This window comes from Asticcacaulis currens (assembly GCF_028550395.1).
GTDB classification, from domain to species: domain Bacteria; phylum Pseudomonadota; class Alphaproteobacteria; order Caulobacterales; family Caulobacteraceae; genus Asticcacaulis; species Asticcacaulis currens.
In genome coordinates this window covers 109890-225232 of sequence record NZ_JAQQKW010000006.1, presented here as the reverse complement: position 1 = coordinate 225232, position 115343 = coordinate 109890, and the positions used below count along the sequence as shown (strand labels likewise).

98 protein-coding genes and 6 tRNA genes (2 of these 104 cut by a window edge) are annotated in these 115343 nt (G+C 61.4%); 44 read left to right on the top strand and 60 right to left on the bottom strand.

Translation table 11 applies throughout. From position 1 onward, the window contains the following. A protein-coding gene (locus tag PQU94_RS12100; RefSeq protein ID WP_272741717.1) for a DUF3971 domain-containing protein crosses the window boundary here: on the bottom strand, positions 1-158 show its 5' end (the start). 4030 nt of this gene lie to the left of the window's left edge; only the first 158 of its 4188 coding nucleotides appear in the window; its start codon is at positions 156-158; the stop codon falls past the left edge of the window. 102 nt (positions 159-260) lie between these two features. On the opposite strand from PQU94_RS12100, the gene PQU94_RS12095 reads away from it, so the two are divergent. The 4 genes from PQU94_RS12095 (at position 261) to PQU94_RS12080 (ending at position 3753) form a co-directional block, all read left to right on the top strand. Then, positions 261-776 (top strand): peroxiredoxin, encoded by a 516-nt coding sequence (locus PQU94_RS12095; protein WP_272741716.1) that lies wholly within the window; start codon positions 261-263, stop codon positions 774-776. Positions 777-1021: 245 nt separating this feature from the next. Continuing rightward, positions 1022-2161 (top strand): peptidoglycan DD-metalloendopeptidase family protein, encoded by a 1140-nt coding sequence (locus PQU94_RS12090; RefSeq protein ID WP_272741715.1) that lies wholly within the window; start codon positions 1022-1024, stop codon positions 2159-2161. Next, positions 2145-2726, top strand: coding sequence for a bactofilin family protein (locus PQU94_RS12085; protein ID WP_272741714.1), 582 nt, complete (start codon positions 2145-2147; stop codon positions 2724-2726). The genes PQU94_RS12090 and PQU94_RS12085 overlap by 17 nt, the downstream gene beginning before the upstream one ends. A gap of 118 nt (positions 2727-2844) precedes the next feature. After that, a complete protein-coding gene (locus tag PQU94_RS12080; protein WP_272741713.1) occupies positions 2845-3753 on the top strand; it encodes a YihY/virulence factor BrkB family protein in 909 nt (302 codons plus the stop codon). A gap of 177 nt (positions 3754-3930) precedes the next feature. Here PQU94_RS12080 and rplL read toward each other — a convergent pair whose 3' ends face one another. Then, entirely contained in the window at positions 3931-4317 is a 387-nt protein-coding gene (rplL, locus tag PQU94_RS12075) for a 50S ribosomal protein L7/L12 (protein WP_013480213.1), read from the bottom strand. A 40-nt stretch (positions 4318-4357) separates the two neighbouring features. Continuing rightward, a complete protein-coding gene (gene rplJ, locus PQU94_RS12070; RefSeq protein WP_272741712.1) occupies positions 4358-4876 on the bottom strand; it encodes a 50S ribosomal protein L10 in 519 nt (172 codons plus the stop codon). Between the two features lie 390 nt (positions 4877-5266). Here rplJ and ftrA point away from each other — a divergent pair, with 390 nt between their 5' ends. Then, positions 5267-6295, top strand: coding sequence for a transcriptional regulator FtrA (ftrA, locus tag PQU94_RS12065; protein WP_272741711.1), 1029 nt, complete (start codon positions 5267-5269; stop codon positions 6293-6295). Then, positions 6279-6899, top strand: coding sequence for a MiaE family protein (locus PQU94_RS12060; protein WP_272741710.1), 621 nt, complete (start codon positions 6279-6281; stop codon positions 6897-6899). Before ftrA ends, PQU94_RS12060 begins: the two co-directional genes overlap by 17 nt. Before the next feature lie 166 nt (positions 6900-7065). Here PQU94_RS12060 and rplA read toward each other — a convergent pair whose 3' ends face one another. After that, positions 7066-7752, bottom strand: coding sequence for a 50S ribosomal protein L1 (gene rplA / locus PQU94_RS12055; protein ID WP_126423912.1), 687 nt, complete (start codon positions 7750-7752; stop codon positions 7066-7068). Between the two features lie 11 nt (positions 7753-7763). Then, on the bottom strand, positions 7764-8192 hold the full coding sequence (gene rplK / locus PQU94_RS12050; RefSeq protein WP_272741709.1) for a 50S ribosomal protein L11: 429 nt from the start codon (positions 8190-8192) through the stop codon (positions 7764-7766). A gap of 269 nt (positions 8193-8461) precedes the next feature. Here rplK and PQU94_RS12045 point away from each other — a divergent pair, with 269 nt between their 5' ends. Next, the gene (locus tag PQU94_RS12045; RefSeq protein ID WP_272741708.1) at positions 8462-9145 is read left to right on the top strand and encodes a hypothetical protein; all 684 of its coding nucleotides are present in this window, start codon (positions 8462-8464) and stop codon (positions 9143-9145) included. Between the two features lie 448 nt (positions 9146-9593). On the opposite strand, the gene nusG is transcribed toward PQU94_RS12045, so the two are convergent. The 7 genes from nusG to PQU94_RS12010 form a co-directional block, all read right to left on the bottom strand. Then, positions 9594-10163 carry a transcription termination/antitermination protein NusG gene (nusG, locus tag PQU94_RS12040; RefSeq protein ID WP_272741707.1) on the bottom strand — a complete coding sequence of 190 codons (570 nt, stop codon included), beginning with the start codon at positions 10161-10163 and terminating at the stop codon, positions 9594-9596. A 13-nt stretch (positions 10164-10176) separates the two neighbouring features. Continuing rightward, a complete protein-coding gene (gene secE, locus PQU94_RS12035) occupies positions 10177-10479 on the bottom strand; it encodes a preprotein translocase subunit SecE (RefSeq protein ID WP_272741706.1) in 303 nt (100 codons plus the stop codon). Between the two features lie 88 nt (positions 10480-10567). After that, a tRNA-Trp gene (locus PQU94_RS12030) sits at positions 10568-10643 on the bottom strand. Positions 10644-10750: 107 nt separating this feature from the next. Further along, positions 10751-11548 (bottom strand): SPFH domain-containing protein, encoded by a 798-nt coding sequence (locus PQU94_RS12025; protein ID WP_272741705.1) that lies wholly within the window; start codon positions 11546-11548, stop codon positions 10751-10753. Positions 11549-11790: 242 nt separating this feature from the next. Continuing rightward, positions 11791-12633: a GIN domain-containing protein gene (locus PQU94_RS12020; RefSeq protein ID WP_272741704.1), complete on the bottom strand. Its 843-nt coding sequence runs from the start codon at positions 12631-12633 to the stop codon at positions 11791-11793. 110 nt (positions 12634-12743) lie between these two features. After that, positions 12744-14969: a S9 family peptidase gene (locus PQU94_RS12015; protein ID WP_272741703.1), complete on the bottom strand. Its 2226-nt coding sequence runs from the start codon at positions 14967-14969 to the stop codon at positions 12744-12746. Positions 14970-15043: 74 nt separating this feature from the next. Then, positions 15044-15394 carry a YbaN family protein gene (locus tag PQU94_RS12010; protein ID WP_126423920.1) on the bottom strand — a complete coding sequence of 117 codons (351 nt, stop codon included), beginning with the start codon at positions 15392-15394 and terminating at the stop codon, positions 15044-15046. A gap of 296 nt (positions 15395-15690) precedes the next feature. Between PQU94_RS12010 and PQU94_RS12005 the strand changes: the two genes are divergently transcribed. Then, positions 15691-16107 carry a DUF805 domain-containing protein gene (locus tag PQU94_RS12005; protein ID WP_272741702.1) on the top strand — a complete coding sequence of 139 codons (417 nt, stop codon included), beginning with the start codon at positions 15691-15693 and terminating at the stop codon, positions 16105-16107. A gap of 7 nt (positions 16108-16114) precedes the next feature. Here the strand turns inward: PQU94_RS12005 and PQU94_RS12000 are convergent, their stop codons facing one another. After that, complete coding sequence (locus tag PQU94_RS12000) at positions 16115-16885, bottom strand: YjbE family putative metal transport protein (protein WP_272741701.1); 771 nt, start codon at positions 16883-16885, stop codon at positions 16115-16117. A 227-nt stretch (positions 16886-17112) separates the two neighbouring features. On the opposite strand from PQU94_RS12000, the gene PQU94_RS11995 reads away from it, so the two are divergent. Further along, positions 17113-17733: a class I SAM-dependent methyltransferase gene (locus PQU94_RS11995; RefSeq protein ID WP_272741700.1), complete on the top strand. Its 621-nt coding sequence runs from the start codon at positions 17113-17115 to the stop codon at positions 17731-17733. Here the strand turns inward: PQU94_RS11995 and rlmB are convergent. Beyond that, on the bottom strand, positions 17681-18649 hold the full coding sequence (gene rlmB / locus PQU94_RS11990; protein ID WP_272741699.1) for a 23S rRNA (guanosine(2251)-2'-O)-methyltransferase RlmB: 969 nt from the start codon (positions 18647-18649) through the stop codon (positions 17681-17683). The genes PQU94_RS11995 and rlmB overlap by 53 nt on opposite strands. Before the next feature lie 162 nt (positions 18650-18811). Here rlmB and PQU94_RS11985 point away from each other — a divergent pair. Next, positions 18812-18895, top strand: a tRNA-Tyr gene (locus PQU94_RS11985). A gap of 50 nt (positions 18896-18945) precedes the next feature. Then, positions 18946-19019, top strand: a tRNA-Gly gene (locus tag PQU94_RS11980). A gap of 17 nt (positions 19020-19036) precedes the next feature. Here the strand turns inward: PQU94_RS11980 and PQU94_RS11975 are convergent. Both PQU94_RS11975 and metG read right to left on the bottom strand, forming a co-directional pair. Then, positions 19037-19408: a DUF805 domain-containing protein gene (locus tag PQU94_RS11975; RefSeq protein WP_272741698.1), complete on the bottom strand. Its 372-nt coding sequence runs from the start codon at positions 19406-19408 to the stop codon at positions 19037-19039. 63 nt (positions 19409-19471) lie between these two features. Next, positions 19472-21190 (bottom strand): methionine--tRNA ligase, encoded by a 1719-nt coding sequence (metG, locus tag PQU94_RS11970; RefSeq protein WP_272741697.1) that lies wholly within the window; start codon positions 21188-21190, stop codon positions 19472-19474. Positions 21191-21372: 182 nt separating this feature from the next. Between metG and PQU94_RS11965 the strand changes: the two genes are divergently transcribed. Next, positions 21373-21448, top strand: a tRNA-Thr gene (locus tag PQU94_RS11965). A gap of 34 nt (positions 21449-21482) precedes the next feature. On the opposite strand, the gene PQU94_RS11960 is transcribed toward PQU94_RS11965, so the two are convergent. The 3 genes from PQU94_RS11960 to PQU94_RS11950 all read right to left on the bottom strand — a co-directional run bounded on the left by PQU94_RS11960 (position 21483) and on the right by PQU94_RS11950 (position 27646). Next, the gene (locus PQU94_RS11960) at positions 21483-23084 is read right to left on the bottom strand and encodes a tetratricopeptide repeat-containing sulfotransferase family protein (protein ID WP_272741696.1); all 1602 of its coding nucleotides are present in this window, start codon (positions 23082-23084) and stop codon (positions 21483-21485) included. Further along, a complete protein-coding gene (locus PQU94_RS11955) occupies positions 23085-25436 on the bottom strand; it encodes a TonB-dependent receptor (RefSeq protein ID WP_272741695.1) in 2352 nt (783 codons plus the stop codon). Between the two features lie 263 nt (positions 25437-25699). After that, positions 25700-27646, bottom strand: a complete 1947-nt coding sequence (locus tag PQU94_RS11950) for a winged helix-turn-helix domain-containing protein (protein WP_272741694.1) — start codon at positions 27644-27646, stop codon at positions 25700-25702. 161 nt (positions 27647-27807) lie between these two features. Here PQU94_RS11950 and PQU94_RS11945 point away from each other — a divergent pair, with 161 nt between their 5' ends. Continuing rightward, a complete protein-coding gene (locus PQU94_RS11945; protein ID WP_272741693.1) occupies positions 27808-28533 on the top strand; it encodes a hypothetical protein in 726 nt (241 codons plus the stop codon). A 27-nt stretch (positions 28534-28560) separates the two neighbouring features. Here PQU94_RS11945 and galA (PQU94_RS11940) read toward each other — a convergent pair whose 3' ends face one another. Next, positions 28561-31398, bottom strand: coding sequence for a beta-galactosidase GalA (gene galA / locus PQU94_RS11940; RefSeq protein ID WP_272741692.1), 2838 nt, complete (start codon positions 31396-31398; stop codon positions 28561-28563). Between the two features lie 241 nt (positions 31399-31639). On the opposite strand from galA (PQU94_RS11940), the gene galA (PQU94_RS11935) reads away from it, so the two are divergent. From galA (PQU94_RS11935) to PQU94_RS11925, 3 genes are read left to right on the top strand one after another with little or no spacing between them, the layout of a single operon-like run. Next, positions 31640-34507: a beta-galactosidase GalA gene (gene galA, locus PQU94_RS11935; protein WP_272741691.1), complete on the top strand. Its 2868-nt coding sequence runs from the start codon at positions 31640-31642 to the stop codon at positions 34505-34507. Between the two features lie 46 nt (positions 34508-34553). Then, a complete protein-coding gene (locus PQU94_RS11930; RefSeq protein WP_272741690.1) occupies positions 34554-36158 on the top strand; it encodes a family 43 glycosylhydrolase in 1605 nt (534 codons plus the stop codon). 20 nt (positions 36159-36178) lie between these two features. Beyond that, positions 36179-37504, top strand: coding sequence for an alpha-L-fucosidase (locus PQU94_RS11925; RefSeq protein ID WP_272741689.1), 1326 nt, complete (start codon positions 36179-36181; stop codon positions 37502-37504). Positions 37505-37626: 122 nt separating this feature from the next. On the opposite strand, the gene PQU94_RS11920 is transcribed toward PQU94_RS11925, so the two are convergent. From PQU94_RS11920 to PQU94_RS11895, 6 genes are all read right to left on the bottom strand, one after another. Continuing rightward, positions 37627-39216: an alpha-L-fucosidase gene (locus PQU94_RS11920; protein WP_272741688.1), complete on the bottom strand. Its 1590-nt coding sequence runs from the start codon at positions 39214-39216 to the stop codon at positions 37627-37629. Between the two features lie 67 nt (positions 39217-39283). Beyond that, positions 39284-41323: a glycoside hydrolase family 9 protein gene (locus PQU94_RS11915; protein ID WP_272741687.1), complete on the bottom strand. Its 2040-nt coding sequence runs from the start codon at positions 41321-41323 to the stop codon at positions 39284-39286. Positions 41324-41424: 101 nt separating this feature from the next. After that, positions 41425-42708, bottom strand: coding sequence for a glycoside hydrolase family 5 protein (locus tag PQU94_RS11910; protein ID WP_272741686.1), 1284 nt, complete (start codon positions 42706-42708; stop codon positions 41425-41427). A 215-nt stretch (positions 42709-42923) separates the two neighbouring features. Further along, positions 42924-44447 (bottom strand): tryptophan halogenase family protein, encoded by a 1524-nt coding sequence (locus PQU94_RS11905; protein ID WP_272741685.1) that lies wholly within the window; start codon positions 44445-44447, stop codon positions 42924-42926. Between the two features lie 204 nt (positions 44448-44651). After that, positions 44652-48098: a TonB-dependent receptor gene (locus PQU94_RS11900; protein WP_272741684.1), complete on the bottom strand. Its 3447-nt coding sequence runs from the start codon at positions 48096-48098 to the stop codon at positions 44652-44654. A 343-nt stretch (positions 48099-48441) separates the two neighbouring features. Then, positions 48442-48864: a hypothetical protein gene (locus PQU94_RS11895; protein WP_272741683.1), complete on the bottom strand. Its 423-nt coding sequence runs from the start codon at positions 48862-48864 to the stop codon at positions 48442-48444. Between the two features lie 291 nt (positions 48865-49155). Here PQU94_RS11895 and PQU94_RS11890 point away from each other — a divergent pair, with 291 nt between their 5' ends. Next, positions 49156-49860 (top strand): FadR/GntR family transcriptional regulator, encoded by a 705-nt coding sequence (locus PQU94_RS11890; RefSeq protein ID WP_272741682.1) that lies wholly within the window; start codon positions 49156-49158, stop codon positions 49858-49860. A gap of 55 nt (positions 49861-49915) precedes the next feature. Here PQU94_RS11890 and PQU94_RS11885 read toward each other — a convergent pair whose 3' ends face one another. After that, positions 49916-51499 carry a GH39 family glycosyl hydrolase gene (locus PQU94_RS11885; RefSeq protein ID WP_438263742.1) on the bottom strand — a complete coding sequence of 528 codons (1584 nt, stop codon included), beginning with the start codon at positions 51497-51499 and terminating at the stop codon, positions 49916-49918. Between the two features lie 88 nt (positions 51500-51587). Next, positions 51588-53636: a beta-galactosidase gene (locus PQU94_RS11880; RefSeq protein ID WP_272741681.1), complete on the bottom strand. Its 2049-nt coding sequence runs from the start codon at positions 53634-53636 to the stop codon at positions 51588-51590. A 292-nt stretch (positions 53637-53928) separates the two neighbouring features. On the opposite strand from PQU94_RS11880, the gene PQU94_RS11875 reads away from it, so the two are divergent. Genes PQU94_RS11875 through PQU94_RS11860 form a run of 4 tightly spaced genes read left to right on the top strand, consistent with a single transcriptional unit; the run spans position 53929 to position 59374 of the window. Then, the gene (locus PQU94_RS11875) at positions 53929-55140 is read left to right on the top strand and encodes a sigma-54-dependent transcriptional regulator (RefSeq protein WP_272741680.1); all 1212 of its coding nucleotides are present in this window, start codon (positions 53929-53931) and stop codon (positions 55138-55140) included. Continuing rightward, the gene (locus tag PQU94_RS11870; protein ID WP_272741679.1) at positions 55130-56302 is read left to right on the top strand and encodes a sensor histidine kinase; all 1173 of its coding nucleotides are present in this window, start codon (positions 55130-55132) and stop codon (positions 56300-56302) included. The genes PQU94_RS11875 and PQU94_RS11870 overlap by 11 nt, the downstream gene beginning before the upstream one ends. 4 nt (positions 56303-56306) lie before the next feature. Further along, positions 56307-56993: an ABC transporter ATP-binding protein gene (locus PQU94_RS11865; protein ID WP_272741678.1), complete on the top strand. Its 687-nt coding sequence runs from the start codon at positions 56307-56309 to the stop codon at positions 56991-56993. Then, on the top strand, positions 56990-59374 hold the full coding sequence (locus tag PQU94_RS11860; RefSeq protein ID WP_272741677.1) for an ABC transporter permease: 2385 nt from the start codon (positions 56990-56992) through the stop codon (positions 59372-59374). Before PQU94_RS11865 ends, PQU94_RS11860 begins: the two co-directional genes overlap by 4 nt. 30 nt (positions 59375-59404) lie before the next feature. On the opposite strand, the gene PQU94_RS11855 is transcribed toward PQU94_RS11860, so the two are convergent. The 3 genes from PQU94_RS11855 to clpX form a co-directional block, all read right to left on the bottom strand. Further along, positions 59405-61834, bottom strand: a complete 2430-nt coding sequence (locus PQU94_RS11855; protein ID WP_272741676.1) for a glycoside hydrolase family 2 TIM barrel-domain containing protein — start codon at positions 61832-61834, stop codon at positions 59405-59407. A gap of 204 nt (positions 61835-62038) precedes the next feature. Then, positions 62039-63478, bottom strand: a complete 1440-nt coding sequence (locus tag PQU94_RS18245; protein ID WP_272741675.1) for a methyl-accepting chemotaxis protein — start codon at positions 63476-63478, stop codon at positions 62039-62041. A gap of 286 nt (positions 63479-63764) precedes the next feature. Then, positions 63765-65024 carry an ATP-dependent Clp protease ATP-binding subunit ClpX gene (clpX, locus tag PQU94_RS11845; protein WP_272741674.1) on the bottom strand — a complete coding sequence of 420 codons (1260 nt, stop codon included), beginning with the start codon at positions 65022-65024 and terminating at the stop codon, positions 63765-63767. A 259-nt stretch (positions 65025-65283) separates the two neighbouring features. Between clpX and PQU94_RS11840 the strand changes: the two genes are divergently transcribed. Further along, positions 65284-65886: an HAD-IB family hydrolase gene (locus PQU94_RS11840; RefSeq protein WP_272741673.1), complete on the top strand. Its 603-nt coding sequence runs from the start codon at positions 65284-65286 to the stop codon at positions 65884-65886. On the opposite strand, the gene PQU94_RS11835 is transcribed toward PQU94_RS11840, so the two are convergent. The 6 genes from PQU94_RS11835 to PQU94_RS11810 all read right to left on the bottom strand — a co-directional run bounded on the left by PQU94_RS11835 (position 65883) and on the right by PQU94_RS11810 (position 71073). Next, entirely contained in the window at positions 65883-66512 is a 630-nt protein-coding gene (locus PQU94_RS11835; RefSeq protein WP_013480178.1) for an ATP-dependent Clp protease proteolytic subunit, read from the bottom strand. The two genes, PQU94_RS11840 and PQU94_RS11835, sit on opposite strands and share 4 nt — an antisense overlap. 126 nt (positions 66513-66638) lie before the next feature. After that, positions 66639-67154: a DUF2059 domain-containing protein gene (locus tag PQU94_RS11830; protein WP_272741672.1), complete on the bottom strand. Its 516-nt coding sequence runs from the start codon at positions 67152-67154 to the stop codon at positions 66639-66641. A 172-nt stretch (positions 67155-67326) separates the two neighbouring features. Next, the gene (gene tig / locus PQU94_RS11825) at positions 67327-68667 is read right to left on the bottom strand and encodes a trigger factor (RefSeq protein WP_272741671.1); all 1341 of its coding nucleotides are present in this window, start codon (positions 68665-68667) and stop codon (positions 67327-67329) included. Between the two features lie 191 nt (positions 68668-68858). Then, the gene (locus PQU94_RS11820; RefSeq protein WP_272741670.1) at positions 68859-69197 is read right to left on the bottom strand and encodes a hypothetical protein; all 339 of its coding nucleotides are present in this window, start codon (positions 69195-69197) and stop codon (positions 68859-68861) included. A gap of 3 nt (positions 69198-69200) precedes the next feature. After that, positions 69201-70445: a dicarboxylate/amino acid:cation symporter gene (locus tag PQU94_RS11815; RefSeq protein ID WP_272741669.1), complete on the bottom strand. Its 1245-nt coding sequence runs from the start codon at positions 70443-70445 to the stop codon at positions 69201-69203. Positions 70446-70536: 91 nt separating this feature from the next. Next, entirely contained in the window at positions 70537-71073 is a 537-nt protein-coding gene (locus PQU94_RS11810) for a DUF1697 domain-containing protein (protein WP_272741668.1), read from the bottom strand. 134 nt (positions 71074-71207) lie between these two features. Between PQU94_RS11810 and PQU94_RS11805 the strand changes: the two genes are divergently transcribed. From PQU94_RS11805 to PQU94_RS11755, 11 genes are all read left to right on the top strand, one after another. Further along, positions 71208-71291: transfer RNA gene (locus tag PQU94_RS11805), tRNA-Leu, on the top strand. A 311-nt stretch (positions 71292-71602) separates the two neighbouring features. Next, the gene (locus PQU94_RS11800) at positions 71603-73999 is read left to right on the top strand and encodes a TonB-dependent receptor plug domain-containing protein (RefSeq protein WP_272741667.1); all 2397 of its coding nucleotides are present in this window, start codon (positions 71603-71605) and stop codon (positions 73997-73999) included. A gap of 129 nt (positions 74000-74128) precedes the next feature. Continuing rightward, complete coding sequence (locus PQU94_RS11795; RefSeq protein ID WP_272741666.1) at positions 74129-75754, top strand: S41 family peptidase; 1626 nt, start codon at positions 74129-74131, stop codon at positions 75752-75754. Then, positions 75754-76119, top strand: a complete 366-nt coding sequence (locus PQU94_RS11790) for a hypothetical protein (RefSeq protein WP_272741665.1) — start codon at positions 75754-75756, stop codon at positions 76117-76119. The genes PQU94_RS11795 and PQU94_RS11790 overlap by 1 nt, the downstream gene beginning before the upstream one ends. Positions 76120-76236: 117 nt before the next feature. Further along, positions 76237-77700 carry a replicative DNA helicase gene (locus PQU94_RS11785; RefSeq protein WP_272741664.1) on the top strand — a complete coding sequence of 488 codons (1464 nt, stop codon included), beginning with the start codon at positions 76237-76239 and terminating at the stop codon, positions 77698-77700. Positions 77701-77809: 109 nt separating this feature from the next. Beyond that, entirely contained in the window at positions 77810-79183 is a 1374-nt protein-coding gene (radA, locus tag PQU94_RS11780) for a DNA repair protein RadA (protein ID WP_272741663.1), read from the top strand. Positions 79184-79397: 214 nt separating this feature from the next. Further along, positions 79398-79895, top strand: coding sequence for a CvpA family protein (locus PQU94_RS11775; RefSeq protein ID WP_272741662.1), 498 nt, complete (start codon positions 79398-79400; stop codon positions 79893-79895). Between the two features lie 116 nt (positions 79896-80011). Then, positions 80012-81508, top strand: a complete 1497-nt coding sequence (purF, locus tag PQU94_RS11770; protein ID WP_272741661.1) for an amidophosphoribosyltransferase — start codon at positions 80012-80014, stop codon at positions 81506-81508. 19 nt (positions 81509-81527) lie between these two features. Next, complete coding sequence (locus PQU94_RS11765; protein ID WP_272741660.1) at positions 81528-82265, top strand: SDR family NAD(P)-dependent oxidoreductase; 738 nt, start codon at positions 81528-81530, stop codon at positions 82263-82265. A 71-nt stretch (positions 82266-82336) separates the two neighbouring features. Further along, positions 82337-83680, top strand: coding sequence for an aminotransferase class III-fold pyridoxal phosphate-dependent enzyme (locus PQU94_RS11760; protein WP_272741659.1), 1344 nt, complete (start codon positions 82337-82339; stop codon positions 83678-83680). Then, positions 83677-84513: a PhzF family phenazine biosynthesis protein gene (locus PQU94_RS11755; RefSeq protein WP_272741658.1), complete on the top strand. Its 837-nt coding sequence runs from the start codon at positions 83677-83679 to the stop codon at positions 84511-84513. Before PQU94_RS11760 ends, PQU94_RS11755 begins: the two co-directional genes overlap by 4 nt. A gap of 35 nt (positions 84514-84548) precedes the next feature. Here the strand turns inward: PQU94_RS11755 and der are convergent, their stop codons facing one another. From der to guaB, 16 genes are all read right to left on the bottom strand, one after another. After that, positions 84549-86168 carry a ribosome biogenesis GTPase Der gene (der, locus tag PQU94_RS11750; RefSeq protein ID WP_272741657.1) on the bottom strand — a complete coding sequence of 540 codons (1620 nt, stop codon included), beginning with the start codon at positions 86166-86168 and terminating at the stop codon, positions 84549-84551. A 92-nt stretch (positions 86169-86260) separates the two neighbouring features. After that, positions 86261-87676: a PQQ-like beta-propeller repeat protein gene (locus PQU94_RS11745; RefSeq protein ID WP_272741656.1), complete on the bottom strand. Its 1416-nt coding sequence runs from the start codon at positions 87674-87676 to the stop codon at positions 86261-86263. A gap of 40 nt (positions 87677-87716) precedes the next feature. Further along, positions 87717-88448, bottom strand: a complete 732-nt coding sequence (locus PQU94_RS11740) for a tetratricopeptide repeat protein (protein WP_272741655.1) — start codon at positions 88446-88448, stop codon at positions 87717-87719. A 188-nt stretch (positions 88449-88636) separates the two neighbouring features. Beyond that, on the bottom strand, positions 88637-89458 hold the full coding sequence (panB, locus tag PQU94_RS11735; RefSeq protein WP_272741654.1) for a 3-methyl-2-oxobutanoate hydroxymethyltransferase: 822 nt from the start codon (positions 89456-89458) through the stop codon (positions 88637-88639). Positions 89459-89620: 162 nt separating this feature from the next. Continuing rightward, a complete protein-coding gene (locus tag PQU94_RS11730; RefSeq protein WP_272741653.1) occupies positions 89621-90046 on the bottom strand; it encodes a hypothetical protein in 426 nt (141 codons plus the stop codon). Positions 90047-90050: 4 nt separating this feature from the next. Then, positions 90051-90638: an RNA polymerase sigma factor gene (locus tag PQU94_RS11725; RefSeq protein WP_272741652.1), complete on the bottom strand. Its 588-nt coding sequence runs from the start codon at positions 90636-90638 to the stop codon at positions 90051-90053. 28 nt (positions 90639-90666) lie between these two features. After that, the gene (locus tag PQU94_RS11720) at positions 90667-91053 is read right to left on the bottom strand and encodes a DUF6249 domain-containing protein (protein WP_368407078.1); all 387 of its coding nucleotides are present in this window, start codon (positions 91051-91053) and stop codon (positions 90667-90669) included. Positions 91054-91158: 105 nt separating this feature from the next. After that, positions 91159-93045, bottom strand: coding sequence for an FUSC family protein (locus tag PQU94_RS11715; protein ID WP_272741651.1), 1887 nt, complete (start codon positions 93043-93045; stop codon positions 91159-91161). Between the two features lie 30 nt (positions 93046-93075). Then, a complete protein-coding gene (locus PQU94_RS11710) occupies positions 93076-93423 on the bottom strand; it encodes an ArsC family reductase (protein ID WP_272741650.1) in 348 nt (115 codons plus the stop codon). A 228-nt stretch (positions 93424-93651) separates the two neighbouring features. Then, the gene (locus PQU94_RS11705) at positions 93652-94347 is read right to left on the bottom strand and encodes a PA4824 family protein (RefSeq protein ID WP_272741649.1); all 696 of its coding nucleotides are present in this window, start codon (positions 94345-94347) and stop codon (positions 93652-93654) included. A 15-nt stretch (positions 94348-94362) separates the two neighbouring features. Further along, positions 94363-95673, bottom strand: a complete 1311-nt coding sequence (locus tag PQU94_RS11700; RefSeq protein ID WP_272741648.1) for an ABC transporter ATP-binding protein — start codon at positions 95671-95673, stop codon at positions 94363-94365. A gap of 22 nt (positions 95674-95695) precedes the next feature. Continuing rightward, positions 95696-97453, bottom strand: a complete 1758-nt coding sequence (locus tag PQU94_RS11695) for an ABC transporter permease (RefSeq protein WP_272741647.1) — start codon at positions 97451-97453, stop codon at positions 95696-95698. A gap of 229 nt (positions 97454-97682) precedes the next feature. Continuing rightward, the gene (gene guaA / locus PQU94_RS11690; protein WP_272741646.1) at positions 97683-99233 is read right to left on the bottom strand and encodes a glutamine-hydrolyzing GMP synthase; all 1551 of its coding nucleotides are present in this window, start codon (positions 99231-99233) and stop codon (positions 97683-97685) included. A gap of 138 nt (positions 99234-99371) precedes the next feature. After that, the gene (locus tag PQU94_RS11685; protein WP_272741645.1) at positions 99372-100676 is read right to left on the bottom strand and encodes an RsmB/NOP family class I SAM-dependent RNA methyltransferase; all 1305 of its coding nucleotides are present in this window, start codon (positions 100674-100676) and stop codon (positions 99372-99374) included. Further along, positions 100673-101071, bottom strand: coding sequence for an MAPEG family protein (locus PQU94_RS11680; RefSeq protein ID WP_272741644.1), 399 nt, complete (start codon positions 101069-101071; stop codon positions 100673-100675). The genes PQU94_RS11685 and PQU94_RS11680 overlap by 4 nt, the downstream gene beginning before the upstream one ends. Before the next feature lie 12 nt (positions 101072-101083). Then, positions 101084-102541, bottom strand: coding sequence for an IMP dehydrogenase (guaB, locus tag PQU94_RS11675; RefSeq protein ID WP_272741643.1), 1458 nt, complete (start codon positions 102539-102541; stop codon positions 101084-101086). A 226-nt stretch (positions 102542-102767) separates the two neighbouring features. Here guaB and PQU94_RS11670 point away from each other — a divergent pair, with 226 nt between their 5' ends. Then, positions 102768-102911 (top strand): hypothetical protein, encoded by a 144-nt coding sequence (locus PQU94_RS11670; protein WP_272741642.1) that lies wholly within the window; start codon positions 102768-102770, stop codon positions 102909-102911. 61 nt (positions 102912-102972) lie between these two features. Further along, positions 102973-104037 carry a metallophosphoesterase gene (locus tag PQU94_RS11665; RefSeq protein ID WP_272741641.1) on the top strand — a complete coding sequence of 355 codons (1065 nt, stop codon included), beginning with the start codon at positions 102973-102975 and terminating at the stop codon, positions 104035-104037. Position 104038: 1 nt separating this feature from the next. Here the strand turns inward: PQU94_RS11665 and PQU94_RS11660 are convergent, their stop codons facing one another. The 3 genes from PQU94_RS11660 to PQU94_RS11650 form a co-directional block, all read right to left on the bottom strand. Then, on the bottom strand, positions 104039-104518 hold the full coding sequence (locus PQU94_RS11660; RefSeq protein ID WP_272741640.1) for a polyhydroxyalkanoate granule-associated phasin: 480 nt from the start codon (positions 104516-104518) through the stop codon (positions 104039-104041). Between the two features lie 26 nt (positions 104519-104544). Next, entirely contained in the window at positions 104545-104880 is a 336-nt protein-coding gene (locus PQU94_RS11655) for a DUF1523 family protein (protein ID WP_272741639.1), read from the bottom strand. A gap of 74 nt (positions 104881-104954) precedes the next feature. Continuing rightward, the gene (locus PQU94_RS11650) at positions 104955-105671 is read right to left on the bottom strand and encodes an RlmE family RNA methyltransferase (protein ID WP_272741638.1); all 717 of its coding nucleotides are present in this window, start codon (positions 105669-105671) and stop codon (positions 104955-104957) included. Positions 105672-105761: 90 nt separating this feature from the next. On the opposite strand from PQU94_RS11650, the gene PQU94_RS11645 reads away from it, so the two are divergent. From PQU94_RS11645 to queA, 4 genes are all read left to right on the top strand, one after another. After that, a complete protein-coding gene (locus PQU94_RS11645) occupies positions 105762-106133 on the top strand; it encodes a hypothetical protein (RefSeq protein WP_272741637.1) in 372 nt (123 codons plus the stop codon). Between the two features lie 159 nt (positions 106134-106292). Next, positions 106293-106760: a peptidylprolyl isomerase gene (locus tag PQU94_RS11640; protein ID WP_013480115.1), complete on the top strand. Its 468-nt coding sequence runs from the start codon at positions 106293-106295 to the stop codon at positions 106758-106760. 118 nt (positions 106761-106878) lie between these two features. After that, complete coding sequence (locus PQU94_RS11635) at positions 106879-107304, top strand: hypothetical protein (protein ID WP_272741636.1); 426 nt, start codon at positions 106879-106881, stop codon at positions 107302-107304. Positions 107305-107350: 46 nt separating this feature from the next. After that, positions 107351-108397: a tRNA preQ1(34) S-adenosylmethionine ribosyltransferase-isomerase QueA gene (queA, locus tag PQU94_RS11630; RefSeq protein WP_272741635.1), complete on the top strand. Its 1047-nt coding sequence runs from the start codon at positions 107351-107353 to the stop codon at positions 108395-108397. 142 nt (positions 108398-108539) lie between these two features. On the opposite strand, the gene PQU94_RS11625 is transcribed toward queA, so the two are convergent. After that, on the bottom strand, positions 108540-109673 hold the full coding sequence (locus PQU94_RS11625) for a pyridoxal phosphate-dependent aminotransferase (protein WP_272741634.1): 1134 nt from the start codon (positions 109671-109673) through the stop codon (positions 108540-108542). A gap of 72 nt (positions 109674-109745) precedes the next feature. Between PQU94_RS11625 and PQU94_RS11620 the strand changes: the two genes are divergently transcribed. Beyond that, entirely contained in the window at positions 109746-110252 is a 507-nt protein-coding gene (locus PQU94_RS11620; protein ID WP_272741633.1) for a GNAT family N-acetyltransferase, read from the top strand. A gap of 25 nt (positions 110253-110277) precedes the next feature. After that, positions 110278-110868, top strand: a complete 591-nt coding sequence (locus PQU94_RS11615; RefSeq protein WP_272741632.1) for a hypothetical protein — start codon at positions 110278-110280, stop codon at positions 110866-110868. 4 nt (positions 110869-110872) lie between these two features. On the opposite strand, the gene PQU94_RS11610 is transcribed toward PQU94_RS11615, so the two are convergent. After that, positions 110873-111415, bottom strand: a complete 543-nt coding sequence (locus tag PQU94_RS11610) for a hypothetical protein (protein ID WP_272741631.1) — start codon at positions 111413-111415, stop codon at positions 110873-110875. Between the two features lie 93 nt (positions 111416-111508). Between PQU94_RS11610 and tgt the strand changes: the two genes are divergently transcribed. Then, the gene (gene tgt / locus PQU94_RS11605; RefSeq protein WP_272741630.1) at positions 111509-112639 is read left to right on the top strand and encodes a tRNA guanosine(34) transglycosylase Tgt; all 1131 of its coding nucleotides are present in this window, start codon (positions 111509-111511) and stop codon (positions 112637-112639) included. Between the two features lie 36 nt (positions 112640-112675). On the opposite strand, the gene PQU94_RS11600 is transcribed toward tgt, so the two are convergent. Continuing rightward, positions 112676-113383, bottom strand: a complete 708-nt coding sequence (locus PQU94_RS11600; RefSeq protein ID WP_272741629.1) for a hypothetical protein — start codon at positions 113381-113383, stop codon at positions 112676-112678. 145 nt (positions 113384-113528) lie between these two features. On the opposite strand from PQU94_RS11600, the gene PQU94_RS11595 reads away from it, so the two are divergent. Beyond that, positions 113529-113605, top strand: a tRNA-Lys gene (locus PQU94_RS11595). 200 nt (positions 113606-113805) lie between these two features. Here the strand turns inward: PQU94_RS11595 and hspQ are convergent. After that, the gene (hspQ, locus tag PQU94_RS11590) at positions 113806-114186 is read right to left on the bottom strand and encodes a heat shock protein HspQ (protein WP_272741628.1); all 381 of its coding nucleotides are present in this window, start codon (positions 114184-114186) and stop codon (positions 113806-113808) included. 266 nt (positions 114187-114452) lie between these two features. Here hspQ and PQU94_RS11585 point away from each other — a divergent pair, with 266 nt between their 5' ends. Further along, a protein-coding gene (locus PQU94_RS11585; RefSeq protein ID WP_272741627.1) for a Ppx/GppA phosphatase family protein crosses the window boundary here: on the top strand, positions 114453-115343 show its 5' portion. It continues 297 nt past the right edge of the window; the window shows 891 of its 1188 coding nt (coding positions 1-891); its start codon is at positions 114453-114455; its stop codon lies beyond the right edge, outside the window.

The following is a 115343-nucleotide window of genomic DNA, read 5'->3' as shown; positions in this document are numbered from 1 at the left end:
ATGGTGCGTTCCAGCCGCGACACGATCAGAAAGCGCAGACCATCGACGCGTATCGGTCCTTGCGACAGGCAGCCGACAAAAACCAGCGCGGCCAGCAGGCCGACGCCCGCCAGACTGAGCCTCCAGTGTTGTCTGAGCTTGGTGATCAGGCTATTCACGAAGATCCGAACGCACGCGCCGGGCGTACCACAAAACGAAAACACAAAAGCCGCCCGACATCGGGCGCACCTTTTCTCATAAGATCAACCGAAGGCATTGTCATGGCAAAAAATTTGGCAAAAAAGGCAGGTCGTGAAAACCCCACGGATGCGGGCTTCGCCCCCTTCCCGCTCCCGGCCTTCGACCTGCCCGCTGACGACGGTCAGAATTGGACGCCCGACAGCCTGAAGGGCCGCTGGACGGTGCTGTTCGTTTATCCCGCCGACAACACGCCGACCTGTACGCAGGAAGCCATCGACTTCACCGCTGCCGTACCGCAGTTCGAGGTACTGGGCGCCCAGGTGATCGGCCTGTCGAAGGATGATCTCAACAGCCATGCCCGCTTCAAAACGAAACACGCCCTGACTCCTGTCCTGCTTTCGGACACCACGCCGGGCCTTATCGACGCACTGGGGGCATGGGTTGAAAAGTCGATGTACGGCAAAACCTATATGGGTACCGACCGTTCGACCTGGCTGATCGACCCGCATGGCGTGGTACAGGCCGCCTGGCGCAAGGTTCGCATCAAAGGGCACGTCGAGGCCGTTCTGGACACACTGCGCGCAAAATCGGCCTGACCTCGCGAATTCCCTATTGACACAATATATTCACAATAACCGCGTTACGCGGCACGTTTCTTGAAACAGGCGATTTTGACTCTCTCAAAACGGGACAAACCGCCTGTGATCACCACCACTAACCTTCTGTTTCCAAAAGAACTATTGGGTATGTGTGCGGCGCATCATCCGGCGATTCGATTAAGGCTTGCCAAAGCGCGTTTGGTTAAGCCATAATTAAAATCAAGTGGAAGGGCGCGGGTGTGATGCCTAAGAAAAGCTTTCAACGCCTGAGGGGCGCTCTGGAACAAACCTTTCCGGAGCGGCATCTTTACATCCGCAGTGGCGATGAAACCCACGGTTATATTCTCAGCACCGGTAAACAATTCGGCTTCGCGGTCCTCGCCACTTTTGGACTGACCTGGCTGGCCATGAGTACAGGGGCCGTGTTCTTCATGGCCATTTCCGGCGGCAACGGTGCGGAAAAGCAGATCATGATGGCGCGCGCTCAGTCCGAGCGCCTCGTCGCCGACCGTCAGGCGCGCCTCGATGTGCTGATGAAGCAGAGCGCGGCCTCTTCCGGTTCTCTGGAGCAACTGGCGCAGACGGTCGAAAAGCGCCACAGCGCGCTTGTTCAAATTCTTCAGGATTTCAAGGGCGTACCGGGTGCCGCTCCGGCTCTGGCTCCGGCACGTATCGATCCGTCCATGCCGCCGGTCGAGCGCATCTATGCGGTGCGTGCCGAACAGGAACGCATGGTGTCCAAAGCTGAGACATTCGCCAAGTCGCGCGCCGAGCGCTTGAGACTGGCCTTCCGTCTGGCGGGCCTCAATCCGCAAAGCTATGCCGGTTCGGGCTCAAGCGCGCTTCTGGAAACCCGCGATGCCAAGGAACTGGCGACGTTTCTCGATGTGGATCAGGGCTTTGCCGAGCGTATCCGCAGTGCGGCTCTGAACCTGTCGGATATGCGCGGCCTCGAAAAATCCTCGCGCGTGCTGCCGTTCTCGCGGCCGACCTTCAATACGCGCACGACCTCCGGCTTTGGCGTGCGCTTCGATCCCTTTACGCACAGACCCAAAACACACACTGGCCTGGATTTTGCTGGTCCCTTCCTGACGCCGATCCATGCCACGGCGCCCGGCATCGTTTCCTTTGCCGGGGTGCGCAACGGGTATGGCAACTGCGTCGAAATCGACCACGGTAACGGCTTCAAGACCCGTTACGCCCACATGCAGTCCTTTGCCGTGCGCCCCGGTCAGCGCGTCGGCGTCGGTCAGCGGGTGGGCGCGATGGGCTCCACGGGCCGCTCCACCGGTGTTCACCTTCACTATGAGGTCTGGCTCAATGGCCGTCCTCAAAACCCTGCGCGCTTCGTAAAGGCTGGAGACTATGTTCAACAAAACTAGCAAACCCGTCCGCCCTCAGTCCGACGCCAGTCGCGCGCCGGTCAAGGCCAACACCCCCCCGCCGCTGGACATGTCCACGGTCAATATGAAAACGTCAGGCGCCCCCGCCCCGACCCCGGCTCCGGTTGCGCCCACGGTTTCGCGCGGTGCTCCGTCGCTTCTGGCGGCGCATCTGCGTATCGAAGGCAATATCAACGGCACGGCGGATCTTCAGGTCGATGGCAATGTGCGTGGCAATGTGAAGGTCGCCCATCTGATCGTCGGTGAAGCCGGCAATATCGAAGGCGATGTCGAAGCCGAAACCATCGAAGTGCGCGGCCGCGTCGTCGGCAGCATCGCAGGCAAGGCCGTGAAACTCTATTCTTCGGCCTATGTCGAAGGCGACATCACGCACGAAACCCTGTCCATCGACATCGGTGCCTTCTTCCAGGGCCGCTGCCTGCAAAGCCGCCCGGCCCAGCCTGCGGCCGCACCGGTGGCGCAAACCGCTCCCGCCAGCTACAGCAGCGGTGAGGCCTCGGCCATGAACAGCTACGACTTCAACGCGCTGTCGGACCTGAAATAGTCCGACCAGATGCGATCCGCATCTTCGGCTGCGGGTATAAGGAACCGATACCGAGTTTAGTCAGACACGCCGGAAAAGGATTGATCTTTTTCCGGCGTTTTTGCGTGTTGACAGGCCTATGACCGAACCCCGCCCTTCCCCTGCCCGCCCGCCCCTGACCCTCAGCCTGCTGGGGCGTATGCTGCTGGAAGCCCTGCACGAATGGAATGAGGACAAGGCCCCGCGCTTGGGGGCGGCGCTGGCCTTTTACAGCATCCTGTCTATCGGGCCGCTGCTGCTGATCGTCACCGGCATAGCGGGCATCGCCTTCGGGCGCGAGGCCGTCAACGGCTATATGATGGCCGAACTGAGCGCCCTGATCGGCGATCAGGGGGCCAGCGCCGTGCAGACCATGCTGAGCGGGGCCTTCAACCCGCGTCAGGGACTGGTGGCCACTGTCATAGGCTTTATAACCCTGATCATTTCGGCCACGGGCTTCTTTGCTCAGCTTCAGGAGGCGATGAACGATATCTGGAATGTCGAGCCGCCGCGCCTGCACTGGAAGGTGTTTATTCAGAAACGCCTGCTGTCGTTTGCGCTGGTCGTCGGCATCGGCTTCCTGTTGCTGATCTCGCTGGTGGTGTCGGCGGGGCTGGCGGCCTTCAGCGCGTTCATTTCGCCCTACATCCCCGCCCCCGTCATGGGTCTGATCAATCTGATCCTGTCGTTCGGGGTGGTGACCTTCCTGTTTGCCATGACCTTCAAAATCCTGCCCGATGCGCGCATCGAATGGAGCGATGTATGGGTCGGCGCGGCCATCACCGCCATACTGTTCAGTTTCGGCAAGCAACTGATCGGCCTGTATCTGGGGCAAAGCGCCATGTCCTCGGCCTATGGGGCCGCCGGGTCGCTGATCGTGCTTCTCGTATGGATCTACTATTCGACCCAGATCTTCTTTTTCGGTGCCGAATTTACGCAGGTCTATAGCCGTCACCTCGGCAAGACCATCCAGCCGCGCCGCAAACGCAAGGCCACCCCGGAGTTATAGAGCGGACTAAACAAAATCTGGATCATTATGTTTCTAACAGAAATCATAACGACCCAGATGCAAAAAGCCCGGACCTTGCGATCCGAGCTTTCTGTTTCGTTTGTCGCGCATTTAGGTCCGAAAACCGCTACACACTTTTCGGAATGCGCTGTTTTGACTTTCCGAAGACAGTCGAAATTACTTAACTTCGACCTTGGCGCCGGCGTCTTCCAGCTTCTTCTTGATGTCAGCCGCTTCTTGCTTCGAAACGTTTTCCTTGACGGTCTGCGGAGCGCCTTCGACGAGGTCCTTGGCTTCCTTCAGGCCGAGCTCCGAACGGATGCCGCGGATTTCCTTGATCACGTTGATCTTCTTGTCGCCGCCGTCAACCAGGACGACGGTGAATTCGGTTTGCTCTTCGACGGCTTCAGCCGGAGCGGCAGCAGCGCCACCGGCGACGGCAGCGACGGCGACCGGAGCGGCGGCGGAGACGCCCCACTTGTCTTCGAGGAGCTTCGACAGTTCAGCAGCTTCCAGAACGGTCAGGGCGGACAGGTCGGCGACCAGTTGTTCGAGTTTAGACATGGTATTTCCTTAAGGATGAGAGGGGTTGGGGAATGAGCTGTTAGGCGTTTTCTTTGGTCGCGTAAGCGTTGAAAACGCGAGCCAGTTGGCCGGCAGGCGCCTGAAGCACGCCAGCAACCTTGGTCGCCGGGGCCTGAAGCAGACCGATGAGCTTGCCACGCAGTTCGTCCAGCGACGGCAGGGTGGCCAGAGCCTTGACGCCATTGGCGTCGAGGACGGTCGTCCCTTCCATGATGCCGCCAACGATCTTGAACTTGTCATTCTCTTTGGCGTACTGGGCGGCGATTTTCGCGGCCGTCACCGGATCATTGGCGTAGGCGAGCACGGTAGGGAACTTGAATAGGGCATCGCCCTTTTCACCCGCAGCGCCAGCCAGAGCCTTCTGAGCCAGACGGTTCTTGAACACTCTGAGAACCGCGCCTTCCTTACGAAGACGCAGACGCAGATCAGCCATTTCCACAAAGGTCATGCCCGAATACTGGGCAACAACCACGGAGCCGGATTCGGCGAAGACGCTCTTGAGCTCTTCAATCGATTCGGCTTTTTTAGCGCGGTCCATTGTGGCCTCCAATTGAGGATTGCTTTGCGGGACAATCCCGCAAAGGTGAAACGACTTAAACGTCCCGGTTACCCGGAACGGCAAAGTCACTGTCCATGATGAGAGGCAAAGGCAACCAGACCACGCTGCCCTTAAGGCAGGCATGAAATCCTAGAGGCGTTTCGCGTCCCGTCTATATTCGGGTTCCGGCGGCTACCGGAAACTTATGGAACAGGCGGCCCCTGCTCCCACGAAGGTCTCGGACAGAACGGAGGGAAACCGAAATTCCCACACCGAGGCGGGTCCCTTACCCGTAAGTCGCCGCAAAAGCAAGAGGCCCCTGACATTTATTGCGTTGGCCGCGGTTCGGCGCTATGGCTTTTGGCAGATATTGGCCCGAAAGATAAAATCATGCCAAAGACCCTGCTCAATCACGATGTCTGCGCCCTAGCCTTCGACGGGATGCCCTTGTTTGAGTTTTCGATCGCTGTTGAGCTGTTCGGTCTGGAACGCCCGGAAATGGGGCCGGACTGGTATCGCTTTCAGGTGGTCAATGTCGAAGACGGTCCCTGCCGCACGACGGCGGGCCTCTCACTCGCGGCCACAGGGCCGCGCCCGTGGCTGGACACCGCGGGCACGCTGATCATCCCCGGCTGGCCGCTGGACAAGCCCATTTCCAATGATCTGGTGGCCCTGATCCAGCGCGCCTATGCGCGCGGGGCCCGCATCGTCACCATCTGCTCCGGGGCCTTTGTGCTGGCCGCCGCCGGGCTGCTCAAAGGACGGCGCGCCACGACCCACTGGAAGTACGTTGAGCACGTCAAATGCCACTGGCCGGAGGTCGAGCTGGTGCCGGACGTTCTGTATATCGACGAGGGGCAGATCCTGACCTCGGCCGGGAGTGCCGCCGGGATCGACCTGTGCCTGCACGTCATCCGCCGCGATTTCGGCCCGGAAGCCGCCAACAAGGTCGCCCGACGCCTCGTGGTGCCACCACACCGCGACGGCGGTCAGGCACAGTATATCCAGAGGTCCGTTCCCATCGAATATGAACGCAACCGGCTGGGGCCCCTGCTCGACTACCTGCGCGAATGCCTGGATCAGCCGCACACGGTGGCGCAACTGGCCCGCCGGGCGGGTATGAGTGAACGCACCTTCCTGCGCCGTTTCGAAGAAGCCACGGGGACAACGCCCGCCAAATGGCTGATGCAGGTTCGCTTGCAAACCGCACGCGACCTTCTGGAGGCCACGACGGACAGTATCGACCTGATCGCTCACACCTGCGGTTTCGGCAGCGCCGCCAACTTCCGCCACCATTTCCGGGAACAGCTTTCGACCACGCCCACGGCCTACCGCCAGACCTTTCAGCGTTTAGCGCCGGCTGTAGCTTGCGCGCCGTCACCAGATTTGGCAGAGGCAGGCTATGCGTACCGATCTTGACGACATACTGGCCTTTCTGGGCTCTGCGACACCGCCCGAATGGATTGAAGCCGCCCTGGCTCATCAGGACATTCTCCTGCTCGATCACAAGGCGTGCGAGTACAAGGCGGCTTCCAACGCCATCAACCTGATGGCCAAGTATCAGACCCATGCCGAGTTGGTGGACGCCATGAGCCGGCTGGCGCGCGAGGAGCTGGTCCACCACGAACAGGTGATGAAGCTGATCAGGAAGCGCGGCATCGCCCTGCGCCCGCTGTCAGCGGCACGTTACGCCTCCGGGCTGCGCACCATGGTCCGGCGAACGGAACCCGGCATGATGACCGATATTCTGGTCATCTCAGCCTTTATCGAGGCGCGTTCGTGCGAGCGCTTCGCGGCGCTCTATCCATATCTCGATGACGAATTGGGCAAGTTCTATAAGGGCCTGCTCGACAGCGAGGGCCGCCATTTCCGCAACTATCTCAAACTGGCGCACCTCTATGGCGACGCCGACGACATTGCGGCGCGCATCGACGCCATCCGCCCGGTGGAACAGGCCCTGATCCACGACCCCGACCCGGAGTTCCGCTTCCATAGCGGCTTACCGACGCTCGTGGCGGCCTGAAGCCAGACGCAAAAAAGCCGCCCCGTTGCCGGAGCGGCTTTTTAAAATCATTAAATCGGGATGGCGTGGCGAAAACCGTTAGCTGATGAGAAACGGAGCGCAGCGTACTTCAGTACGTGAGCACCGTATCGCAAGCAGATGAGGGTTTGCAGCCCGTCAGCGCGATTTAGAGCGCGGAAGAGGTATCGACCTTCACGCCTGGGCCCATGGTCGAAGACAGCGAGATCTTCTTCACATAGAGACCCTTGGCACCCGACGGACGAGCCTTCACGAGGGCGTCCACCAGAGCCTTGGCATTGGCTTCGAGCTGCTCGACCGTGAACGAGGTCTTGCCGATGCCGGCGTGCACGATACCGGCCTTTTCGACGCGGAATTCGACGGCACCCGACTTGGCGTCCTTGACGGCCTGAGCGACGTTCGGGGTCACGGTGCCGACCTTCGGGTTCGGCATCAGGCCGCGCGGGCCCAGCACCTTACCGAGGCGACCGACCAGAGCCATCATGTCCGGAGACGCGATAACGCGGTCAAAGTCCATGAAGCCGCCCTGAATCTTTTCGACCAGGTCTTCGGCACCCACGACTTCGGCACCGGCGGCCAGAGCTTCCTCGGCCTTCTTGTCCTTGGCGAACACGGCGACGCGGACGTCCTTACCCGTGCCCGACGGCAGTTGAACGACGCCACGGACCTGCTGGTCGGCGTGACGCGGGTCAACGCCCAGGTTGACGGCGATTTCGACCGACTCGTCGAACTTGGCCTTGGCATTGGCCTTCACAACGCCCAGAGCGTCGGTCAGGTTGTGCAGCTTGTCGGCCTCGACGTTCCAGGCCTGAATGCGCTTTGCAATCTTGGTCATCAGAATTCCCCTTAATCGACGATCTTCAGACCCATCGAACGGGCCGAGCCCTCGATGATCTTGGCGGCGGCGTCGATGTCGTGAGCCGAAAGATCCTTCATCTTCTTCTCAGCGATGTCCTTCAGCTGCTGACGGGTGATCGAACCCGCCGAGTCACGGCCGGGCTTTTGCGAACCCGACTTCAGACCAAGCGTCTGCTTGATGAAGAAGGTGGCCGGCGGCGTCTTGGTGACGAAGGTGAACGACTTGTCCTGATAGACCGTGATGATGGTCGGGAGCGGCGTGCCTTTTTCGACGTTTTCGGTGCGGGCGTTGAATTCCTTACAGAAACCCATGATGTTGACGCCGCGCTGACCCAGAGCCGGGCCGATGGGGGGCGAAGGCGTGGCAGAGCCGGCCTTCACCTGGAGCTTGATGTAGCCCAGGATTTTCTTAGCCATTGGATATCTCCATAAAGTCCCGATCTTTTGGGACGTTGTGAGCCGTGGTGCGGGTCGCCCCTTCCACGGATTTAACTCCGTCCGAAGACGAAGAGCGGGTGCCTTAGACGAAAAGCCCCGTCACCGCAAGGGCGATTATGCGATTTCGTGGCAAACCAAGAGCCTCCGGCGGGCAGGGGCACAGCCCCTGCATCCGGTTTAGGGGCGCGAAATCTATCCCCACCGGAAAAAGCGCGGTTACCCTTGGGCGCATGACCGAGACGACGGACATGGCAGCCCCTTTGACCCCGGAACAGCGGCGCGCACATTTGCATGCCTATGCGGACCGGATGCTGAGGGCGCTGACCGCGATGGACGCACCCGAAACGCCGGACGAAGTCGCCAAGGGTATCCGCACGGCGCTGATGATCGAGCGCCTCTATGCCCGCTGCGATGCGTCCGAGCGGCAGGCCCATAGGCAGCCCATCGCCGCCGTTGACAATCAAAAGCTGCAAAATACGCCCGACGAACCCGGCCACTGGCTGGACCGCGATCCCGTTGGTGAACTCAAGGCGCAGATTGAACGGATGAGGGCCGCGACGCGCGCCCGGACACAGCCGCATCCCGAAGCTAAACCTCAGCCCGCGTCCGTACCGCCGGTGGAGGCTAAACGCGAACCTCGGATGCCCAAGCCGCGCAAGCCGCCTTCGCGGCCCCTGACGCCGCAGGAGACGGCCTTGCGTGAGCGCGTCCTGAACACAGTGGCCATCCCCCGACCGCAAGATGCCTTGCTGGCGTACCACGATTTCGGTCTGATCCATGATGAGGATGTGGAAATCATCCACGGTGACCGGCTCAGCGCCTTTTATGCCAGGGGCGAGACGCGGGAGACGATCCTGAAAGGGCTCAAGCAGTTTAGCCGCGCGGACCTCAACCTGTTGTGGCCTGATCTCTTCCCGCTGGATACAGGGTGAACGGCTAAACCTATAAAGCGTTGGCCACGAAAAAGAGCCGTTGAACTGCCCGGCCCGCAGGGCCCTGACCTTTGTGCGGCCTGCGCGAGTGAGGGGCGCTGCGCGCCGAAAGATTTTGAACCACAAATTTCACAGATTGACACAGATTGGCGCTACGCGCCTATGCGTTACGCAGACACGGATAATCTGTGAAATCTGTGTAATCTGTGGTTTGATAGGTCAGGCGCAAACCTGTGCCACAGGCTCCCGTTCGTGCTTTTTTGTGTTTTTGGTGGCCAAAGCCCTTCCCAACCTCAAACTGAGTCATCAGCAATCGCGCACCGACATCCGGGGTCCGGGGTCAACTGACCCCGGGATCTTACCCTGACCCGAAAGCCGAGAAGGCAAAAAACAAACCCCACACGGCCGAGCCATGTGGAGTTTGCGCAAACGGATTTTGCGAATACGATCAGACGGTCTTTTCGACCTGACCGAATTCCAGATCGACCGGGGTGGCGCGACCGAAGATCGACACCGAGACCTTGAGGCGGGCGTGTTCCTGATCGACGCTTTCGACCACGCCATCGAACGAGGCGAAGGGGCCGTCGGTGACCTTGATCTTTTCGCCGATGTCGAAGGACAGGACGGTCTTGGGCTTTTCGGCGGCGACTTCGACATTACCGACGATGCGCTGCACTTCCTTTTCGGAGACCGGCATGGGCTTGGAGCCCGAACCGAGGAAGCCGGTGACCTTGGGGGTATTCTTGACGAGGTGGAAGGCTTCGTCGGTCAGTTCCATCTTCACCAGCACATAGCCGGGGAAGAATTTGCGTTCGGAGTTGAACTTGCGGCCGCGACGGACTTCGACGACTTCTTCGGTGGGGACGAGGATTTCGGAGAATTTGTCCTCAAGGCCCTGCGCCTTGGCCTGCTCGCGCAGGGATTCGGCCACCTTCTTTTCAAAGTTGGAATAGGCGTGGACGATGTACCACTTGTGCTTGGGGTTCGGTGCGAGCGTCGCTTCCAGGGTTTCGGCCATGTGTTGTGAGCCCTTAACGTCCGAGATTGATGAGCGAGTTGACCGCGAATCCCAGTCCGCCGTCAACGATATAGAAGAACGCACAGGCGACGACGACCATGATGAACACCATCACCGTGGTGATCCAGGTTTCCTTGCGCGAGGTCCAGGTGATCTTGCGCGCTTCCTGACGGACTTCCTGAAAGAATTTGGCCGGGCTGGTACGCTTCTTCGGGATGACGGCTTCGCTGCCGGTCGCCTTGGCCGCAGCCACGGGGGCGACCGCGACTTTGCGCGCGCTGTCTACCGTCGGGGTCGAAGGGGGCTTTTTGGCCATAAGTGTTCTCGTCCAGCTTTATTCAGGGGTGCGCTTCCAACACAAATGAGGCTCGAAATCGCGATTTCAAGCCTCATTTGCGATGAAATGGCAGGGGCAGAGGGACTCGAACCCACGACTTCCGGTTTTGGAGACCGGCGCTCTACCAGCTGAGCTATACCCCTATAAGAAACCGGCCCTGTCATAACACGGCGGTTTCAGAGGAAGTCGCGTGTATCAGCGGTTGGGGCAAAGGGCAAGCCACCGCCACGCAAAATCCACCAAAAACTTGTTATTCACCAGACAGACGCTTCGCCGCGTGCAGCAGTTCCTGCGGGAAGCCAAGGATGATGGTCGAATTCTGTTCCGTGCCAATCTCCTGCAAGGTCTGGAGGCGGCGCAGTTCCATCGCGCCCGGTGCCTCGGCAATGGCCATGGCGGCGGCGCGGAGCGTCTCTGAGGCCGCCTGTTCGCCCTGCGCCTTGATCAGGCGAGCCTTGGCTTCACGGGTCGCTTCGGCTTCCTGAGCCAAGGCACGCTGCATCTGCACCGGAATGTCGAGATCGCGCATTTCCACGGCGTCGATATCCACGCCCCACTTGTTGGCCGCGCGGTCAAGCTGAGTCATCAGAAGCGCGTTGATCTGTTCGCGGCTCTTAAGGATGGCGTCCAGATCGTGCTGCCCGATCACATCCCGCAGGGAGGTTTCCGCCGCCTGAAGCACGGCCGTATGCGGGTCGAGCACGCTGTTGACCGCCTTGGCCGGGTTGTCGATGCAGTACCAAACGACGGCGTTGACCTTCACCGCCACGCCGTCGCGGCTCAGCGTCTCCTGAGTCTGGAGATTGACCGAAAGTATCCGCACATCGACCTTGGTGCTCCATTCGATGAAGGGAATGATCCAGAACAGGCCCGGCCCGCGCACATTGACGAAGCGCCCCAACCGATAGACGACGGCGCGCTGATACTCCTGATTGATGCGAAAACCCTGAATGACGAAGACACACAGTATGGTACCGATAGCGACAAACTGCATGAAATTGATGCGCCATCCGCCAAGCACCGACAGGCCATCCACCAAGGTCTGCATGACACCCCTCCCCCAAGTCCAGCCTCAAGGGTTAACGCAGTCGCCCCCTCTTGTCAAAAGACGGTACGGTGACAAAAAAAACGCGACGGTCACAAGGGCCGCCGCGTCTGAGTTTATGGAGAACCAGAGAATTGCAAGACCGAAAGATCAGGCCCTTCTCCTGATCGCCACCTGCCCCGGAAAGTGCAGGCGGAGATTACGTCGTCGGATGCATCTTACACCTGACCGAATACTCAATTATGTCAGCGACCGCCCTCACCGATGTGAACCCGGCCCGATCCCATGACCGAACGCGAGACACGGCCCGTGACCTTGCGCACGGACACGTCGCCGGCGCCGACGATGGACACATCCACATCGCCCGCTTCACCGCCGAAGCGCACATTCCCGGAACCGGCAATCGACACGTCCACCTTGGGCGCGACACCTTTTTCAATCCGCACGTCGCCAGAGCCGCCAATGGCGATTTCCACGGGCCCGGCCACCTCGGCCACATTGATGGAGCCCGAGCCACCGATGGCACCCGACAGGGACTTGACGCGCGCCAGATAGATGTCGCCCGAGCCGCCGACGGCGACTTCAGCCTCTGCGGCGTCAGCGGCGCGGATACTGCCTGAGCCGCCGATATTCAGTTCGGCCTTGCCCTGCACCGTATCCGTGGTCCAGTCGCCGCAGCCACCCAGCGCAAATTCCAGAGTTTTCGTGGCACCGATACGGCCATAGACGGCGCCTTCGGAGGCCACCCTGGCGTCCATAGGTACGCGCAGATAGACGACGGGCAGGTCGGACACAGCCACCGCCCCCTTGCCGTCGATGCGAACCGTCTGATTGCGGGCACAGCTATAGCTGCGTTTACGCAACTGACCGGACGCCACCAGCTTGTCGCCCGTCGTCGTAACCAGAATCTTCGGCAGATCGGCCTTGCCGTAATTGACGGTCAGTTGCACGTCGCTGCGGTTTTCCGGCGTGACGATGACGCGTGCCGCCATGTTCTTCAGTTCCACCTGCGTGGCCGCCTGCGCGCCCGCCGCTACGGCTATACCGGCTACGGCGACCAAAACGCCCGCCTTCATGCCCTTGCCCATTGTCAAACCCCTGAATGACTTGAATAGGCTAAGCATGAACAAGGCGGGCGTTCAGGACAACTTAATTACGTGTCATGAAGCAATTGTAATATAACAAGGTTTTGGCTTCTTTATTTTTTCAGCTTGCGGTCGAAAAAGTCCAGATACAACCGATAGCGGAACAGGTTTTTCTCGTTGCTGCGGATGCCGTGTCGGTCGCCCGGATAGAGCATCAGTTCGAACGGGATCGACTTCTTTTGCAAGGCATCGACGACGCGCGTCGTGTTTTGCAGAATGACATTGTCGTCGGCCATGCCGTGCATCAGCAACAGACTGCCCGGCTTGAGGTTATCGAGACGATTGACCACGTCGTACCTGGCGTAGTTATCCGCATTGGCCTGTGGCGTGGACATGTAGCGCTCGGTATAGGCCGTGTCATAAAGCCCCCACTCGGTCGGCGGCGCGCCGGCCGCGCCGGCCGCGAATGGCGTGTCCTTGGCCGTCAGCGCCATCAGGGTGACAAAGCCCCCCTGCGACCAGCCCATAATGCCGATCTTTGCCGGATCGACATAGGGCAGGCTTTGCAGCCACTTCGCCCCCATGATCTGATCGTCGATATCCGGCCCGCCGAACTGCTTATAGATAGCGCGCTGGAACTTCACTGAACGATTGGGCGTGCCGCGATTGTCGAGGGTAAAGACGATGTATCCGGCCTCCTGAAACAGGCGGTTGGCCGGCGACACCCAGCCGCGGCGCACGTCCTGCCGCGCCGGCCCGCCATAGATGGAGACGATGACCGGGTACTTTTTCGCTGGGTCAAAGCCGCGCGGCTTGAGCATCAGCCAGTGCAGGTCTTCACCATCCACCGCCTTCAGCGTGCCAAATTCCGGCGCGCTATAGGTGTCTTTGTAAGCAAAATACGGGTGTTTGGCGTCGAGCGCGTTTTCCTCGATCCAGCGCACGCGCTTGCCCGTCGCGTCATAAAGCCCGGTCTGGGCCGGGGTTTGCGGGTCGGCATAGGTGCCGATAAAAGCCTTGGCATTGGGCGACACGTCCGTGGACCACCAGCCACCGGCGTGGGTCAGGGCGACCGGCTCGGACGGCTTGAGGTAGGAGGTCTTGTAAAGCCCCATCTCGACCACGGTCTTGTAGGAGGACTCAAACCACACCTCGCCCTTTGCCTCATCGACCGCCGCGACCCGCGCTACGGGGAAGTCGCCTTTGGTCACCTGACGGATCAGCTTGCCGTCCTTGTCGTAGAGGTAGAGGTGGTTATTGCCGTCGCGTTCCGACGCCCACAGGAAGCGCCCGTCCTTCAGGAAACGCAGCTCGTTATTCAGTTCGACCCAGGTGTCCGAGGTTTCGGTCAGAACCGTGCGCGCCGCCCCGCCCGTCGCCGCATATTGCAGCAGGTCCAGCGTCTTCTGATCGCGGCTCAGGCGCTGGACGAAGATCGACTGACCGTCGCGGCTCCAGTTGACGCGCGCCAGATAGATATCGCTGTTGGCCCCCAGATCGAGCGGCACATCCGTACCGGCTTTCAGATCGTGCACAAACAGGGTGACGATGGCATTGGGTCGTCCGGCCTTGGGGTAGCGCTGATCGACCGTGCGCGTCCCCGTGCCGCTGATTTCGAAGCGTTCGACAATATCAACGGGGCTTTCATCAACCTTCGCATAGACGATCTTCGTGCCGTCCGGCGACCACCAGTAGCCGGTGTAGCGGTTCAGTTCCTCCTGCGCGATAAACTCGGCCACGCCATAGGAGATCACGCCCTCACCCCTGGGCGTAATGGCGCGCTCACTGCCGGTGTCGAGATCGCGCACATAGAGGGTCTGATCGCGGACATAGGCCACCTGTCCGCCCTTGGGATTGAGCTTGGCATCGACCTCATCGCCCGGCGTTTCGGTGGCGCGACTGATCTTTTTGGTGGCACGATCCACGAGATAGATGTCGCCATCCAGCGGCACCAGCAGGGTTTTGGACGATGGGTCCCAGTCATAGGCCACCACGCCGCGCGCCGACACACGCATCCGCTCACGCCGCGCCTTTTCGGCCTCGGAGAGTTCCTTACCTTCGGACGACAGGGTGTCGGCATCGACCAGCACATAGGGCTCACCGCCCTTGACATCGACGGCCCACAGGTCCTGCACCGTGGCGTTGGTCAGCTTGGGCTTCAGGAAGGTCAGAAGCGTACCGTCCGGCGACAGGCGCGCGCCTACCGCCTTCGGCCCGGAGAGGTCCGGATTGGCAAACACCCGCTCAGGGGTCAGCGTGGCCTGCGCAAAGACGGGGGAGACAACCGCCGCACCCATGAGGGCAACGGCAGAGACGGCAATAGTCAGCTTGGACGGCATGGGGCGCTCCGAAAATCAATGTCGGAAGCTAGCGCCTTCCTTCGCAACGGGTCAAGCGGTCACACGGGTAACTATCACTGAGACGGTCGTGACAGCACGTAAAGGGCGCACAACAGGCACACCCCGGCTGGCACAAAGGCCCACACACCGCGCAGGGTGACGAAGCCGATCACCGAAGACACCGCCATGCCGCTGACCGCCGCGATCTTGGCCGTCGGGCCGATGACACCGCGTTCACGGAAGGCGCGGATGGGTGGGCCGAACTTCGGGTGCGCCATGATGCGCCGCTCCCATTCCGGATTGGAGCGGGCAAAGATGACGGCCGCGATGATCAGAAACACAGTCGTCGGCAGCACCGGCACAAACATGCCGATGACGCCAAGCGCGACGAAACACAGGCCAAGCAGGTTCAGAACCACTCTCATTCGCACAGCATAGCCCCGATTGCCGGCGGGCGCATCTGCCTTATGGTCACAGCGTAACTTAGCGGGATGATTTTGATGAAATCATCCCGCTCAAGCCGCCATTGAGGCGGCGGCCTAGGTGGCGCAGCCACCGCCCGGCGAGAGGCAAAACAAAAGCGGGATCATTTTGTTTCTTCCAGAAACCATAATGATCCCGCCGCTCCCGATAAGTTTACTGCCGCCCCTCTGCGGTCAGGAACCGCGTTATGGTAAATTCAGGCAAACAGAGTCGCTGGTGACGCGGCCGGGAGGAAACCATGAATATCATCAATACCCTGCTCAGCCCGAATGGGCGGCTGTCGCGCATCGGCTTCTGGGGCTGGAGCCTCGGCATCGCCGTCGTTTGCGTAACCCTGTGGTGGCTCAGGGCCAATTACGGCGAGCGCATAGGCCTCAGCCCGGCTGAAGGGCTGGACCCGATGTGGCTGGTTCTGGGGTTGCCGCTCCTGTGGATGGGTTTCTGCCTGAGCGTCAAGCGCTGGCACGATCGCGGCAAGTCCGGCTGGTGGCTGATGGTCGGCCTGGTGCCGGTGCTGGGGCAGCTCTGGGCGCTGATCGAATGTGGGTTTCTGGCCGGGCAAAGGGGCGGCAACCGCTTTGGCCCCTCGCCCGAAGGCCACCGCCCCATGCTCAACGCCTATCGCCTTGAGGACATGCCCGAAGACATGCCCTGAGCCCGGCTCAATGCGCCGGTTTCGGGCCGAAGTGTTTGATGTCTTTTTCGGTGATGTCCATAAAGTCCGGCACAATCTGGTTATATTCCGCGACCTTACCCGTATCGACCACGATGTCGCGGTGGCCTACCCAAATCATGTTCAGCGCCACGTATAGCACGACGGCGAGACCGAAGAAGCCGATCCAGCGGTACTTGTGCAGGACCTTGGCGATAAAGTGCGAGGCGACGCCCATCAGGGCAATGGCCAGAATAAGGCCGAAGACCATGATTTCCGGGTGGGCGTGCGACGCCCCGGCCACGGCCAGCACATTGTCGAGCGACATGGAGAGGTCGGCCAGCAGGATTTGCAGCACAGCGGCCTTGAAGCTCTTGGTTCTGGGTTTGCGCGCCGTAGCGCCGCCGGTGGTGGTATTGCCGTTGATATCGGCCCCGGTGGCGTCTTCCAACACGGCTTCGGCGTGCTCCTGCGCGTGGGTATCCGGTTCACGCAGTTCCCGCCACATCTTCCACGCCACCCACAAAAGCAGCAACCCGCCCGCCAGAAGCAGGCCCACAATGGTCAGAAGCTGGGCCGTCAGCAGCACGAATCCGATACGCATGATGACCGCTGCGATCAGGCCATAGAGGATGGCTTTCTTGCGATCATTGGGCGCCAGACCGGCCGCCGCCAGACCGACCGCCACGGCATTGTCCCCGGCCATGACGATGTCGATGAACACGACCTGAAAAAAGGCCGAGACCTGAGACGCAAATTCAGGATGACTGAAAAAGTCCATAATAGGCCCTTAAAACAGGATCGGGTGAAAAGGTTTGCCTCTCTCCTAGTTTTCGCATCCCGCCTTGTCCAGAGGCAGAACGCATGTCAGGCTGGACAATCCTCAGAGTGCATTTCGTTCATTCTGAGTCGAAATGTTGCTCTAAATTTCTGTTTTGTCGCGTTTTTTCACGCTCAACCGGTATCCACTTGAGCGAAAAACGCTCTAAATCGCACCGGAGCCTGACCATGCCTGATGATCCCTCCGAAGGCTGGGACGCTCTTGCCCAGCGCTTTATGGAAATGCGCTCCGTCGTCGGGGCCGGTCTTGTACGCGACTGGGCCATTGCCCAATTGCCCGCCGGCAGCGCCATAGTCGATGTGGGTTGCGGATCGGGCGTGCCGATTGCCGAAGCCCTGATGGAAACGGGATTTGCCGTGTCGGGCATAGACGCTTCGCCCCGTCTGGTCGCTGCCTTTCACGCCCGCTTTCCCGACGCGCCGGTCGCCTGCGAAGCGGCGCAGGTCAGCGCCTTCTTTGACCGAACTTTCGATGCGGCGGTCTGCGTGGGTCTGATCTTTCTGCTGTCGGAGGCGGATCAGGCGGACTTGATCGGCAGGGTGGCCCAGGCGCTGAAACCCGGCGGGCGCTTTCTGTTTACCGCCACGCTTCAGGTCTGCGAATGGCCGGACAACCTGACCGGGCGTCTCTCACGCGCCTTGGGTCAGGCTACCTATACGGCGCTTCTGGACGCCCACGGCCTGTCCCTCGTCGGCAGTCACCACGATGAAGGCGGCAACCACTATTACGAGGCGATCAAACCGTGCGACCCAGAGCCTCATAAAGCGCTATCGACGTCGCATGACTGACGTTCAGGCTCTCAAAGCCGCCCGGCATGGGGATTTTGACCAGATGGTCGCAGTGTTCGGCCACCAGACGCCGCAGCCCCTCGCCTTCTGAGCCCATGACGATGACCAGCGCCCGCGGGCTGCCCGTCTGACGCCAGCCCTGCTGCTCCAACACGACCTGAAGGCTGTGCTCGGCCTCCCCCGCCATGCCCAGACTGACAAAGCCATTTTCCGTCAGGGACTCCAGCGCCCGCGACAGATTGGTCACCCGCGCGAATGGAACTATATCCATCGCCCCCGCCGCCGTCTTGGCCAGCACGCCCTGCATGACCGGCGAATGGCGATCCTGCATAATCAGCCCGGCCGCGCCAAAGGCGGCGCAGGTGCGCAGAATGGCCCCGATATTTTGCGGATCGGTCACCTGATCCAGCATGACCAGCACCGGGTGCGCCTGCCTCAGCGCCCCTTCCATCAGGCCGTTCAGGTCGTCGCCTTCCAGCGGTGGGCCGTTCAGCGCCACGCCCTGATGCACCGCCCCCTGCGGCAGGAAGCCGGAAAATTCCGCCATCTCGGTCAGGCGCACGTGCAGGTCGCCGCGCTTGGGGGCCACCTGCTCCAGCGCCTTTTGACGCTCCGGCGTCACATAAAGACGAATCGGTCCGTGGCGGGACGGATTTTTCAGCGCCGCTTCCACCGCGTGCAGGCCCCAGATCCAGCCGTCTTCGGACACCCGCACCGACGGCTTGGCCCGTGTCTGAGAGTGGGTCTGAGTCTGAACGCGCGCCGTCTGAGCCGGGGCGTTGCCGCCCTTGTCGCGCGGCTTATCCTTGGTAAAAGGCTTGGATTGTCCCGAAAAAGCGGCCTTCGCCCCGGATTTTTTAGAGCTATTGGGCCCTTTCCGCGATTTAGGGTCGTTGCGTTCGCGTTGGCTTGACACTATAAGACGCGCTCCGATGAGAGGCCGATAAGGCTTTTTGGCTGGATTGGCGGTCTGTTTAATGCGGGCATCCACAGAAACCAAAAAGTTTTTTTGTTTTTGGACTTGTTCTTTGTTCAAAGATTGAGTTTAAGGACCACCTCGTTTCAACGGGCGTGCTTTGGGGGAATGTCCCGAGCGGCAAAGGGGGCGGACTGTAAATCCGCTGCGTAAGCTTCGCAGGTTCGAGTCCTGCTTCCCCCACCACCGCACGTCCTTGAAACGGCTTTCGGCAACGGATCGAAGCCTGACCACAGGCGGGTATAGCACAATGGTAGTGCAGCAGCCTTCCAAGCTGAGGATGTCGGTTCGATCCCGTCTACCCGCTCCAATATCTTCCCTGAAACCTCAGAGCTTCATTGCTGGCCCATAGCGGTTGTCGCCGGTTGTGCCTTCCAGAAAGCCACATTCGATCAGAACCCATAGCCAGCCGATCAGTGGCACCAGCGTGATCAGCGCCCACCAGCCCGACTTGTTGCGATCGTGCCAGCGTTTGACCTGCACGGCAAAGGTGGCATAGAGCACGCCCAGCCAGGCCACGAAGCCGACCAGCCCCACGCCATCAAAGCGATAGGGCCTGAACAGGCTCATGCCGTGGTCATCGCCGCCGAACAGGGCCAGAAAGGCCGAACTGATCAACCATAGGAACAGGCTGTAGAGCCAGAAATCGCGCCGGCGAAACCGCCCCCGATAGCTGAAAAAAGCGTTCGATATATCCATAACGGCAATCCTCCGTTATCCATGGATACGCCCGAACGCCTTTGATCCCTAATGAATTTTTCTTCAGCCCGTTTCGCTGCCGCCAAAGCGGGCGGCCCACTCGGCGACCCTATCGTCGTCGATCTTTTTGAACAGGACCTCGCCGGATCGGACCGTCGCACCGGCCGGCAGTTTGGACAGTTCGGCCTGAGCGTCCGTCGTCGGCCAGTCGAGCGGCAGGTCAACGCCCACGCAGTCGGCAATGGACTGTGCCGCAAACGGCATCAGGGGCTGGGCCAGCACGGCATAGAGGCGCACCAGATTGAGGCCGTGACGCACAATGACCCCCGCGCGCTCCACATCGGTCTTGAAGGCCGTCCACGGGGCGGCTTCCTGAAGATACTCGTTCCCCAGCACCCAGATGCGCCGCACCGCCTGCGCGGCCTTGCGCATTTCCATGGCCTCAAAGGCTTCGGTCGCCTCAGCCAGCAAGGCCGACAGATCGGCGTAGAGCTTCTGTTCTAGCGGGCCCGCCTCGCCGCCTTCCGGCACGACGCCGCCGAACTTCGACTCGGTAAATTTCAGGATGCGGTTGGCGAAATTGCCCAGCACGTCGGCCAAATCCTTGTTCACCGCGCCCTGAAACTGCTCCCAGGTAAACGACGAATCCGAGCCTTCCGGCGACTGCGAAATCAGATACCAGCGCCAGTAATCGGCGGGCAGCAGCTCCAGCGCCTGATCCATGAACACGCCGCGATTCATCGAAGTCGAAAACTTGCCGCCGTACCAGTTCAGCCAGTTGAACGCCTTCAGCGTATCGACCATCTTCCAGGGCTCATTGGACCCGATAATAGTCGCCGGGAAGCTCACCGTGTGGAAGGCGACATTGTCCTTACCCATGAACTGAACGTAGGTTACGTCCTCCGCCCCCTGATCGAGACGCCACCAGCTTTGCCAGCCGTCGGCGTTTCCTTTCGCATTGAAATATTCCTGCGTGGCGCCGATATACTCCACCGGCGCATCAAACCACACGTAGAAGACCTTGTTTTCAAAGCCTTCTCTGGGCTTTCCGTCCTTGGTTACCGGCACGCCCCATTTCAGGTCACGCGTGATGCCACGGTCGATCAGACCTTCTTCGAGGTGCTTCATCGCGATGGACTTGGCCAGTTGCGGCCACTGCGTCTTCGACTCGATCCACGCCCGCAACTGCGGTTCGACCTTCGTTTGCAGCAGATAGAGGTGCTTGGTATCGCGTACCTCAAGGTTCCGCGACCCCGACACCGCCGAATAGGGATTGATCAGGTCCGTCGGATCGAGCAACCGCCCGCAATTGTCGCATTGGTCCCCGCGCGCCTTTTCGAACTTACAATGCGGACAGGTGCCTTCGACGTAGCGGTCGGGCAGGAAGCGGCCATCGTCGATGGAATAGACCATCTTGTCCGTGCGTTCCTCGATCAGGCCGTTACGGTCCAGCGCCTCGCAAAAGGCCTGAGTCAGGTGGCGGTTTTCGGCCGAACTTGACCGGCCGAACCAGTCATAGCTGAGCCCGAAGGCCTCACCGGCGGCCTTCTGGATCAGGTGCTGCTCGTCGCAATAGGTCTTCACGTCCTGCCCGGCCTTGGCAGCGGCCAGCTCAGCCGGCGTACCGTGTTCGTCGGTCGCGCAGATATACAGCACCTCGTGCCCGCGCGCCCGCATGAACCGGGCATAGACATCGGCCGGCAGCATGGACCCGGCCAGATTGCCGAGGTGCTTGATGCCGTTGATATAGGGCAGCGCGGAAGTGATCAGAATGCGGGACATGCTCAGACCGTCTAAAACTCAGGAAATCGGCTTGTCCTTTAGACCATTTTGCCGCCCTGCACACAGGTTTGATAGCCAAAGTACGAAAAAATCTGTGGCGAAGGCGGCAAATCCGTTGCGTTCCGTAATGGCTCCCGGCATAAGGACGGCCCTGCGGGCGATACCCTTTTGACTCGCGGCGTGCCGGTTTAGCTCAGTTGGTAGAGCAGTTGTTTTGTAAACATCAGGTCGCGGGTTCGAATCCTGCAACCGGCACCATCACCTCGTCCCACAACGAATGCCTTAAAGTCAGCTATAATGCTGAGGCCCGTGGAATATAACCGAGGGCATTCAACCGTTCGGACAGCGGTCTGAGACCCTTTTCGTAGCGCCGCCAAACGTCTACGCCATCGGCATTTATCGGCCGGCGGACCTGCGTCGAAGAAGCGGTCGCCACGGCACCATTCGCTTCATGAGGTGAAAGACACGCGGGCTCAAACGTCAGCCCGCACGCGCTCAGCAGCCGGCGAATTTCGCTCTCCGGATTGGCAATAAGGCTTTCAAGGGACACGTCGATAATGTCCGTGTCCATCGCGCGCCAGTGCGTCATAAGGCGGTGGTAATGGTCATAATGTACCGCAAGGTCCGTGAGGTCGTAGGACCATTTGTGAGCGTGCGCGAACAGCAAGCGGAAGGCGCCAAACAGCGCGTCCATCGGGTTTCGACGGACGTGGAGCAGGATGGCGTCGGGAAAGGCGCGACGGATCAGAGCGCAGTAGTCGTGATTGTGCGGCAGCTTGTCGATGGTGACGGCGCTTTTCCCATCCCAAAGATAGGCGGTTTCGGCGGCATAGAGCGCGGCGATTTCCACAGGATCGACCTTGGCCGCGCGCATCACCGTATCGGCATCCAGCAGATAAGGCGTGCGGCTCTGCGACACCCGCTTGACCGCCAGACCGAAGGTCTGGAGTTCACCCAGCGCCTGTACCTGAGAATGGGCGGTCAGTATGCGCTCAACGAGCGTCGTGCCTGAGCGCGGCAAACCCACAATAAACAGGCGACGAGGTCGCCGTTCCGCCCCTCCATCATCCCCCGGTCGCGCCGTGGTAACGGGTGATGGTGCCTGAAACGCACTTTGCCACGCCGCAAGGGTCTCTGCCGCCTGCGCAGCGTCCCAGCCGCCAAGCGCCGCTTTTGCCGCGCCCGCGCCCTTCAGCAGATGGCTCCACGCCGCTTCGTATTGCCCCAAATCGTCCAGTTCCTTGAACAGGGCGTAGTTTATCCTCGCCTCATCGAGCGGCGAGGCGGTGGGCACCGCTTTCAGGCGCAGGACGTGATTGTCTTCGGCGGACCACTTGCGCGCTCTGGCGAGGGCCAGATGGGCGGCGGGGTTGGGTCCGGTCGCCACGGCGCGCTCAAAGGCCGCCGCCGCGTCCTCCATGCGCCCTAAAAACTGATAGAGGCTGCCGAGATTATTCCAGGCTTCCGATGCAGACGGGTCGAGCGCCACCGCTTTTTCCGACAGAGGTACGGCTTCGTCCGGCAGATTGGCCTGCGACAGCACGGCACTCAGGGTATTGAAGTCAGCCGCCTGTGTGATTTGCGAAACGGCTTCACGCGCCAGGGCAACCGCCTCAGATGATCGCCCCAGAGCCGTCAATGTCCGGGCGCGCGGCACGAGAAAACGTGCGCGGGCACTGGCCGGCGCGCGACGAGCGCCCTCCCCCAGCACCTGCTCAGCCTCGGACAGTTTGCCCGCCGTCAGCGCGGTCGTCCCCCAAACGAACCAGCCGTCAAGTCGTCCGGGATCGGCCTCGGTCAGCCGTCGCGCCAAGGCCATGGCCTCGGTCAGCCGTCCTGCGCGCCGAAGCCCCACAGCTTCGGCCATCAGCCGATCCGGGTCTTGTGGCGACACTCAGAAATTCTTGGAAATGGACAAACCGACCGTGCGCGGGCGGATGGGGATAAGGAACTGCCCCTGCAGGCCGTAGGTTGAGGGGCCCTGCGACGCGACGAAGGCGTATTCATTGGTCAGATTGGTGACATAGAACCGGACCTTCACGCCATCCGAGGGGATCAGCATGGCCGAGGCATTCACCTCTGAGAAGCCCTCCAGCGTGCGGTAGTCGAGGCTGTCCTTTTCCGCTGATGTGGTCACCTTCGATGAATGGCTGACATCGGCGTGCAGGCTCAACTCACCGACCGACAGGGTGGGTAAGTTGTAATCGACCGCCAGACTGACCTGATGTTCCGGCGTCCCCGGCAGGGCCGTGCCTTTGAGGAAGGTGTTGAGGATATCGCCATCCTCATTGCGGCTGTAATAGGTCTCCGCGATCTCGGCCTTGGTATAGGCATAGCCGAAACTAAACGCCAACGCGTCTGTGGCCTTCCATTCGGACTCCAGTTCGACGCCGTCAGAGGTCGCCTTCCCCGCATTGGCAATAATGGGAAGATTTCCGGGCGCCAGCGAAGCCAGTTGCACATCCTGCCAGTCGATATGGAACAGGGCAGCATTGAGCGTCAACGCCCGGTCGAACCATTGGGAGCGGACACCCAGCTCGAAATTATCGACGGTATCCGGAATATATTTGCGCTGGGCCTCGGTGATGCCGGCAAACTGCGCCCCGTCCGGCAGGGTATTGACGCCGCCGCGGCGGAAACCCTGTGAAAAGGTGCCATAGAGCAACAGGTCCGGCGTCAACTGATAGGAGGTATTGGCCTTATAGATGGTCTTGCGCACCTTGGACGACCCGTCGGCGCAGGAGAAGGTGATGGCATCCGAGAAGGGATCGTCGTAAAGCGGCAAAGCGGTGCAAGACACGGCGTCGTCCTTAAGCTCGAACGTTCGCAGCCCCCCCGTGAGCTGCCAGCGATCCGTGACGTGCCAGGTCAGTTCACCGAAGGCCGCGATCTCAGTGTATTCTGTGTGCTCATCCGAAAAATACTCCAGATCATCGGTTCGCCCCAGCCCGGCGAACTGCACCATGCCCGGTGTGAATTCCTTGGAGGTGCTGTGGGCCTTCTCGCGGGTGTAGTAGAGCCCTGCGACGTAATCGAACGCGCCCCCTGACTTCGAAACCAGACGCAATTCCTGCACCGCGGCGTCAAAATCCGACTCTTCCGTAGTGAAGGCCCGGAAGTCGGGGTAGTTTTCATAGCCAAACCCCAGGCCCAGCAGAAGGTCGGTCTGGTCGCGGTGCCCCAGCACGTTTTCTTTGGTGTAAGAGGTCGAAGAGGTCAGGTCGGCAAAGCCAAGATCGTACTTCAGTTCAAGCGCCGACAGAAGGTAGTGGTTCGATTCCGGCTCCTCGAAACGCTGACCGATTTCGTACTTGCCGAGCGTATAAGGGCGGTAATTGAAGGCCGGGTAGGACCACTGGGTCGGGTCGGAATTATCCGAAACGCCATCATAGGGCGGCTTGATGGTCAGGCCCGCATTGGAACCGGTGCGTCCCCCCGCCTTGGCATTGTCGTAGTAAACACTGGCGGTGGCTGAAAACGCCTCTGTGGGTTTCCAAAGGAGCGAGGCGCGCGCCGTCGTGCGCTTTTCAAAATCCAGATCGGTCTTCGGCCCGCTGAGGACCATGGGGTAGTCGGTAAAACCCGAGTCGTCGAGGTGCTGCAGGGCGACGCGCAGGGCAAGCTTGTCTTCGACCAGCGGCAGGTTGATCATACCCGTAAGTTTGTGTGAGCCCTTTTCGGCCTCCGATATCTTGTAGAAGTCTGTGCCGGCCGAGGCGTCGAAATACATCTTCGGATCGTTGACGATATAGCGGATGGCACCGCCAAGCGAGCCCGAGCCGTAGAGCGTGCCCTGCGGTCCGCGGAGCACTTCGATATGGTCGATATCGAACACCCGCGGCTGATTGGTGACCGGCGTTTCATTGATATACTGGGCCACCGAGCCGTTATCGCCGCCGGTGGAAACGCGAAGCGGAGAGACCGACAGCCCCCGCAGGATGACGGAGCCGTTGTCGCGGGCCCCTACGTCGCGAAAGCTCAGACCCGGTGTGACACGCGCCAGATCGGCGATTTCAACAATGCCGTTGCGTTCCGCTTCGGCCGCCCCGACAGCGGAAATATTGTAGGGGATTTTCTGCACATTAGTGGCGCGCCGCGTCGCGGTCACCACCACGTCCGTCACGTCCGGTTCTGCAGCGGGCCCTTCGTCCGCCAAGGCCGCCCCCGCGCTCAGAAGCGCAATAGCGGAGACACTGACCAGCCGGTAAACGGCTTTCCCTGTGGATCGACGCGATGTATGCGACATGTATGCCCCCTTTGCAGAGCGCCGGAGGTGCGGGAGACCGGTCGCTCGGTGTGTATGGATCACAAAAGCGTCACACAGTTTTTTGTGCTTCGCAACAAAGATGTGACGCCTAGGCACCTGTCCGGAAACCCTTTACAAATAAACAAATACAAGGCTTATCAAGAGCTTGGCTGCAAATGAAACTGTGGCGATTTTGCTGCACTGCAAATTTTGCGCTTATGGGTCCCTACGGAAACCTGAGCCGGCAAGCATAGGGTCAGACGTCAGAACGCCATCGGACCCTTCCGCCGTTTGATCAGTTCCGACAGTTGGGGCGTTCGCCGCCAGATGGCCTGAAACGCCGGGCGCCGCGTCACAGTCTGCGGCAAAGGGGACGCTCCATAGGGCAAGGCCCAGGGGAGATAGAGCGACGACTGTTCCACCGCGCGCTCAAGGCAGGTGAGCGACGCATCGGCCTGCCCCGTATGGCCGTATTCGACCGCCAGCACAAAAAGACGGTCGCCAATGCTTTTGCCAAACCCGTCCGACGCCAGTTGCGGATTGTCAAGAAAGGCGCGCTCGGCATTCAGCAGGCGGTGAAAGGCCTGAGACTTGCCGTCTAGGGCGTCGGCGGCGACATCCATGCGCTGCAAAAAGTCGCTGACGGGCGCAGGCGGGCCATCCCGCCACAGATCGTGCCGGACGTGGCGCGTGAGATCGCGCAGGGGCCCCGCCTTTTCCTGCGCCAGCAGCATCAGATAGTATTCGCGCAGAACGAACACATTGGACGGGTCGCGCCCGAGGATGCGGCCATAGAGCGCCGCCGCCTCGGCCTTACGCCCGGCGCAATGCAGCAGACGCGGCACAGCCAGTTGCCGCCAGATATCGTCCGGGGCCAAAGCGGCGGCCAGACGAGCCGTTTTCAGCCCCTCTCCGCACCGGTTCATCAGACCGAGATAGTAGGTGTACCACAGGTTCCCGTCGCGCGAATTGGGGTCGATAGCCACGGCGCGCAGAAGCAGCCGCTCGCTGTCCTCCCATCTCTGGCGATCCATCATATCGCGGCCGGCCGCGGCCAGAACCTCGGGATTGTCCGGGTCGGCGGTGACGGCCTGTGTGAGCGAACTGAGCGCCCGCTGCTGGCGTTCGACGAACTGCACCCGCGTTTCGTCGAGGCGCGGATACAGGGGCAGGGCATCGACCTCGTATTTGAGCATCAGCGCACCGGCGGCGTGCGGGTCGATGGCAAGCGCCCGCGTGGCGCTGGTGTCCACCTCGGTCATCAGGCGATTGAAGCGCGGCCAGTCGCGATTGTGCCGGGCCTCATGCGCCTGTGACAGGGCGCGCTGCCCCTCACTGATGTGCGTTGCCACCTCCGCCGGGGGTGGCTCGCTGGCGGCCTGGCGACCGGCGACGCGATCGCCCAGCACCACCGCCAGATAGCGGGCGGTGGCGGCTACGGCACGCTCAGTGGCATCGGGATCGGCCATCAGGGCCTGATCAAAGCGCGCGCTCCATACCTGCGTCCGGGATCGCGTCTCCCGCAGGGTCAGTTCGATGGTCGGCGCGGCCGGCGGACCGCTGATGGAGCCCGACAGGCTGTAGTCGCTCGGTACGTCCTTATCGGCGGTGGCGACCAGTCTGAGGCCACGCATTTGCGACAGGGTATGCGCCAGCTCGGCGCGAAGCCGCTCAGGGGACACCGTCGTCGGAGCATCCGCCCGAATATCGGTCAGCGCCAGCGTAAAGCTCTTTGGAGCAAACGGGTTGTGCAGCGCCATCCACCAGACCAGCCCGACCAGCAGACAGGCGACAAGCCCCCCTGCCCCGTAAAGCCACGCCCGGTGTCCCGCGCTCCTCGACGCTTCCCGTGGCACGGTTGGTGCCGCTTGCGGCTCCGGCGGCGGTGCCTCCGCCCGTATTTCCAGCCGGTATCCGACCTTGCGCACCGTGCGGATATGGAAGTCACCCGTCTCACGGCCCAGTTGCCTGAGACGCGACAGGACGCGGTTGATGGCGTCTTCGCTGATGGCGCGGCCGTCCCAGCACACCTCGACCAGATCGCCGCGCGAGACGACCTGCCCGGCCCGCTCTGCCAGCAGAATGAGAACGCGCATGAGCTGCGGTTCGACGACCCAGACCTCGCCGCCGCGGATCACTTCGCAGGCCGATGGCTTGAGATGCAATCGGCCAAGGGACCGATCGGTCAGGTGGGCAAGCGGTCTGGACATGGGGGCGACAGGCATCCTTTGCAGCGCAACTTAGCCTAACAGGGTTTTGTGAACTATAAAAATCAGGTTTCGGTCAGGTTCAGGTCCTGTCTTCGCCGCGTCTGCCGGCCGCATAGTGCGGGCGAACGCAACGGGGCGAACACCACAGGAGGGCTTTTTTCATGACATCATCCGGCATCACCCGGTCCGACACTTCGGCAGCTCAGGAACGTCGCTTTTTTCTCGGCATGGCCATTCTTCTGGCGGTTACCGTCGTTATCGGGTTTGGCCTGAATGCGGCGCGCTACCATTTCGACACCTCGATTTTTCCACCCCATGTACATGTGCACGCGGCTATCTTCATGAGCTGGATCGGCCTCTATCTCGTGCAGAATTTCCTGGTGGTGGCGCAGAAGGTGAGCCTGCATCGTAAGCTCGGCATCTTCGGTGGCGCACTGGCCATGCTGATGACCGGCTATGGTCTCTTCACCACCCTTGTCTGCCTTCAGCGCGGCGCGGTGCCGCCCTTTTTCCCGCCCAGTGTTTTTCTGCTTATCGACGGGCTGGGCGTAATGGTCTTTTTCGGCCTCGTCTGCGCCGCCATTGCGCTGCGCCAATCCCCTGCCTGGCATAAGCGCCTGATGCTGGGGGCGACGATACTGGTGATTTCGCCCGCCTTCGGGCGTGCCCTGCCCATGCCCCTTCTGGGGGCGCTGGCACCGTGGGCGGTGTTTGCCTGTATGATCCTCTATGTCGCCATCGGCATGGCCTATGACCTGATAAAGGACAGGCGGGTACATCCGGCCTATCTGGTCGTGGTATGCGTTCTGACGGCCCTGCAACTTGCGATCGGGGCGCTGGCCTTCACGCCGCCCGTTCTGCAATTCACCCAAAGCCTGATGGGGTGAGTCTTTCCCACGCCGCCTGATCCGTCTCTACTCGACCTTGAAATCGACCATGGCGGACGTCAGGCCGGCGGACCGGGCCACCAGTCGGGCCATCCCCGGCTCACCAGTGGACTGCACAATGATCTGCGCCCAGCCGTTGAACAGGTGGCGCTGCCACGGGGCTGCCGGGGTCGTCACCCGCAGGCTGCCCCATCGGGAGGCGCTCACCGACTGATCATACAGGGCCTGAACACCACCGGCGGGCGTGGTGAAGACATAGGCGAGGCTGTTCTTTTCACGAAGCTGAGCGGGGTTCAGCCTGACGATCAGGGCGCCGTCCAGAGTTTCGGCCTGCACCGGCTGCCCGTTGACATAGAGGGCCTGATCCGCCGCCAGCGCACCGACAAACAGCACCACCTCCTCATCCGGACGCGCGTCAGGACGGGCAAACTCACCGCGCAGCACCAAGCTTTTGGTCAGCGGCGGCTGGGCTTCGGGCGGCAGCCACTGCGACGGATCGCGCCACGACGAGGTGTCGGCGTCTTGGGCCACGGCGGCCGCTGTCGCCGTCAGATCGTCTATGGCCAGACTGCGCCAGTTGGACAGGCGGGCATAGCGATGGCGTTCCGCCGGTCTGTCGGCTTCATGCGAGCCCGGATCGCCGTTACCCACGCCGATCAGGCGGATGGGTCCGGACACCTTGAGGTCGATCAGATTATCCGCCGTGGGCACAGGACGCCCCTTCTTGTCGCTCACCTGAACCCATACCACTGAAATATCGCTGCCATCGGCTTTCAGCGCCGTCTTGTCGGGCCGGGCCACCACCTTGGTGGGCGCCGCTGTGGTGGTAACGCTTTGTACGGCGACCTGCCGCCCCTTCTGATAGGCCCTGGCCGTCAGGGTGCCGGGCGCATAGGGCACGCGCCATCTCAGGTGCGAATAGCGCGGCATCGCCTGACGCCCCAGCGACTTGCCATTGAGGAACAGCTCGACCGCATCGCCATTGCTGTAAACGCGGACATCTATCGGCTGACCTTCGCGCCCGGCCCAGTTCCAGTGCGGCAGGATGTGCACCATCGGCTGATCGGTCCACACCGATTTCAGATAATAGGCCGTGTCCTTAAGCACGCCCGTCGTATCCACCATGCCGAATTGCGACGATATGGCCGGCCAGCCGAAGGGCGTGGTTTCCCCGCGATAATCGAACCCCGTCCAAACAAACATGCCCGACATCCACGGACGCGCCATGACGCGGGTCCAGCCTTCTTCGATGCTGAGGCTGCTGCCCGGCCGGCCCTGACGGTCATAGGCATTGAGGTGCACCCTTGCCGGGTCGTCGAAATAGATGCCGCGCGTGGTCAGGGTAGAGCCTTCTTCGGTCATGAGGGCCGGCTTTTCCGGGTGTTGCGCGTGAAAGCCATCGACATCGTGCTGAGCGCCATAGTTGAAACCGATGACATCCGCGCCAATCGAGGTGCCCTTGCCCGAACCGCTGGTGGCGACCGTGGTCCGCCGCGTCGGATCGAGCCGCCTGACGAAATCCTGCATTTCAAGCGCCAGATGCGTGCCAATGTCCTTCCATTCCAGCGCCCACTCCTCATTGCCCACCGACCACAGGATGATGCTGGGGTGGTTGCGGTCGCGACGGATCAGACGCTCAAGCTGATGCGTGATTTCCGGGCTGGTCCCCATCATGCGGTGTTCGTCGATGACCAGCATCCCCAGACGGTCAGCTTCATCGAGAAGCTCTGGCGTCGGCGGATGATGCGAGGCGCGGTAGGCATTGACGCCAAAGGATTTGAGCTGCTTCAGCCGCCAGGTTTGCAATCCGTCGGGTAAGGCAACGCCGACACCGGCATGGTCCTGATGGTTATTGGTGCCCTGAAGTTTGACGGCCTTGCCATTGAGGAAAAAGCCCTTGTCCGGATCGAAGGTGACGGTGCGCACACCAAATCGGGTGTCGTAGCGGTCCACGACCTGCCCGTCGCGCAACAGGCTTGTGCGCAGGGTATAGAGATACGGGTCTTCCAGAGACCACAGATGCGCCTCGGACAGCGTCAGGGTGGCGGCAAACACCCCGTCCGATACGGCGTTCACCGACCGGTCGGCCTGCGTCGTTTCGGCCACGACCTGCCCGCGGGCGTCCACCACCTCATGACGGATGGCAAAGCCCTGCTCGCTTTTGAAGACATTCTGCACCGTCAGGTCGATGTCGAGCCGGGCATTCGCTCCCTCGACGGTCGATCGGACGAAGGTCCCCCACTGCGCCACATGCAGCGGATCGGTCTTGGTCAGCCAGACGTGACGGTAAATGCCCGCCCCTTCGTAATACCAGCCCTCTTCGACCGTCGCGTCGGCGCGCACCGCGATCAGGTTCTCGCCGCCGAAATTGACGTAGTCGGTAATGTCATAACGAAACCCCGAATAGCCGCTGGGTTCCGTCCCCAGATAATGCCCGTTGATCCACACCACGCTGTTGCGATAGACGCCATCGAGTTCCAGCGAAATCCGACGTCCCTTGTCCGAGGCCGGAATCGTCAGGGTTTTGCGATACCAGCCGACGCTGTTTTCCGGGAACGGGTGTCCGATGGCCTTGGAGCCATGGTTGGTATTGCCGCGTTGATCAAACGGCAGCTCTACCGCCCAGTCGTGCGGCAGATCGACCTTGCGCCAGCCCGCATCACTGAACTCCGGATTGGCAGGGCCATCACCATAACCCGCCTTGGCGAAGAAAAACGGCCGCAGACCATAGCCGAAATCGGCCGCTTCGTCGTCGGCATGGCCATAGGCGAAGCGCCAGCCCTTGTCGATATTGAGACGCTCACGCGGAGCCTGAGCCGTGGCGGACGCGTTCAGACCGCACATCAGAAAAAGCGCTGCGATCATCGCCCTGAGAAGGGGGCCTCCGTTTGACTGACTGCGCATATCGTCCCCGTGCCTGTGTTGTGTAGATCCGGCGCTATTATATTATAATAACCCCCGCTTCAATACGCCCGCGCGCATCCCGCTTAGATACGGACAATCGGGTCCAAGCCTTCATTGCCAATTTCTGGTAAAATCTTCTCATCATGTCTGGACAAGCTGGGCGAAAATAATATTATTGTCCGACAATAAAAGGGAGAAGATCGTGCTGGACAGACGCGACCTGTTGAAATCCGTGAGCCTTCTGGGGGCTGTGTCCTATGGGCTTCCGGCGGGGGCGAGTGCCGCCGGGCGCGATACCCCTGTTCCATCGCTAAGGGTCGCCAGTGGAGCGTCTCCGCGCGAAGTGCTCTCGCTGAACAAGGGCTGGCGCTTTTTCGAAGGCGACATTCCCTTCCCCAAAATACTGGGGCACGGCTGGTCCTACGCCAATGCCAAGGCCGGATCGGCCTGGGGCGCGGCGGCGGCCTCCTATGACGATACGGAGTGGACGCATGTCACTCTGCCGCACGACTTTGCCAGTTTTCAGGTACCGGATGAGCGCGAAAATCTGGCGCAGGGGTATCGCAAGCGCGGCATCGCCTGGTATCGCAACCTGCTGAGGTTCGACGAAAGTGACCGCGGCAAGCATATCGAGCTGCAACTGGACGGCATCTCGACCCACGCCACGATCTGGCTCAATGGCACGCTGATCAATCGCAACTGGTCGGGTTATAATGCCATCTATGTCGATATTACGCCCTATCTGTCCTACGGCGCGGCGCTCAATTCACTGGTGGTGCGCGTCGATGCCGACGCCATGCAGGGCTGGTGGTACGAAGGGGCGGGCATCTATCGCAATACGTGGATCGTCAAGCGTCATCCGCTGCATATTGAGACCGACGGCGTCTTTGCCCACCCCGTCAAAACCGGCGATCAGTGGCAGATTCCGGTCGAAGTGACGCTGAATAACACCACCGACCGACCGCAATCGGCGGAGATCGTCTCGTCGCTGGTCGATGCGGCGGGCCGTGTCGTCAGCGAATGTCGCCTGACCGCCCAAATCCCGCCGATGCAGCCCGGTGTCGCGACCGGTCGCATGAGCGTCCGGAACCCGACGCTGTGGGACATCGACTCTCCTTACCTGTATCAGGTGCGCACGCAGCTCATCCAGCAGGGGCGTATCCTCGACGAGGTGCTGACCCCCGCCGGGTTCCGCACCCAGAGCTTTGATCCGGACAAGGGCTTCTTCCTCAACGGTCGCCCGCTCAAGCTGAAGGGCGTGTGCATCCATCAGGACCATGCCGGGGTGGGGGTCGCCGTGCCGCCGGGGCTTCTGGAATACCGCCTGCACCGCCTCAAGGAACTGGGCTGCAACGCCATTCGCTGTTCGCACAATGCGCAGGACAAGGCGTTTTATGCCCTGTGCGATCGGATGGGCTTTCTGGTGATGGACGAAAACCGCGTCTTCAACCCCTCGCCCATCCATATGGCCGAGCTGGAGTGGCTGGTGCGCCGCGATCGCAACCACCCCTCGATCATCCTGTGGTCCGTCTTCAACGAAGAACCGATGCAGGGGACGGAACAGGGCTATCAGATGGTCCGGCGCATGGTGGCGAAGGTCAAGTCGCTCGACACCACCCGTCCGGTGACGGCAGCCATGAATGACGGCCTGTTTACGCCCGTCAATGTGTCTCAGGCCGTGGATGTGGTCGGTTTCAACTACCAGTACCAGAATTACGACGCCTTCCATAAGGCGCACCCGACCCTGCCCATAACCTCGTCCGAAGACTGCTCCGCCTTCATGACGCGCGGGGAATACAAGACGATAAAAGACAAGCACATCATCGCCTCCTATGACGATGACGCCGCCGACTGGGGCACCACGCAGCGCGTCGGCTGGAAAGCGATAGCCGAGCGGCCTTTTGTGGCGGGCACCTTCGTGTGGACAGGCTTCGACTATCACGGCGAGCCGACGCCGCATCAGTGGCCGTCCAACTCGTCCTTCTTCGGCATTATGGACCTGTGCGGCTTCGCCAAGACCGCCTTCTGGATGCGGCAGGCCATGTGGCGCAGCGAGCCGGTGCTGCATCTGGCCCCGCACTGGAACTGGGCCGGACAGGAGGGGCAGGACATTCTCGTCATGGCCCTGCACAATATGGACGCGGTGGAACTGTTCCTGAATGGCCGCTCGCTGGGGCGTCAGGCGGGGGACCGTTACGAGATGAACCGCTGGACCGTCGCCTACGCGCCGGGAAAGCTGAGCGCCGTCGGCTATCGTTACGGCAAGGCGGTCAAGCGCTTTGAGGTCGAAACGACGGGCGCACCGGTACAACTGAAACTGACCCCCTTCCGCCCGGTGATGCAGGGGGATGGCATAGATGCCCAGCCCTTTACGGTCGAAGCGCTGGATGCGAAAGGTCGGCACGTGCCGACCGCGCAGCACAGCGTGCGCTTTACGGTCGAAGGCGGCGACATTATCGGGCTCGGCAACGGCAATCCCAATGATATCAGCCCGGAAAAAGGCGACACGCGCGCCCTGTTCAACGGGCTGGCGCAGGTGATCGTCCAGACGCGCGAAGGCCAGTCCGGCCCGCTCGTCCTGAAGGCCATGGCGGAGGGTCTGAAGCCCGCAACGCTCAGGATCGACGTGCAGGCAGCAAAGCCCTGGCCCTATCAGGCCGTCTCCGAAAGCGTACAGATTACCGAAAACTGGCGGCGCGCCCCCGAACAGGCGGGGCCGCTCGATCCCGATCTGCGCCCAAAGGATAATGACATGAATTCGTGGGGCTGGTTCCGCGCCGGCGTGCCCTTCCCTGCGCCTGACCGCGACACGGAGGTCCTGTGCGCCGTCGAGGTCGAAGCCTATGCCCGTGTGCGCAAAAGCGGCGGTGTCATCGAATGTCTGGGCCTGCTGGGCCCGGCCACCCTCTATATCGACGGTCAGAAGGTGGCTGAAAAAACCAGCGACGGCAGCGCGTCTCTGAGCGCCCCCTTCCCCAAGGGTGCCGGTAAACACTGGGTCAGCCTGATTTTCCGGGCCCGTCGCCGACAGCCCTTCGGCTTTACCGATGTGGTGCGTATCCGCACCTGATGCCCGCCGACCTCCCCCTTTGCCCCCGACACACAGAGATTCCCTGATGGAAACGTCCCGCAGACACCTGTTTGCCACCGGTCTGGCCACAGCGGCCGCACTCCCCGCCAGCGTCGCCCTGCCCGCCACAGCGGCGTCAACTCCCAAACCGCGCTGGGGCAAAGGCATCGAAGGTCAGCGCAAGGCCGATCTGGGCAATGGCACCTATCTCAATCCGATCATTGCCGGAGACCACCCGGACCCGACCCTGCTGAAGGACGGCGAAAACTACTACATGACGTTTTCGTCCTTCTATTCCTATCCCGGCCTGATTCTGTGGCATTCGACCGATCTGGTGAACTGGACGCCCGTAAGCCCGGCCCTGTCGAAGCCGCTGGGCACCATCTGGGCCGTGGACCTGTGCAAGCACGGCGACCGCTATTTCATCTACATCCCCGCCGCGCCGGATGGGGGTGAATGGTCGATCTTTGCCATCTGGGCCGACCGCATCGAAGGCCCGTGGAGCGATCCGGTCGATCTCAAGATAAAGGGCTGCATCGACCCCGGCCACATGGTCGGTGAAGACGGCAAGCGCTATCTGTTCGTCAACGGTATCCGCAAAATCCGCCTGACCGACGACGGTCTGGCCACCGACGGTGATCTGGAAGCTGCCTATCAGCCGTGGACCTACCCCGACGACTGGGTGACGGAAAACTTTGCCCCCGAAGGCCCAAAGCTTCTGCGGCACGGGGACTATTTTTATCTGATCACAGCCGTGGGCGGTACAGCCGGCCCGGTGACCGGGCATATGGTCATTGCCGCCCGCTCGAAATCCATTCACGGCCCCTGGACCCATTGCCCGCACAATCCGCTGGTCCGCACGCAAAGCGACGCCGAACAGTGGTGGTCGCGCGGCCATGCCACACTGGTCGAAGGACCTGCCGGCGACTGGTGGATGGTCTATCACGCCTATGAAAACGGCTATCGCACGCTGGGCCGTCAGACCCTGCTGGAGCCGATAGAATGGACGAAAGACGGCTGGTTCCGCGCCAGGGGCGGTGATCTGTCGAAACCCCTGCCCAAGCCCAAAGGCGGCAAAACGGGAACGGCGGGCTTTGCCCTCTCCGACGACTTCAGTCAAGATCGTTTCGGCGTGCAGTGGGCCTTTCACGACCCCAAGCCGGACGAGATGACGCGGGTCCGGCGGCAAAGCCGTACCGTGCGCATCGCCGGGCGTGGCACCTCACCGGCCGACAGCGCGCCCCTGACCTGCGGCGTCGGGGACCGGTCCTACCGCATCGAGGTGACCCTGGAACTGGAGGGTATGGCCGAAGCGGGGCTCCTGCTGTTCTATAATCACAAGGCCTTTGTCGGTATCGGCTTTGACGGCGAACGCACCCGCACCTGGCAATATGCCGAGGATCAGGCGTGGAACCGTCAGACTCTGAAAAGCCGCAAGGTGCGCCTGCGCCTGACCAATGAGGCTAACGTCGTGACCTGGCATTATTCGGGCGATGACGGTCGAAGCTGGACGCGCCATCCGACGCGCATGGAGGTTTCCGGGATGCACCACAATGTGTTCGGTGGCTTTCTCAGTCTGAAGCCGGGGATTTACTGCACCGGTGACGGCGCTGTGCGCGTGACAGACTTCACCTATCAGGCGCTGGCCTAATAAAACAAAAGGAGACGACCATGAGGATCGGCAGACGACATTTTCTGATGGCGGGCGCCTGCGCGCTGGCGGCTCCGGCAGCGGCTTTTCCCGCCCCCCAGACAGACGAGCAGAAATCAGCCGCCAAGCTGTCCAATGCCGATCCGGCGCTGGCCCCTGAGCTTTTGTTACCCGAAAAGGACCTTGCGTGGTGGCGTGACGCCAAGTTCGGCATCTTTGTGCACTGGGGGCTTTACGCCATTCCCGGCCGCGGCGAATGGCACATGTTCAGCGACAAGGTGTCACCCGGCGAATACCGCAAGTTGGCCGATCAGTTCGATCCGCAGGCCTATGATCCGGACCAGTGGGCCGCCTTGGCCAAACAGGCCGGGGCCCGCTACATGGTGATGACGGCCCGCCACCATGACGGCTTCGCCCTGTGGGACAGCCGGTCCAGCTTCCAGCAGTTCGACGCTATGCACGCCAGGGCGCACCGCGACCTGATCCGGCCCTATGTGAACGCCGTGAGGCGCGCCGGGCTGAAGGTCGGGCTCTATTATTCGCCGCTCGACTGGCGCTTCCCCGCCTATTTCCACCCGCGCGAACTGCCGGAAAACGCCCGGCTACTGAAAATGCAGACCTATGATCAGGTCGGCGAACTGATGAAAAACTACGGCAAGATCGACGTCCTGTGGTGGGACGGCGGCTGGCTGGCGCACACGGGGACGGATGCCGACGCGGCGTGGTTCTGGGAGCCGGCCAAACTCAATGGCATGGTGCGCAAATACCAGCCCAAGATCCTGATCAATCCGCGTTCGGGATGGATTGGCGATTTCGACACCGAAGAAGGCCACGGCACCATCTCAGGGCCGATCCGGGCGCGTCCGTGGGAAAAGACGTTTGCCCTCGGCTCGGCCTGGGGCTACACGCCGGATAATTACGCCATGTCGTGGCAAAAGGTGGTCCCCTTCATCGTCAACGCCGCCGTGCGCAATGGCAATGCCCTGATCAATGTCGGACCCGACCCGCAAGGGCGTATCCCGCCCGCTCAGGCCGAAACCCTCAAAGGTATCGGGCAATGGATGGGCAAATACGGCTATACGATCCAGAACACCCGCCCCGGACCGCTTCAGCCACGCGACGGCGTTTTCGGAACAACCTTCCGTAAAAACAAGGTGTTTGTGCATATCTTCTCATGGCCCGAAGACAGCCTGACTCTGAGCGGTTTCCCCAAAACCGTGCAAACGGCGGTCAGTGTGACGGGCGGCAAGGTCGTCTGGTCGCAGCAGGACGGCAAGCTGACGCTTCGGGTCGATGCGGGATCGCGCGGTGACCCGCTCACCGTTATCGAACTGACCTGTGCTTAGAGCGATGTGCGGGAAAGTGTGAGCGGTTTTCGACAAAAATATCGCGACAAAACAAAAATTTAGCAAATAAAGCGGCGTCCGGATGGTCGGATGCCGCTTTTTCTGGCTATCGGCTTGGGGCCTTAACCGCGGAAGGTGATTTCAAACGCGCTGGCCGTGGACGAGGCCCCCTGAGGCACCTCAATCACCAGTGCCCCCGCCTCCTGCTGGAACCGGCAGGGTTTGGACGTACCCAGCAAGCGCACCTGCCTCACCGCCCGCGCCTGTTTGCCATTTTTCCCGAGGGCCTGAATGGCCAGACGACCTTCGGGTTTGCCCAGCGAAATCGCATACAGGGTCATGCCGCGCGTTGTGAAGCGAATGTCCTGCGCCGTATAGGCGGTGCCCTCCTGAAACGCCCCTTCGGCAGCCTCGGTCGGGCCTTCTCCGAACTGCGTCCACGGGCGGGTGCCGTGAATGGCCTCACCATTGACCTTCATCCATGCGCTCAGGTCGGCCAGCAGGGTTTGCGATTCCGGCGGCAGGCTGCCGTCGGGATACTGCACCACATTCATCAGCAGATTGCCGTTCTTGCTGACGATGTCGCACAGCATATGGATCACTTCGGTGCTGGTCTTGTACCTGAACCCGTCAGAATAGAACCAGTCGCCGTTGGACGTACAGGTTTGCCACGGATAGGGATTGATACCTTTCAGCACGCCGCGTTCGACGTCCTGCACAAAGGCCTCGCGGTAGAACTCACCGGAGCCGAAATCCTTGCCATTATAGACGGCTTCGTTGCGCCCGGCGCGCGCCACGCTCTTGTTGTACATGTGCGCGACCAGACTGCGGCCCACCACACCGAAGGGCAGACCGCCATCGGAATAGAGCAGGTCCGGTTCATAGCTGTCGATCAGGTCCTGAATACGGTTGTACCAGATCTGATGGAAGGCCGGGTCCTTGGTGTACCAGGTGTCCGCCGTACCGCGATAGGGCTCGTTATGGGCCGGATGATAGAGGTCGGCGTATTGCGGGTCGGCCCCGTCATAGGCGACGCCGTTTTCCGGCCAGGTCTGATTATACAGATGGCTGGGGTGGAACCAGTTGTGGCTGGCCCCCAGATGCTCGGAGACGCCGAACCGCAGGCCACGCTTGCGCGCCGCCGCCGCCCATTCGCCGACAATATCGCGTTTGGGGCCCATCGCGACCGCGTTCCATTTATGGTGCTTCGACTTCCACAGGTCGAAATTGTCGTGGTGGACGCCCATGCTGACGAAGTATCTGGCGCCGGCGGCCGCATAAAGGTCCATCAAGCCTTCGGGGTCGAACTTTTCGGCCTTCCACAGGGGGATGATGTCCTTATAGCCGAATTTGGACGGCTGACCGTAGGTCTTGACGTGGTGGTTATAGTGGTAGTGGCCAGGAATATAGAGGTTACGCGCGTACCAGTCCCCGACGCGCGGCACGGCCTGCGGGCCCCAGTGCGACCAGATACCGAACTTGGCATCGCGGAACCAGTCGGGCGCCTGATAGGTCTTGAGCGACTCCGGCGTCGGCTGAAACGGCCCCTTGGCGACCGGCAGATCGTAGCGGACCGGCGGTTTGGGCTGACAGGCATCGCCATCAGAAGCCGCCGTGGCCTTGGGGGCCGCAAAACCGGCCCCGGCAACCGCACCCCACGCCCCCATCAACGGCACACCGCCCAGCAGGCTGCGCTTGGTTAATTTCACCATGATCTTTTCCTTTGTGCCTGCCAGCTCTTGCTGAACATTATATAAAACAGTCGGTTGTACGCATGATCTAGATAAATTTGGACAGCAGGCGGATATAGGCCACCTGATAGCCGTTCGACACCTCGGTGATCGGCCACGAATTCAGCGGCCAGCCATCATTGAAGTCCTTGTAGGATTTTTGCGCGGGCTGCGCATAGGGCGGCGAAGGACGCTTGGTGCCACACAGGTTGCTGACCGACGGACAACGGCTGTCCCAGTCCCATTGCGTCTGGTTGGGGCCGCCCGGCACAAAGCCCGGCGGCGGGCCATAGGTCGAGGTGCCCACGCTGTCCCATTTGGCCGAACCGTCCACAAACCAGGAATGGAAGATCTGAGTGGCGGAGTTTTCCGCGCCCAGACCGGACATATTGGTCAGATAGCACAGGGCCAGCGGGTTCACGCCGTGCATGTAGTGGATATAGGCCGCGGCCGCGTTCAGATTATCGGTCGGGCTATGCGTCGTGTTCAGATTATACACATTGAGCGCCGTAAACAGCAGGCCGAAATTCGCCTTGATGCTGTTGCTGCCCCACACATAGTCGGGAATGAAGGCCTGATACGGGTCGGCCTTTGTGGTGATCTTGCCGCGCACCCATTCCGCATTGACGCCGTTGAGGTAGTTCGTGCGGATCGCATTGGCTGTGGCCGAGGGCACCCCCGGCAGGGTCGCGTAGTGCAGGAGCGCATCCTGCGTCCCGCCATCATAGGGCGACACATAGTTGCCAAAGCGGATCAGGTTGGCCTGCCCGTAATTGGCTTCGACGAAATCGCGATAGATGGTCTTGCCCGTCGCGTCATAGAGATAGACCGCTGCGATCAGGCGCGCCAGCAGACGTCCTCGGTCGTCCGTTTCCTGCTGACCGGCCCCCAGCCCTTGTGATCCGTTAGAGGAGTCATTGTTGTTGAAAACAACATTCGGGTTGGCCACGGCCCAGTCCCAGGCCTTTTCGGCCCGCGTCTGAAGATCGGCGGCATAGCTGGCAAAGGGCGTAAAGCCTGCCAGCACCCTGGCCCCCCGTGCAAAGGCCCCGGCGGTGTTCAGGGTCGCCGATGTGCTGGCCGGGCCATAATAGCTGGGGCCCGTGGCCGCCGACGGGGGCGATGCGTGGCTGAGCCCGACAATCGACAGGACCGAGCCGTCGGCCTGCTGCATGCGGCGCAGCCAGTCGAGCCCCCATTTGGCTTCGTCGATAATGTCCGGAATGCCATTGCCCGATTCCGGGATATTGTAGTCATCTCCCCAGATGGACGGCTTTTCGGCATAGGCGAACAGCAGGGCCGTCACGTATCCGGCCGTCCAGCTTGTATATTTGTTGAAATCGCCCGCGTCGTACCAGCCGCCGGAGACATCGCGTTCGGTCGCGGCATTGGTCTTGTCGCTGTACAGGCGCGCATTGCGGTCCTGACCCGGCCCGACGTGCGAAGCCGCATCGGCCCAGCCAGCCCCGGCATGAGCCACGGTCTTTTCCTGCCCGGCGCGCTGATAATAGAAGTAACGCACCGCCGCCTTCAGCACGGCGGCATAGACGTCGCTGGCGATTCTGAACGTATAGGATCTGACGTTCTTCTGCGCGTCGCGGATGTAGTATTCGCCGACGGCGGTAACGCTGCTGAAGTCGAAATGCCAGACCTTGTCGCCGGAACTCTTGTCAGTCGCGCCGTTGTTCCAGGCCACGGGGGCCGCCGTAAACACCACGGCGTCCGTGGTGGCATTGACCACCTCATAGGCCGTGCCGGGCGTGAAGGAATCGGCGGCGTCGAAGCTGATGATCTGCGTCCCATCGCTCAGGGTGCCCACGGCCTCGTCCTGCGGGTCACGGATGACGGCGACCTTGGCCTGCGTCGGCAGGTAGCCGAACTGATCGACGACAATCGGCAGGCCCAGCGTCATGGTCGAAGGGCGCAACACGGCGGGTGTAGCGGATGAGGCGGACGAAGACGCCCCCCCGCCGCCGGAGCTGCCGCCCCCACCGCCCCCACCACCGCAACTCAGAAGGCCAAACGGGATCAGGCTGATGCCGGCGGCCAGCAACAGACGACGGCGGGTGGAGTCAACGGGGGTGGTCATAAGCAATATCCTTCGCATGACGGGAAGGCGGTCCCTGCCTTGCCGTGGACTGTTCTGTGCGTTTCAGGCCCTGTGCCTGAGCGGATGGTTCCGCCAGTTTGTTATTTCTTGCCGGCCCCGATGAGCAGGGCGTCCAGCATCGCCTGATCCTTGACGGCAAGCGTCGTGCGGTCGATGAGCGCTCCGGTGTCCCAGAAGAAGGGCACGGCGCCATTGGCCCGGGCCTGCTGAGTGACATAGCGGTTCCAGAAATCCACCGAGGCATTGTGCTTGGGCATGTCCAGCGGCTGGGTTTTGCGCCACGCGCCATACTCGCCGATGATGACGGGGATACCCTTGTCGATGAAATGGGTCTTCATCGCCAGCATCTGCTGATCGACATAGGGTTCCTCGCTGTGGGTCGCGTTGCGGTCCGGCTCGATCGTCGAATGGTTGTCGCGGCCCCAGTAGTAGAACATCTTGCCCCAGGACGCATCCTTGTCGATGATCATGAACTGCGACGGCGCGTAATAGTGGACTTCGAACATCAGACGGTTCGTCGTGGTATCGGTGGGCATACCTGGCCACAGCGAAACGGCGAGTTCGGTGTTGGTTTGCGGTGCCTGCACGACGAGGGTGCGGTAGGCGTTTCGGCCACCGGTCGCGCGCACAGCGTCAATAAACGTCTGGTGATAGATGAGTAGGATTTTTGTGTTCGCTTCGGTACCGGCGTCCGGCTCGTTCGCGCTGGCGAAGATCAGGCGTTCGTCGAAGTCGCGCAGGTGGGTGGCGATCTGCTCCCAGAACGCTTTCTGTTTGGCGTTGACCGCGTCCTTGCTGGCCTCATCTATGTGCTTCTCAAGCCAGCCCCCATCCCAGTGGATGTTCAGCACCACATAGAGGTCGGCGTTGATGCAATACTGAACAACCGTCTTGACGCGATCCAGCCAGGTACCGGAAATCTTCGCGGTTGTCTTATCCGCATACTGGTCCCAGGCGCACGGCAGTCGAACGGCGTCAAATCCCAGGGCTTTATACGTGTTGACAAGCGCTTGGGTGATCAGCGGATTACCCCAGCCCGTCTCCCCGCCCATGGCCTCCATCGTATTGCCGATATTGATGGCCAGCTTGATTTTGGCGGCGATCTCGGCCGCCGTGCGGGTCATCCCGGTCGCGTTCGCCGACAGCGGACTTGTATTATAGTTAGGATACAAACCGCTGGCTGAGGAGGAGGAGGAGGAGGAAGACGATGACGAAGACGAAGTGCCGCCTGCGGAGGCCGTCGATACGCCCCCACCGCCCCCCCCACCGCAGGCCACGACCGACAGGGGCACCACGCAGGCGGTGGCCATAATCAGGTGACGACGGTTCAGACCCGCTGGCGTCTTTCCGGTTTGTTTTGTCATAGGGTACTTCCTCATTTTTACAGGCCGTTCACGGCTCTATTTGTGACTGTGTGGGGATATCCGGATATTAAAACCGACAGTGGCATCGGCCTCGCGGAGGTGTCGTTACAGCCTCTATACCGGCAAGGGAGCCCCCATTCCGTGGCCTATAGACCCTTGCGTTCCCAGATTGATAAATTGAATGATTATATGATAATAAAGCCATTTGCGGACTGTCAAGCTATCCCTAATTGTGTGTGAGGCCGCTCAGAGGCCGCCTTGCAGTACCGGTCGATGAAATCCTGATGCGCCGTGACCGCCTGCGCGGAGCGCCTGATCTCTTCGCGGCGCAAATCCATACCCTTTTTGATCTGTTCCAACGGGTGGAGGTCGGCCGCTATGGCGTAGCGCGCGGGCACGGCCCCATTACCCAGAAGGATGGCGAGCCAGCTCGGTTCCATATAGGATTCCAGATCACCCAGCGGGATGTGCGCGCTGGCGTTCCATACATCCAGCTTGTGCCGAAGCGTGTCGGGAATTTCGATGTCGCGGCACGCTGCCCACAAGGGCTCAGGCCGGCGTGAGAGGTAATAGTGCGCGATGATGAAGTCGCGTATGCGTTCGATCTCGCGCGTGGATATCCGATTATATTCGTTGCGCAAAACGGGGTCGATCGTCCTTTCGGGAAAGAACTGAAGCAACTTCAGGACGCCCATGACGATCAACTGTAGCCCGGTGGATTCCAGCGGTTCGAGAAAGCTGGAGGCGAAACCGATCCCTATACAGTTGCGGTTCCAGAACGCCTTGCGATGGCCGGAGGTAAAGCGGAACACCCTGGGCTCGGCCAGCGGTTCGCCATCAACGGCACCAAGCAGGGCGTCGCGCGCCGCGTCGTCGCTCCAGAGGTCCGAATTATAGACCATGCCGTGGCCGCTGCGGTGTTGCAGGGGGATCGTCCAGCGCCAGCCCCCGGCGTGAGCCGTGGACCGCGTAAACGGCATGGGCGCGCCGGTACGCGTCGTCGGGACCGCCATGGCACTGTTGCACAGCAACCAATGCGACCAGTCCACAAACGGCGTGCCCAGCGCCTTTCCCAGCAATTCGGAGGCGAAGCCGGTGCAGTCCAGAAACAGGTCGCCGGGCACCTTGCGGCCATCGGCAAGGTGGATGGCGGTGATATGGCCAGACGTACTGTCCAGATCGACGTGCGTCATCCGACCTTCGACACGCTGCACGCCCAGCCCGGTCGCCACGTCGCGCAGATAGCGGGCGTACAAGGCCGCATCAAAATGATAGGCGTAATGGTAGCGCGCAGTCTGCGGATCGCCGGGCGCAAAATGGTTGTTACGGGCGACGGCGTAGGCGAATGAATAGTCATCGATGGGATGCGGATCACCGGCCTGCCGCAATCTCAGCCAGTAGTGATGGGTGGATACTCCCTCCACCGGGTGACCATAGTCGCTGAAGGCGTGGAAATGCCGGTTCCCCACAACGCCCCAGTCGCAGAACTCAATCCCCAGCTTGAACGTGCCCTGCGTGCGACGAATAAAGTCATGTTCGTAGATACCGAGCAAAGCGTTGCACTGGGCCAGTACCGGCACCGTCGCCTCGCCGACACCGATGATGCCGATCTCCTCGGATTCCACCACAGTGATGCGGGTGTGACGGCGATCCGTCTTGCGCGCCAGCAACCCCGCCGCGATCCACCCGGCCGCGCCGCCGCCCAGTATGACGATCTCCTGTTGCTGTACGCTGTTCATAGAGCGCTTTCTGAATTTATAGCGGACTGATTTCTCCTGAAATCAGTCCGCTCAAGCCGCCATTGAGGCGGCGGCCAAGGTGGCAAAGCCACCGCCCGGCGAGGGCTAAACAAAAATCTAGATCATTGTGTTTCCACCAGAAATCATAATGATCTAGAAGAGCAAGAGCGCTTCGCGATAAAGCGCCCTTCCCCGTTCCGACCGTTAGAAGCGCGCCCGAACGGTGAGTTCGTACCGCTGATCGCTGACGTTGAAGCCGTACGGCTGGAACACGCCGGGCACGGGCTCCTGAAGCGTTTTCGACTTCGTATTGAGAAGGTTGTTCGCGTTGAAGGACACGGAAACCGTCTCACTTACAGTGTAGTCAAATCCCAGGTCCAGATAACCGGCCGCGTCCATATAGGCCGGAACCATGTTGTACACCGGATAGGAATGGGTACTGTCAAAGTTGGTCGGGCTGGTGTTGAGGATGTAGGGGTTGCCGCCGCTCGTCGCAAAGGACAGCGGATTGACGTTGGTGGACAGCAAGGCCTTGTCACGCCAGTTATAGGCCAGACGGAAATTGACCTTCTTGTAGTTATACAGCAACTGTATGTTGTAGGCCCACTTCGACAACCCGGCATAGGGGAGGTTGGGGTAGGTCTGCGGCACCGTGCCGTCCGGGTTGAGGCCCGGCTGCGAGCCGTTTGCCGGCGGCGGGGTCAGCACGCTGTTGGCCAGCTGGGCCGGGTTTCGGCTGTCGATATAGGTCAGGTTGGCATCGATACCGAACCCGCGAAGCCAGCCGGGGAGTTGATCGAAGAACTTGCGGCCACCAAGTTCAAAGCCCTTGATCGTGGCCTTTTCCGGCGACGGGCGATCCTGCAGATAGAGCCATGGCAAATCAAGCGACACATCCGTCAGGATGGGCTGCCCTGTAGATGCCGGGCCGTCAAGTACCACCTTACCCTGGTCATTAATGGTCACCTGCTTGCCCGGAACAGGAAGATTGTTAGCGATGAAGGAATAGAACTGCGGCTGATCCTTTATTTGCTTCGCAAAGACATCGACGTAAAGGAAACTGGAGGAAGACGGATAATACTCGAAGGTAATATCCTGGCTGTTGATCATTGTGGGCTTCAGATTCGCGCCCCCTCCATTGACGGTGAAACCTGTCAGGATCGGCAATGCCTGAGAATTGGTAGGGTTCGGCACAGACCTTGGCGTGACATCACCGCCGGGACGAGACGCATCGAGGTTTGGCGGGGAAGCAGAAACCGACGCCGCCGCGCGAATGATGAACTTGTCGGTTACGTCGAACTTGATGTTGAACGAGGGCAGAACCCGCGTGTATTCGTATGTCCGGGTTTGCGGCGTAAAAGACTCACGGAAAGTATAGATCTTTGGCACCGCCCCCGGGGCAGGTGCGATTCCTGGCTGGTTTCCCGGAGGATTTGCAAGGAAGTATGCGTTGCTGTCAGCAATGCTCGCGGCAAAGCGCTGATCGCCTGAACCGGTTCTCACAAGAGCGGTCCCAATAAGCTTGTCCTGAAATACGCGAACGCCGATATTGCCCGAAAACGCGGGAATGATACCCATGCCTTCATGCGCGAACCTGGCCGATATATAGGCAGCCCTGTTGTCGATACGCGTCTTTACCCGCGCCAGACCTTTTTCGATCCGATCATAGAAGTACTGCTCAGGCGTGGGCTGAGGTACGGCAACACCGCCCACAGTGACGGGGAGACCGTTGTACGTCTTGAGCAAATAGTACCAGTCATACCGCTGAAGGAGCGCCGGGCTGGCAACCAGAAGCTGTGACGGAACCGCCACATCGCCGCCGAAGAAGTTCGGGAAGGTTGTGGTCGTCCAGTCTGCCTGAGGTACATTCGGGTTGTTGAGAAACTGGATATTACCTGGCCCTGAGGCAGCCCAGGCCGCCCCCGCCGGCTTCTGATTCCACGTTTGCCCAAGCGAGGTCCAGTAGGTTCCCGCAAAGTTATCGTCTTCGACACGTTGAGAGGCGCGAATACCGGCAGAAATCTTACGCAGGAAGCCGTCCTCGCTAAACGTGTATTCAAAATCCAGATTACCCGCGTACATCTCCCCTTTGTTATCGGGTTCATGATAAGCAAAGGATGCAAAGTGGACCGTCGAAGGATCGAGCACAAGTGCACTGTCAAAACCCGATAGAACCGGCAGCTCTCCCGTAAGATCAACGTCAAACGAGGAAAGCTTGCTGTTATATCTGCCCATACCGATGCTGATGTCCTTCCCGGTCGAGCGCGAAAGGACATATTGTAAACTTCCGCGCACCGCGAGCTGGTCGCTCGGTTGCCAGACGAAGCTCTGCGAAATGTCCAGGGTGGAGTTCTTGGTCCGCGACGCCCCGGCAGAGCTATTCACATTCAGCGCACCGGGAGGGCTGCACTGCGCCAGAATGGGCCCGCCCGACCAGTCCCACTGAATTGTTGACGCAGGAGCACCATAGGTAGCACCGCAATCAATCTTATACTGCGACGGCAACCACTCCCATCCCGGAACATCAACGGAAGTATTCCCCAATGGATCCCGTTTGCCGGTAGAGCCATACACGAGCGTACCTCTAACCAAGGCGCCATTGGCATCATATTCGACCGGTGAACCCACCTTGGGCTGAATCGCCGCCGACGCGCTTGGGCTTTGCCCCAAGCCACCGTTGTTCGACAGTCTTTCGGTTGAATACTGCGTGTAGAAGACGGTGTTGGTGAGCGTCAGGCTTTCCGTCGGCCGCCACTGGATGGCCTGATAGGCACCGAAACGGTCGCGCTGGCTGCGGTCGTAACCCCAGTCGAACGAGCTGGGCACGAAGGCAAGTTTGTCGTCACGGACCGAGGTGGGCACATATTGACCAAACATGGCCCCGACCTGGAGGTTGCTCCCCTGCTGATTCAGGCGGCTATAGGCGAAATCCCACAACACGCCAATTTCACCGATATTCGTATCGAAACGCTTGGAAAACAGGGCAGAAACCCGCGGCGAAGCCTTTTTCACCTGGCTGCCGTAGCTGGTGCCCATCGTGAGGTTAAGCTGGGGAGCCTTGAAATCGAAGGGCAGATGGGTGCGCAGGTTGATCAAGGACGTACCGCCTTCGATCAGGTCCGCGCGCGACGCCTTATAGACATCGACACCGGCCATCAGTTCGGGCGTCACTTCGTTCCAGCTGATGGCGCTGGCGCCGTTGGCGCTGAACAGCTGTCGGCCGTTGAGCGTACTGGAATTGAAGGGCAGACCGCGCACGGTGATGCCCGTCCCCTCGATCTGGAACGCGGCGCTGCCGCCGTTGGTCGCGCCGAAACGCGAAATCGACACCCCTGAAACGCGTTGCAGCACCTCGGTGATCGAATTGTCAGGCAGCTTGCCCGCCTCATCGGCCACAATCGAATCGACGATCGTGTCGGCCTTCCTTTTGATTTCAATAGCCGATTGAAGCGCCTTACGGCGCGCCGTCACGACCACAACCGCATCCACGTCGGAACTGGACGCTTCCGTTTCCTTGGTTTTGTTTTCGCTTGCGGTTTGCGCCCAGCCCGGCATCGCCATCGACAAGGCAATGACCGAGGTTCCGGCAACGAGCGCTAAAAAGCGCGATTTCATTGGCAACATTCCTGCCTCCCCTGTGAGCCAGCGCATGACCGGCTCTGTTTTTGCTTGATCGTGACCGCAGAGACTCGCTCGGACCACCGTTCTATTCCAACACTATTATGCTATTGTACGACAAGTATGATTTTAGCAACCGTGCAATTGTTTTCATATTTGATGCAAAAACGTCACATCGGAGGTCGTAATGATAACGGCATATTGAAAAATAAAGTCATTTTTAGCTCACAGGTGAAAATATGAAAAAATCACTTGCGCCGCTTTTTGTATGAGTATATTACTTTCTAGCCAACTGGTTTCGGCACTGCACTGAGCATCAAGCCTCTTCCCGCGCTGGACGAGGTCACTTTTCCCTCGCTGAACCTTATCTCCCTGTTCAGCGAGGGCTTTTTATCAGCTCAAAGCCCTCGCCACAGTCCCGACGGGCCCGAACCTGAGACAGGCTGCGGATCTGCACCTCGCGCACGCGAGCAGGGTCGAACGCGCCGTCACTCAGCGGCCCTCCCCGCACAGACTCGACATAGAACTGGATGTAGCGATGGCCGGCCGCCGGTACACGGCATCCTTCCCATCCGATCAGGTGCGCCTCTTCTTGGCCTGTCAGGGCAAATATCTGTACAAATTCTGTCAGAGGGTCGTCCGTGGGGTTATCCACGCGGAATGAGATGAAAGCGCGCCCCTCATTCACCCACAGATGAGGGGAACCGTATCGCAGGTCCGAACCGGCAAAGTCACAGATTGCCGCCGTTTCGCCCGCCTCCCTCGCCTGCGGATCGACGCTCATCGTGATGGCGGCCATACCGGCTCTGCGCATACTCAACTCCCTGACCTTGTGAGGACCTGTGTCGTCCCGTTTTTCAAAGAGTATAGCGCGCCCGGAGACCAATCCTAACCAACTGATAAAATTGACATTATTTCCAACCTTACTCAAAATTTGATGGCATATGTCCGGTATGTCCGATTTCGGACAAATGGTCCGCCCTGCCCGGTTGCTGGCGCAAAGTATTATAATCGCGCCATTATGCTTTAAAGTGCACAGTGAATACGGTAATGTGTAGGCCGAATGGATGCGGTACGAGTTGAGGGCGCAATGACTGAAGTTATCGAGACGGGCGCCAAGATGGCCGTGCATGTTCACCGCCTGCTCGGTGAAGCTATTGTCGCTGGGGATTTCGATGGTACGGGCCTGCCCAACGAAGCCGAGCTAAGTCAGCGCTATGGGGCCAGCCGCACGGTGATCCGCGAGGCGATCCGTATGCTGATGGGCAAGGGCCTGATCAGTATGCGCCAGCGGGCCGACCGTATTCAGCCGCTGGCGGCCTGGAACCTGCTCGATCCGGAGATCAGCTACTGGCTGCGCAAACGCCCCTTTTCGCTGGAGACCTTCCGGGAATTTATCCAGATGCGTCTTGCCGTGGAACCTGTCGCCGCCGGGCTGACGGCGGCGCGCGGGGATGCCCGCGTCATCCAGTCACTACAATCACACCTGACGACCCTTTTATCGAGCCCCCCGCAATCAGAAGACAGGCTCAATGCCGCCATCCAGTTCCATCAGACGATCGTGCTGGAATCGGGGAATGCCTTTTTCACGCGCCTGCTGGCCCTGATCAGCACGGCGCTACACATGGAATTTTCGCACGTCAGCCCCGGCCCGCTGACCGCTTCGTTTCAGGAGCAGATCATGACCTGCATCGCTCAGGCGGATGCCGCCGGCGCCGAAGCGCTGATGCGGGAATTGCTGCGGGCCACCCTGCGGCAGGTCGAGGCCGCGGCGGCGACACCGGCCGAAGACTGACGGCTCAGGATCAGCCGTGAACCGGCCCGTGAAGACCGGTTCACGCACAATCCGATTAATGCGTCGGTACCACCTTCACCAGAACGACATCATTGCTCGACATAGGCAGCTTAAGCGACGCCGTGCCGTTTGATCCCACCGTTACCTTGCGGTCGATTTCTGGCGTATCGGCCGTCAGGGCCTGCATCTTCGCGATCTGCGCGGGCGTCAGATTGTCCGGCGCGCCCAGCTCTATATAGGCGGAGTAGGCGTCATTCTTCTTATAGCCCGTGCGCTGAACCGTCAGGCGGTAGGTACCGGGTTTCAGGCCCGTCAATTGCAGGCTGACCGGGGCCGATCCGGTATTGGGGACCAGCTTCGAGAAGAAGGTCTTGTTACTCCGGCCCTGCTGGTCCGGCAACTGGAAGTCCCAGATAACCGCCGACGCCCCCTTGCCGTCATAGGCCGCCCACACCTGCGCGTCAGACACAGGAATTTCCCTACCGTTCAGGGTATTGAGATACTTATAGGCAAACCACGAAGCCTTGCGGATGCCTTCACGGGTCATCAGGCCAAAACCGCCGTGGAAGGGGGCGTTGGGCGGGCCGGGTTCCTCGAACAGGTCCGAATAGACCCAGTAGCTCATGCCCTGCGCCACGCCCTGCGTCGCTTTCAGCTTGCTGAGGACGTAGGGCGCAGCGACGTAGGAATCGTGGCTTAAGTCGCGCGGGTTATAGCTGGTGCTCCATTCGGTGAAGATCAGCGGCAGGCCGGGCAGGTGCGAGGCCTCGATCTCGGCGCGCACCTTTTTGACGTCGGCGATGATGGCATCCGGCTTCTTCGACAACTGAAGGTCCATCTTGCCCTCTTCGTCGAGATAGCCGTAATCGACGCCATAGGTGTGGGTGGTGGCGAAATCGACGGGCGTGTTCGTCGCCTTGGCGTAGGCCAGCAACTCCGGCACCCAGGCCGCCCCGGCGGTAGAGGGGCCGCCGACGCGCAATTGCGGGTCAATAGCTTTCAGCGTGCGGGCCGTGACGCCATAAAGGGCGAAATACTGCTCCTGATCGGCATACTGGAAGAAGCCGTCGAGATTGGGTTCGTTCCACACTTCGAAATACCAGCTACGCACCTCTTCGATACCATAACGGTCGATCAGGTGCTTTGTGAAATCGTGCACCAGTTGCTTCCACAGATCGAGGCGTGGCGGCGAGGTATTGCCCTTCCAGTAGAAGATGGTCTGATCCGAGGTCTTCAGCGCCGACGGCGTAAAACCCAGCTCGACGAAGGGCTTGATCTTTATCTTCAGCAGGCGGTCGTACAGATAGTCGATCTTGGTCCAGTCATAGACCAGCTTGTCATCGACCCTCTTCACCGTGCCCAGCTCATCGTGAAAGATGTCGTGGAAGCGGATATAGCGGAACCCCAGTTCCTTTGCGGCGATTTCCAGTTGTGCCAGATTCGCTTCACGGATCGTCGTGCCCGGATAGTCGGCCCCGACCGACAGATCATAGAAGCGGTCAAGCGGCTGCGTGGCCTGACGGACGTCGAGGACGACATTGCGTGGGGCCGTCGGTTTGGCCGTCACCGGGGTGGCGGCCGCCATCAGGGCACAGGCGGTCAGGGTGGTCAGGTAACGACGGGAAATGGCTTTGGCCATGATCTACCTCATTGGTCGCGTTTCCGGAGACAGGAAACCGTAAAATCTGTGTGGGGTACTCGCGAAGGTGGGAGCTGCGCGGGGCGAGCTATTGCAAAATTTCCACGCCGTCGGCCTCCAGATGCAGAGTGCCCGACCACGTCTTCCCGGAAAGTAATCCCGTTTTCATGCCTTCAATACGGATATCTTTCGGACCGTAGGACGCGTTCACGTACAGGGTGCGTCCGTTCACCACCCGCGCATAGACGCCTTCAGGGGTCGAGGGTCCCGGCGTGATCCCCAATCGGCCATAGAGGCTGCGGTATAAGGGTTGCAGCACCGACGGCTGAGCGGGTGTTGCGACATAAATGGCCTGCCCCTTTCCATAGGTGTTTATCGTGGCCACCGGGGGCGTTCCCTCGACATTGGAAAAACGGCCCAGAACCGTGGCGGTGGTCGGTTCCAGCACCTCATAGAAGTGAATGGTGGTGTTGATCGACGCCGCCCCGATCTGGCCGCTCAAAGCGGCGTCCCTGCGGTAGAATTCGCGCGTTTTCACCCCGAAGACATCTGACAGATAGCCCGGCAAAGGCGTGTTAAACCATTGATTGGTCTCATTGACCTTGGCGGACATGGCGGTCATGATGACCGTGCCACCGTTGCGTACATAGCTACGGATATTGTCCGCCGAGGCCTTGTCCATCAGGTAGAGGCCCGGCACCACGACCATCTTGTAGCGGCTGAGATCCTCCTTGCCGACATTGATCACAGCGATGTCGATATTGTCGTTATAGACCGGCGCAAAGGCATTGTGCGCCTGAACCATATAGGGCGTGGTCAGGTACTGGGCGACGGTATTCGACCCGCTTTTGGGGCTCGAAGCGGTCCTGGCCTCGAACGAATAGGCGACGGCGACCTGCGGCTTCAGTTCGCGGGGGAAGCCCAGTTTTTCAAGCGTTTTGAACTCTTTGGCCATGGTGGCCCATTCGTCCAGCTTCCACGACGGGGTGTCGTCGTGATCAATCAGGCCAAACAAGGCCTGCTCCTCACCCCCCAGATGCGTGTTGAACGTCCAGGCCAGCATGCCTTGCGCCCCATTCAAGAGGCCGAAATAGCCCCACATGCGCGACCGGCCTTTGGTGCCGTAATAGCCACCGCCGCCCGCCTGAAACTCGGAAAACCAGCTCGGTGTCGGCAGGGCACCGCGCATCATCAGGGTTTCGAAAGCGCCACCGATAGCATCGCCATTATAATAGCCGTGCGACCCGTGCGAGACGTACTGTTTGTAGGTGGACAGATAGTCGAACCCCTTGCGATCGCTGCTGTCCCAGAGGTTGGAAATGACCGGCTTGTCCGGCGCGTTCCTGCGCCGGGCGTTTTCGAGGATCATCAGGACGTTGATCGTCGCGTCTGACCAGTACCGGCGCAGATCCAGATAGCGCTCAAACGGACCCGGCCCATCCCCATAAGGGATTTCCACCTGATCCCATGCGGTGAGGGTGCGTGACCAGCGCTGCGTCGCCCAGGCCTTGTTCAGAGTGTCCAGAGAGCCGTACTTCTTTTGCAGCCACGCCACAAAACGCGTCTTATCGGCCTCGGAATAGGACATGAAGCCATTGCCGATTTCGTTATTGTAGCCGAAGGCAATGACCGCCGGGTGGTGACCATACCGTTTGGTCATGGCCTCGGCCAACGCGGCGACCAGCCTCAGATAGTCAGGATCGCTGGTATTATCCATATAGCGCTCGGCCGCATAAAGGCGCGTGCCGTTCTGTGTGACAAGATCGACCCCCGGATAGGCCTTGTGCAGCCACATGGGGGCCGGCTGGCCCGGAATATCGACAATCACCTTGATGCCGTTGCGATGCATCTCCTCCAGAACCGCATCGAAGGCCTCAAAGGTGAAGACGCCCTCGGCTGGCTGGAAATAATCCCACGACAGATCCCCCATGCGTACCACGGTGAAACCGGCGGCCTTCATGCGCGCAATGTCCTGATGAATCTGCACGGGCGTGCGGTCCACCGGCTGATAATTGGCACCGACATAGAGATGCGAGTCGGGCACGCGCAACTGCCCCGCCGGGGCCTGCGCGAACGCCCCACCGGCCACAGCCGATAACAGGGCGCACGCCCCCACCAAGGTCGCTTTGAGCTTCATCCACCATCTCCCCTGTTCCGTTATCCTTGGCCATATGTTTGACGCATACGGAGCGGATTTTTTGTGTTATTGTCAGACTAACATAGAGAGATCACTCAGGAACTCAGAATTATGTTTCGCTGCTCGTTTTTTGACACCTGCGGGTTTCGGGCGCTACCCGGCCGAATCAGCGGTGTGCGTCTGCACAGTTTACCAGACGCTCAAACCACATATAACAGACGGTATTAGTTGACGTTTTTCACGGACACTCACAAAGTGTCCGCAATATTGACCGCCCTGTCCGAAAGCGTACATGACCAAGCCCGCCCCGACCCTTCTGTTTGTTGACGACGATCCGGATGTGCGCAAGACGGCCGAACTTCTGTTCCGTCGGGCGGGGTACACCTATCTGGAGGCCGCGTCGCCGGTCAGCGCCCTCAGCCTTGTGGCGACCACGCCGGTCGATCTGGTGCTTCTCGATCTGAACTTCTCCAAGTCCCAGACCTCCGGTCAGGAAGGCCTTGACTGTCTGGGGGACATGCTGCGTCACGCCCCCAGCCTGAGTGTCATCGTCGTGACCGGTCACAGCGGGCTTCAGATCGCTGTTCAGGCCCTGCGCGCCGGGGCCCGTGACTTCGTGATGAAGCCGTGGAACAATGACCGCCTGCTGGCGACGGTGGAAGCGACCCTCGCGGCCCGACGCACGGATACGCTTGTCGCCGCCCGCCCCCCGGTCCTGATCGGCCTGTCCGAACCCATGCGCCGCATCATGGCGGCCATGGACCGCTGCGCCGCCCTGACCATCCCCGTCCTGTTTACGGGGGAGACGGGGACGGGCAAGTCTCTGGCGGCCACGGTCCTGCATCATCAGTCGCGCCGGTCCACCCTCAGCGTAGTGGAATGCGCCACCCTGTCGCCCGACGATCTGGACGATACCCCCAACCGCACCCTGATCCTCGAAAACATCGACCGCCTGCCGGACAAGAGCATCCCGGCCCTGCTCGGCTATCTGCACCGCGCCCCGCGTTCCAACTGCCGCGTCCTTTCGACCAGCACGCGCCCCCGCGCCGAAATCGGGCTGGACCGCGGTCTGCTATATGCCCTCAGCACCATGGATATCGCCCTCGTCCCCCTGCGCGAACGGGTCGAAGACATTGTGCCTCTGGCGGAACATTTTATCCTGACCACCTGTCAGTTGCATGGTTTCAGCCCGCGCACCCTGTCTGCCGAGGCCCGCGCCAGCCTTCAGGCCGAAGCCTGGGCCGATAATGTCCACGCGCTGAAGCAGGTGATCGAGCGCGCGCTCATCCTTTCGGACAACCCCACCCTGACCACCGCCGACCTGCACCTGCACGACCGTCCCGGTCTGAGCGCGGACCTGCCGAAAGGCAATCTGGCGCAATCGGAGAAACGACTGATCGAAGATGCGCTTAACCGGCATAATTTCAACGTTTCGGCGGCCGCTGCCGATCTGGGGCTGACGCGCCCTTCCCTTTATCGCCGGATGGCCAAACATGGCCTTTGAGTCGCGACCGTTGCGGGCGCTCGCCCTTGTGGCCCTCATCCTCAGCGCCGCCTTCACCTGCGATGCGCTGATGAAGGCGCTGTGGGCCAATGCGGCCATAGGGATGCTGATCGGCACGATCCTGTTCGCCGGTCTGATGAGCGCGCAAAGACGCTCGGTGGCAGCGCCGATTGCCTCGTCTGTCAATGGCGCCGCCGATCCGGTGCACGTCTTTCTGGATCAGATACCCCTGCCCCTGATCAGCCTGGTCCCCGGCGGCATGCCTCAGGCTGTCAATCGCGCCGCCCGCACCCTGTTTGAGACCGATGACGCCATTGTGCGCGGTCGGGACGCTCTGCTGGCCGCCCTGACGCCCCCGAATGAGCCGCGACTGGACCTGTTCGGGCGGCGCTACGCCCTGACCGTCACCGAGGTTCAGACCCAGGACGGCCCGTTCCGGCTGGCCACCCTCACGGATGTGCAGTCGGAACTGCATCGCGCCGAAGCCGCCACGCTGCGCGATACGCTTCAGGTGCTGGGCCATGAAATCATGAACTCGCTGACGCCCATATCGTCCCTGGCGGACATTGCGCATGACTACCTCAGTCCGATGCAGAACGAAGCCGCCGACAAGGCCCGCGAAGCCCTGTCCACCCTGTCGCGCCGGTCAGCCAGCCTGACGCGCTTTATCGAGGCCTATCGCAGCCTGGCGCGGTTGCCACCACCGCAGGTGCAGCCCGTGCTTCCGGGGCGTCTGGTCGAGGACGTGCTGAGCTTCTTCACCCGCAATCCGGCCCTGAACGAGGTGCGGTTCGACAGGGAGATCGCCGAGGATGTGCCGTGGGTGGCGCTTGACGAAGCCCAGGTGGGGCAGGCGCTGATCAACATACTCACCAACGCGGTCGAAGCCACGGAGGCCAATACCGGCCTGCGTCTTATCCGGGTGAGCGTCTCCCATACGGCCCACGATGTCGTCATCCGCATCGCCGACAATGGTCAGGGCATAGCCGAAACGGTGCGGGCCGGTCTGTTCATGACCTTCACCACGACCAAACCGCACGGGTCAGGCACGGGTCTCAATCTGGCCCGACAAATCGCTCTGGCGCATGGCGGTAATCTCGGTTTGATCGAAGACCCGTCCGCCTCTACGGTGTTTGCCTTCACCTTCCCGGTCACCGGATAGCCCCATGCCGCTTATCCAGCTTGATGACATCCATCATACCTACGCCGATAATGGCCGCCCGGTGAGCGCGCTGAGCGGCGTCAGCCTGTCGATAGAGGCCGGGGAGTTCGTCGCCATTGTCGGCCCTTCGGGCAGCGGCAAGTCCACCCTCCTCAACATTATCGGCACGCTGGAAAGCCCCAGCCGGGGCGTCTATCGCTTTGACGGCACATCCGTCTCCGACATGTCGGGCCGCGAACGGGCGCAGTTGCGGGCGTCGCGCATCGGCTTCGTCTTTCAGAACTTCAACCTGATCGACCACCTGACCGTGTTTGAAAATATCCGTCTGGGCCTGCGCTACCGGCGCGAACCCGTCAAAAATGAACACGAGCGGGTGCTGAGCGCCATGGACAGGGTGGGGCTGGCCCACCGCGCCGACCACCTGCCGCGTGAATTGTCCGGCGGGCAGCAACAGCGCTGCGCCATTGCCCGCGCCATTGTCGGCGACCCGCAGATCGTGCTGGCGGACGAACCGACCGGCAGTCTCGACTCTCAGAACGCCGCTCAGGTTCTGGGCATTCTGACCGAACTCAACAGCCGGGGGACGACCCTCGTCATCGTCACCCACGCCCCCAGTCAGGCCGACCGCGCCGGACGGGTGGTCGAAATGCACGATGGCCGCATCCACCTTTCGACCCGTCGCCTCGCATGAAGAATGCGCGGCACGACTTTGGTCTCCTGTTTCGCAGCGTGGCGCGGCGCTGGGGTGTCTATGCCCTGATGATGGCAGGGACCGGCCTGGCCCTGACCCTGACCCTGATCGTCGGCCTGTTTATCCACAGCGAACTGAGCTTCGACCGCTTTATCCGCGGCTCTGACCGCGTCTATCTGGTGTCGGCGCTGTACGGGCTGGAAAACAAGCCGCTGGTCGGCAGCGACATCACCCCCGCCGGCGTCGCCCGCTGGATGCGCGCGGACATGGCCGAAGCCCGGCAGGTGACGCGCCTGTCCCCGGTCGAATGGCCGCTATCCACCCCGCGCCGCATCGCGCGCGAGCGCTTTTTCTGGGCCGACCCCAACCTGTTCGAGGTGCTTGATCTGCCCGCAGTCGCCGGGGATCTGAAGACCGCGTTGCGCGCCCGCGACAGCATCGTTATGACGCAGCGCATGGCCAGAGCCTATTTCGGGGATCAGAACCCACTGGGGCGCAGCCTGACGACGCGCGACAACCGCCGCCTGCGCGTCACGGCCATCCTCAGGGACTTTCCAGCCAATACCCATCTGGATCGCGAGCTCTTCGTTTCGGGGGGCTATCCCTACAGCGTCCTGTCCCTGCATGACGCCAACCCCACCTATCTATGGAGCATCTGCTACACCTATGTGAAACTGCGATCCGATGTGGGGCCTGAGGCGGTGGCAAGACAACTGACGCGGCTGACGCATCAGAACTGGCAGGGACCGAACAATATTCCGGTCAGTTATGAGCTTATCGCGCTGAAAGACCTGCATCTGCACGAACGCGGCGATCTTCAGATGAAGGCGCGCGGCCATGTGGATACGCTTCTGGCGCTGGCGCTGGTGGCCGTTGTCATCCTGCTGATCGCCTGCGCCAACTATGCCGGGCTTGTGCTGGCGGAAACCGATGAGCGCGGCGCGGAAATGGGGCTGCTGTCGGCGCTGGGGGCGGGTCGGGCGCATCTGCTGGCCACCGTGCTCCGCGAAAGCCTGATCGTGCACCTCCTCAGCCTTTTGCTGGCCCTGGCCCTGACCGAGCGACTGCTGCCGCACCTGAATCACAGCCTCAATCTGGACCTCAGACTATGGAGCGCGCCGCCGGGTCTGATGGGGCTCATGCTGCTGCTGACCGTCGCGCTGGCTCTCCTGTCGGCCTTGCTGCCCGCAATCATTGTCACCGCCCCGTCGCCGGTGCGCCGGGCCCGGATGCGCACCCGGCCGCCGCAGAGGTGGCAGGGCTGGGTGATCGCGCAGTTCACCCTCGTCATCAGCCTGCTGATCGCCGCTCAGGTCGTGTCGCGTCAGTGGGACTATGCCCTCGACAGCGCACCGGGCTTTGATGGTCAGCACGTCGCCATCGTCGATCTCAGCGACAATCCGTGGATCAATCGCGCCTTTCTGAACGAGATCAGGCAATTAAAGGGCGTAGACAGCGTCGCTCAGGCCTTCGGGGCCCCGACCTCCAACTTCGTGCGTCCGGCACTGGTCAGGGGGAAGGACGGGCGGCTTCTGTCCTTTACCCGCACCTCTGTTTCTCCCGAATTTCTGGGCGTCTATGGCATCCCGCTGCGCGCCGGACGCAATCTGGACCACACCTTTTCCGAGGTGGTCGCGCCGAAGGACATACTGATCAACGAAACGGCAGTGCGGGCGCTGGGCTTTGCCTCCCCACGCGAAGCCCTGGGGCACGTGCTCGGATACGAAACCGACCGCACCCATATGCAGTCGCGGATTATCGGCGTGGTCCCCGACATCCGTTTCTCCACCGTCCACTACGCTACGCCGCCCATGATGATTGACGGCTTCGACCGGTTTTTCACGCACTTCAGCATCCGGGTGAAACCCAGCAACGAAGCCGAAACCCTGAGACAGATTGATCAGATCTGGCTGCGGCATACGGGGGGCACGGAGCCCATAGAACGGCAAGGTTTCCGCGACTATCTGCGCTCCCAGTATCACGATCTGCATCAGCAGGTGGCGGTCAGCCGCCTCGTCGCCGGGGTGGCCATCCTGCTGTCCGCTTTGGGCCTGATGGGACTGTGCGTGTTTCTGACCCGCCATCAGAGCCGCGAACTGGCGATCCGCAAGGCGCTGGGGGCGCATTTCGGCGATCTTTTGCTCTACCGTATCCGGCCGTTTCTGTTGCCGTTGCTGATCGCCAATATCGCCGCCTGGCCGCTGGCCGGGCTGGTCCTGCAACAGTGGCTGGAGACCTTTGCCGCCCACATGACGCTGACACCCCTGCCCTTTGTGCAGGCCAGTCTGGTGACCAGCGCCAGCGCCCTAGGCGCCATCCTGCTGCACGCCATGTGGTCGAACCGCAGGGTCCGGATCGCCTTCCTGCGTCAGGACGTCTGAGCGCCGGGCCGCAAAAGAGGCTGTGAAGCCTCAGGGCTTGACCGCTTGCAGCCCCACACGCTGCGGCGCGAGTCCCTCGACCTGAACGTCAAGCCAGACCGGACCGGCCTCTGTTCCCGCACGCACCACGGCGACGGCGCGCCCGTGGAAGGTGCGACGTATGCCCGACTGAAGGCTGCTGGCGTCGCGGGGATTACCATTGCCGAAACCGGCCAGCGTCCCCGCCCCCGACACCCGCACCGTGACCTGACGATCCGAAGCCTGCGTGTAAACCGGCGTCCCCTGCGCATCGAACAGTTCAACCGTCACATAGGCGAGGTCCTGACCGTTGGCCCGCAGGGGGCGGCGCTCGGCTACCACCTTCGCCTGAACCGGCGCCTCTGAGGTGCGCAGCTCCCATTGCGCCGCCTTTCGCCCGTTACGATACCCGACGGCCACCAGCCGCCCCGGTGCGTATCTCACCTTAAAGCTGGCGCGATATTGCGTCTCCACCGACACGGCCTTGCGCCCCAGACTGCGGCCATTGAGGAACAGTTCGACTTCCGGCCATTCTGAAAACACCACCACCTCCAGCGGCTTGCCCTCCTGACCGGGCCACGTCCAGTTGGGATGGATGTCTTCCAGCGACCAGTCCAGATGCGGCGGCGTGGTCGGGAAGTACTGCCGGTCAGGCAGGTCTTCGGTGCCCTCCGGTTGACGCACAAACATCGACACTGGGGTCTTGCCGGTCTTCCACAGCACTTCACGGTAATAGGCCGCCGGACGCTTGCGGCCCGTGGCGTCGATTTCGCCGCAATAGGCCAGATGCCACGGATAGGGCCCCAGTTGTTGCCAGTCCTGACTGTAGCCCATCCAGCCGATGCCCGTTTCCCCCAGATAGTCCACGGCGGTCCACACGAAGTCGCCGATGACCCAGGGCTTGGTTTCCACCGCGCGCCAATAGTCGAAAGCGTCCTTGGGCGTCGATTCCGAGGTGTACATCACGCGGTCGGGGAAGGCTTTATGGTCGGGGTCGAAGCGGTTGACGCGATAATTGTAGCCCGCCACGTCGAGTACGGCGAACTGCGCATCGCTGAAGGGCGGGTCAGCATTTACCCCTTGCGTCACCGCGCGCGACGGATCAAGGGCGCGGGTACGGGCGACCAGCGCCTTACCCGTATCCACCCCCAGCGGCGTGCCCTGTTCCGGGATTTCGTTGCCGATGCTCCACAGGATGACGCTGGGGTGGTTGCGCCCGCTGAGGACCAGACTGTCGATATCCGAGCGCCAGTTGTCAGCAAAGAAGCGCGCATGGTCCTGATCGCGCTTGGAGCGGTTCCAGCTGTCGAAAGCCTCATTGATGACCAGCATCCCCAGTTCGTCCGCCGCCTCAAGCGTGGCCTGACTGGCCGGATTGTGGGCGCTGCGGATGGCGTTATAGCCCGCGGCCTTCATCAGGGCGACCTTGCGCCGGTCGGCATCCGGCCAGCCGGCAGCCCCCAGCATATAGTTGTCGTGGTGGATATTGCCGCCCTTCAGCTTGTAGGGCTTGCCATTGATCCGCAGCCCGTTAACCGCGTCCATCGTCACGCTGCGGATGCCGAAGCGCGTGCGTCTTTCGTCCACAGTGACGCCATTCACTTTCAACTCCTCCACCAGCGTATAGAGGTGGGGCGTTTCCGGCGACCACAGGCGGGGCGTGGCCACACTCAGGCTCTGATCCCGGACGTCAGCGGTGCCCTTGCGCGTCGCTTGCGCCACGACCTTTCCGGTCGGGTCGCGCAGGGTCCACACCCTCTCTACTACCCCCTTTGAGGCAGCGCAGTCCGAGACCCGCGACTGCACCGAGACCGTGGCCGTTTGTGCAGAGACCTGCGGCGTGGCGACGAAGACGCTGTCCGGTACGATATGAGCGCAATCGAGAAGCTCCAGCTTGACCGGGCGGATAATGCCCGACCCGGCGTACCAGCGCGACGACGGGTCCTTGTGATCGACGCGCACGGCAATCACATTATCGCCCGTGCGCAGCTTCCCCGTAAGATCGAGCGTAAAGGCGGTGTAGCCATAGGGGTGACGCGCCACAGGCTCGCCATTGAGCCAGATTTCGGCATCCATATAGATCGCTTCAAAGGTGAGACGCACGACCTTTTGGGCTTCCGACGCGTCGAGCCGGATATGCCGCCTGTACCAGCCCACTCCGCCCGGCAGATAGCCCGAATCCTGCCCGGCCACGGCCTGTGCCTCAAACGGCGGCTGCCCGTCCGCCCTGTCCATGATGGCCCAGTCGTGCGGCACAGCGACCGTTTTCCACCGACTATCGGGCGTATCGCTTTGCGCGCCATCGGGGGTATCCCCGGCGTGAAAGCGCCATCCCTGCGAGAGGTCACGCTCAATCGCCAGAGCCTCACACGACCCTATAGCTATAAACACTGAGGCGAACACAGCGACCGACGCCGCCTGACCCATGCTTTTCAACCGCACCCGTGGCCTCCTTGCGCCCGCTTATCCTCAGATACGGGCGCACCCGCTCCCTCCCGACAAGCGGGCAGAGGCTTTCAGATCACAGGCGCGAAAGCGCAGGTGCCGGACAGGGTCGCCACGTGTGACCTCCATGCTAACAAAGGCGTCGGCCATCCGGCAAGCAATATTTGTCAGACTATATTATTTACTTTGGAAAAGGGCGCTTTAACCCGCCTTCAGCAGGCCCTCGATACTGCCGCGCATCCGCTCGGCGTGGCCCGACAGGCCAGAGGCGGTTTCCTGCACAGCCGTCGCCAGAGTGCCCGTTTCCGTGGCCGAATGCGAGACATTGCTGATATTGCTCGTCATTTGCTGCGTTGTCGCCGCCTGCTCCTCCATCGCCCCCGCCATCGAAGTGGTCAGACCCGACAGTTCGGCCACGGCGTTGGAAATTTCTTCGACCGACTTTACCGCCTCATGACTCGAAGACTGGATAGCCAGCACCTGCTGGGTGATTTCGTCCGTCGCCTTGCTGGTCTGCGAGGCCAGCGCCTTGACCTCAGAGGCCACCACGGCAAAGCCTTTCCCGGCCTCCCCGGCGCGCGCCGCTTCGATGGTGGCATTGAGCGCCAGCAGATTGGTCTGGGCGGCAATATCCTTGATCAGGGCGACCACCGAGTCCACCTTGCCCGCATTGTCCGCCAGCGCCTTGACGCGGTCGTCCATGGACTGCGCCTGAGAGGCGATCTCCGACGCCCGGTCCGACACCCGCGTCACCTGCGAGACGATTTCGTGGATGGCACCTGACATCTGTTCCGCGCCGGCGGCCGCCGAAGCGGCCTGCTGACTGGCGTTTTCGGCGGCATCGCGCAGGCCCTGAGAGGAACCGGTCATCGACAAAGACGAAGCCAGAAGGGCCTCCGCCACGCTCGATACCTCACTGGCGACCGTTTCCTGCGCCGTGATCACCGCCCAGGTCAGCATGGGTCCGATATAGGCCCCAAAGGAGTCCTTGATAGCTGTGATCTGAAGTCGCAGCACTTCCGGGCCGATCTTGATCTTGGTCGAAAAGGGCAGCATGGCGTCGGTGGTCAGCATACGACGCTGGTGTTCGGGATTTTTATGGAACACGTCTACCGATGAACCCAGCATCTGATCCACCTTGATCGGCAGGAACGGCTCGATGGATTTGAGCGTCTTTTTAGAGGTTTCGTTGAGATAATTGATCTTGAAGTCGTTTTTGGGATCGACCGTCATAACCGCGACCGGCATCCCGTCGATCATGGTCAGAAGACGCGTCACCTCGTTCTTTTTTTCGGTAATGTCGAAGGCGAACTTCGTCACCGACGCCACCCGCCCGCTATCGTCAAACACCGGGCAATAGCTGGCTTCCAGCCACACCTGACGCCCGGCCTTGTTGAGGCGCTTGAACTCGCCCTTCTGAGGCTTGCCCGCCCGCAGCGCCTCCCAAAACTGACGATAATCCTGAGACTTCGCATAGTCGGCTTCGACAAACATGCTGTGGTGATGCGCGGCAACCTCGCTCAGCGCATAGCCGACAACGGAGAGGAAGCCGTCATTGGCGCGGATAATGGTCCCATCCGGTTTGAACTCAATGACCGCCATGGACGTTTCCACGGCCTTGAGGACGTTTTCAGCCGTCACGCCGCTGCCCCGGCTGTTTGTTTTGTGAGTTTTATTGAAAAGCACGGCCGACCCTCCCGTCGCCACTGTGTACGCATTATCCACAGATTGAGACGGAGTTGTTAGCGGCGCAATAACAACGTTACAAAATTTAGGGCGATCTTCATGCGCTACATAAGACGCGCCGGTTCACAGTCAGGGGGCGAAAAAATGCATTTTTGCGTAAAAAAAGCGGCGCCGTTTCCAGTGCCGCTCTTTTAGTATTTCGTCCCCGTGAGCCGAACCGGACCGGCCCCTCACAGCAGACTTAAGCCGCGCCGCCGCCCCGCTTTTCCGCGTAGATCAGCAGCGGCTGAGCGCGTTCTTCGACCACCTCGGCATTGATGACCACCTCTTCGACGCCCTGCATGTTCGGCAGTTCGTACATGGTGTCGAGCAGGATGCCTTCGAGGATCGAGCGCAGACCGCGTGCGCCGGTCTTGCGCACAATGGCCTTCTTGGCGACCGCAAACAGGGCCTCTTCGGTGAAGGTCAGGGTGACGTTTTCCATCTCGAACAGGCGCGCATACTGCTTGACCAGCGCGTTCTTCGGCTCGGTCAGGATCTTGACCAGAGTCGCTTCGTCAAGATCCTCGAGCGTCGCCAGAACCGGCAGACGACCGATAAATTCCGGGATCAGGCCGAACTTCATCAGGTCATCGGGTTCGACCTGATGCAGGACTTCGCCCAGACGGCGTTCTTCGGGGTCTTTGACGGTGGCGCCAAAGCCGATCGAGGTGCCCTTGCCGCGGCCGGAAATGATCTTTTCCAGACCCGCAAAAGCGCCGCCGCAGATAAACAGGATGTTCGTCGTATCGACCTGCAGAAATTCCTGCTGCGGATGCTTGCGCCCGCCCTGCGGCGGCACGGAGGCGACCGTGCCTTCCATGATCTTGAGCAGGGCCTGCTGCACGCCTTCGCCCGACACGTCACGGGTAATGGAGGGGTTGTCAGACTTGCGCGAAATCTTGTCCACTTCGTCGATATAGACGATGCCGCGCTGGGCGCGTTCGACATTGTAGTCGGCGGCCTGAAGCAGTTTCAGGATGATGTTTTCGACGTCTTCACCGACATAACCGGCTTCGGTCAGGGTGGTCGCGTCGGCCATCGTAAACGGCACGTCGATGATGCGGGCCAGGGTCTGCGCCAGCAGGGTCTTACCCGAACCGGTCGGCCCGATCAGCAGGATGTTCGACTTGGCCAGTTCCACGTCATTGCCCTTGGCCGCGTGGTTCAGGCGCTTGTAGTGATTGTGCACGGCGACCGACAGGACCTTCTTGGCCTGGGCCTGACCGATGACGTAATCGTCGAGGACTTCGCGGATTTCCTTCGGCGTGGGGACGCCGTCCTTGGACTTCACGAAGGCGATCTTGTGCTCTTCACGGATAATGTCCATGCACAGTTCGACGCATTCATCGCAGATGAAAACGGTCGGACCGGCAATGAGTTTGCGCACCTCGTGCTGGCTCTTTCCGCAGAAGGAGCAGTAGAGGGTGCTCTTGCTGTCGCCACTGGCGGCTTTCGTCATAAGCGCTTCTCACCTTCGTTTGCGCTGGCGCTTTCCCTGAAAAGAGAAAATGCCAAGGCACTATTCAACCGATACTATGCACCTTTGACCCTTAAGAAAAGGTCATTCCGGTACGATTTTGGGCCAGACCCACACCGCTTTCGCCATCTATGCACAGATTAGACCAGCCCTCAACCACCCCGGCCTCGCAAGCTATGGTTAAGGGGCTTTTTTGCGAACCCTGTTGCCTATATGGGGAGAGGGAACCGGATTGTCAGCCATGCCCCTCCCCGTCCACGCCTTCGATTTTGACGGCACCCTGACCTGTAAAGACAGCTTTACCGCCTTTCTAGCGTGGCAGTGCGGCCATGCCCGGCTGGCCTTCGCCTTTGTACGGCATCCCTACATGCTGGCCGATTATCTGCACACCCGCGACCGGGGCGCGTTGAAATCGCACCTGCTGTTTCATCTGATGGGGCCGGTCAGCCGGGGAGATCTGCAAGCGCGCTTTACCGCCTTTGCCGAAGCCACGGGCGATCGCCTGTTCCGTCCGGACGCCCTGCACACCTGGGTCGAAGTGGCACAGCGGGCCGAACGGGTGATCGTCACCGCCTCCCCCGAAATGCTGGTGGGGGAGTTCGGCAAAAAACTGGGGGCGGAGCGCACCATCGGCACGCGGCTGGGGTTCGACGCTGATGACCGGCTGACGCCGCATCTGGACGGCCTCAACTGCCGCGGCGAGGAAAAGATGCGCCGCCTGCATGAGGTTTATGGCGAGACGCTGGACCTCGAAGCCGCCTATGGAGACACAGCGGGCGACCTTGAGATGCTCAAGGCCGCCCGGAATGGTCACTACAGACTATTCAAGCAAAAGCCTGTTTAGGCGTTGCTGACCGGATCGGTACGCTTTTCATAAACGTGGTCGATCAGACCGAACTCTTTCGCTTCGGCGGCCGTCATATAGCGGTCGCGGTCCAGCGTGCGCTCGATCACGTCATAGGGCTGACCCGTGTGCTTGACGTAGATTTCGTTGAGCAGCTTCTTGGTCTTGCGGATGTCTTCGGCCTGGATTTCGATGTCCGAAGCCATGCCGCGCGCCCCGCCGGACGGCTGGTGCACCATGATCTTGGAATTGGGCAGCGAGATACGCTGACCGGCTTCACCGGCCTGAAGGATCAGCGAGCCCGCCGAAGCGGCCATGCCCATGCACACAGTGGTGACCGGCGATTTGATGTACTGCATGGTGTCGTAGATCGCCAGCGCCGAGGTCACCTGACCGCCGGGGCTGTTGATATACATGGAGATTTCCTTCTTCGGGTTTTCCGATTCAAGGAACAGCAACTGGGCGCAGATCGAGGTGGCCATGCCGTCTTCGAACGGGCCGGTGAGGAAGATGATGCGTTCCTTCAGCATCCGCGAATAGATGTCGTAGGCGCGCTCACCGCGGCTCGATTGCTCGATGACCGTGGGGATCAGGTAGCTGGTCAGGTTTTCGACTGGATCGCGCATGGAAGTCCCTAAAGCGTTATGGGTTATGAGACCGCATCTAAGGCTGATTTGATTAACCGAAGGTGTGCGCAGTCCCCGTCCCGTTTAAATTGGCAATTTGCCCGCGCGTTTTCAAGTGGAGAAACTTTACGCCTTGGGCTTCGTCGCCTTGGGTGCCTTGCAGTCCGTAACTTCGCACATGCGCTTCATCAGATCGTCCTGAAATTCCGGCATCAGGCTGACCGCGATTTGCGACGCCTTTTCCATAACCAGCGGCATTTTTTCAATCATGGCCTTGCCACGCGGGTCTTCGTAAAACGACACCATGTATTTCAGTTCGTCCAGAGTATAGACCTCGGCATAGACAGTGGCTGAGCGATCCATCATTTTATTCAGATACTGCGTCGTGGCCTCGCCGCTCACTTTGAGAAAAAGCCGGGTCTGTTCCTCGCTCACATTGGGATCGCGCGCCTTGATCTGCTCGATCATCGCCGGCCCCATGCGGTCGAACATCTGCTCAAACATCTTATCGAGCTTTACAAGAGCGTAGTAACGCTTCACCAGCGCGATCTTTTCCGGCGTGGCGACTTCCTGAGCCATGGCCGAAGGCGCCAGCCCGGCGGCGGTGAAAAACAGTGTGATGGCGATCAGAAAACGGCGCATGGCCTTCCCCCCTAGAAAAAATGACAGCCCTGCATAGCCGATGCAGACGGCGCGGCCAGACAAAATTCAGAGCCGTGAGACGGCCCAGCCTAGACGACGAACGCTCTAACAAAAAGCGCAGGAGAGCCTTCTCCTGCGCTTTTCTTATTCAGGCCATACCGTCGAAACGGGATCAGTCCTCTTCGTCGGCCAGCAGGTCTTCCTTGCTGATCGGCTCTTCGCTCACCTTGGCGATGGCGAAGATGTGATCGACGACCTTTTCTTCATAGATCGGGGCGCGGATCTGAGCGGCAGCGGCGGGGTTCTGACGATAGAACTCGAACACCTGACGTTCCTGACCGGGGAAGTTGCGGGCTTCGCGGGCGATGGCCTGCGCCACTTCCTGCTCGGAGACCTGCACATTGTTCTTGGTGCCGATTTCCGCGAGGACCAGACCGAGGCGCACGCGGCGCTCGGCGATCTTCATATATTCGCCCTTCAGCTCGTCTTCCGACTTGGCGGCGTCTTCTTCGGACAGTTGACCGGCGGCCTTGTCCTGCTCGACCTGCTGCCAGATGCCGGCAAATTCGGCGTCCAGCATCTTCTTCGGCAGTTCGAACGAATGCTTTTCGTCGAGGATGTCCAGCAGGGCGCGCTTCATCTTGAAGCGGGCGGCCTGAGCGTATTGCTGCTGCAACTGGCCCTTCAGCAGGTCCTTCAGCGCGTCCAGACCTTCGAGGCCGAGGCCCTTGGCCCACTCATCGTCGGCCACGGCGTCCTTGGGGGCCGAGATTTCGTGCACGGTGGTTTCAAAGGTCGCCGCCTTGCCAGCCAGATTGGCCGCGCCGTAATCAGCCGGGAAGGTTACGTTGAGCACGCGCTCTTCGCCCTTTTTGGCGCCGATCAGTTGCTCTTCGAAGCCCGGAATGAACTGGCCCGAACCGATGACCAGCTCAGCACCTTCCATCGAACCGCCTTCGAAGACTTCGCCGTCGATCTTGCCCACAAAGTCGATCTTCAGCTTGTCACCGTCCGCCGCCTTGGGGGCCTTGCCGCCCTTGGGCTCATACGACTTGGTTTGCTTGAGGATGTTTTCGAGTTGCTCGTTCACTTCGGCTTCGGTCGGCTCATAGACCGGACGCTTCAGTTCGAGGGTCGCCGGATCGACCGGCTCGAATTCCGGCATCTGTTCGACCGAGATTTCATAGGCCAGATCGGCCTCACCCTTGATCACGGCGTCGATGTCGCCGATCGGGTTCAGTTCCGGCTGGCTGGCCGGGCGCACCTTGTGCTGCTCCAGCGTCGCCTGCGAGGTTTCGTTGAGCTGCTCCTGAAGGACTTCGCTCATCAGTTCCTTGCCATACAGCTTGCGAACGTGCGCCGCGGGCACCTTGCCCGGACGGAAGCCCTTGATCTGCATCTTGGGCGCGATGTCCTTGATCTTGGCGTCGAGCTTGGCGGCCAGGACGTCCTTGGCCACGGTCACTTCATAGACGCGCGACAGACCTTCATTCAGTTTTTCAACGACTTGCATCGATCTATTTTACCTGTTGCGAAGGGCAGCTACCGAACATCGCGTTCGTTCCGCGGTTCGCCGTTAGAGACAAACAACCGCCCGCGCAGACCGCGGGCGGCAAAATTAAAGATGCGCTCTTATGGCATGAGCGGGGCCAAGGTCAACGATAAAAGCATTAGAGGTGCTGTCTTTCCCGGCAATCGGTCGGTTCAGGCAAAAAGAGCTCGCGCGGCCATCAGTAGCTTGAGAAGATGTGGAGACAACACGTACAGCAGAGCTATGATCGTGCTTTGAGCCAGCGCGCTTCCCAATGCCATTTTCCACGATACGGAAAACACATTCATCGCTAGCACGATGATCATGACCACCGAGGTGAAAAGAAAATGTCTCCAGATCGTCTCAATATCGGACGACCTGTCAAAAAGCCACCAGACAAGCGTTATGGGCAGGGCCGCGAGGAACGGAGACATCCAGACCAATGACCACGTTCCTGCACTTTGCCACCTGTATTCCCTATCCAGATCTGATTGCGAAACGATCCGCCGCATAGCTTAGACCTTGGGGGTTTCCGGCTCAGGGTCGCCCAGTTGACCTTCCCACTTGGCCACCACCGCCGAGGCGACGGTATTGCCCACCACATTGGTTGCTGAGCGGCCCATGTCGAGCAGATGATCGACCCCCAGCACAATGGCGATCCACGCATCCGGCAGGCCGAAATAGCTGAGCGTGGCCATAATGACGACCAGAGAGGCGCGCGGCACCCCGGCAATGCCCTTTGAGGTGACGAGCAGCAGGAACAGCATCATCACCAGTTGCCCGGTGGTAAAATCGACCCCGTGCGCCTGTGCGATAAACAGGGTGGCGAAGGTGCAGTAGATCATCGAGCCGTCGAGATTGAACGAATAGCCCAGCGGCAGGACGAAAGAGACGATCTTGCGCGACACGCCGACCTTGGGCAGGCCTTCGAGCAGCTTGGGATAGGCGGCTTCGGACGAGGCGGTCGAAAAGGCCAGAAGCGCCGGTTCACGCGCCGCCCCCAGAATTTTGAACATGCGCCCGCCGACAAAGACCAGCCCGGCCAAGATCAGCACGATCCACAGCACGCCCAGCGCCGAATAGAAGCCGCCGATGAACTTGGCATAGGTGACGAGGATGGGCAGGCCCTGCTTGGCCACCGTCGCCGCCAGCGAACCGAAGATGGCAAACGGGGCGAACTTCATCACCAGTTCGGTCACCTTGAGCATGATTGACGCGCCCTGTTCGGCCAGACGCATGATGTCGGGCGACTTGTCGTCCAGCATGGCGATGGCGGTGCCGACAAAGACCGAGAAGACGACGATCTGAAGGATCTCATTCTTGGCCATAGCGTCGATGATCGACGACGGAATCATGTGGGTGATGAAGGATTCCAGCGTGAAGTTCGAGGTATTGGGGGCGTTGATGGCGTCCGCCGCGGTTTGCAGGTTCATGCCCGCGCCCGGCTGCAACCATTCGACCATCACGATGCCGAGCAGCAGCGACACGATGGAGGCGGCGATGAACCAGCCCAGCGCCTTGCCGCCGATGCGGCCGACGGCCGCCGCGTCTTCCATATGACCGATCCCCGCCACCAGCGTGAACAGCACGAGGGGCGCAATGATCATCTTGATCAGCAGCAGAAAGACCTTGGTCAGCAGGCCATAGATCGAAATTGCCTGTTCGAGTTGCGCCGCATCGAGGTACTGATTGCTGGCCCATCCCGTGGCCACGCCCAGCACCATGGCCGCGATGATAAAGAGTGCGAACTTGTTTTTCACGGAGTGCTCCCGCCGTATCTGTTGCCGCTGACACTAAACATGTGGGCCATAATGGCAAGAGGCGGACGGCGGAGCGCCTTTGGACAATCCCTTAATCAGCCGCCATTTCGATCAGCGTCTCCACAGTACGCAGATTGCGCGCCGTCATCCGGGCTTTGAGGAAACGCGGCAGCTTTTCGGCTACCACCGATTTACCAAAGCCTTGCGGGGTATAGAGATAGAAGACGCCCTCGCCCATGTGAAACCGCTCACCCTGTGTGGCCAGCGTCGCAAGGCCGTCGGGGTCATAGGTCTTTATGTCGCCTTTGATAAACATCAGATGCACCTGCTTGTGACCCTCCTCCCCCTCCGGGGCATACGGGCAGGCCTGACGCGCGGCGTGGACCTGATCGAGGCTCAGGACGTGACATTCGGGCGTAAACCCGAAGCGCGCCCCTATGTCGGCGGCAATCAGGTCCGGCAGGCTTTCCGCCGCCCGGTCACTTTCAAACAGCGCATTGCCGCTCTGGATATAGGTGCGGGCATTATCGAGCCCCAGAGCCGCAAGGCCTTCGCACCACGCCTTCATCGGCAGTTTGTTATTGCCCCCGACATTTACGCCGCGCAGCAGCGCCACATAGACCGTCATGCCCGCCTCCTGTCCCTTTGGCTTAACGGATAGAACGGGAAGCGGGCGTTAGCCACAGGTTTTTCCGCACACAGATGGCAATTGTGACACGCCCCCTAGTCAAAGCCAGCCGATATGTCTAAAGGAGAGCCAGCGCGGCTATGGCGGAATTGGTAGACGCACCAGGTTTAGGTTCTGGCGCCAAAAGCGTGGGGGTTCGAGTCCCTCTAGCCGCACCACCCTCCTTGATGAAACCCACCGGTCCTTCCGGTCGCAAATACGGCTAAGCGGGCCGTCTCATAATTGCCACTATATTCCTACTGATTTTGTTTTAAATCTGAACGCACCCCCGAAGCCCGTTTATTAATTTTCACGCAAAATAACTAGAAGTCTCTGATTTATAGATATTTATCCCAAAAGTCCCGCCTGACGAATTAGCAAAACTAATCGTCGCCCTTAGAACATATGCCTCGGCTCATCCCTTTAAACGGGTCTATGCCGCCCCAAGATATGGCCCAGTTTAAGCCATGATCTGTTCAGGAGCATTCACATGTCCATCCGCGCTTCGCATCGCACCCTGGCCGCCGCACTGACGGCGACGACGGCCCTCACCCTTATCTCATTCCCCGCCTTCGCCCAGCAGGCGTCTGCTGACAGCGACGTCACCGAGGTGGTCGTCACCGGCAGCCGCACACAGCCGCGTTCGCGCCTCGATACCCTCGCCCCCGTCGATGTGATCCGTAAGGACGCACTGGATGCACAGGGCTCGACCGAACTGGCGCAGGCCCTGTCGCGCGCCGCCCCCTCCCTCACCTTCCCGCGCCCGTCCGCCGTGGACGGCACCGACAGCGTGCGCCCGGCCTCTCTGCGCGGCCTCAGCCCGGACCAGACGCTGGTCCTGCTGAACGGCAAGCGTCGCCACACTTCGGCGCAGGTCAACACCAATGGCTCCGCCGGTCGCGGTTCGGCCCCGGCCGATCTCAACGCCATCCCGACCTCGGCGCTCAGCACGGTCGAAATCCTGCGCGACGGGGCCTCAGCACAGTACGGCTCGGACGCCATTGCCGGCGTCGTCAACCTGCGCCTGCGCGAAGCCCGTTCGGGCGGCAGCGTCTCGGCCAGCTATGGCCAGTACAATACCGAGGTCGAAGCCGCCCGCTCGTCGCGTAAGGAAAACGACGGCCGCACCTCGAATGTCGCGGGTTGGGTCGGCTTGCCGCTGGGGTCGGATGGCTTCCTGACCGTGTCGGGTGAATACCGTAACCGCGAAGCGACCAACCGCGCCGACACCGATCCGCGCGTCACGCCCAACCGCGTGACGGGCCGCTACGGCGATCCGAAGCAGGAGAGCCTGGCGCTGTTCGCCAATGCCGGTAAGCCGCTGCAAAACGGCTGGGAACTGTATGGTTTCGGCGGCGTGCAGGACCTGAAGTCCGAAAGTGCGGCCTTCTTCCGTCCGTCCAACAATTCCGGCAACGTTGTGTCGATCTATCCGGACGGCTTCCTGCCGCTGATCAGCGTCAAGTCGAAGAACTATTCGGCGACGTTTGGCACCCGCGGTCAGTGGGGCGACTGGACGTCCGACTATTCGGTCAACTGGGGCCGCAATGAGCTGGAATACAACACGCTCAACTCGGTCAACGCCTCCTATGGCACCGCCTCGAAGACCAGCTTCTATGACGGCAAGGTCGTCTATGACCAACTGGTGCTCAATGCCGACATCAGCCGTCAGTTCCCCATCGGCTTCTACAGCCCCCTGACCTTCGCGCTGGGCGTCGAAGGCCGCCACGAAAACTATGAGATCACGGCCGGGGAACAACAATCCTGGGCGCTGGGGCCGATCACCACGGCTGGTGCCGGGGCACAGGGCTTCTTCGGCTTCCAGCCGTCGAATGCCGTGGACGTCAACCGCGACAATTTCGGCCTCTACGCCGAACTGAGCGCCACCGTTGTGCCGCAACTAAGCTTCGACTTTGCCGCGCGCGCCGAAAAATATTCGGACTTCGGCGACAACCTGTCGGGCAAGCTGTCGCTGCGCTACGAACTGACCGATAATCTGGCCCTGCGCGGCTCGGTGTCCACGGGCTTCCGTGCGCCGTCCCTGCAACAGCAGTACTTCACCTCGACCGCTTCGGTCGTGTCGGGTGGCGTCGTGGTCGAAACCGGCACCTTCCCGGCCTCGTCTGCGGTGGCCAGAACCCTGGGCGCTCCGGCGCTGGAGGCCGAAGAGTCCACCAACTATGCGGCAGGCCTTGTCTATCGCAAGGGCCGGTTCGAACTGACGCTTGATGCCTACCGCATCAATATTGATAACCGCATCGTGCTGACGGAAAACCTGTCGGGCACGACGGAAATCACCAACCTGCTGAAGCCCTATGGCGTCACGGCGGCGCGCTTCTTCACCAATGGTGTGGACAGCGAAACGACCGGTATTGATCTGGTGGCCAATTATCGTCTGCCGACCGATCATTACGGCCGCTTCAACTTCAACTTCGCCTGGAATTCGGGCAATACCGAAATCACCCGTCTGCCGGGGGCCAATACGGTATCGAGCCTGCAAAACCCACCGGTGCTGTTCGCGCGCATCCGTCAGTATATCCTCACCAACTCGACGCCTGAGAACAAGGGCAGCACCACGGTGGACTGGAGCGGTGGCAAGTGGGCCGTCAATGGTCGTGCCACCTATTATGGTGACGTGATCGACGCCGCGGCGATCTTCCCGAACGATATCCATACCGGTGAAAAGACCCTGCTCGACCTGTCGGCCAGCTATAAGCTGACGGACAAGACCTCGTTCACCTTCGGCGCGGACAATGTTTTTGACGTCTATCCGGACAAGACCATCGCTTCGCTGCAAGGGTCGCAGGGCGCGCTGGCCTTCTCGCGCTTCTCGCCGTTCGGCTTCAATGGCCGCTATCTGTATACGCGCGTAACGCACAACTGGTAAGCGAAAACCGCTTCGGCCCCAGCCCCCGCAGACCTCTCTGCGGGGGCTTTTTTTATCGTTTCCTCCCGCGAAAGAGGGACTTGCGGTCGGCCCAGTTCGTGGCATCATCGCGCCATGACAAAACGCCTGATGACCCTCGCCCGTATGTTCGTTCTGACAGCCGCTGCGGCGGCCCTGACCGCCTGTGGCGGCGGAGGCGGTGGCGGCGGAGGCGGGTCAACCGCGACGGGATCGACCGGCGGCGGAGGCGGCAGCGTAACCGGCTGGGTCAGCGGCGTATTTCAGGCCGCCAGCACCTTCAAGGACAAGTGCGAAACCGCCCGCAGCGGCGTCGATATCGAAGGCAACCGCTTCACGGACAAGGCGGGTACGGCGCTTGACGAAAAGAACTGGCTGCGGTCTTGGACGCGCGAAACCTATCTGTGGAACACCGAGGTGACCGACAGCGATCCGGCCAGCGGGGGGACACGGACCCAGTATTTTGCGAACCTGAAGACCTTTGCCAAAACGGCCTCGGGCAAGGACAAGGACAATTTCCATTTCAGCGAGCCGACAACGGAGTATCTGGCGCGCCGTAACGCCGCCGCGACCGCCAGCTATGGCATGGAACTGACGGCTATCTCGACCACGACGCCGCGCGATTTCCGCGTTCTCTATACTGAGCCGGGCTCACCCGCCGCCGGTGTGGTGCCGCGCGGTGCCCGCATCCTGACGGTCAACGGTATCGACCTTGTCAACGACAACACGCAGGCGGGTGTCAATGCGCTGAATGCCGCTCTGTTCCCGACCGCAACCGGCACCTCGACGACCTTTGTTTTGCGGCTTGTGGATGGCACTTCGAAAACCGTCACCCTGACCTCGGCCAATGTCAGCCCCAAGCCCGTCAATAAGGCTACGGTCCTGACCGACGGAGGGGCAAAGGTCGGCTACATCCTATTCAATACCTTCAGCCCCTATTCCAGCGAAACCGAAATTGTTTCGGCCATGCGCGACATGCAGACCGCCGGGGTCAACGATCTGATCCTTGACCTGCGCTATAATGGCGGCGGGCTGCTGGCGGTGGCGTCGCAGCTCAGCTACATGATCGCGGGCAATACGCGCACCAGCAACCGCACCTTTGAAACGCTGAAATTCAACGCAGCCGCCGGCAACACCAACCCGGTCACGGGGCAACCCAATAACCCTGTCCCCTTCTATAATCAGGGTCTGGGATTCAGCGTCACGGCGGGCACCGCCCTGCCCACGCTCAACCTGTCGCGCGTCTATATTCTGACCACGTCGGACACTTGCAGCGCCTCGGAAGCGGTGATCAACGGCCTGCGTGGCGTCGGCGTCGATGTGGTACTGATCGGCGGCAAGACCTGCGGCAAACCCTACGGCTTCTACCCGCAGGACAATTGCGGTGAGACCTACTACACCATTCAGTTTCAGGGCGTGAATGACCTCGGATTTGGCGACTATGCCGACGGTTTCGTGCCGACCAACACCACCTCGACCACGGGCGTCAAGCTGCCCGGCTGCGCGGCCAGCGATGATCTGAGCAAGGATCTGGGCGTCGCTGGCGAAGGGCTGGTCAGCACGGCGCTCAGCTATCGCCGCAGCAGTTCGTGCCCCGCACCCGCCACGGCTTTTGCCGCCGCCAGTGCAGCGGTGCAGTCGGCGGGCCCGGTCGGCAGCGGCTCAGGCCCGGCTATCGTATCGCCCAAATGGATCATGGAGGTCAACCGCGACATGACCCTGCCGGGGGGCCGCTGATGCGCCGCCTCATCCCTGCCGGTCTGTTGTGCGCACTCGGGCTGGTCGGTTGTCAGACCCTGGCGGCCGGAAAGGCCGTCCCCGCCAGCGTCGATATGAGCGATCCGCAAACCGTCAGCCGCCTCAAGGCCGCCCTGGCCCCGGTGATCGGCCGGGCCAATATCGAGTTCGGGCCGTCTGCCGCGGCTCAGACCACCCTGCTCGGCGTCCTGCCGCCGCCTCTGGGGCCGCTGGAAACCCATTCCACTGCCGTGCCGACGATCTTCGATGTGGTGCTTAAGGACGGCAAGTGTCTGGCCGTGCGGCACGATACAAGGGCCGAAACCGAGTTGAAGGGTGTTACCTGCCGTCCCGTGCAAGACTAGCTTATCCCCATTATTCACAGGCTGTGAATCGGAGTTAAGTGGACAGTCGGCACCGCGCCGCATAGGGGCAGCGACAGCCCGTCCCTGACCTGCTTAAACACCGCTATGAACACCACCATGCTCGACGCCCCCCTGCCCGTTTCGGCCGACACGCCACAGGCCCTGCCGCACAATCTCGAAGCCGAACAGGCCCTGCTCGGCACGCTGATGTTCGACAACGGGGCCTATGAGCGCCTGTATGATGGTCTGAGTGCACGGCATTTCTACGAGCCGTTTCACCAGAAGCTGTTTGCCACCATCGAAGAACAGATCCGTATCGGGCATCTGGCTGAACCCATCGTCCTGCTCGACAAGTTCAAGACGGATCAGGCCTTCAATGATCTGGGCGGCATCCGCTACCTGGCTGATCTGGTCGATCGCGCCCCGCCCTCGGCCAATGCCTCGGACTATGCGCGCGTCATCTACGATCTGGCGCTGCGCCGCGACCTGATCCGTCTGGGCGGTGAAATCGCCCGTTCGGCCACGCAGGAAGGCAATGGCCGCGAGCAGATCGAGCGCGCCGAAGCCCAGCTTTATGAAATGGCCGAAAAGGGCACCTCTTCGACCGGTTTCAAGACCTTTTCCGAAGCCGTCACCGGGGCCATCTCCAATGCCGAAGAGGCCTTCCACCGCGACGGCGGCCTGTCGGGTCTGGCCACCCGTCTGGACGATCTCGACCGGCAGATCGGCGGTTTGCATAAGTCGGACCTGCTGATCCTCGCCGGGCGTCCCTCGATGGGAAAGACGGCGCTGGCTACCAATATCGCCATGAACGTGGCCAAGAAATACCGCTTCGAGATTCAGCCCGACGGCACGCGCAAGACGGTCGATGGCGGCGTGGTCGCCTTCTACTCGCTCGAAATGTCTGCCGATCAGTTGGCGACCCGTCTGCTGGCCGATGCCTCCGGCGTCTCCTCCGACCGCCTGCGCAAGGGCGAAATCGACGCGGTGGAGTTCGGACGGCTCAAGGACGCGGCCATGGAGATCGCCTCCTATCCGCTGTACATCGACGATACCGGCGGCCTCAGCCTCGCCAAACTGACCGCCCGCGCCCGCCGCCTGAAGCGCACGGCCGGCCTTGACCTTATCGTGGTGGACTACCTGCAACTGGTCACCACGGGCGACAGCAATATGAACCGCGTGCAGGAGATATCGACCATCACCATGGGTCTGAAATCGCTGGCCAAGGAGCTTCAGGTGCCGGTCATCGCCCTGTCGCAGCTTTCACGTCAGGTCGAAAGCCGCGACGATAAACGCCCGCAACTGTCGGACCTGCGCGAATCCGGCTCGATCGAACAGGACGCCGATATCGTCATGTTCGTCTATCGCGAAAGCTATTATCTGGGCCGCGCCGAACCCAAGGAAGGCACACCCGAACACCTGCAATGGCAGGAGGACATGGACAAGCTGCGCGGCACCGCCGAAGTCATCATTGGCAAGCAGCGTCACGGCCCCATCGGCACGGTGCGCCTGTCGTTTGACGAAAACGTCACGCGGTTTGGTAATCTGGCGCGTCAGGACCGGTACAGCAGCTACGAATAGGCCGTTAGTTTCAAGCCTTTCCCGCACAAAAGTTCGCAATTTGTTCTGGATTTTTGCAGCCGCTCAGGCTATCGGTTGCGCAGCATAAACCCCGTTGCGCGAGCGAATCATGTCCAAGGCTCAGGCCGTCTTTGTCTGTCAGTCCTGCGGGATGACCCACACCAAATGGGCGGGTCAGTGTTCGGGGTGCCTGAGCTGGAACACTCTGGTGCAGGAGAGCTTTTCCGCGCCGCCGGGCAGTCTGAAACCGGAAACCTCGCCCTCGAAAATCTCAAGGCTTTCAAAGCTAAACTTTGAAACTCTTGATGCACCAGATGAGGCGCCTCAGCGCATGGTGACGGGCATCGAGGAGTTCGACCGGGTGTGCGGCGGCGGCATTGTGCCGGGTTCGGCCATACTGCTGGCCGGAGATCCCGGCGTCGGCAAATCGACCCTGTTGTTGCAGGTCACCGCCCATGCGGCGCTGCGCGGCCTGAAGGTCGCCTATATTTCGGGCGAAGAGGCCGTTGAGCAGGTGCGCGGGCGGGCCTCACGCATGGGCGTCAGCAAGGCCCCTGTCGATCTGGCCGCTGAAACCTCGCTGCGCACTATTCTCGATGCGCTGAAACGCGACACCTACGACCTCGTCATCATCGATTCCATCCAGACCCTGTGGTCGGACGCCATCGACGCGGCACAGGGTTCGGTATCGCAGGTGCGGGCCTGCGCCGGGGAACTGGTGCGGCTGGCCAAAAAGAACCGCATCGCCATGATTCTTGTCGGCCATGTCACCAAGGAAGGCCAGATTGCCGGGCCGCGCGTCGTCGAGCACATGGTCGATGCCGTATTGTCGTTTGAGGGTGAACGCGGCTATCCGTTCCGCATCTTGCGCGGCTCCAAAAACCGCTTCGGGGCGACCGATGAGATCGGCGTGTTTGAAATGGGCGATGGCGGTTTGCGCGAAGTGCCCAACCCCTCCGCCCTGTTCCTCGGCGACAATGACGAGCGCTCATCGGGTTCGGCGGTGTTCGCGGGTATCGAAGGTTCGCGTCCGGTGCTGGTCGAAATTCAGGCGCTGGTGGCCCCCTCAGCCCTGGGCACGCCGCGCCGCGCCGTAGTGGGGTGGGATTCCGGGCGGCTGGCCATGATTCTGGCCGTTTTGGAATCGCGCTGCGGCTTGGGCTTCGGTGGTAAGGACGTCTATCTCAATGTCGCGGGCGGGCTGAAGATCAACGAACCCGCCGCTGATTTGGCCGCCGCCATGGCGCTGGTCTCGGCCCTGCTCGATCAGCCTCTGCCCAAGGCCTCGGTCATCTTCGGGGAAATCAGCCTGTCGGGCGAGGTGCGCGGCGTGTCGCGCATGGAAGCGCGCATGAAGGAGGCGCTGAAACTCGGCTTTTCCAACGCCATCGCCCCTGTCGCCGCTCAGGACAATGCGCCGTTCGAGGTCAAGACCTACTCGCATCTGGTCAATGCCATGAGCGCCTTCGACCTCCAATGCTAGAGCCTTCGTCGGCTCAGTTGAGCCGCCGCATGGCTCTAATTTTTTGTAACACCTCATGTATTCCCGAAAAATGGTGTCCACTTTTGGCTTCGCCGAACTTCGTTTCGGCATGAGGTTTAAATCAGGGCTATCGCTTTTTTATAAAAAAAGCCAGAATGGTTAATACGCACCCATAACGCCGGTATGGGTCTAAAGCCATTGTGAGGGGACGCACATGCAGGGCTACGATCTGATTTTTCTGGGTATATTGCTGTTTTCCTGCCTGTCGGGCTTTACGCGCGGCGCGACGCGCGAAATCGTCGGCACGGCCTCCTTCATTCTGGCTATACTAATCGCCATCTGGCTGTCGCCGTGGCTGCAATCGACCTTCCATCTGGGCGAGATGTTCGCGCTGGTGGTCATCATCGTGGTGTTCATCGCGGCCTATTTCGGGATTCGGGCCCTGGGCAACTCGCTGTCGGAAAAGGTCAACAAGCAGCAGATGATGGGCTATGCCGACCGCACTCTGGGCGTGGCCTTCGGTGTGCTGCGCGCTCTGGCCATTTTGGGCTTTATCCATTTGCTTTTTTCGGTCGTACTGCCTAAAGGAAAGCCCGACTGGTTCACCGAAGCCAAGGTCTATCCCTTGAGCGTTCAGTGCGCCAAGGCCATCGTGTCGGTCGCGCCTTCGTGGGCGAAATATGCCGACAGCGTGGCCTCGCCCGACCAATAGGCCGATATGGGACTGCGGGATTTCACCGGGGCTTCCATTTCTCCTTATACCGACTATATGGAGGCGGCCCCTCCCCTGTCTCGCGTCAGGCCTTCACCGGCCCAAAAGGTATCACTATGCTGACCTCGCCCTCGGAACTGTCGGATAGCTTCGTTTCGCGCGATCCCGACGACGACAGCCTGCGCCTTGAATGTGGCGTGTTCGGCATTTACGGCATGGAGGACGCTTCGGCGGTCACCGCGCTTGGCCTGCACGCCCTGCAACACCGCGGACAGGAGGCCTGCGGTATCGCCTCGTGCGACGGTCGCCGCTTCTATACCGAACGCTCGCACGGTCTGGTCAGCGACGTCTTCACCGATGCCGACCTGATCAAGCGCCTGCAAGGCCACGCCTCCATCGGGCATACGCGCTATTCCACCGCCGGCGGTTCGCATCTGCGCAATGTGCAGCCCATGTTCGCCGATCTCGATTCGGGCGGCATCGCCATCGCCCACAACGGCAACCTGACCAACTTCATGTTCCTGCGCACGAAGCTGGTGGCCGAAGGCGCGATCTTCCAGTCCACCTCGGACTCTGAGGTCATCCTGCACCTGATCGCACGCTCGCGCAGCATCAAGATCATCGACCGCTTCATCGACACCCTGCGCGATATCGAAGGCGGCTATGCGCTGGTCGCCATTACGCGCAAGGGCATGATCGGCGCGCGCGATCCGCTGGGTATCCGCCCGCTGGTGATCGGCAAGCTGGGCCACGCCTATGTACTGGCTTCGGAAACCTGCGCGCTTGACATGATCGGCGCCGTCTTTGTGCGCGATGTCGAGCACGGCGAAGTGGTGCAGATCGACGAGGACGGCCTCAAATCCTTCAAGCCGTTCGAGCGCAAAGCCGCCCGCCCCTGCCTGTTTGAATACGTCTATTTCGCGCGACCGGATTCGGTTGTGAATGGCAAGTCGATCTACGAGGTGCGTAAAGCGATGGGCCGACAACTGGCCATCGAGCACCCTGCCGATGCCGATATCGTAGTGCCGGTGCCGGACTCCGGCGTCCCGGCGTCGCTGGGCTTTTCTGAGGAATCGGGTCTGCCGTTCGAACTCGGCATTATCCGCAACCACTATGTCGGGCGCACCTTCATCCAGCCGACCCAGAACATCCGCGATCTGGGGGTGCGCAAGAAGCATTCGCCCAACCGCGTGGTGCTGGAAGGCAAGAAGGTCATACTGATCGACGATTCCATCGTGCGCGGCACCACCTCGGTGAAGATCGTGCGCATGGTGCGCGCCGCCGGGGCCAAGGAGGTCCACCTGCGTTCGGCCTCGCCCCCCATCCTGTGGCCCGACTATTACGGCATCGACATGCCGGATCGTGCCAAGCTGCTGGCGGCGCAACATTCCATTGAGGAAATGCGCCAGATGCTGGAATGCGATAGCCTGGGCTTCCTCTCGGTCGATGGCCTGTACAAGGCGATGGGCCATGACGGCCGCAATAACGATCAGCCGCAATATACCGATCACTACTTCACCGGCGACTATCCGACCCGTCTGACGGATAAAGACATCGCCGCCGAGGCCGAAGCCAGCGGTCAGCAACTGTCGCTTCTGGCCAACACCCACTAAAAATATAAAGGACAGGGCGATGACCGATACCCTTTTGCAGGGGCGTATCGCCCTGATCACCGGTGCGTCGCGCGGCATTGGCCGGGCGACGGCGCTGGGACTGGCGCGCGCTGGGGCGCATGTGATCGCCTGCGCCCGCACGACCGGCGCGCTCGAAGATCTGGACGATCAGATCTTTGCCGAAACCGGCCGCCATGCCACCCTGATCCCGTTTGATCTCGCCGATGGGGCGGCGCTGGAACGGATCGGCGGGGCGGTCTATGAGCGCTTTAAAAAGCTCGACATCTTCATCCATGCGGCCGCGACTCTGGGCTCACTGACGCCGGTTTCGCACTATGAGCCCAAGGATTTCAACCGCGTCATCACGCTGAACCTCAACGCCACCTATCGCCTGATCCGTCAGCTTGAACCGGTGATGAAGCTGTCGGAGGCCGCACGCGCTATCTTCGTCTCGTCGGGCGCGGCCTCAAATCCGCGCGCCTTCTGGGGGGCCTATGCCGCTTCAAAAGCCGGTATGGAGGCGCTGGTGCGCACCTGGGCCGACGAGATGGAAGTGACCCCCATTCGCTGCGCGCTGGTCAATCCGGGAGCCATGCGGACGCGGATGCGCGCCGAGGCGTTTCCGGGCGAAGACCCCGAAACCCTGCCCCTGCCCGAAGAGATCATCCCGCTGATGGTCGAGCTGTCACGCGCCGACCGCGTGCCGACGCTGGAGACGATCCAGTTTCGGGAATGGGCTCATTCCGGACACGCATAACCTGCGAAGATTTTTCAAGAAAAAACAAGGTTTACGGTTCACTTTCTGGCGCAATTCCGTCTAATAGAGTCATGACCCAGGCCTTGCTCAATACCGACCTACCCTTTCCCAAACCCGCCAGCGCCGCGCTTCTGGACGAACTCGGCCAGTACGTTATCGCTGAGCCCTATCCGTTCGTCGTCGATCTGGAAGCGTCGCGCGGTCTGGAACTGGCGACCGTCGATGGCGACCGTATAACCGACTGGTGCGGCCTCTACGGCTCGCGCCTGATCGGCTATAACCACCCGCGTCTCTACGCGCCCGACTATATGCGGCGGCTGGTGGTGGCGGCCAATACCAAGATGGCCAATCCGGACTTCCTGACGCGCGAATGTCTCGACTATTACCGTCTGCTGCACGCCCTGCGCCCCAAATGCATGCGCGGTGAGCGCGTCGAGGTCTATGCGGTCAATTCCGGTGCCGAAGCGGTCGAGAATATGATGAAATACCTCATCAATCTCCACCACAAGAAGATGCAGGCCCAAGGGAAGGCGGTCCTCAACCACCGCTTTATCTATTTTGAGCAGGCCTTCCACGGGCGCACCGTCTATGCGCTCAATATCACCAAGCTGTCGAACGACCCCATCGCCACGCGCGACTATCAGGGCCTGATTAAGGGCAATCTTCAGGTGCCCTTCCCCGAATATGACAGCCGCCGCCGCGAGGCCGACAATCAGCGCGAGGTCGATAAGTGTCTGGCGACGCTCGATTATCTGATGTCCACCTATCGCGATGAAATCGCCGGGGTCATTCTTGAGCCGCTTCAGGGGGCTGGCGGGCATCGTCTGGCCCTGCCGCGCTTCTATCAGGAGCTGTCGCGCCTGTGCCACCACCACGGCATAAGCTGGGGGCTGGACGAGGTGCAAACCTCCGGCGGGCAAACGGGAGAGGTCTTCTCGATCGACCTGTTCGACGTCCCCCACCCGCCGCAGGCCGTCGCCACGGCCAAGAAGTTCGGCAATGGCGTCGTCTATATGCTCAATTCGATGGAAGATATTGGCGTCCTCGACTCGACCTGGGGCGGCACCTTGTCCGACATGGTACGCTTTTGCGAGGAATGGCAGATCGTCGAGGACGAAGGCCTGCTGCAAAGCGTCGAAAGCAAGGGCGCGCGCCTGTTTGGCGGGCTGAACAGCCTCGTTGAAAAATACCCCGACACCGTCGGCAATGTGCGCGGACTGGGCCTGTATCAGGGCTTCAGCCTGCTCTATGCCCCGAACAAGGGGCGACTGATCGACATGGCGCTGGAGCAGGAGAAACTGCTGCTGTTGGGGGCCGGCACCGACTCGATCCGCTTCCGACCACCTCTGGACGTGACGGAGGCCGAGATCGACGACCTGATCCGCAAGCTGGGCAGACTGCTGGGGCAATTATGAGCGAACGCCGTTTCCAGCTTGTCGATGTCTTCCATTCGGGGCCGTTCAGCGGCAATCCGGTGGCCGTGGTGCTCGACGCCGGGGGCCTGACGACCGAAGACATGCAGCGCATCACGCGCTGGTTCAACCTGTCGGAAACGACCTTCCTGCTGCCGCCGAAGACGCCCGGAGCCGATTACCGGGTACGTATCTTTACGCTGGACCGCGAACTGCCCTTTGCCGGTCATCCGACACTGGGGTCGGCCCATGCGTGGCGATTGGCGGCCGGTTCGGACAAGACAGAGGTGGTGCAAGAGTGCGCGGTCGGTCTGGTCCGCGTGCGCTTTGACGGCGACCGACCGGCCTTTGCCGCGCCGCCGCTGGTGCGCAAGGGGCCCGTCGATGCGGCCAAACGGTCCGAAATTGTCGAGGTGTTGCGCATAGATCCGGACGACATCCTCAGCGCCGAATGGGCCGATAATGGCCCCGGTTGGGTGCTGGTGCAACTGGCCTCCGCCGAAGCCGTGCTGGCCGTCGATCCGCTGCGTTATCTGGATCGCCGCGTTGAAATCGGTCTGGTCGGCAAGCATCCGGCGGGTCACGAGACGGCGTTTGAAATCCGCGCCCTGTTCAGCGATGCCTCAGGCGGCATTATCGAAGACCCGGTGACGGGTTCGCTCAATGCTTCGGTCGCCCAGTGCCTGCTGGCCGATGGACGCGCCACCGCGCCCTATGTCGCGGCTCAGGGCACGAAGCTGGGCCGCGCCGGGCGCATCCATGTGTCAGAAGCCGACGGCGATATCTGGATCGGCGGCGAGACGCGCACCCTGTTCAGCGGCACCGGGAGCTTTTAATTTCACCCTCCCCTACTTGACAGGGGAGGATGTATTTACCGCTTGCCCTTGCCCGCAGGTTTGCTGCGGCCACCTGGGGCGGCGGCACCGGGCTTGGTCGAAGGCCCAAGGCTGCGCGAGGTGCGCGCCTTGACCACCACCTTGGGCGTCGCAGTCATGCTTTTGGTTGAGCTAACGCTTCGCTCTTTGAGCTCTTTTGGCTTCTGCTTGACACGGTTGGGGTGAGCCGGCTTTTCGCCCGGCTTGATCTTCGGCTTGGCGCGCACACGCGGCGGGCCACTGGTGTCCTTGCTGCCGCCTTCATCGAAGGGATTGACACCCGCATTGGCCTTGACGCTCAGGCGAATAGGCACGCCCGGCATATCAAAAGATTCGCGCAAGCTATTGATAAGGTAGCGTTGATAGTGGGCCGGCATGGCATAGGCGCGGCTGGCGAACAGCACGAAAGTGGGCGGGCGCCCCTTGGTCTGCGCCATATATTTCGGCTTGATGCGCTTGCCGTCCACGGCGGGGGGCGGGTGACGCTGGATGGCCAGTTTCAGCCAGTCATTGAGGTCGCGCGTCTTCACCTTGGCCGACCAGTTGCGATAGGCCTTCAGCACGGCGGGCATCAGCCGGTCGAGCCCGCGCCCGTTCAGCGCCGACAGAGCCACAAACGGGGCCCCGCGCAGTTGCGGCAACATGCGCTCGGCGATCTCGCTCAGTTCGTGCAGGCGTGCCTGCGGTTCTTCGACCGTATCCCATTTGGAGATGACATAGATCAGGGCGCGGCCTTCGCGTTCGACCAGATCGGCGATCTGAAGGTCCTGCGTTTCAAAGGCGTTTTCCTGATCCATGACCAGGATTACCACCTCGGCGAAGGTGATGGCGCGGATGGTGTCGGCGGTCGAGAGCTTTTCCAGCTTTTCCTGCACGCGCGCCTTGCGCCGCAGACCGGCCGTATCGACGAGGCGAATCTTGCGCCCTTCATACTCCCAATCGACCGAGATCGAGTCGCGGGTGATACCCGCCTCCGGCCCGGTCAGCAGGCGGTCTTCGCCCAGCAGGCGGTTGATCAGGGTCGATTTACCGGCATTGGGACGCCCGATAATGGCGATGCGGACGGGCTTGGTGTCCTCATCCTCGTCTTCGTCCTGATCGGCGATGAAGTCGCCTTCGATCAGCTGGCGGTACTTTTCCAGCGCCTCATAAAGCTCGGAAATCCCCTCCCCGTGCTCCGCCGACAGGTGCAGCGGCGCGCCGAAGCCCAAGACGTGCGCCTCTTCGGCCCCGGCAAAACCGGCGTGGCCCTCCGCCTTGTTGGCGATCAGGATGACCGGCTTGTCCTTGAAGCGCAGGATGTCGGCAAAGATGCGATCGAGCGGCACCACGCCTTCGCGGGCGTCCATGACGAACAGGGCGACGTCGCATTCCTCGATGGCCTTTTCGGTCTGCTGGCGCATCCGCGCTTCCAGAGAGGTGTCAGCCACGTCTTCGAAACCGGCGGTGTCGATGAGGTCGAGATCAATGTCGCCGATATGGCCCGAAGCGTAGCGGCGGTCGCGCGTCACGCCGGGCTGGTCATCGACAATGGCCAGCTTTTTACCCGCAAGACGGTTGAACAGGGTGGATTTGCCGACGTTCGGACGGCCGACAATGGCGATTTTTAAGGTCATGAGGGGGTTATTACAGGAGATACCGTGTAAAAAAAAGAAAAGATGCAGGAGGCTCGCCTCCTGCATCCGAATGTTCATAGCGGTGAGATCGCTTACTGGACGGCGATCAGCTTCGCCTTGTCGGTCAGAACGAACAGCTTGTCCCCCACCACGATGGGGGCCAGATAGGCCGCATCACCCAGTTTCAGCGTCTCCTTGCGCGCGCCGGTCTTGGGGTCGAAGGCGACCATTTCGCCTTCGGAATTGACCATGATCAGGCGGTTGGAGGCCAGGATGGGACCGGTCCACACGGGCAGGTTCTTGACCTTTTTCGCGCTGCCCAGACCGAAGAAGGTCTTTTTGGTCTTGGTGCGGCCCTGATTAAGATCGACCAGCCAATAGACCTGACCCGAAGCGGCATTGGCCGCCATCAGCTCGCTTTGCAGCGTCGAGAGATAGACGGCATCGCCCGCTACCCACGGGGCATTGGTCGAATCGGCATTGACCGACCAGCGCCGCTGACCCGACTTGGCATCCAGCGCCGAAAAGACGCCCGAATGGCTGGCGGCATAGACGAGGTTGTTCGCCACCAGCGGACGGCCGGAAATGTCGCGGATTTCCGACAGGGCGTTGGTGCGCGTCGATTGCGCCAGGGTCTGGGTCCACACCTGCTGACCGCTATTGGCATCGAGGCCGACCAGTTCGCCCGATGAAAACGGCGCGATAAACAGGTTTTCATAGATGGCCGGCGAGGTGGTGCGCAGGATGCGCGCCGGTTCCACCAGCGCCTGATAGGTCCAGGCGGGTTCACCCGTCTCTTTGTTCAGCGCAATCATCTGGTTATCGACGTCGCTGAAGACCACGACATTGCCGTTCACCGCCGGGGCGGCACGCAGCGGGCTGTCGAAGGTCTTGGTCCACAGGACTTCGCCCGTTGAGGCGTTGACGGCGGCGACCAGACGGAAGCCGGAAGTCACATAGAGCTTGCCGCCCGAAACGGCGAGACCGCCGCCAAAGGCGTCCTTGTCGCGGCGGATGTCCGGATTGAGGTCGCGCGTCCACAGCTCATTGCCGCTATTGACGTCGAAGGCCCGGATGCGCGCTTCGCCGTCCATGGCGTAGATCACCTTGCCATCCGATACCGGCGAGGCGACGACCTGAGCCGTGCGCGACGAGCCCGTACCCACCGATTTCGACCAGGCGATTTTGAACTGCTCCGCCGCCGCGGCGTGCTCGACCGTCGTGGTCGGGCCGCTGGCAAAGGGCCAGTCAGCGACCGGCTGCGGCGACGGCAGGTAAAAGTCCTTACCGGCCAGACGCTCGGACGGCTGCACCTTTTGCTCGAAGGCGACGATGGAGATGCGTTCGCCCTGCGTAGCGACCTCTTTCGGCTCTTCCTTCTTGAGCGGGTTGATCTTCTGGATGGTCGAGCAGCCCGAAAGCCCCGCGCCCAGCACCAGCGCCATAGCCGTGGCGGTCAGGATACGACCGGTTTGGTGGCCGTTATGGTGGGAAGTCTTTGCCGTCATCAGGGCTTTCTCATCAAGGCGGGTTAGTCGGGTGGGTAGGTTACTGTTGCGGCAGGTTGAGCGGTGCCGCCATCTGCGGCTGCGCCTTTACTTCCGGCAGCTTGATCGCCTGACGTGCCACTTCGGCCCCGCCGGAGTCGATCAGGGCCACCGCCATCTGGGCGCGCTGCTTGAGCGGGTCAGACGCATCGAGCGAGAAGGCCAGCGCCTGAAGATCGCCACGCGCCCCCTGCAGGTCGCCCTTCTGGATCTTGGCCATGGCCAGCGCTTCCTTGGCCAGCGCCGCATAGGGGCGGCCTTCCTTGGTCAGCGGCGTCAGGCGCTTTTCAACGTCGTCAAACGACGCCTTGTCCATGATCAGGAAGGTAGCCTTCAGCGTCGCCAGATCGGCAATCAAGGGGTCCGAAGAGGTCTTCGACGCCTCTTCCAGCAGCTTGACGGCTTCGTCGGTCTTGTTGTCCTCAACGGCCAGCCCGGCCAGTTGCGACAGGGCCAGGGCCTTGTAACCCGGCGCGCCTGCGTCCACGACCTTTTGCAGGGCCGTCCTGGCTGCGCCCTTATCATTCTTGGTCAGGGCGTCCTGAGCGACGACATAGGATTCGGACGCCTTGCTGATGCGCCCGGCCTCCCACGACGTATAGCCCCAGAAGCCCAGAGCCCCGATCAGCGCCACGGCCAGTGCGCCACCAACCCAGGGGGCGCTCTTTTTTGCGATGGCGGCCCAACGGTCCTGACGCAGACCTTCTTCGGCTTCCTCGAAAATATCGCTCACGTTTATTCCTTGTCTCAGAACACACTGACGGGACCGCCGCACGGCGGTCGCCGGTAAATCTGGCGCGAACCTAGCCGCAACAGGCCGGATGCGCAATCACCATTAGAACATGCCCCGAAAAAGTGGAAACCGGTTTTTCGTACAGGGCATGTGACCCCAGAAGATGACGCCCCATCAGGGTTGTCATTCTACTTCGCAAAATATGTCTCTTGTGGGGCCGGAAAGTCGCGGCTTCTGACATCTTTGGCGTAGGCCGCGGCCGCTTCCCCGATGGTTTCGCGTAAGGCAGCGTAGCGGCGCACGAATTTTGGCGACCAGTCGAACTGACCCAGCATGTCATCGACGACCAGTATCTGCCCGTCACAGGCCGCCGAGGCGCCGATGCCGATGGTGGGGGCCTTGACCGCCGCCGTAATCTCTCCGGCCAGATCGGCGGCCACGCCCTCGATCACGATGGCAAAGGCCCCGGCGGCGTCGGTATCGCGGGCCTCCTGAAGGACTTTTTCGCGCTCTTCGGGGGTGCGGCCCTTGGCGCGGAAACCGCCATCGACATTGACCGCCTGCGGGCGCAGACCGATATGGCCCATGACCGGGATGCCGCGCTGCGTCAGATAGGCGATGGTGCGGGCGACTGTCGGACCGCTTTCGACCTTGACCGCCTGTGCGCCGGTTTCTTTCAGCAGGCGCGCGGCATTGTCAAAAGCCACCTCCGGATCGCCTTCATAGGAGCCGAACGGCATATCGACGACGACGAAGGCGCGTCTGGCCCCGCGCATCACCGCCTGACCGTGCAGGATCATCATGTCCATCGTCACGCCCAGCGTATTGGGCAGGCCGTGCACCACCATGCCGACGCTGTCGCCGACCAGCAGGATATCGCAGTGATCGTCGAGAATTTCCGCCATGGGCGCATCATAGGCAGTCAGGCTGACCAGGGGCGTACCGCCCTTGCGCGCATAGATTTCCGGCGCGGTCAGGCGCTTGACGGGGGATGGGGTATGGCTGCTCACCTTGAAGGCACCTTTCGCTCAGCCGGGCGAATGACCGGCAGGGAGTGGCCTAGAGCATTCGTCGGCTCAGGTCAGCCGCCGAATGTTCTAGGTTTTTGTTCGGTCGCGCAATTTTTCCGAAAAGCGCCAAGAAGCTTTTATGGCACTTTATCGGATGGCGCTCTATATCCCCTCTTCACGCATGTTGACGAGGTACAGGCCGACAATGCTCATACATAGCGAAAAGCTGATCCAAAAAAAGAGGGGCGATTGCGCGAAGGCCAAATAATCCGTGGACTTGCTTAAGGTCAGCGCCAGCCCGTTGGCCAGATTTTCCAACAGTTCTCGCCCGAAACCGATTCCGGCTTCGAAGGTGGCATCCGGGGCCGCCGCCGGTCGCGTAGCGGCCTGCGCCGTGGGCGACAGGCCGGGGAGGCGCACGATCTGGGTCAGGGCGTAAAGCCCGCCCAGCAGACCCGCCAGAGCGATCAGGCCCTGACGCAGCCATTTTTTGGCGCCCAGGCGGCGCATTATCCGCGCCTGAAACGCCGGTTCGTCGTCGAAGCGCATCGGCGTCTGGAACAGATGGTAAAGGTCTTCATCCTTCATGACATCACCTTTCGATAGCGACCGGCACGGCCTCAGCCATGTCCAGCATCGCCCTCAGTTGCGTCAGCCCGCGTTTGATATGGCTCTTGACCGTCCCCAGCGGCAGGCCCGTCTCGTTCGAGACCTCCTGATGGCTCAGGCCGCCGGAAATATTCAGCGTCACGCACAGGCGCTCTGCCGGCCGCAGCCGCGACAGGGCCCCGTCCAGATCGCGCGCCGCCCCCTCGCCTTGCCCGGCCCTGTGCAGGTCGGGCGGGGACTCATAGGGGGTCACGTCCTCGACCAGCAGGTATTTCTGCGTCGTCTTGACCTTGCGCAGGTAACGCCGGGCCGCGATCATCTTCAGCCAGTTGAGAAACGGACCATCGGCCCGGTACTCGGTCAGGCGCTCATAGGCCGTGATAAAGGCCTCCTGCGCCATGTCGTCAGCATCGGCCCCCTGCGCCCCCATGCGCCGCAGATGTGTGCGCAGGGCCGTCGAGTGCCGCCTGACCAGTTCACCGAAGGCGTCGGACGCGCCCAGCACCGCCTGAGCGATCAGGTCATGATCGCTCAGATGTCGGTAACCGGCAGCGGTGGAAGGGGCGGACATGGCGGGTCGATCCTGAAAACGTTACGGTTCAGGACTTCTTCTGAGTGTTCAGACCGACAATGCCCATGATCAGCAGGGCGACGCCGATAAAGCCCGGAATGGCCGCAATGCCGGACAAGGTCTCAAACGTGTAGTCATTGCGGACATAGTCCATGACCACCAGACCCAGCGCCACGGCCATCAGGATCAGACCGGAGCGAATGTCATTGACCGGCGTTTTAATCCTGCCACTGCCAGATCTCTTAAGGCTATCCAGATATTCCGGCGGCAAGGCTTGGCCCTTTTCAATGGCCATGCGGATGGTTTTTTGGGTTTCTGCTCGTTCTCTTGCCCTAAAGAACATCACAATGCCAACGATAAACACGGGCATCCCAAAGACCATTAGAATCGCAAGAATGCCCTGTACACCTTCCATATTCATAACCTTCGCTCCATTCCTTTTGGCACACACTTTGTGGCCTCTGTAGGATAAGAGGCGCAGACAGGGCCGTTTGGATGCACGCAGCGGAATTAAATAAAATTAATCCGCGGCATGGCTGAAGACAAAGACCGGCGTGGCGGCCTCCAGCCCGTCAATCGTATTGTCCAGCGCCCGCTGCACCGCCGCGTCCGCCAGTCTCAGACGCCGCAACTCCGCCACCGTCTCGGCAGTGTGGTCGGCAAAGCCTTCGAGGCGGTGCAGAACCAGAGTCGCCCCCTCGCGCGTCGCCGGATCGGCAGCCAGCCTTTGCAGCCGGGTGACGGCGTGGCCCAGATTGAGCGCGGCCAGAATGCCGTCGGGGGCCGCCTGCCCCAGCTTGCCCGCCCGCCCCAGATGCAGCATCAGGCGCAATATCTGACGCGACGTGTGCGGCCGCCACTGAGAGGCCGGGAGCGGGCCCTGACGACGGATCATGGCCTCCAGATCACGACGGATGCGGCTGGCGGCATCCGCCGCGTGATTGACCGCCTGAGGCGGATAGAGGGTGAAACCCGCGCAATCCAGGGCGACCCCGCTGAGAAAGGCCAGCGACGAGACCAGCGCGTGGTCTATGGGAATGGCGGCCGCCCCGGCCTGACTGGTCAGCAGGAAGCCCATATTGGCGTGGACCGCCCAGGGCGTCGTTTTGACGCTGACCTGCGCCAGCGCGCCCAACACAAAGACAGGAATCAGCGAGACGAGCACAGCCCCCGGCCCATGCAGATAAGGCTGAAGGCTCAGGCGATAGAGGAGGGCCGCGACGACGCCGCACGCCATGCCTTGCAGGAGTTGCACACCCGTGACCTGCGGACGGGGCATCTGCCCCAGCACCATCGAGAAGATGCACACCCCCATGGCGGTCAGTTCGGCCAGAGGCCATTCCACGGCCCAGGCCAGTCCGACGGCCATCAGGGTCGCGCCCCCGGCCACCCCGCCGGCGCGGAAGGCCATGCTGCGGTCGCGATTGGGGGCCAGATAGACCGCCTTGTCGCCGAAAGAGGCCGCATCGGCCCTGGGCGAGACGGCGAACAGGCGGCGTTCAGCCTCGGCCTGCTGCGTCAGCGCGTCGAGAAGACGATCAGCTTCGGGGATGAGCTGTGTTCCGGGCAGGGCCGCCAGCCACGCCGGGTCGTTCAGATGCCGGGGCAGGTCCGCGGGCAGGGTATCGCCGCGACGCAGCCGCGCCCTGACCGCCCGCCCCGCCGCCATGACAGCCAGTGTGGCGGCAATCAGCGCATCGAGGTGCCGCAGGCGGCGATAGCCCTCGACCGATCCGGCGGAAATCAGAATGGCGGCGTTTTCCACATCGCTGATCTCGGCCAGAATACGCCGCTCCGTCTCGGGGCTATCGGGCAGGTCGGGGGCTTCAATAGCCTTGGCGGCGAAGCCCTGCGCCTCCTGCGAAATCAGACGCAGGCGGCGATAAAGTTCCTCACGCGGCGAGACGGGCGTAAAGAAGCCGGTCACCACCGTCACCACTGCCACGCCGATCAGGGTGCAAACGACGCGCGCCTGCGCCACCTCGCTGGCGGCCTGCGGCGTCAGCAGCGACGGCAGGACGACAATCGCAGCCGTCATGCCCGCCATCAGCGCCCCGTAGCCGTGCACGCCGCGCAAGATGTGCGTCAGCCCGGCATTGCCCCCCACCCATAGGGCCAGAAACACGATCCCCGCCCCCGGCCCCGCCGCCAGCCAGAGGATGACGAACCCTGCCCCGGCCCCGATCAGCGTCCCCAGCACGCGGAAAAAGGCGCGCTCCAGCAACAGACCGCGCGACGGCTGCGACACCACCCAGACCGGCATGGCCGCCCAGTAGGCGTGTTCGACGTGCAGGAGGGCGGCAATGGCAAAGGCCAGCCACGCCGCGAAGGCCAGACGCAGGGCCTGAAAGACACCGCCGCGGTCGATTTCGAGCCAGCGCCACACACGCCTGAGCCTTGGGGTCATAGGGCGCTTCCCTCGCTGGCCATGGCCGTCCTATTCAAACAGGCCGGCATAAAGGTCCGGCTTGAACCCGACCGTGATCGTCCCGTCCCTGTCGAGCACCGGGCGCTTGATCATCGACGGATTGGACAGCATCAGGCGGATGGCCTTGGCCTCATCTATGTCGGCCTTATCGGCCTCCGGCAAGGCCTTGAAGGTCGTGCCCGCCTTGTTGAGCAGGACGCTCCAACCGACCTTGGAAGACCAGTCCTTCAGATGCGCCTCGTCAATGCCGGAGACCTTATAGTCGTGGAAGGTGTAGGCCTGGCCCTGCCCGTCCAGCCACACCCGCGCCTTCTTCACCGTGTCGCAGTTTTTGATGCCGTAGAGGGTCAAGGCCATAGAGGAACTCCTGTATCTTAAGCGATATGTCGAAAAGCGTGAGCGGCTTTCGACAAAACATATCGCTATTAAACAAATACTTAGAGCCATTCGGCGGCGCAACTGAGCCGACGGACGCTCTGAACAAACGGCGCAGGCCATCGGCCTGTCAGGAATCATAGAGTCTGATCTGGCGGAAGCGTATCGGCGCTGTCAATTCCGGCGTGAAGAGGATGTGTCGCTGGTTGATCAATGGCGAACCGTCAGCCCCAGACTGACGGCGCGCGGGCTCAGGCCATCCACGCGGTTCCCCACAACAACATCCAGATCATAGGGTCCATTCCCCGGCGTCCAGCGCACGCCCACTTGCGCGCCCGGCTTGCCCCGATCGCGGCCAAAGGTTTCCGCCATCAGGCCGAGCGTATCGGTAACGCTGGCATATATCTGCGCCCCATAGGTCAGGGCGTGCGGATGCGCAGACTGGCGCGTATAGGCCCAGCCCGTATTGAGGTTGATCTGTAGGCGGTCCGTGGCATTAAAGGTCACGGGCAGGTTGAGACTGGCGGCTTCCAGTTGCCCCGAACGTCCGCTCCACGCGCCGCCCACGGCGACCGCGAGGCCGGGGACAGGGCGGCCGGACGCAGGGGCGCGCAGGTTCAGTTTCAGAGCCGGGCCGAACAGGACATCGTTCCTGCCGTCCCGAATCGCCTGAACCGTGCCGCCCATTTCCAGCCGGGGCCAGACCTTGCGGGTGCAGGCCGGGGAGAGGTTGAGATACCCCCGGCGGTCATCATAGCGCGTGGCCCAGGATTCCACATGGCAGACGCCCGGCGTTTCCACGCCAGAGTCATCCACCACATGCGAACCCGCCGCAGCCTTCGCCCTCTGCGGCGAAGTCACCAGCACCGCCAGACAGAGGAGCGCGTAACCGAGCACCTTTTTCATAGCGACGCCCTCCCCTTACACCACGTCCTCAAGGCTGAAACGGTCCGCCTTTTCGTCATAGTCGAAAGCTTCGGCGTAACGGCCCCACTGCACGACGGAACGCAGGGTCTGCTGCGCAAAGGTTTCGGACATGTGGGTCTGCAACTGGTCGCGCACGCGCCGCGCACTCAGCCCGGCCTCGCCGCCGGTTTCGAGCGCATGACGGATATGGGTCGCCAGCGGCACATGGGTCAGAAGCTGCTCGCGGAACAGGTGCTTGCGCCCATCGACACCGGCTTCGACAAAAGCCTGACCGGCGGGCAGCAGCAGCAGGTCGCCGCCTTCCAGCTCGGCAAAGCGCAAAAGTTGCAGCACTTCGGCAATGGGGAAGAGTTCATCGGCTTCGTACTGTAGCTCCGCCGCCAGCGCCGGCAGGTCGGCCTTGCCGGCATAGGCCGATCCGGCCAGCGCCTCCATCAGACCGGCCAGAATATTGGTCGAGACGCGCGGCAGGACCATGGCCATGCCCATGCCCGCAAACAGGCCTTCCTGCACCGGAGCCTTGGGCGTGCGCGTGGTCATGCGGCGGTAGATGTCTTCGACCAGCGCGCGAAAGGCCGGGTCCAGACGGTCGCGCGGTTGCGGCAGATCGACGGTGATTTCGGCCACCACCCGCCCTGGATTGGACGAAAAGACGAGGATGCGGTCGCACATCAGCACCGCCTCCTCGATATTGTGCGTGACGATCAGGATCGACTTGAGCGGCGTGCGCCCTTCGTACCACAGGTCGAGCAGATCGGTGCGCAGGGTTTCCGCCGTCAGCACGTCGAGCGCCGAAAAGGGCTCATCCATCAAAAGGATATCCGGATCGACGACCAAGGCCCGCGCCAGACCGACGCGCTGACGCATCCCGCCCGACAGCTCCTTGGGGTAGGCGTTTTCAAAGCCGTCGAGCCCGATCAGGTCGATGGCCTTCAGGGCGCGTTCGCGGCGGATGGCCGGAGCCACGCCCTGCGCCTCAAGCCCGACCTCGACGTTTTGCAGCACGCTCAGCCACGGGAACAGGGCGAAGCTCTGAAACACCATGCCGACATTGGCCTGCCCGTCCGGCGCAGAGGGGAAGCGGACCGTGCCTTCGCTGGGCTCGATCAGGCCCGCTACGGTGCGCAGCAGGGTCGATTTGCCAGAGCCGGAGCGCCCCAGAAGGCCGACGATCTCATTGGCATTCAGGGTCAGATCGACCTTGTCCAGCACGGTGTGGCCCGTGGATTTGCCCTTTTCATAGACGTGCGACACCTGACGCAGTTCGACCAGAGGGCAAGCGGGGGTGAATTGGGTGTGGGTCATGGGAAAGCTCCAACACATAAAATCAGTTCAGACGCAGGCGGCGTTCGGCGAAGACGTAGAGGCGGCGCCACACGATGCGATTAAAGGCGATGACGAACAGGCTCATCACGGCGATGCCCAGCACCACGCGGGGATAATCGGCCGCGGCGGTGGCGCGGGCGATATAGGCCCCAAGGCCCGCCGCTTCGAGGTGGGTATGGCCCCAGTCCACGGCTTCGGCCACGATGCTGGCGTTCCACGACCCGCCCGAAGCCGTCAGGGCACCGGTCACATAGTAGGGAAACACCGCCGGCAGGGCGATCTGACGCCACCATTGCCAGCCCCGGATGCGGAACATCTGCGCCACCTCCTTCATGTCACCCGGAATGGCGCTGGCCCCGGCAATGACGTTGAAGAGGATGTACCACTGCGTCCCCAGCACCATCAGCGGCGACAGCCACAGATTGGCATTGAGGTGCAGGCCGACGATCAGCATGACCGCAAAGGGGAACAGCACATTGGCCGGAAACGCTGCCAGAAACTGCGCCAGAGGCTGAAGCCGCTCGGCCCATACCGGGTGCAGACCGATCCACACACCCACCGGCACCCAGATCAGACTGGCCAGCGCGATCAGCACCACCACCCGCAACAGGGTCAGGCTGCCCAGACCGAAGGCCGTGCCCATATCGCTGAGGCTCAGATGCGCGGCCACATAATGCCCCAGAGTCCACAGGGCGAACAGACAGGCGACGCCCAACGCAGCGGCCCACAGGAGATCAGCTACGGGCGATGCCTTGCGCGGGGTCGGTCGGCGGATGCGGCGCGGTGCGGCGGCGGGCCAGCGGGCTTCCCACCACACAAAGGGTTGCCGCAAGGCCTGCCCCAGCCGCTCCAGACCGCGCGAGCGCCGCAGAAGGTCCAGCACCCACGAGCGCGGGGCCTGACCCGACGCAGTCTGCTCGAAGCGGAAGCGATCCGCCCAGGCCACCACCGGCCGGAACAGGAGCTGATCGTAAAGGAGGATGACCAGTCCCATGGCGAACACGCCCCAGCCGACAGCGCGGAAGTCCGCCCGGTCGATCGCCAGAGCCAGCCACGAACCGATCCCCGGCAGGGTCAGGTGCGTATCGCCCACCGTGATAGCTTCCGAGGCCACGACGAAGAACCAGCCGCCCGACATCGACATCATGATGTTCCACACCAGCCCCGGCATGGCGTAGGGCAGTTCCAGCCGGATAAAGCGCCGCCAGGGCGAAAAACCGAACTGGCGGCTGACCTCATCAAGGTCCGTCGGCAGGGTGGTCAGCGACTGATAGAAGCTGAAGGCCATGTTCCACGCCTGACTGGTGAAGATGGCGAAGATGGCGGCGGCTTCGGCCCCTAACTGATTGCCCGGAAACAGGCCCATAAACAGGGTCACGGTAAAGGTCAGAAAGCCCAGAACCGGGACGGACTGAAGGATATCAAGCGCCGGAATGATCAGAAGGGCTGCCCGGCGGCTCTTGGCCGCCAGAGTGGCCACGGTGAAGGTGAAGACCAGCGACGCCGCCAGCGCCGCAAACATGCGTAGCGTCGAGCGCAGAGCATATTCAGGCAGTTGCGCCAGGTCGAGCGTCACCGGTGCGGAACGCAGTTGGGAGAGCGGCTGATCCATGGCGGACGCGCCATGGAAGACCAGCACCGCCGCGCCGGCCAGCAGCAGGAAGGCGGCGAGATCGGGAAGGGACACACCATAACGATCGGTGCGGGACGCACGCACGAGCGGGCGCGCGCCCTGACTATCTTCGAAAAAGAAGACCATCGGCTTACCTTTGATACTGAGGCCGCAAAGGCCGGTATCGGTAAGCCGGAAACCCGTTTACCCGATGCGCGGTCCTTGCGGCAATGTGGATCGACTACTGTCGTCGGGCATGGGTTTAGGTTCCTGATAAGCCTGTTCCAAAGGGTTGGATAACCCCGTGAAACAAGAATGCGCGCGGCCATTAGGCCCGCCCGCAATCGTTGTCAAACGGTAATTTGCAGAACGGGACTTATTCCCACTCGATCGTGCCGGGGGGCTTGGAGGTCACGTCGTAAACGACGCGGTTGACCCCCCTCACCTCGTTGACGATGCGCGTGGCGCAGCGGCCCAGCACTGGCCATGGGAACTCATAGAAGTCCGCCGTCATGCCGTCGGATGAGGTGACGGCGCGCAGGGCCAGCACGTCCTCATAGGTGCGCGCATCGCCCATGACACCCACGGTTTTCACCGGCAGCAGCACGGCAAAGGCCTGCCAGATATCATCATAGAGACCCGCCTTGCGGATTTCATCGAGATAGATGGCGTCGGCGTCCTGAAGCGTCTTCACCTTTTCCGGGGTCACTTCACCGGGGATGCGGATGGCCAGACCCGGTCCGGGGAAGGGATGGCGGCCGACAAAGGCTTCGCTGAGGCCCAGTTCGCGGCCCAGAGCGCGCACCTCGTCCTTGAACAATTCACGCAGCGGTTCGACCAGCTTCAGCTTCATATACTCGGGCAGACCGCCGACATTGTGGTGGCTCTTGATGACGGTCGAAGGCCCGCCGTGCGGCGAGACGCTTTCGACCACGTCGGGATAAAGCGTGCCCTGAGCGAGGAATTCCGCACCGTCGATTTTCGCGGCCTCTTCGTCGAAGACCTCGATAAACAGACGGCCGATGGTCTTGCGCTTCTGTTCGGGGTCGGACAGCCCTTTGAGCGCCCCCAGAAACTTGTCCTGGGCCTGCACGTGGATCAGCGGGATGTTGTAGTGATCGCGGAACAGCGACACCACCTGCTCGCCTTCGTTCTTGCGCAACAGGCCCGTATCGACAAACACGCAGGTCAGTTGCTCGCCAATGGCTTCGTGGATCAGCACGGCGGCGACCGACGAGTCCACCCCGCCCGACAGGCCGCAGATAACGCGCCCCGATCCGACCTGCGCCCGGATTTTTTCGATCATTTCCTGACGGAAGGCGGCCATGGTCCAGTCGCCCTTTAACCCCGCGATCTCGAACAGGAAGTTGCGAATTATCTGGGTGCCGCGCACCGTGTGGACCACTTCGGGGTGGAACTGCACGGCGTAGAAGCGGCGGGCCTCATCGGCGATGGCGGCAAACGGCGCGCCTTCGGAGACAGCGATAACCTTGAAGCCGTCGGGGATGGCGGTGACACGATCGCCGTGGCTCATCCACACGATTTCCTTGTCACCCGGCTTACCCAGACCGCGGAACAGCGGCGTGTCGGCGGCGATTTCGATCTCGGCGCGGCCAAATTCGCGGTCATGGCCGCTTTCGACCTTGCCGCCCAAAAGGTCGCACATCAGTTGCTCGCCATAGCAGATGCCGAACACCGGCAGGCCCATATCGAACAGGGCCTTATCGAGGGTCGGACCGGCTTCGACGACGCTGTGCGGCGACCCGGACAGGATGACCGCATTGGGAGCGACGCTTTTGATCGCCTCGGCCGCCTTGGTGAAGGGATGGATTTCGCAATAGACGCCGCATTCGCGCACGCGACGCGCGATGAGCTGAGTCACTTGCGATCCGAAATCAATAATCAGGACTTTTTCGTGATGCGACATACGCCTGTCTTTCTATGGGTTTTGGAACCACAGATTACACAGATTACACAAATTAAGGGTCGGGCGGGACTTATCCGCCTCCTCGGCGCGAAGCGCCCAATCTGTGTGATCTGTGTAATCTGTGGTTACCGACCTTTCTTACGGCTTGCGCCGGTATAGCGAAACGAAGAACCCGTCCGTGTGGCTGGTTCCGGGGCTGAGGCGCAGGCGATGGCCCTGCGCAATATGTTTCAAAGTTTCCGCGCCTTCCGGGGTTACCGCGGCGCCGTCCAGCGCATCGGCGATCGGGCGCGGTGTGAAGTGAGGGTGGTCGGCTTCGAAGCGGTCTGCGGTCAATTCATTCTCGTCCGGCAGGATCGAGCAGGTGGCATAGGCCAGAAGCCCGCCCGGCTTCACCAGACGCGAGGCACGGTGCAGGATGGCGCTTTGCAATTCATGCAGGCGCGCCACCTCTGTTTCTTCCAGCTTGTGCGCGGTTTCGGGCCGGCGACGCCACACGCCTGAGCCAGAGCACGGCGCATCGACCAGCACCAGATCGGCTTGCGCTTCGAGGTCTTCCATCCCCTCGCCGTCCGGGCCAAGCTGGCGCAACTCCGCCTCCAGACCGGCGCGGGTCAGGCGGGGTTTGATATTGTTGAGGCGCGTCTTTTCGACATCCGAGGCAATCAGACGACCAGATGTTTCACCATTTGGCCCCTGCATGGCTTGCAGCAGGGCCAGAGTCTTGCCGCCGCCTCCGGCGCAATAATCGACAACTGTCATGCCGGGCCGGGCGCCGGCGAGGAAGCCCGCCAGTTGCGAGCCCTCATCCTGAATCTCGATCGTGCCCTGCCGGAAAGCAGGCAATGCGCGCACATTGGGCGGCGGATCGGCGGGCAGGCGCACGCCAAAGGCTGAAAACGGCGTCGGTTCGGGCCTGTAGCCCAGCATTTCCAGCCCGGCGATCAGGGGGGCACGGTCGCCATTGACGCGCAGGTCGATGGGCGCGCGCGGCAGCATCAGGGCCTCAGCCTCCTTCAGCCAGTCGTCGCCATAGACGCCTTTGAGGCGTTCCACGACAAAGGCCGGCAGGCCGGACTCCAGCCATTCGGGCGCTTCGCCATCCCCGGCCTCCAGTCGCTTGCGCTCCGCAACCGACAGCTTTGCCGGGGCATAGCCTTCGCCGGTATAGAGGTCGTCGATCTCGGAAAGGCTTACGCCGTCAAGGAAATGCAGCGCCCCCAGCACCAGCGCGCGGCCCGCCGACGAGTCCATTGCAAAAGACAAGCGTTCGCGCGCGCGCAGGCACTGATAAACCTTATCGGCAATGGCGCGGCGGTCCTTTGACCCGGCATAGCGGTTGTTGCGGCCCCAGTCCTTCAACACCTCTTCGGCGGGACGGCGCGTCTTGCCCAGAAGGTCGAGAATATCGGAAGCGGCTTGCAGACGGGCGGCGGGGGTCAAATCAATCCTCTAAACAGAGTAACGGCGCACGCCGTCATGCCCGCAAGAGAAACGATGTATAGCAGGCTGCGGGCCTTGACACCTACGGCATAGGCCGGGAAATATAATAGTCTTGCGATGAAATAGACGATCGCGCCGACTCTGGACACATCATCCGATTGCTGCGTGTAAGCTAGGGCCATTACAATCACGATGAAAAAAGGAAAGGTTTCCAGAAAATTCTGGTAGGCCCGGCGCATCCGTCCGGCCACGGGACCAAGATCGAACGCTTCATCACGCGGGCTAGCATTCCATTGGAAATAGCCGGGCTGAAAGGCGGGCGCGACCGCAGCGATAAATATTTGTATCAGCCCCCATATGGCAGCGAATACTAATATCCACATCTCATACGTCATGCCCGCGCTCCCTTACTGGCGATAGTTGGGGGCTTCGCGCGTGATCATCACGTCGTGGACGTGGCTTTCGCGCAGGCCCGCATTGGTGATGCGCACGAACTTCGCCCGCTTCTGGAACTCTTCGATGGTCGGCGCGCCGACATAGCCCATCGAGGCGCGCAAGCCGCCAACAAGCTGATGGATGACCGGAGCGATGGGGCCCTTGTACGGCACCTGACCCTCGATACCTTCGGGCACCAGCTTCATCGAATCCTGCACGTCCTTCTGGAAGTAGCGGTCGGCCGAGCCGCGGGCCATGGCCCCGACGCTGCCCATGCCGCGATAGGACTTATAGGAGCGGCCCTGGTAGAGGATGATCTCGCCCGGCGCTTCTTCGGTGCCCGCGAACATCGACCCCAGCATGGCGGTCGAAGCCCCGGCGGCAATGGCCTTGGCCAGATCGCCCGACAGCTTGATACCACCATCGGCGATGATGGGCACACCAGAGTCTTTTGCGGCGCGCACGCAATCGGCCACAGCGGTCAGTTGCGGCACGCCGACACCGGCGACCATGCGCGTGGTACAGATCGAACCCGGCCCGATCCCCACCTTGACCCCATCGGCCCCGGCGTCGATCAGGGCGCGCGTCGCCTCATAGGTGGCGACGTTGCCCGCGACGATCTGAACGTGGTTGTATTCGCGCTTGAGGCGCTCAACCGCCTGCCCGACCAACGACGAGTGGCCGTGCGCCGTGTCGATGACCAGCACGTCCACCCCGGCGTCGATCAGGAATTGCGAGCGCTCATAGCCGGTATCGCCGACGGTCGAGGCGGCCCCGACCAGCAGACGGCCCGACTCGTCCTTGGCCGCCGTCGGATAGGCCTGCGCCTTTTCCATGTCCTTGACGGTAATCAGGCCGACGGCGCGATAGGCGTCATCGACGACGATGATGCGCTCGATGCGGTGCAGCGCCATCAGTTCGCGGGCCTTGCTCTGGTTGACGCCCTCGGTCACGGTGATCAGAGCGTCGCGCGTCATCAGATCGGCCGCGGTCTTCGAGCCGTCGCTTTCGAAGCGGATGTCGCGGTTGGTGAGGATGCCGACCAGCGTGTTGGTGTCGCGCTCGACCACCGGGAAGCCCGAAATGTGGCGCCGCGCGATGATGTCACGCACTTCGCTGAGCGTTGTTTCGGGGTGGATGGTCACCGGATTGATGACCATGCCCGACTCGTAACGCTTCACTTCGCGGATTTCCTCGGCCTGACGCTCATTGGACAGGTTGCGGTGGATAATCCCCAGACCCCCGGCCTGGGCCATGGCGACGGCCAGACGCGCCTCCGTCACGGTATCCATGGCCGAAGAGACCAGCGGGATGTTGAGTTTGATGGTGCGGGTAAAGCGGGTCTTCGTATCGACCTGAGTGGGCACCACGTCCGAGGGACCGGGCTCCAGCAAAACGTCGTCGAAGGTTAAGCCTTCGCGTATATCCATAAGGGACTCTCCATTTTGCGGGTTGGGCTTAAGCGAAACGCCGCGCCGCGTAAAGAGGGGGCGCGTCACTTTTGGGGAAATATTGTTTCAGACGTGCGTATCGCCCCCGCAAACCTTTGCTTAACCGTGTTTGTTGGCGGCCTGTTCAGCCTTTGCGGCTAAGCTATCCACAGCGGTCCTCTGGTCCGCCCGCCCCGCTTTGCCTGCCTCGTCTGAAAGACACCCCATGAGCCAGTTAAAAATCCGCACCGAATACTGCATCGCCTGCTGGCTGGTGGAACGGTCCTATGGGCTTACGGCCTTCTTCCGTCAGGCGCGGTTCAAGACGATGATGCGCGCCCACCGTCTGAAGCTGAAGCTGGCGGTTTAATTCCCGTTTCTTGTATCTGTCACAGAGGCGGATTAGCCTGCGGAGACTTCCGGAGGTACTGATGAAGCGTCTGTCGATCGTTGCGGCCCTTAGCCTGTCCGCCAGTTTGAGCGGCTGTGCTTTGCTTCCCATCGCTGAGCCCGTGCGGGTCGATTTCGTCGTCATCAACGACACCCCCTATGACGATACCGACCGCGCCATGCTGGCCAGAGCCATACCGGCGGTCAAAGCCGAGCATCCCCCCTTTATCCTGCACGTCGGCGATATCCAGTCGGGTGGTGAAGTCTGCGGCCCGCCGGATGCCGCCTTTGCCAAAATGCTGTCTGATCTCAAGCCCATTCCGGTCTTTTACACGCCCGGCGACAATGAATGGACCGACTGCGACCGCAAGGACGATCCGGCGACGGGGCGCAAATTCTCGGAATTGCAAAGGCTGGAGGTCTTACGCCACCGCTTCTTTGGCACGCCACCGGTCAGAGAGGGTAAGTGGCACTACGTGCAGCAGCCGGACATGCCGGAAAACGCCCGCTTCGACTATGGGCGTTTCGTCGTGGTCACGATGAATGTGGTGGGCACCAATAATGGCCGGGACTCGGTGATGGGCGACGCTCTGAGCGTGGCCGCCAGCGCCGCCGATGCGCGCGATGCCCATACTATGGCGTGGCTGAAAGCCGCCTTTGCCCATGCCCGCAAACGCGGTGCCGCAGCGGTGATCGTCGCCACTCAGGCCGATATGTTCAATGAAAAGGCCGAGGCGCGCTTTGTCCCCTGTCACGACGTGGCCGCCGACGACAAGCGCCTGTGCGATGGCTTTTTGCCGGTGCGCGCGGCCTTGATCCATGAAAGCCGCGCCTTCGGTAAGCCGGTCTTCCTGATCCACGGCGATACCTCGCCCTTTAGCCTGACCCAGGGCGACCTGCACGGCGACAGCCTGACCGACAAGGCCGCTAATCTGTGGAGGTTGAACGCGGCGGGCGATGCCGGATCGGGCAAGGACAAAAGCTGGGGCGTGCGCGACGTGACCACCGTCAGCATCGACCTGTCCAAGACACAGCCCCTCACCGCACGTGGCCTGTTGACCGGCGAAGTGCCGGGCCGCGAGACGCCGGGCCCGGACGCAGATTGAGTTATTTGCGCTTTTTCAGACGCTTGGCATTGGCCACGGCGCGGCTATGCACCGGTTTCAGGCCGTGCTCGGTCAGGGCCGCCGCCTTACCCGACAGGTCAGCGGCGTGGTTGACACCACGCATCACGCTGTCGGCCAGACGCGCCTGATGCGTCAGGGCCTCGGCCGCCGAACGGCTGGTGGCCAGCGCCGTAAGGCTGTGGCCCATATCCATCATGTTGTGAAAGGCCTGCGTGCTGACCTCGTGGTTGAGGTTCATCCAGTACTGGCTCATCGCCATCAGCGATTCGGTCCCGGCTTCGAGCTTTTCCTGCCCCATCAGGGTGAATTCGCGCTGATCCTCAGCACTGGGGATGGCGTCGGCATTGGCCATGCGGTTGACGCGGTGGGTGATGACCTCCGCCGAAGCCATCAGCATTTCCGAACTTTTGAGCGCCAAAGACGTCCAGGCAAAGAACGGATTAAGCGGTAATTGGGTCATTCGTTTCCTTGGGGTACGCATACTGTTTATGGAGCCTCTTCGGCTCTGGTTATATTCCGGTACAGAGATAACACAGGAACACGAAAACCATAATAATTTATGCGGTAGCGGCCGGGCCGGTTCAGCTTGCCCTGAAGATCGGAAGAATCGAACTTCAGATAGTGCAGGCTGTCCGTATTGCGGAAGGTTCCCGAGGTGGTGAAGACCAGATAGACGTCTCTGCCGCCTTCACGCTTGGTGGTTGTCCCCGTCACCTCAACCACCGCCTCACCGTGGCTCCAGTAGGGCGTCGTTGCCCAGCCCAGCACCGCCACGGTCAGCACCGCCAGAACGGTCAGACCTATCGTTTTCAATCGTCTCATCGTGCGCCCTCTTCTCCCCGGCATTTCGGGCGGGCCGGGCTAAAGAGGCAATATGGTTCCTTACCCTTGAAGCCCTAGCCCTTGAACCCTTGGGCCACGATGTAGATTTCCGACGAATCCGCCCGGCTCGATTTCGGCTTGAAGTGCTTCACATCGCGGAAGGCGAGTTTCAGCTTGAGCAGCAGATGCTCCGTCTCACCGCCCTGAAAAGCCTTGGCGACGAACGCGCCGCCGGGCTTGAGATTATCCAGCGCGAAATCCGACGCCAGTTCCAGAAGCCCCATGATCTTCAGGTGGTCGGTCTGACGGTGGCCGACCGTATTGTGCGCCAGATCGGACAGCACCACGTCCGGCTTGTCGCCCATCATCTCCATCAGCCGCCCCGGAATGGCCGGATCGGTGAAGTCGGCCTCGATCATGTCGGCACCGGGAATGGGATCGACAGGCAGCAGGTCCACCCCCACGACGTGCGCCGCGCCGCGCGACTTGGCCATCTGCACCCAGCCGCCCGGCGCGCAACCCAGATCGACCACGCGCGAACCGCGCCTGAGGATGTGAAACCGATCGTCGATTTCCTGTAGCTTGAAGGCCGCACGCGAGCGCCAGCCCTCGGCCTTGGCCTTCTGCACAAAAGGATCGTTCAGTTGACGCTCCAGCCACTTGGCCGAGGATTGCGTGCGCTGCTTGGCGGTCTTGACCGCCGTATGACCCTTGGCGCGACCGGACAGGTTGCCGCCTTCGGGCGGCTTGACCATGCGGCGGCGCGGTTCTTCGGGGGTATCGTTACTCATGCGGCGTCTATAACGGGTTTTGTCGCACACGGAAAATCATTTTGCCTTTATGACCGGGCCGATAAGATCAGGCGCAAAAGGAGAGTCCCCATGCGCCTGACGCCCCTGCTCATCCCCGTGCTGATCGCGGCAGCCTTAACAGCCTGCAAACCCGTGGCCGTCAGCGAATCGGATCAGTCCTACGCCACCGCCGAATCCGTGGCCGCCGTCGATGCGTCCGAAGCGCCTCTGGCCTATGCCGAACCCACGCTGAACCCCAAAAGCGCCTCGACCGCGACCTGCCTGGAGGAAAAAGGCCAGCTCGAAGCCGACAAGCTGGTGCAGCGCTGCCGCGCCGTCAGCCCGGCGACGCACCCGCCCTGCAACGTCAAAAACCCCTGCCCGATGATTGAGGGCGAGATCAGGCGCTCCTGCGCGCTTTACGGGGCCGATGAGCAAAAGCCCGCCGAATGCACCGGATAGGATTTGTCAAAGCCCGACGAATAGCCTATTTCAGCCGCAAACCTTGAGCGATACGCCGGCTCAGTTGAGCCGCCGTATCGCTCAATTTTTTACAACGCCTCATGTTTTTCCGAAAAGTGGTGCCCACTTTTCGGCATGAGGCTCTAAACTGGAGCCCCCATGTCCGAAGATCTGGAAAACACCCTCATCCTGACGCTGGAAAGCGGTGATGTGCGTATCAAGCTGCGCCCCGACCTCGCCCCCAATCACGTCGCCCGCATCAAGGAACTGTGCCGTCAGGGCTTCTATGACGGCATCGTCTTCCACCGCGTCATTCCGGGCTTCATGGCTCAGGGCGGCGACCCGGAAGGTCAGGGCTATGGCGGCTCGGGCAAGAAGCTGAAGGCCGAATTTTCGCGTGAGCCGCATGTGCGCGGCGTCTGCTCGATGGCGCGCTCGCAAAACCCCGATTCGGCCGACAGCCAGTTCTTCATCTGCTTTGCCGACGCCCGCTTCCTCGATGGCCAGTACACCGTCTGGGGCGAAGTGACCGAAGGCATGGAACACGTCGATGCCCTGCCCAAGGGCGAGCCGCCGCGCGCGCCGGGCAAGATCGTCAGCTTCAAGGTCGCTGCCGACGCCGCCTGAGCCGCGTAAGCCCGCTTTGACAGAACCCACCGGTCGGACACCTGTCCGGCCGGTTTTTTGTTTGTGAACAAGGTGTCCTTAGGTTAAGACAGAGCGTAACCCTCCCGGAGCCTGAACCATGCCCCCACGCTCCCGCCTCAACTTCTCGCAGAACGACGAACAGAAGCGCATCACCATCCGCTATATCGGCGATCTGGATGGTCAGGAGATCGTCAGCGCCATCGCGCGCTATCTCGAAACCGTGGGTGAGGTCTGGCTTTACGACATCATTATCGACATGCGCCGCTTCGAAGGCTTCGTCCCCTTTGACGAGCTGGGACGGCTGGCGCGGCAGTGGGCCACCATCGCGCAGGGCCGTGATATGGGGCGCAAGGTGGCGATCATCAGTCAGGACCCGCTGGTTCTGGCGCGTGCCAAGGCCTATCCGGTCACCTTCCCCACCCGCGTCATCCGCATCTTTGCCGAGATGATCGACGGCGAGAACTGGATCGAAGGCAAGGAAACCGCTGCACCCGCCGCACAGGACGCCCCACGCGCCTCGTGATTTGAGCGCTCTTGCTTTTTCGGCCGCAATCGCCTTTTAAGCGGGCATGAAGGTTTCCGATTTCGATTTTGACCTGCCCGAGGATCGCATTGCGCTGCGGCCCGTCACCCCGCGTGAGGCCGCCCGCCTGCTGCGCGTCGATGGCGACGTGCGCGAAGACTGGCGCGTCGGCGATCTGCCGTCGCTGCTGAAGGCCGGTGACCTGCTGGTCATCAACAATACGCGCGTGCTGCCGACCCAGCTCAAGGGCACCCGTGAGCGCGACGGCCAGAGCGTGGTGTTCGAGGCCACCCTGATCAAGTCGCTGGATGGCCAGAGCTGGCAGGCCTTTCTCAAACCCGGCCGCCGTATCCGCGAAGGCGACACCCTGCGCTTTGACGACCTCAGCGCGCGCGTCCTGTCAAAAGACGAAGACGGCGTCTACGTCTTGCGCTTCGAACAGGCGGCGTCTGAGGTATTGAGCGGGCTGCACCGGCTGGGCGGGATGCCGCTGCCGCCCTATATCCGCTCCAAACGCCCGGAAGACGAACAGGACAAAAGCGACTATCAGACGGTGTTTGCCCGTGACGAAGGCTCCGTCGCCGCCCCCACCGCCGGGCTGCATTTCACGCCGCAACTGCTGCAAGCGCTGCGTGACAAGGGGGTGCTGTTCGAAGAAGTCACCCTGCACGTCGGTGCCGGCACCTTCCTGCCGGTCAAGGTCGAAGACACCAAAGACCACAGGATGCACGCCGAATTTGGCGTCGTCTCAGCCGACTCCGCCGCCCGCATCAATGCTGCCCGCGCCGCCGGGGGCCGGATCGTCGCCATCGGCACCACCGCCCTGCGCCTGATCGAAAGCGCCTGCGATGCCGAGGGCCACATCCATCCGTTCAGCGGCGACACCGACATCTTCATCACGCCGGGCGTGCCGGTGCGTTCGGCCGATATGCTGTGGACCAATTTCCATCTGCCGAAATCGACCCTGTTCATGCTGGTCTGCGCTTTTGCTGGCACCGACGCCATGAAGGCGGCCTATGCGCACGCGATCGACAGCGGGTATCGCTTCTTTTCGTATGGCGATGCGAGCTTGCTCAGCAACCGATCGAAGTAAGATGCAGGGGCCGCAGGCCCCTGCACCCCAATACCTGGAGTACACAGACTATCAATTGCGCTCGGAATATGTGATGGGGTGCAGGGGTCGTTTTTTTGTGCGCTACCGCTTCGCTGTTTGAGCGCAGGCCCCTGCCCTTCTCTTAGTTTGTTCTCGCCTTAAACCACGGCACCATACGGGTGATCGCGTCCTCGACCTCAGCCGTTGAGACGGCGAAGCTGAAACGGATAAAGTGGTGCCCTTCGACCGGGTCGAAGTCGATGCCGGGTGCGGTGCAGACGCCGGTATCGTTGAGCAGCGCCTTGCAGAAGGACAGGCTGTCGTCGGTCAGGTGCCCGATATCGGCATAGATGTAGAAGGCCCCGTCGGGCGGCGCGATGCGGCTCAGCCCCAATTGCGGCAGGGCGTCGAGCAGAAGGCGGCGGTTGCGGCGATAGGTTTCGACGTGCCCGTCCAGTTCAGAGCGGCTGTCGAGGGCGATCAGCCCGGCGTGCTGACTGAGCGACGGCGCGGTCAGGAACAGGTTGCCGACATAGGCACGCGCGGCGGCAATCTGCCTTTCGGGGGCCAGACACCAGCCCAGCCGCCAGCCGACCATGCTGAAATATTTGGAGAAGCTGCTGACCACCCAGGCGTCTGGCGCGTATTCGAGCAACGACCGCGCCGGGGCCTCATAGGTCAGGCCGTGATAGATTTCGTCCGACAGGATGCGGATGCCGCGCACCCGGCACACCTCGGCGATGGCCTTGAGTTCGTCCGGCCAGATCACCGTGCCGGTCGGATTGGCCGGGCTGGCGATAATCACGCCGTCCGGCGCCGGATCGAGCGTGCTCAAAGCCTCGGCGGTCAGTTGAAAGCGCACCTCCGGCCCGCAGGGGATTTCGACGGGCACCATGTTCAGCGCCTTCAGCACATTGCGGTAGGCGACATAGCCGGGCCGCGCCAGCGCAATACGCGCACCCGGCTGAAAGCCCGCACTGAGCGCCAGCACCAGAGCGGGCGACGCCCCACAGGTGAGAATAAAGCGCTCCGGATCGACGCTGACGCCGTAGCTGTCGAGATAATGCTTCGCCAGCCGCGCCTTGAGCGGCGTGCTTTCCCAATAGCCCATACCGTCGCTGTCGAGAATGCGATGCGCCTGCTCAATGGCGGCTTTCGGCGCGCCGGTGGAAGGCTGTCCGAACTCCATATGGATGATGGAGCGCCCCTGATCCTTGAGGGCGTGGGCCAGCCGGCTGATCTCTATGGCGTAAAAGGGAGCGATGTCTGCGGTCATGCCCGCTTATACCCCATCGGCCACCGCACGCCAGATTGCCGTTTCGAGAAAAGCGAGATACCGATGGGAGTCATGATCGAAACCCCTCGCCTGATCCTGCGCCCGCACGTCCTTGAGGACTATAACGGCCTGTGTGCCATGTTCGGCGACCCGGACTTTTACCGCCTGTCGGGCCTGACTCCGCAGTCGCCGGAAGAGGTGTGGCACCGCCTGCTGCGCTATATGGGGCACTGGACGGCCTTTGGCTGGGGTCTGTTTGCCGCTATCGAAAAGGACACGGGGCGCTTTGTCGGCGATACGGGGCTGGCCGACTTCCACCGCGGTCTGGGGCCTGACTTCGATCTGTCACCGGAAGCGGCCTGGGCCATCACACCCGCCTGTCAGGGGCGCGGCTATGCGCTGGAGGCCGTGCGCGCCGCCCACGACTGGTTTGATGCCACCCACCCGCAACGCACCGTGTGCATTATCGACCCGTCCAATACACCGTCGCAAAAGGTGGCCGCGGCTCTGGGGTACACAGCCTTTGCCGACACAACCTATAAGGGTCACAAAGTCACCCAATTCGAGCGGTATCCCTGAACCCCAAGCCGAGGGAGGGTATGCCGTGACGATTGGCATGGGGATATTGTGGGGCGGTCTGTTAGGGGCACCTGTGTTGGCCTATCTGGTACAACGCTTCGGGCGGCCCCAAAACCACACGCTTCTGCCCCTCTCCTTCGCGGTTCTGGCTGTGGTTGCCCTCGCATGGGCCGTGGGTTTGCGCTTCACCTCACCCCTCGCCAATCTGATGGCCTTGGCGCTGGCCTATACGGCCTATGCCTTTCTGGCGTGGGAAGGCTGGGGGATAGGCGACAAACGCATCGGGTTACGTATGATCCTCAAATTCGTGACCGTCCTGCCGATTGTGTTCGGGTATTTTATGGCCACCATCGGCTTACTGGGTCTTTCGTTCCTGTTCGGCGACTTCACCGGAAAGCCCGGCCACGCCGAAACCCTGGCACCCGGCATTGGATGCGAAATTCGCACACAATCGGGCGGGCCGTCATGGGGCACCACGGCTGTCTCCGTTCACCGCGAACTGACGCCGTTTTTGCGTTGGGAACGCGCTCATCAGCGCCTTTCCGAGGAAGAGGCTGTTTACAGACGCGCGTCTGATCTGTGCAGAGACGCCTACACCAAATGGCAAAACAGTTGATTTTTCAATGTTTTGCTAGTGGCACAATCCGCTTTGCACAATATTGGCGAAAAGGTCCGGATTTCATGTAGTCGGGCGCGGGATATAGTCGGCTGTAGTCCCCCCGCTCCAGCGGACGTGAAAGCACCGGATTTCGATTGACAGCACGCACTACCAAAAAAGTGCCCATGAGCCCCTCTACCAAACTACCGGACTTAGGGAACCGTGCTTGCGCCCATCCTGAATACTCAGAGGTCACCTTTTGTAAGGGCGCTTCAATACGGAACATATCCGTTTCAATCGCTAAGCTCTGAAGGTCTTCGGGATCAATAACAGGCCCGTTTACGTCACTCCATAAACGTATCCCTCTCGCTTCGACACTCAGATCGCCGTTGTCCTCACAGGTCAAAGACAGCTCTTCATAAGGGTAACTGCCGCTATCAACGTCATAGAGAACCAAAACACCTTCATTTGCGCGGTCGTAGCGCCATTCCAGTTTTTCTTTGGCGTGGGCGATGGGGGTGAGAAGAACAAAACTTACGCCTGCGACCCATAGGTATATCTTCATCACTCCCTCCCTCGTTGTATCAGAAGGTGCAACTTCGACAGCCAACTTGCAATGGCTTTGACTTAAATACTGAGGCCGTCTAATACCCCGCCCATGTCCGCATTCCCTTTTGAAATCTCCGCTTCCGATGGTCAGGCCCGCACGGGCGTGCTGAAAACGCCGCGTGGCGACATCCCGACCCCCATCTTCATGCCGGTGGGCACCGCCGCCACCGTCAAGGCCCTGACGCTCGACATGGTGCGGCAAAGCCATGCGAAAATCATCCTCGGCAACACCTATCACCTGATGCTGCGCCCGTCGGCGGAGCGCGTGAAGCGACTGGGTGGCCTGCACAAATTCATGGGCTGGGACGGCCCCATCCTCACTGATTCCGGCGGCTTTCAGGTGATGAGCCTGTCGCAGATTTCCAAAGTCACCGAAGAGGCCGTCACCTTCCAGAGCCATATCGACGGCTCAAAGCACGTCCTGTCGCCGGAACGCTCGATGGAGATTCAGGCCGACCTGCTGGGTTCCGACATCGTCATGCAACTCGATGAATGCGTCTCATGGCCCGCCGACGAAGCGCGCGCGCAGAAGGCGCTGCAACTGTCGGCGCGCTGGGGGCTGCGGTCGAAACAAGCCTTCGGGCAGCGCGACACGCAGGCCCTGTTCGGCATTCAGCAGGGCTCGACCTTTGAGCGCTTGCGCCGGGAATCGACCGACCGCCTGCTGGAGATCGGCTTTGACGGCTATGCCATCGGCGGTCTGGCCGTCGGTGAAGGCCATGAGGCCATGTGCGACACCCTCGAATACTGCGCGCCGCTCCTGCCGTGGGATCGTCCGCGCTACCTGATGGGCGTGGGCAAGCCGATTGATCTGGTCGAAGGCGTGGCGCGCGGCGTCGATATGTTCGACTGCGTATTGCCGACCCGCTCTGGCCGCCACGGTCAGGTGTGGACGTGGGAAGGCCCCATCAACATCAAAAACGCCCGCTTTGCCGAAGACGACACGCCGCTGGACGCCACCAGCGACTGCCCGGCCAGCCGCGACTATTCCAAGGCCTATCTGCACCACCTGTTCAAGGCCGAGGAAATCCTGGGTCAGGTGCTGCTGAGCTGGCACAACATCGCCTTTTTCCAGGCCCTGATGATCCGTATGCGCGCCGCCATCGCGGCCGGTGAGTTTCAGGCCTTCCGCAAATGGTTCCATGAGACGCACCTCAAAGCGCCCCATCTAAACGGATAGGGCGCCCTGGTCGCTCGCTTTAACATAGCGGCCTAATTATTTGCGGCGATTGACTTTTCGTTGCGCAGGCGTGCCCGGCTCTTCCACGACCTCTTCGATCGTCACGCGGGCCTGCTTCGGCACGAACCACGACGGCGCGGCCGGCGGGGCGCAGTTCTTGTTCATGCCGATGCCTTTGAGGTAGGCGCGGCGCACATTCCCGGCGGCGATGGCGCGATCCATGGCCTTCTGATGCTTTTCAGCGCCGGTCATCTTGCGGATCAGGCCGCGCATAGGCAGGACATCGGTCGCCGCCGAGCGCACCGCCGTCAGGGTCGCATCAGATGCCATCTTGCCGCCGCGCGAGGTCATGGTGCCCTCCGGGGCGGGCGGCTCGTCGAAGTCCGGCCCAAGCGCCTGATCCAGAAGGGCCACTTCGCCGGCAATGGATTCACAGCGTTCCAGATTGGCCAGATCGTAGGTGTTTTTCGAGGCCCGCACCAGAACCGGCGGGATTTCCTTACGCTTCAGATTAAGATCGACCAGAGGGGCGGAGATGGCCTCCCCGAATCCGTCACCGACATCCGTCGCGCTCTTGCGCATGGTCTGGGTCAGGGTGGGGTCATCCGGCGTTTTAGGGTCATCCGCATGTACAGGACGCGATTCGACGATGTGCACCTTATCCGGCTTGCTGGCGCAGGCACTCAGGGGGCCGAAGAGGCACGCGATCCCGCCAACGGCCGAAGCGATACGCCAAATCCTCATTCTTTTAGTCCCTCCACGCACCCTGCTGTACGCCATTTATCTACAACACAACACATAAAACTTGAACCTTGCGCTTGCGCAAACAAAAAGTCCCCACTATGAAGGCCGCACCCGAAACGACTTCGGTCATTGGGTACGTTTTGATGAGCCCGTAGCTCAGCCGGCTAGAGCATCTGACTTTTAATCAGAGGGTCCTGGGTTCGAGTCCCAGCGGGCTCACCAATTCTTCCAGAATTGGTGAGCTTTTTTTATGTCAGTTTCACTCGCTATCATAAAGAAACCATCATGAACGGGCGCTGAATGTGTGTCCGTTGCCGCTGCGCATAATAGCGCCTTAAGCGTGACGAAACGATTGCAGCACGGCAAAATTACGGCAGCCCCTTACAGGGCTGGGGATGAGCCGCACGGCTTATCGGCGACGCTTAGTTGGCCAGTCGCGATTTCAGCAGATAGCGCCCATTTTCAAAACGGTCGAAAATAAGGTCGGCCTGCGGGTGGCGCAGAGGCATACCCGTCTCGTCCGGACAGAGATTGCCTTCGGACGCATAGGCGACATAGCAGATGTCACCGTTTTCAGCGAGCAGGTGATAGAAGGGCTGATCCTTATCCGGGCGCACCGCTTCGGGTATGGCCATCAGCCATTCCTCGGTATCGGAAAACTGTGGATCAATGTCGAAGACCACGCCGCGAAAGTCGAACAGGACGTGGCGAACCAACTGACCAATGCCGAAACGCGCCGACCGGTCCCCGTTGCTCGCGGCATAGGGGCCGGAAACGGAACCAGAGACAGAATCGGTCATCATCAGCGCCTCCCTCGGTTGCGGTATCGTCAGCCCGTCTGGTGTAGCGCGACTCGGCAGCCCCGCCTCCCCCCTTCCCCCTTTGGTTGTCGGGTACGCAGGCAATTCATGCGCTGGGCGGGTCGTTGCAGAATTACCCGTCAGCGGCGTGACGAAATTAACACAAAAGCGCTTTGCACGGAGGAAAATGCGTTCTAGGCTGAAAGCAACTTGACGCGGCCTCCGGCTGTGAGCGTCCCACATTATGATAAAGCGGGGTATGAGCCACCATGAGTGAGGCTCCCTCAAAAAGCGGCCCGCCGCGCAAGCGCGGTCCGCGTCGCGCCCGCAAGGGCAGCGGCCACAGCGCGACCGCCCCAGCGGGCAAGCCGCGGCCCAGACCGGCACCGCCGCAGCGCCCGGCCGCCGCCGAGCCGTCGCCCCTGTACGCCGCGCTGGACCTCGGCACCAATAATTGCCGCCTGATGATCGCCGCCTGGCACAATGGACAATTCCGGATCGTCGAAGCCTTTTCACGTATTGTCCGGCTGGGGGAAGGCCTCAGCCAGACCGGCAATCTGTCGGATCGCGCCATGGAACGCGCGCTCGCCGCGCTCAAACTGTGCGCCGAAAAGATCGGGCGTCGGCAGGTGGTGCGCACGCGTGCCGTCGCCACCCAGGCCTGCCGCATCGCGCGCAATGGTCCGGACTTCATTCAGCGCGTCGAGCGCGAAACCGGCCTCAAGCTGACCATTATCACCCCCGAAGAAGAGGCGCGCCTGTCGGTCGTCGGCTGCGCCTCCCTCCTCGATGGTGAGGCCAAGGCGGCCATTGTCATGGACGTGGGCGGCGGCTCGACCGAGATTTCCTGGCTGCCGCTGGGGGAAGAAACAGAGCCCACCGAGGCCAGCGGGTCACGCGGATTGAACGCGCGCCCCAAACCGCCACGCCCGCAATACTGGATCTCCATCCCCAAAGGCGTGGTCAATCTGGCCGAACGTTTCCCCGAACCGGGCGATGGCGACAAGCAGGCGTGGTTCGCCCAGATGGTCGAGGATGTGCGTCAGGCCCTGATCGACTTCAAGGCCCCGGAGCCTCTGCGCCCTCATTTCGATGCGCAGCAGGCCTATATTGTCGGCACGTCGGGGGCCATTACCTCTCTGGCCGGGATGCACCTGCAA

What these genes read in the sequence shown, in the direction of transcription:
- PQU94_RS11945 (WP_272741693.1), top strand. Translation starts at nt 27,808, where the DNA reads ATGACATCATCCGGCATCACCCGGTCCGACACTTCGGCAGCTCAGGAA.
- PQU94_RS11900 (WP_272741684.1), bottom strand. Translation starts at nt 48,098, where the DNA reads ATGCGCTGGCTCACAGGGGAGGCAGGAATGTTGCCAATGAAATCGCGC.
- PQU94_RS11695 (WP_272741647.1), bottom strand. Translation starts at nt 97,453, where the DNA reads ATGGTCTTCTTTTTCGAAGATAGTCAGGGCGCGCGCCCGCTCGTGCGT.
- PQU94_RS11730 (WP_272741653.1), bottom strand. Translation starts at nt 90,046, where the DNA reads ATGAAGGATGAAGACCTTTACCATCTGTTCCAGACGCCGATGCGCTTC.
- galA (WP_272741692.1), bottom strand. Translation starts at nt 31,398, where the DNA reads ATGATCGCAGCGCTTTTTCTGATGTGCGGTCTGAACGCGTCCGCCACG.
- PQU94_RS11930 (WP_272741690.1), top strand. Translation starts at nt 34,554, where the DNA reads ATGGAAACGTCCCGCAGACACCTGTTTGCCACCGGTCTGGCCACAGCG.
- PQU94_RS11725 (WP_272741652.1), bottom strand. Translation starts at nt 90,638, where the DNA reads ATGTCCGCCCCTTCCACCGCTGCCGGTTACCGACATCTGAGCGATCAT.
- PQU94_RS11865 (WP_272741678.1), top strand. Translation starts at nt 56,307, where the DNA reads ATGCCGCTTATCCAGCTTGATGACATCCATCATACCTACGCCGATAAT.
- radA (WP_272741663.1), top strand. Translation starts at nt 77,810, where the DNA reads ATGTCCAAGGCTCAGGCCGTCTTTGTCTGTCAGTCCTGCGGGATGACC.
- PQU94_RS12090 (WP_272741715.1), top strand. Translation starts at nt 1,022, where the DNA reads ATGCCTAAGAAAAGCTTTCAACGCCTGAGGGGCGCTCTGGAACAAACC.
- PQU94_RS11795 (WP_272741666.1), top strand. Translation starts at nt 74,129, where the DNA reads ATGACCCTCGCCCGTATGTTCGTTCTGACAGCCGCTGCGGCGGCCCTG.
- PQU94_RS11885 (WP_438263742.1), bottom strand. Translation starts at nt 51,499, where the DNA reads ATGGCCAAAGCCATTTCCCGTCGTTACCTGACCACCCTGACCGCCTGT.
- PQU94_RS11755 (WP_272741658.1), top strand. Translation starts at nt 83,677, where the DNA reads ATGAGCGAACGCCGTTTCCAGCTTGTCGATGTCTTCCATTCGGGGCCG.
- PQU94_RS12020 (WP_272741704.1), bottom strand. Translation starts at nt 12,633, where the DNA reads ATGGGCAAGGGCATGAAGGCGGGCGTTTTGGTCGCCGTAGCCGGTATA.
- PQU94_RS11840 (WP_272741673.1), top strand. Translation starts at nt 65,284, where the DNA reads ATGCCCCTCCCCGTCCACGCCTTCGATTTTGACGGCACCCTGACCTGT.
- queA (WP_272741635.1), top strand. Translation starts at nt 107,351, where the DNA reads ATGAAGGTTTCCGATTTCGATTTTGACCTGCCCGAGGATCGCATTGCG.
- PQU94_RS11920 (WP_272741688.1), bottom strand. Translation starts at nt 39,216, where the DNA reads ATGGTGAAATTAACCAAGCGCAGCCTGCTGGGCGGTGTGCCGTTGATG.
- PQU94_RS11625 (WP_272741634.1), bottom strand. Translation starts at nt 109,673, where the DNA reads ATGACCGCAGACATCGCTCCCTTTTACGCCATAGAGATCAGCCGGCTG.
- PQU94_RS11700 (WP_272741648.1), bottom strand. Translation starts at nt 95,673, where the DNA reads ATGACCCACACCCAATTCACCCCCGCTTGCCCTCTGGTCGAACTGCGT.
- clpX (WP_272741674.1), bottom strand. Translation starts at nt 65,024, where the DNA reads ATGACGAAAGCCGCCAGTGGCGACAGCAAGAGCACCCTCTACTGCTCC.
- PQU94_RS11765 (WP_272741660.1), top strand. Translation starts at nt 81,528, where the DNA reads ATGACCGATACCCTTTTGCAGGGGCGTATCGCCCTGATCACCGGTGCG.
- rplL (WP_013480213.1), bottom strand. Translation starts at nt 4,317, where the DNA reads ATGTCTAAACTCGAACAACTGGTCGCCGACCTGTCCGCCCTGACCGTT.
- PQU94_RS11915 (WP_272741687.1), bottom strand. Translation starts at nt 41,323, where the DNA reads ATGACCACCCCCGTTGACTCCACCCGCCGTCGTCTGTTGCTGGCCGCC.
- PQU94_RS11860 (WP_272741677.1), top strand. Translation starts at nt 56,990, where the DNA reads ATGAAGAATGCGCGGCACGACTTTGGTCTCCTGTTTCGCAGCGTGGCG.
- PQU94_RS11660 (WP_272741640.1), bottom strand. Translation starts at nt 104,518, where the DNA reads ATGACCCAATTACCGCTTAATCCGTTCTTTGCCTGGACGTCTTTGGCG.
- PQU94_RS11880 (WP_272741681.1), bottom strand. Translation starts at nt 53,636, where the DNA reads ATGAAGCTCAAAGCGACCTTGGTGGGGGCGTGCGCCCTGTTATCGGCT.
- rplK (WP_272741709.1), bottom strand. Translation starts at nt 8,192, where the DNA reads ATGGCTAAGAAAATCCTGGGCTACATCAAGCTCCAGGTGAAGGCCGGC.
- PQU94_RS11890 (WP_272741682.1), top strand. Translation starts at nt 49,156, where the DNA reads ATGACTGAAGTTATCGAGACGGGCGCCAAGATGGCCGTGCATGTTCAC.
- PQU94_RS11775 (WP_272741662.1), top strand. Translation starts at nt 79,398, where the DNA reads ATGCAGGGCTACGATCTGATTTTTCTGGGTATATTGCTGTTTTCCTGC.
- PQU94_RS12085 (WP_272741714.1), top strand. Translation starts at nt 2,145, where the DNA reads ATGTTCAACAAAACTAGCAAACCCGTCCGCCCTCAGTCCGACGCCAGT.
- PQU94_RS12005 (WP_272741702.1), top strand. Translation starts at nt 15,691, where the DNA reads ATGAATATCATCAATACCCTGCTCAGCCCGAATGGGCGGCTGTCGCGC.
- PQU94_RS11745 (WP_272741656.1), bottom strand. Translation starts at nt 87,676, where the DNA reads ATGACGGCAAAGACTTCCCACCATAACGGCCACCAAACCGGTCGTATC.
- PQU94_RS11875 (WP_272741680.1), top strand. Translation starts at nt 53,929, where the DNA reads ATGACCAAGCCCGCCCCGACCCTTCTGTTTGTTGACGACGATCCGGAT.
- PQU94_RS12000 (WP_272741701.1), bottom strand. Translation starts at nt 16,885, where the DNA reads ATGGACTTTTTCAGTCATCCTGAATTTGCGTCTCAGGTCTCGGCCTTT.
- PQU94_RS11715 (WP_272741651.1), bottom strand. Translation starts at nt 93,045, where the DNA reads ATGACCCCAAGGCTCAGGCGTGTGTGGCGCTGGCTCGAAATCGACCGC.
- PQU94_RS11910 (WP_272741686.1), bottom strand. Translation starts at nt 42,708, where the DNA reads ATGACAAAACAAACCGGAAAGACGCCAGCGGGTCTGAACCGTCGTCAC.
- PQU94_RS11665 (WP_272741641.1), top strand. Translation starts at nt 102,973, where the DNA reads ATGAAGCGTCTGTCGATCGTTGCGGCCCTTAGCCTGTCCGCCAGTTTG.
- PQU94_RS11955 (WP_272741695.1), bottom strand. Translation starts at nt 25,436, where the DNA reads ATGTCGCATACATCGCGTCGATCCACAGGGAAAGCCGTTTACCGGCTG.
- tgt (WP_272741630.1), top strand. Translation starts at nt 111,509, where the DNA reads ATGTCCGCATTCCCTTTTGAAATCTCCGCTTCCGATGGTCAGGCCCGC.
- PQU94_RS11720 (WP_368407078.1), bottom strand. Translation starts at nt 91,053, where the DNA reads ATGGAAGGTGTACAGGGCATTCTTGCGATTCTAATGGTCTTTGGGATG.
- PQU94_RS12080 (WP_272741713.1), top strand. Translation starts at nt 2,845, where the DNA reads ATGACCGAACCCCGCCCTTCCCCTGCCCGCCCGCCCCTGACCCTCAGC.
- PQU94_RS11620 (WP_272741633.1), top strand. Translation starts at nt 109,746, where the DNA reads ATGATCGAAACCCCTCGCCTGATCCTGCGCCCGCACGTCCTTGAGGAC.
- PQU94_RS11995 (WP_272741700.1), top strand. Translation starts at nt 17,113, where the DNA reads ATGCCTGATGATCCCTCCGAAGGCTGGGACGCTCTTGCCCAGCGCTTT.
- rplJ (WP_272741712.1), bottom strand. Translation starts at nt 4,876, where the DNA reads ATGGACCGCGCTAAAAAAGCCGAATCGATTGAAGAGCTCAAGAGCGTC.
- PQU94_RS12025 (WP_272741705.1), bottom strand. Translation starts at nt 11,548, where the DNA reads ATGCAGACCTTGGTGGATGGCCTGTCGGTGCTTGGCGGATGGCGCATC.
- PQU94_RS11640 (WP_013480115.1), top strand. Translation starts at nt 106,293, where the DNA reads ATGTCCGAAGATCTGGAAAACACCCTCATCCTGACGCTGGAAAGCGGT.
- secE (WP_272741706.1), bottom strand. Translation starts at nt 10,479, where the DNA reads ATGGCCAAAAAGCCCCCTTCGACCCCGACGGTAGACAGCGCGCGCAAA.
- rplA (WP_126423912.1), bottom strand. Translation starts at nt 7,752, where the DNA reads ATGACCAAGATTGCAAAGCGCATTCAGGCCTGGAACGTCGAGGCCGAC.
- PQU94_RS12015 (WP_272741703.1), bottom strand. Translation starts at nt 14,969, where the DNA reads ATGCCGTCCAAGCTGACTATTGCCGTCTCTGCCGTTGCCCTCATGGGT.
- guaA (WP_272741646.1), bottom strand. Translation starts at nt 99,233, where the DNA reads ATGTCGCATCACGAAAAAGTCCTGATTATTGATTTCGGATCGCAAGTG.
- PQU94_RS11950 (WP_272741694.1), bottom strand. Translation starts at nt 27,646, where the DNA reads ATGTCCAGACCGCTTGCCCACCTGACCGATCGGTCCCTTGGCCGATTG.
- PQU94_RS11835 (WP_013480178.1), bottom strand. Translation starts at nt 66,512, where the DNA reads ATGCGCGATCCAGTCGAAAACCTGACCAGCTACCTGATCCCCACGGTC.
- PQU94_RS11870 (WP_272741679.1), top strand. Translation starts at nt 55,130, where the DNA reads ATGGCCTTTGAGTCGCGACCGTTGCGGGCGCTCGCCCTTGTGGCCCTC.
- PQU94_RS11600 (WP_272741629.1), bottom strand. Translation starts at nt 113,383, where the DNA reads ATGAGGATTTGGCGTATCGCTTCGGCCGTTGGCGGGATCGCGTGCCTC.
- PQU94_RS11830 (WP_272741672.1), bottom strand. Translation starts at nt 67,154, where the DNA reads ATGCGCCGTTTTCTGATCGCCATCACACTGTTTTTCACCGCCGCCGGG.
- PQU94_RS12045 (WP_272741708.1), top strand. Translation starts at nt 8,462, where the DNA reads ATGGCAGCCCCTTTGACCCCGGAACAGCGGCGCGCACATTTGCATGCC.
- PQU94_RS11895 (WP_272741683.1), bottom strand. Translation starts at nt 48,864, where the DNA reads ATGGCCGCCATCACGATGAGCGTCGATCCGCAGGCGAGGGAGGCGGGC.
- PQU94_RS11670 (WP_272741642.1), top strand. Translation starts at nt 102,768, where the DNA reads ATGAGCCAGTTAAAAATCCGCACCGAATACTGCATCGCCTGCTGGCTG.
- PQU94_RS11810 (WP_272741668.1), bottom strand. Translation starts at nt 71,073, where the DNA reads ATGACGGTCTATGTGGCGCTGCTGCGCGGCGTAAATGTCGGGGGCAAT.
- PQU94_RS11680 (WP_272741644.1), bottom strand. Translation starts at nt 101,071, where the DNA reads ATGACGTATGAGATGTGGATATTAGTATTCGCTGCCATATGGGGGCTG.
- PQU94_RS12095 (WP_272741716.1), top strand. Translation starts at nt 261, where the DNA reads ATGGCAAAAAATTTGGCAAAAAAGGCAGGTCGTGAAAACCCCACGGAT.
- tig (WP_272741671.1), bottom strand. Translation starts at nt 68,667, where the DNA reads ATGCAAGTCGTTGAAAAACTGAATGAAGGTCTGTCGCGCGTCTATGAA.
- PQU94_RS11655 (WP_272741639.1), bottom strand. Translation starts at nt 104,880, where the DNA reads ATGAGACGATTGAAAACGATAGGTCTGACCGTTCTGGCGGTGCTGACC.
- PQU94_RS11800 (WP_272741667.1), top strand. Translation starts at nt 71,603, where the DNA reads ATGTCCATCCGCGCTTCGCATCGCACCCTGGCCGCCGCACTGACGGCG.
- PQU94_RS11635 (WP_272741636.1), top strand. Translation starts at nt 106,879, where the DNA reads ATGCCCCCACGCTCCCGCCTCAACTTCTCGCAGAACGACGAACAGAAG.
- PQU94_RS12010 (WP_126423920.1), bottom strand. Translation starts at nt 15,394, where the DNA reads ATGAGAGTGGTTCTGAACCTGCTTGGCCTGTGTTTCGTCGCGCTTGGC.
- PQU94_RS11820 (WP_272741670.1), bottom strand. Translation starts at nt 69,197, where the DNA reads ATGCGGCGGATCGTTTCGCAATCAGATCTGGATAGGGAATACAGGTGG.
- metG (WP_272741697.1), bottom strand. Translation starts at nt 21,190, where the DNA reads ATGTCCCGCATTCTGATCACTTCCGCGCTGCCCTATATCAACGGCATC.
- PQU94_RS11975 (WP_272741698.1), bottom strand. Translation starts at nt 19,408, where the DNA reads ATGGATATATCGAACGCTTTTTTCAGCTATCGGGGGCGGTTTCGCCGG.
- PQU94_RS11790 (WP_272741665.1), top strand. Translation starts at nt 75,754, where the DNA reads ATGCGCCGCCTCATCCCTGCCGGTCTGTTGTGCGCACTCGGGCTGGTC.
- PQU94_RS12060 (WP_272741710.1), top strand. Translation starts at nt 6,279, where the DNA reads ATGCGTACCGATCTTGACGACATACTGGCCTTTCTGGGCTCTGCGACA.
- hspQ (WP_272741628.1), bottom strand. Translation starts at nt 114,186, where the DNA reads ATGATGACCGATTCTGTCTCTGGTTCCGTTTCCGGCCCCTATGCCGCG.
- PQU94_RS11610 (WP_272741631.1), bottom strand. Translation starts at nt 111,415, where the DNA reads ATGAAGATATACCTATGGGTCGCAGGCGTAAGTTTTGTTCTTCTCACC.
- nusG (WP_272741707.1), bottom strand. Translation starts at nt 10,163, where the DNA reads ATGGCCGAAACCCTGGAAGCGACGCTCGCACCGAACCCCAAGCACAAG.
- PQU94_RS11760 (WP_272741659.1), top strand. Translation starts at nt 82,337, where the DNA reads ATGACCCAGGCCTTGCTCAATACCGACCTACCCTTTCCCAAACCCGCC.
- der (WP_272741657.1), bottom strand. Translation starts at nt 86,168, where the DNA reads ATGACCTTAAAAATCGCCATTGTCGGCCGTCCGAACGTCGGCAAATCC.
- purF (WP_272741661.1), top strand. Translation starts at nt 80,012, where the DNA reads ATGCTGACCTCGCCCTCGGAACTGTCGGATAGCTTCGTTTCGCGCGAT.
- PQU94_RS11650 (WP_272741638.1), bottom strand. Translation starts at nt 105,671, where the DNA reads ATGAGTAACGATACCCCCGAAGAACCGCGCCGCCGCATGGTCAAGCCG.
- PQU94_RS11705 (WP_272741649.1), bottom strand. Translation starts at nt 94,347, where the DNA reads ATGAAAAAGGTGCTCGGTTACGCGCTCCTCTGTCTGGCGGTGCTGGTG.
- PQU94_RS11785 (WP_272741664.1), top strand. Translation starts at nt 76,237, where the DNA reads ATGCTCGACGCCCCCCTGCCCGTTTCGGCCGACACGCCACAGGCCCTG.
- PQU94_RS11925 (WP_272741689.1), top strand. Translation starts at nt 36,179, where the DNA reads ATGAGGATCGGCAGACGACATTTTCTGATGGCGGGCGCCTGCGCGCTG.
- PQU94_RS11710 (WP_272741650.1), bottom strand. Translation starts at nt 93,423, where the DNA reads ATGGCCTTGACCCTCTACGGCATCAAAAACTGCGACACGGTGAAGAAG.
- PQU94_RS11905 (WP_272741685.1), bottom strand. Translation starts at nt 44,447, where the DNA reads ATGAACAGCGTACAGCAACAGGAGATCGTCATACTGGGCGGCGGCGCG.
- PQU94_RS11645 (WP_272741637.1), top strand. Translation starts at nt 105,762, where the DNA reads ATGCGCCTGACGCCCCTGCTCATCCCCGTGCTGATCGCGGCAGCCTTA.
- guaB (WP_272741643.1), bottom strand. Translation starts at nt 102,541, where the DNA reads ATGGATATACGCGAAGGCTTAACCTTCGACGACGTTTTGCTGGAGCCC.
- ftrA (WP_272741711.1), top strand. Translation starts at nt 5,267, where the DNA reads ATGCCAAAGACCCTGCTCAATCACGATGTCTGCGCCCTAGCCTTCGAC.